100 protein-coding genes and 2 tRNA genes (1 of these 102 running past the window's edge) are annotated in these 115,343 nt (G+C 50.4%); 80 read left to right on the top strand and 22 right to left on the bottom strand.

Annotation, left to right across the window (positions count from 1 at the left end):
- A protein-coding gene (locus BLW37_RS04025; RefSeq protein ID WP_091339928.1) for a TonB-dependent receptor crosses the window boundary here: on the top strand, positions 1–522 show its end. It extends 2,664 nt beyond the left edge of the window; only the last 522 of its 3,186 coding nucleotides appear in the window; the start codon falls outside the window, past its left edge; it ends in the stop codon at positions 520–522.
- A 168-nt stretch (positions 523–690) separates the two neighbouring features.
- On the opposite strand, the gene BLW37_RS04020 is transcribed toward BLW37_RS04025, so the two are convergent.
- The 3 genes from BLW37_RS04020 to BLW37_RS04010 all read right to left on the bottom strand — a co-directional run bounded on the left by BLW37_RS04020 (position 691) and on the right by BLW37_RS04010 (position 1,860).
- Positions 691–1,401, bottom strand: coding sequence for a Rossmann-fold NAD(P)-binding domain-containing protein (locus tag BLW37_RS04020; RefSeq protein WP_091339925.1), 711 nt, complete (start codon positions 1,399–1,401; stop codon positions 691–693).
- Between the two features lie 252 nt (positions 1,402–1,653).
- Positions 1,654–1,730, bottom strand: a tRNA-Met gene (locus BLW37_RS04015).
- 53 nt (positions 1,731–1,783) lie between these two features.
- Positions 1,784–1,860 (bottom strand) — tRNA-Met (locus tag BLW37_RS04010).
- A 201-nt stretch (positions 1,861–2,061) separates the two neighbouring features.
- Between BLW37_RS04010 and rlmKL the strand changes: the two genes are divergently transcribed.
- The 9 genes from rlmKL (at position 2,062) to BLW37_RS03965 (ending at position 13,291) form a co-directional block, all read left to right on the top strand.
- Positions 2,062–4,176: a bifunctional 23S rRNA (guanine(2069)-N(7))-methyltransferase RlmK/23S rRNA (guanine(2445)-N(2))-methyltransferase RlmL gene (rlmKL, locus tag BLW37_RS04005; RefSeq protein WP_091339920.1), complete on the top strand. Its 2,115-nt coding sequence runs from the start codon at positions 2,062–2,064 to the stop codon at positions 4,174–4,176.
- On the top strand, positions 4,173–4,424 hold the full coding sequence (locus BLW37_RS04000) for a glutaredoxin family protein (RefSeq protein ID WP_091339917.1): 252 nt from the start codon (positions 4,173–4,175) through the stop codon (positions 4,422–4,424). The genes rlmKL and BLW37_RS04000 overlap by 4 nt, the downstream gene beginning before the upstream one ends.
- Before the next feature lie 2 nt (positions 4,425–4,426).
- On the top strand, positions 4,427–6,325 hold the full coding sequence (gene uup, locus BLW37_RS03995; protein WP_091339913.1) for an ATP-binding cassette ATPase Uup: 1,899 nt from the start codon (positions 4,427–4,429) through the stop codon (positions 6,323–6,325).
- A 29-nt stretch (positions 6,326–6,354) separates the two neighbouring features.
- Positions 6,355–8,181, top strand: coding sequence for a DUF3466 family protein (locus BLW37_RS03990; RefSeq protein ID WP_091339909.1), 1,827 nt, complete (start codon positions 6,355–6,357; stop codon positions 8,179–8,181).
- Between the two features lie 51 nt (positions 8,182–8,232).
- The gene (locus BLW37_RS03985) at positions 8,233–8,709 is read left to right on the top strand and encodes a TlpA disulfide reductase family protein (RefSeq protein WP_091339906.1); all 477 of its coding nucleotides are present in this window, start codon (positions 8,233–8,235) and stop codon (positions 8,707–8,709) included.
- 102 nt (positions 8,710–8,811) lie between these two features.
- Positions 8,812–9,939 carry a M14 family metallopeptidase gene (locus BLW37_RS03980; RefSeq protein WP_091339903.1) on the top strand — a complete coding sequence of 376 codons (1,128 nt, stop codon included), beginning with the start codon at positions 8,812–8,814 and terminating at the stop codon, positions 9,937–9,939.
- Positions 9,940–9,989: 50 nt separating this feature from the next.
- Positions 9,990–10,322: a zinc ribbon domain-containing protein gene (locus BLW37_RS03975; RefSeq protein ID WP_091339899.1), complete on the top strand. Its 333-nt coding sequence runs from the start codon at positions 9,990–9,992 to the stop codon at positions 10,320–10,322.
- Positions 10,312–10,593 (top strand): YeaC family protein, encoded by a 282-nt coding sequence (locus BLW37_RS03970; protein WP_091339896.1) that lies wholly within the window; start codon positions 10,312–10,314, stop codon positions 10,591–10,593. The genes BLW37_RS03975 and BLW37_RS03970 overlap by 11 nt, the downstream gene beginning before the upstream one ends.
- Complete coding sequence (locus BLW37_RS03965; protein ID WP_091339892.1) at positions 10,580–13,291, top strand: DUF349 domain-containing protein; 2,712 nt, start codon at positions 10,580–10,582, stop codon at positions 13,289–13,291. The genes BLW37_RS03970 and BLW37_RS03965 overlap by 14 nt, the downstream gene beginning before the upstream one ends.
- 11 nt (positions 13,292–13,302) lie before the next feature.
- On the opposite strand, the gene ansA is transcribed toward BLW37_RS03965, so the two are convergent.
- Both ansA and sppA read right to left on the bottom strand, forming a co-directional pair.
- Complete coding sequence (gene ansA, locus BLW37_RS03960) at positions 13,303–14,322, bottom strand: asparaginase (protein ID WP_091339888.1); 1,020 nt, start codon at positions 14,320–14,322, stop codon at positions 13,303–13,305.
- A gap of 60 nt (positions 14,323–14,382) precedes the next feature.
- Positions 14,383–16,263 (bottom strand): signal peptide peptidase SppA, encoded by a 1,881-nt coding sequence (gene sppA, locus BLW37_RS03955; RefSeq protein ID WP_091339884.1) that lies wholly within the window; start codon positions 16,261–16,263, stop codon positions 14,383–14,385.
- 147 nt (positions 16,264–16,410) lie between these two features.
- Here sppA and BLW37_RS03950 point away from each other — a divergent pair, with 147 nt between their 5' ends.
- The 4 genes from BLW37_RS03950 (at position 16,411) to BLW37_RS03935 (ending at position 22,145) form a co-directional block, all read left to right on the top strand.
- Positions 16,411–18,447 (top strand): NADPH-dependent 2,4-dienoyl-CoA reductase, encoded by a 2,037-nt coding sequence (locus BLW37_RS03950; RefSeq protein ID WP_281248647.1) that lies wholly within the window; start codon positions 16,411–16,413, stop codon positions 18,445–18,447.
- 335 nt (positions 18,448–18,782) lie between these two features.
- Positions 18,783–20,015 carry a glucose-1-phosphate adenylyltransferase gene (gene glgC, locus BLW37_RS03945; RefSeq protein ID WP_091341043.1) on the top strand — a complete coding sequence of 411 codons (1,233 nt, stop codon included), beginning with the start codon at positions 18,783–18,785 and terminating at the stop codon, positions 20,013–20,015.
- Between the two features lie 28 nt (positions 20,016–20,043).
- Positions 20,044–21,450, top strand: coding sequence for a glycogen synthase (locus BLW37_RS03940; protein WP_091339880.1), 1,407 nt, complete (start codon positions 20,044–20,046; stop codon positions 21,448–21,450).
- A gap of 137 nt (positions 21,451–21,587) precedes the next feature.
- On the top strand, positions 21,588–22,145 hold the full coding sequence (locus tag BLW37_RS03935) for an NAD(P)H nitroreductase (protein WP_091339874.1): 558 nt from the start codon (positions 21,588–21,590) through the stop codon (positions 22,143–22,145).
- A 68-nt stretch (positions 22,146–22,213) separates the two neighbouring features.
- On the opposite strand, the gene asnS is transcribed toward BLW37_RS03935, so the two are convergent.
- Positions 22,214–23,614: an asparagine--tRNA ligase gene (asnS, locus tag BLW37_RS03930; protein WP_091339871.1), complete on the bottom strand. Its 1,401-nt coding sequence runs from the start codon at positions 23,612–23,614 to the stop codon at positions 22,214–22,216.
- A 119-nt stretch (positions 23,615–23,733) separates the two neighbouring features.
- Between asnS and BLW37_RS03925 the strand changes: the two genes are divergently transcribed.
- Entirely contained in the window at positions 23,734–24,102 is a 369-nt protein-coding gene (locus tag BLW37_RS03925) for a hypothetical protein (RefSeq protein ID WP_091339867.1), read from the top strand.
- 12 nt (positions 24,103–24,114) lie between these two features.
- Here the strand turns inward: BLW37_RS03925 and bioA are convergent, their stop codons facing one another.
- Positions 24,115–25,386 (bottom strand): adenosylmethionine--8-amino-7-oxononanoate transaminase, encoded by a 1,272-nt coding sequence (gene bioA / locus BLW37_RS03920; protein WP_091339864.1) that lies wholly within the window; start codon positions 25,384–25,386, stop codon positions 24,115–24,117.
- A 106-nt stretch (positions 25,387–25,492) separates the two neighbouring features.
- Here bioA and bioB point away from each other — a divergent pair, with 106 nt between their 5' ends.
- Genes bioB through bioD form a run of 4 tightly spaced genes read left to right on the top strand, consistent with a single transcriptional unit; the run spans position 25,493 to position 29,210 of the window.
- Entirely contained in the window at positions 25,493–26,533 is a 1,041-nt protein-coding gene (gene bioB, locus BLW37_RS03915) for a biotin synthase BioB (RefSeq protein WP_091339861.1), read from the top strand.
- A gap of 24 nt (positions 26,534–26,557) precedes the next feature.
- Positions 26,558–27,715: an aminotransferase class I/II-fold pyridoxal phosphate-dependent enzyme gene (locus BLW37_RS03910; RefSeq protein ID WP_091339858.1), complete on the top strand. Its 1,158-nt coding sequence runs from the start codon at positions 26,558–26,560 to the stop codon at positions 27,713–27,715.
- Entirely contained in the window at positions 27,715–28,530 is an 816-nt protein-coding gene (locus BLW37_RS03905; RefSeq protein WP_091339853.1) for a methyltransferase domain-containing protein, read from the top strand. The genes BLW37_RS03910 and BLW37_RS03905 overlap by 1 nt, the downstream gene beginning before the upstream one ends.
- Complete coding sequence (bioD, locus tag BLW37_RS03900) at positions 28,530–29,210, top strand: dethiobiotin synthase (RefSeq protein ID WP_091339849.1); 681 nt, start codon at positions 28,530–28,532, stop codon at positions 29,208–29,210. Before BLW37_RS03905 ends, bioD begins: the two co-directional genes overlap by 1 nt.
- Here bioD and pepE read toward each other — a convergent pair.
- Complete coding sequence (gene pepE, locus BLW37_RS03895) at positions 29,207–29,911, bottom strand: dipeptidase PepE (protein WP_245785608.1); 705 nt, start codon at positions 29,909–29,911, stop codon at positions 29,207–29,209. The two genes, bioD and pepE, sit on opposite strands and share 4 nt — an antisense overlap.
- Before the next feature lie 180 nt (positions 29,912–30,091).
- Here pepE and htpX point away from each other — a divergent pair, with 180 nt between their 5' ends.
- The 7 genes from htpX to BLW37_RS03860 all read left to right on the top strand — a co-directional run bounded on the left by htpX (position 30,092) and on the right by BLW37_RS03860 (position 35,899).
- A complete protein-coding gene (htpX, locus tag BLW37_RS03890; RefSeq protein WP_091339841.1) occupies positions 30,092–30,952 on the top strand; it encodes a protease HtpX in 861 nt (286 codons plus the stop codon).
- A gap of 231 nt (positions 30,953–31,183) precedes the next feature.
- Complete coding sequence (locus tag BLW37_RS03885) at positions 31,184–31,498, top strand: hypothetical protein (RefSeq protein WP_139243656.1); 315 nt, start codon at positions 31,184–31,186, stop codon at positions 31,496–31,498.
- Positions 31,499–31,514: 16 nt separating this feature from the next.
- Complete coding sequence (locus BLW37_RS18700) at positions 31,515–31,769, top strand: hypothetical protein (RefSeq protein WP_091339832.1); 255 nt, start codon at positions 31,515–31,517, stop codon at positions 31,767–31,769.
- A 292-nt stretch (positions 31,770–32,061) separates the two neighbouring features.
- Positions 32,062–32,628, top strand: coding sequence for a hypothetical protein (locus tag BLW37_RS03875; RefSeq protein WP_091339828.1), 567 nt, complete (start codon positions 32,062–32,064; stop codon positions 32,626–32,628).
- Positions 32,629–33,027: 399 nt separating this feature from the next.
- Complete coding sequence (locus BLW37_RS03870; RefSeq protein ID WP_091339823.1) at positions 33,028–33,720, top strand: aspartate/glutamate racemase family protein; 693 nt, start codon at positions 33,028–33,030, stop codon at positions 33,718–33,720.
- A gap of 24 nt (positions 33,721–33,744) precedes the next feature.
- Positions 33,745–34,452: a hypothetical protein gene (locus BLW37_RS03865; RefSeq protein WP_091339819.1), complete on the top strand. Its 708-nt coding sequence runs from the start codon at positions 33,745–33,747 to the stop codon at positions 34,450–34,452.
- 88 nt (positions 34,453–34,540) lie between these two features.
- On the top strand, positions 34,541–35,899 hold the full coding sequence (locus BLW37_RS03860; RefSeq protein ID WP_139243655.1) for an alpha/beta hydrolase: 1,359 nt from the start codon (positions 34,541–34,543) through the stop codon (positions 35,897–35,899).
- 64 nt (positions 35,900–35,963) lie between these two features.
- Here the strand turns inward: BLW37_RS03860 and BLW37_RS03855 are convergent, their stop codons facing one another.
- From BLW37_RS03855 to BLW37_RS03840, 4 genes are read right to left on the bottom strand one after another with little or no spacing between them, the layout of a single operon-like run.
- A complete protein-coding gene (locus BLW37_RS03855; RefSeq protein ID WP_091339810.1) occupies positions 35,964–37,868 on the bottom strand; it encodes a putative bifunctional diguanylate cyclase/phosphodiesterase in 1,905 nt (634 codons plus the stop codon).
- Positions 37,861–39,456 carry a sensor domain-containing diguanylate cyclase gene (locus BLW37_RS03850; protein WP_091339806.1) on the bottom strand — a complete coding sequence of 532 codons (1,596 nt, stop codon included), beginning with the start codon at positions 39,454–39,456 and terminating at the stop codon, positions 37,861–37,863. The genes BLW37_RS03855 and BLW37_RS03850 overlap by 8 nt, the downstream gene beginning before the upstream one ends.
- The gene (locus tag BLW37_RS03845; RefSeq protein ID WP_091339800.1) at positions 39,449–39,889 is read right to left on the bottom strand and encodes a hypothetical protein; all 441 of its coding nucleotides are present in this window, start codon (positions 39,887–39,889) and stop codon (positions 39,449–39,451) included. Before BLW37_RS03845 ends, BLW37_RS03850 begins: the two co-directional genes overlap by 8 nt.
- Complete coding sequence (locus tag BLW37_RS03840; protein ID WP_091339796.1) at positions 39,889–41,079, bottom strand: hypothetical protein; 1,191 nt, start codon at positions 41,077–41,079, stop codon at positions 39,889–39,891. The genes BLW37_RS03845 and BLW37_RS03840 overlap by 1 nt, the downstream gene beginning before the upstream one ends.
- Positions 41,080–41,451: 372 nt before the next feature.
- Here BLW37_RS03840 and BLW37_RS03835 point away from each other — a divergent pair, with 372 nt between their 5' ends.
- On the top strand, positions 41,452–42,786 hold the full coding sequence (locus BLW37_RS03835) for an MFS transporter (RefSeq protein WP_091339791.1): 1,335 nt from the start codon (positions 41,452–41,454) through the stop codon (positions 42,784–42,786).
- A gap of 82 nt (positions 42,787–42,868) precedes the next feature.
- On the opposite strand, the gene BLW37_RS03830 is transcribed toward BLW37_RS03835, so the two are convergent.
- Both BLW37_RS03830 and BLW37_RS03825 read right to left on the bottom strand, forming a co-directional pair.
- Complete coding sequence (locus BLW37_RS03830) at positions 42,869–44,440, bottom strand: leucyl aminopeptidase family protein (protein ID WP_091339787.1); 1,572 nt, start codon at positions 44,438–44,440, stop codon at positions 42,869–42,871.
- Positions 44,441–44,489: 49 nt separating this feature from the next.
- Positions 44,490–45,290 (bottom strand): glycerophosphodiester phosphodiesterase, encoded by an 801-nt coding sequence (locus BLW37_RS03825; protein ID WP_171907536.1) that lies wholly within the window; start codon positions 45,288–45,290, stop codon positions 44,490–44,492.
- Between the two features lie 130 nt (positions 45,291–45,420).
- Between BLW37_RS03825 and BLW37_RS03820 the strand changes: the two genes are divergently transcribed.
- The 8 genes from BLW37_RS03820 (at position 45,421) to rmf (ending at position 52,543) form a co-directional block, all read left to right on the top strand.
- Positions 45,421–47,046: a PQQ-dependent sugar dehydrogenase gene (locus BLW37_RS03820; protein ID WP_091339782.1), complete on the top strand. Its 1,626-nt coding sequence runs from the start codon at positions 45,421–45,423 to the stop codon at positions 47,044–47,046.
- Positions 47,043–47,522, top strand: coding sequence for an ATP-dependent zinc protease family protein (locus tag BLW37_RS03815; protein ID WP_091339779.1), 480 nt, complete (start codon positions 47,043–47,045; stop codon positions 47,520–47,522). Before BLW37_RS03820 ends, BLW37_RS03815 begins: the two co-directional genes overlap by 4 nt.
- The gene (gene rimK, locus BLW37_RS03810) at positions 47,519–48,424 is read left to right on the top strand and encodes a 30S ribosomal protein S6--L-glutamate ligase (RefSeq protein ID WP_091339777.1); all 906 of its coding nucleotides are present in this window, start codon (positions 47,519–47,521) and stop codon (positions 48,422–48,424) included. The genes BLW37_RS03815 and rimK overlap by 4 nt, the downstream gene beginning before the upstream one ends.
- Positions 48,425–49,489 (top strand): succinylglutamate desuccinylase/aspartoacylase family protein, encoded by a 1,065-nt coding sequence (locus BLW37_RS03805; protein ID WP_091339774.1) that lies wholly within the window; start codon positions 48,425–48,427, stop codon positions 49,487–49,489.
- A 20-nt stretch (positions 49,490–49,509) separates the two neighbouring features.
- Positions 49,510–50,088, top strand: coding sequence for an NnrU family protein (locus BLW37_RS03800; RefSeq protein WP_091339770.1), 579 nt, complete (start codon positions 49,510–49,512; stop codon positions 50,086–50,088).
- 24 nt (positions 50,089–50,112) lie between these two features.
- Complete coding sequence (gene msrB, locus BLW37_RS03795; RefSeq protein WP_091339767.1) at positions 50,113–50,499, top strand: peptide-methionine (R)-S-oxide reductase MsrB; 387 nt, start codon at positions 50,113–50,115, stop codon at positions 50,497–50,499.
- Between the two features lie 108 nt (positions 50,500–50,607).
- Complete coding sequence (locus BLW37_RS03790) at positions 50,608–52,059, top strand: glyceraldehyde-3-phosphate dehydrogenase (RefSeq protein WP_091339763.1); 1,452 nt, start codon at positions 50,608–50,610, stop codon at positions 52,057–52,059.
- A gap of 301 nt (positions 52,060–52,360) precedes the next feature.
- Positions 52,361–52,543 carry a ribosome modulation factor gene (rmf, locus tag BLW37_RS03785; RefSeq protein WP_091339760.1) on the top strand — a complete coding sequence of 61 codons (183 nt, stop codon included), beginning with the start codon at positions 52,361–52,363 and terminating at the stop codon, positions 52,541–52,543.
- A 72-nt stretch (positions 52,544–52,615) separates the two neighbouring features.
- Here the strand turns inward: rmf and fabA are convergent, their stop codons facing one another.
- Positions 52,616–53,128, bottom strand: coding sequence for a 3-hydroxyacyl-[acyl-carrier-protein] dehydratase FabA (fabA, locus tag BLW37_RS03780; RefSeq protein WP_091339758.1), 513 nt, complete (start codon positions 53,126–53,128; stop codon positions 52,616–52,618).
- Between the two features lie 142 nt (positions 53,129–53,270).
- Here fabA and BLW37_RS03775 point away from each other — a divergent pair, with 142 nt between their 5' ends.
- The 3 genes from BLW37_RS03775 (at position 53,271) to BLW37_RS03765 (ending at position 55,270) form a co-directional block, all read left to right on the top strand.
- Positions 53,271–53,528: a hypothetical protein gene (locus BLW37_RS03775; protein ID WP_091339755.1), complete on the top strand. Its 258-nt coding sequence runs from the start codon at positions 53,271–53,273 to the stop codon at positions 53,526–53,528.
- Between the two features lie 61 nt (positions 53,529–53,589).
- A complete protein-coding gene (locus BLW37_RS03770) occupies positions 53,590–54,447 on the top strand; it encodes a 6-carboxytetrahydropterin synthase (RefSeq protein ID WP_091339752.1) in 858 nt (285 codons plus the stop codon).
- Positions 54,410–55,270, top strand: a complete 861-nt coding sequence (locus tag BLW37_RS03765) for a M23 family metallopeptidase (protein WP_091339749.1) — start codon at positions 54,410–54,412, stop codon at positions 55,268–55,270. The genes BLW37_RS03770 and BLW37_RS03765 overlap by 38 nt, the downstream gene beginning before the upstream one ends.
- On the opposite strand, the gene BLW37_RS03760 is transcribed toward BLW37_RS03765, so the two are convergent.
- Complete coding sequence (locus tag BLW37_RS03760) at positions 55,267–57,057, bottom strand: M61 family metallopeptidase (RefSeq protein WP_091339746.1); 1,791 nt, start codon at positions 57,055–57,057, stop codon at positions 55,267–55,269. The genes BLW37_RS03765 and BLW37_RS03760 overlap by 4 nt on opposite strands.
- Positions 57,058–57,115: 58 nt before the next feature.
- Between BLW37_RS03760 and hinT the strand changes: the two genes are divergently transcribed.
- The 5 genes from hinT to BLW37_RS03735 all read left to right on the top strand — a co-directional run bounded on the left by hinT (position 57,116) and on the right by BLW37_RS03735 (position 60,524).
- On the top strand, positions 57,116–57,466 hold the full coding sequence (gene hinT / locus BLW37_RS03755) for a purine nucleoside phosphoramidase (protein ID WP_091339744.1): 351 nt from the start codon (positions 57,116–57,118) through the stop codon (positions 57,464–57,466).
- 91 nt (positions 57,467–57,557) lie between these two features.
- Entirely contained in the window at positions 57,558–57,977 is a 420-nt protein-coding gene (locus BLW37_RS03750; RefSeq protein ID WP_091339741.1) for an acyl-CoA thioesterase, read from the top strand.
- A 69-nt stretch (positions 57,978–58,046) separates the two neighbouring features.
- The gene (locus tag BLW37_RS03745; RefSeq protein ID WP_091339738.1) at positions 58,047–58,529 is read left to right on the top strand and encodes an Mpo1 family 2-hydroxy fatty acid dioxygenase; all 483 of its coding nucleotides are present in this window, start codon (positions 58,047–58,049) and stop codon (positions 58,527–58,529) included.
- 85 nt (positions 58,530–58,614) lie between these two features.
- Positions 58,615–59,697 (top strand): sensor histidine kinase, encoded by a 1,083-nt coding sequence (locus tag BLW37_RS03740; protein ID WP_091339736.1) that lies wholly within the window; start codon positions 58,615–58,617, stop codon positions 59,695–59,697.
- A 5-nt stretch (positions 59,698–59,702) separates the two neighbouring features.
- Positions 59,703–60,524 (top strand): LytR/AlgR family response regulator transcription factor, encoded by an 822-nt coding sequence (locus tag BLW37_RS03735; RefSeq protein ID WP_091339733.1) that lies wholly within the window; start codon positions 59,703–59,705, stop codon positions 60,522–60,524.
- Here the strand turns inward: BLW37_RS03735 and BLW37_RS03730 are convergent.
- The gene (locus tag BLW37_RS03730; RefSeq protein ID WP_091339730.1) at positions 60,521–61,516 is read right to left on the bottom strand and encodes an ATP-dependent 6-phosphofructokinase; all 996 of its coding nucleotides are present in this window, start codon (positions 61,514–61,516) and stop codon (positions 60,521–60,523) included. The genes BLW37_RS03735 and BLW37_RS03730 overlap by 4 nt on opposite strands.
- Positions 61,517–61,685: 169 nt before the next feature.
- Between BLW37_RS03730 and BLW37_RS03725 the strand changes: the two genes are divergently transcribed.
- Positions 61,686–62,657, top strand: coding sequence for a DMT family transporter (locus tag BLW37_RS03725; protein WP_091339729.1), 972 nt, complete (start codon positions 61,686–61,688; stop codon positions 62,655–62,657).
- Between the two features lie 49 nt (positions 62,658–62,706).
- Here the strand turns inward: BLW37_RS03725 and pyk are convergent, their stop codons facing one another.
- Together pyk and BLW37_RS03715 are read right to left on the bottom strand one after the other, a co-directional pair.
- Complete coding sequence (gene pyk, locus BLW37_RS03720; RefSeq protein WP_091339725.1) at positions 62,707–64,143, bottom strand: pyruvate kinase; 1,437 nt, start codon at positions 64,141–64,143, stop codon at positions 62,707–62,709.
- A gap of 127 nt (positions 64,144–64,270) precedes the next feature.
- On the bottom strand, positions 64,271–65,128 hold the full coding sequence (locus tag BLW37_RS03715; protein WP_091339722.1) for a MurR/RpiR family transcriptional regulator: 858 nt from the start codon (positions 65,126–65,128) through the stop codon (positions 64,271–64,273).
- A gap of 265 nt (positions 65,129–65,393) precedes the next feature.
- Here BLW37_RS03715 and zwf point away from each other — a divergent pair, with 265 nt between their 5' ends.
- The 9 genes from zwf (at position 65,394) to glsB (ending at position 76,675) form a co-directional block, all read left to right on the top strand.
- Positions 65,394–66,860 carry a glucose-6-phosphate dehydrogenase gene (gene zwf, locus BLW37_RS03710; protein WP_171907535.1) on the top strand — a complete coding sequence of 489 codons (1,467 nt, stop codon included), beginning with the start codon at positions 65,394–65,396 and terminating at the stop codon, positions 66,858–66,860.
- A 5-nt stretch (positions 66,861–66,865) separates the two neighbouring features.
- A complete protein-coding gene (gene pgl / locus BLW37_RS03705; protein WP_342744196.1) occupies positions 66,866–67,555 on the top strand; it encodes a 6-phosphogluconolactonase in 690 nt (229 codons plus the stop codon).
- A 9-nt stretch (positions 67,556–67,564) separates the two neighbouring features.
- Positions 67,565–69,415, top strand: a complete 1,851-nt coding sequence (edd, locus tag BLW37_RS03700) for a phosphogluconate dehydratase (RefSeq protein WP_091339713.1) — start codon at positions 67,565–67,567, stop codon at positions 69,413–69,415.
- Positions 69,408–70,394: a glucokinase gene (locus BLW37_RS03695; protein WP_091339712.1), complete on the top strand. Its 987-nt coding sequence runs from the start codon at positions 69,408–69,410 to the stop codon at positions 70,392–70,394. Before edd ends, BLW37_RS03695 begins: the two co-directional genes overlap by 8 nt.
- 5 nt (positions 70,395–70,399) lie before the next feature.
- Positions 70,400–71,050 carry a bifunctional 4-hydroxy-2-oxoglutarate aldolase/2-dehydro-3-deoxy-phosphogluconate aldolase gene (locus tag BLW37_RS03690; protein WP_091339709.1) on the top strand — a complete coding sequence of 217 codons (651 nt, stop codon included), beginning with the start codon at positions 70,400–70,402 and terminating at the stop codon, positions 71,048–71,050.
- 280 nt (positions 71,051–71,330) lie between these two features.
- The gene (gene nhaD / locus BLW37_RS03685) at positions 71,331–72,782 is read left to right on the top strand and encodes a sodium:proton antiporter NhaD (protein ID WP_091339707.1); all 1,452 of its coding nucleotides are present in this window, start codon (positions 71,331–71,333) and stop codon (positions 72,780–72,782) included.
- A 156-nt stretch (positions 72,783–72,938) separates the two neighbouring features.
- Positions 72,939–73,784, top strand: coding sequence for an HDOD domain-containing protein (locus BLW37_RS03680; protein WP_091339702.1), 846 nt, complete (start codon positions 72,939–72,941; stop codon positions 73,782–73,784).
- Positions 73,785–73,828: 44 nt separating this feature from the next.
- Positions 73,829–75,682, top strand: a complete 1,854-nt coding sequence (locus BLW37_RS03675; RefSeq protein WP_245785607.1) for a DUF885 domain-containing protein — start codon at positions 73,829–73,831, stop codon at positions 75,680–75,682.
- A gap of 54 nt (positions 75,683–75,736) precedes the next feature.
- Positions 75,737–76,675 (top strand): glutaminase B, encoded by a 939-nt coding sequence (glsB, locus tag BLW37_RS03670; protein ID WP_091339701.1) that lies wholly within the window; start codon positions 75,737–75,739, stop codon positions 76,673–76,675.
- Positions 76,676–76,700: 25 nt separating this feature from the next.
- Here glsB and BLW37_RS03665 read toward each other — a convergent pair whose 3' ends face one another.
- Positions 76,701–77,300 (bottom strand): hypothetical protein, encoded by a 600-nt coding sequence (locus BLW37_RS03665; RefSeq protein ID WP_091339698.1) that lies wholly within the window; start codon positions 77,298–77,300, stop codon positions 76,701–76,703.
- A 121-nt stretch (positions 77,301–77,421) separates the two neighbouring features.
- On the opposite strand from BLW37_RS03665, the gene BLW37_RS03660 reads away from it, so the two are divergent.
- The 3 genes from BLW37_RS03660 (at position 77,422) to BLW37_RS03650 (ending at position 81,016) form a co-directional block, all read left to right on the top strand.
- Positions 77,422–78,432 carry an endonuclease/exonuclease/phosphatase family protein gene (locus BLW37_RS03660; protein WP_245785606.1) on the top strand — a complete coding sequence of 337 codons (1,011 nt, stop codon included), beginning with the start codon at positions 77,422–77,424 and terminating at the stop codon, positions 78,430–78,432.
- A gap of 104 nt (positions 78,433–78,536) precedes the next feature.
- Positions 78,537–80,411, top strand: a complete 1,875-nt coding sequence (locus BLW37_RS03655; RefSeq protein ID WP_091339694.1) for a propionyl-CoA synthetase — start codon at positions 78,537–78,539, stop codon at positions 80,409–80,411.
- A gap of 71 nt (positions 80,412–80,482) precedes the next feature.
- Positions 80,483–81,016, top strand: coding sequence for a DUF1543 domain-containing protein (locus BLW37_RS03650; protein WP_245785605.1), 534 nt, complete (start codon positions 80,483–80,485; stop codon positions 81,014–81,016).
- Here the strand turns inward: BLW37_RS03650 and ggt are convergent.
- Positions 80,974–82,704 carry a gamma-glutamyltransferase gene (gene ggt / locus BLW37_RS03645; RefSeq protein ID WP_091339691.1) on the bottom strand — a complete coding sequence of 577 codons (1,731 nt, stop codon included), beginning with the start codon at positions 82,702–82,704 and terminating at the stop codon, positions 80,974–80,976. The two genes, BLW37_RS03650 and ggt, sit on opposite strands and share 43 nt — an antisense overlap.
- A gap of 220 nt (positions 82,705–82,924) precedes the next feature.
- Between ggt and BLW37_RS03640 the strand changes: the two genes are divergently transcribed.
- Positions 82,925–83,464: an OmpA family protein gene (locus BLW37_RS03640; protein WP_091339687.1), complete on the top strand. Its 540-nt coding sequence runs from the start codon at positions 82,925–82,927 to the stop codon at positions 83,462–83,464.
- A gap of 50 nt (positions 83,465–83,514) precedes the next feature.
- Here BLW37_RS03640 and BLW37_RS03635 read toward each other — a convergent pair whose 3' ends face one another.
- Positions 83,515–85,578, bottom strand: a complete 2,064-nt coding sequence (locus tag BLW37_RS03635) for a serine/threonine-protein kinase (protein ID WP_171907534.1) — start codon at positions 85,576–85,578, stop codon at positions 83,515–83,517.
- Positions 85,579–85,779: 201 nt separating this feature from the next.
- On the opposite strand from BLW37_RS03635, the gene BLW37_RS03630 reads away from it, so the two are divergent.
- From BLW37_RS03630 to BLW37_RS03520, 23 genes are all read left to right on the top strand, one after another.
- Positions 85,780–86,121, top strand: coding sequence for a hypothetical protein (locus BLW37_RS03630; protein WP_139243653.1), 342 nt, complete (start codon positions 85,780–85,782; stop codon positions 86,119–86,121).
- Positions 86,122–86,283: 162 nt separating this feature from the next.
- Complete coding sequence (tagH, locus tag BLW37_RS03625) at positions 86,284–87,540, top strand: type VI secretion system-associated FHA domain protein TagH (protein WP_091339676.1); 1,257 nt, start codon at positions 86,284–86,286, stop codon at positions 87,538–87,540.
- Positions 87,541–87,558: 18 nt separating this feature from the next.
- A complete protein-coding gene (gene tssJ, locus BLW37_RS03620; protein WP_091339674.1) occupies positions 87,559–88,044 on the top strand; it encodes a type VI secretion system lipoprotein TssJ in 486 nt (161 codons plus the stop codon).
- Between the two features lie 22 nt (positions 88,045–88,066).
- Positions 88,067–89,395, top strand: coding sequence for a type VI secretion system baseplate subunit TssK (gene tssK / locus BLW37_RS03615; RefSeq protein WP_091339671.1), 1,329 nt, complete (start codon positions 88,067–88,069; stop codon positions 89,393–89,395).
- Between the two features lie 29 nt (positions 89,396–89,424).
- Positions 89,425–90,750: a type VI secretion system protein TssL, long form gene (tssL, locus tag BLW37_RS03610; protein WP_091339669.1), complete on the top strand. Its 1,326-nt coding sequence runs from the start codon at positions 89,425–89,427 to the stop codon at positions 90,748–90,750.
- Between the two features lie 20 nt (positions 90,751–90,770).
- Complete coding sequence (tssM, locus tag BLW37_RS03605) at positions 90,771–94,325, top strand: type VI secretion system membrane subunit TssM (protein ID WP_091339666.1); 3,555 nt, start codon at positions 90,771–90,773, stop codon at positions 94,323–94,325.
- On the top strand, positions 94,307–95,038 hold the full coding sequence (gene tagF, locus BLW37_RS03600) for a type VI secretion system-associated protein TagF (RefSeq protein WP_091339662.1): 732 nt from the start codon (positions 94,307–94,309) through the stop codon (positions 95,036–95,038). Before tssM ends, tagF begins: the two co-directional genes overlap by 19 nt.
- On the top strand, positions 95,035–95,826 hold the full coding sequence (locus tag BLW37_RS03595) for a PP2C family protein-serine/threonine phosphatase (protein WP_091339659.1): 792 nt from the start codon (positions 95,035–95,037) through the stop codon (positions 95,824–95,826). The genes tagF and BLW37_RS03595 overlap by 4 nt, the downstream gene beginning before the upstream one ends.
- Before the next feature lie 78 nt (positions 95,827–95,904).
- A complete protein-coding gene (gene tssA / locus BLW37_RS03590) occupies positions 95,905–97,008 on the top strand; it encodes a type VI secretion system protein TssA (RefSeq protein WP_091339656.1) in 1,104 nt (367 codons plus the stop codon).
- Between the two features lie 51 nt (positions 97,009–97,059).
- Entirely contained in the window at positions 97,060–97,563 is a 504-nt protein-coding gene (tssB, locus tag BLW37_RS03585) for a type VI secretion system contractile sheath small subunit (protein WP_091339653.1), read from the top strand.
- A 1-nt stretch (position 97,564) separates the two neighbouring features.
- The gene (gene tssC / locus BLW37_RS03580; protein ID WP_091339651.1) at positions 97,565–99,058 is read left to right on the top strand and encodes a type VI secretion system contractile sheath large subunit; all 1,494 of its coding nucleotides are present in this window, start codon (positions 97,565–97,567) and stop codon (positions 99,056–99,058) included.
- A gap of 114 nt (positions 99,059–99,172) precedes the next feature.
- On the top strand, positions 99,173–100,750 hold the full coding sequence (tssC, locus tag BLW37_RS03575; RefSeq protein WP_245785604.1) for a type VI secretion system contractile sheath large subunit: 1,578 nt from the start codon (positions 99,173–99,175) through the stop codon (positions 100,748–100,750).
- Positions 100,751–100,760: 10 nt separating this feature from the next.
- Positions 100,761–101,558, top strand: a complete 798-nt coding sequence (locus BLW37_RS03570) for a type VI secretion system accessory protein TagJ (RefSeq protein WP_091339647.1) — start codon at positions 100,761–100,763, stop codon at positions 101,556–101,558.
- Between the two features lie 10 nt (positions 101,559–101,568).
- Positions 101,569–102,060: a type VI secretion system baseplate subunit TssE gene (gene tssE / locus BLW37_RS03565; protein WP_245785603.1), complete on the top strand. Its 492-nt coding sequence runs from the start codon at positions 101,569–101,571 to the stop codon at positions 102,058–102,060.
- Positions 102,060–103,892: a type VI secretion system baseplate subunit TssF gene (gene tssF, locus BLW37_RS03560; RefSeq protein ID WP_091339644.1), complete on the top strand. Its 1,833-nt coding sequence runs from the start codon at positions 102,060–102,062 to the stop codon at positions 103,890–103,892. The genes tssE and tssF overlap by 1 nt, the downstream gene beginning before the upstream one ends.
- A complete protein-coding gene (tssG, locus tag BLW37_RS03555; RefSeq protein ID WP_091339640.1) occupies positions 103,889–104,893 on the top strand; it encodes a type VI secretion system baseplate subunit TssG in 1,005 nt (334 codons plus the stop codon). The genes tssF and tssG overlap by 4 nt, the downstream gene beginning before the upstream one ends.
- 11 nt (positions 104,894–104,904) lie before the next feature.
- Positions 104,905–107,514 carry a type VI secretion system ATPase TssH gene (gene tssH, locus BLW37_RS03550; RefSeq protein WP_091339637.1) on the top strand — a complete coding sequence of 870 codons (2,610 nt, stop codon included), beginning with the start codon at positions 104,905–104,907 and terminating at the stop codon, positions 107,512–107,514.
- 230 nt (positions 107,515–107,744) lie between these two features.
- Positions 107,745–108,224, top strand: coding sequence for an Hcp family type VI secretion system effector (locus BLW37_RS03545; protein ID WP_091339634.1), 480 nt, complete (start codon positions 107,745–107,747; stop codon positions 108,222–108,224).
- Positions 108,225–108,298: 74 nt separating this feature from the next.
- The gene (gene tssI, locus BLW37_RS03540) at positions 108,299–110,137 is read left to right on the top strand and encodes a type VI secretion system tip protein TssI/VgrG (protein ID WP_091339631.1); all 1,839 of its coding nucleotides are present in this window, start codon (positions 108,299–108,301) and stop codon (positions 110,135–110,137) included.
- 34 nt (positions 110,138–110,171) lie between these two features.
- Positions 110,172–110,462 (top strand): PAAR domain-containing protein, encoded by a 291-nt coding sequence (locus BLW37_RS03535; RefSeq protein WP_091339628.1) that lies wholly within the window; start codon positions 110,172–110,174, stop codon positions 110,460–110,462.
- Positions 110,463–110,471: 9 nt separating this feature from the next.
- Positions 110,472–111,458, top strand: a complete 987-nt coding sequence (locus BLW37_RS03530) for a hypothetical protein (protein WP_091339624.1) — start codon at positions 110,472–110,474, stop codon at positions 111,456–111,458.
- Positions 111,437–112,393, top strand: a complete 957-nt coding sequence (locus BLW37_RS03525; protein ID WP_091339620.1) for a hypothetical protein — start codon at positions 111,437–111,439, stop codon at positions 112,391–112,393. Before BLW37_RS03530 ends, BLW37_RS03525 begins: the two co-directional genes overlap by 22 nt.
- A gap of 18 nt (positions 112,394–112,411) precedes the next feature.
- On the top strand, positions 112,412–115,343 hold a 2,932-nt coding region (locus tag BLW37_RS03520; protein ID WP_091339617.1), incomplete at its 3' end, for a DUF6531 domain-containing protein.

Raw genomic sequence — 115,343 nt, 5'->3', positions numbered from 1 at the left:
TCGCAGTTTTACGACATGCTGCCAGGTGCCTGGAGTGGCTTAGGCTTGCAGGTAAACTTTACCTACATTGATCAGAGCGGTTTGGAAGATCCAAATGAAATTTCAGATGGCACGCTTGGCTTTGACGAGGCCGGCAACCGTATTGCCGATAACCGCAATACCTTCCGGGTGTTCAGTGGTTTGCCATTGCAAGGCTACTCGGATCGCAACCTGAATATTGTGGGCATGTACGAGTACGAGGCTATCTCTTTCCGCCTGGCCTACACCTGGCGCTCGGAGTACCTGCTGACGCTGCGTGAGTCGGAAGAGTATGTGCCGGCTTTTGCCAAGTCGACCGGGATGATGGATGCCAGCCTTTACTACAGCATCAATGACAATTGGAAAATCGGTATCGAAGGCAGCAACCTGCTGCGTAGCGAGATCCGTACCCAGTACCAGATGAACCAGGAAGGGGTGCGAACCGATGCGCTAAACTTCACGACCGATCGTCGTTATGCGCTGAGCGTGCGTGCAGTGTTCTGATGAGTAAGGGTGGTTGCTGCTGCCCTCCCGGATGAAACCTGATCCTTCATCTACCTCTTGCAGCAATCACCCGCCTTTGGGGCTTTCCAAAGGCATATTAACCCGTATAGAAACCGGCAACTGCCGGTTTGTTGTTTTAAAAGACTATGTGTTTTGGTATGGGAAAAATTAAGCCGAATTAGCACCTGCCGCCAACTGCTGCATTTCGTTAAAATAACGCAGGCTTACCTCTGTTTTAGCCGTGTCTGTTGCCGCATCAGCTGTTTGTGCATGCATGGCCAGTTGCTGCAAATCGGCCAGTATAGCCTTGGCGACTGTGCTGCCTGCAATGGCGCGATAACGACTGGCTTTACCGCGTAATACAAAGGCCAGCAGTGGCATCAGCTTACTGGCCAGCTGCTCGGCGAAACGGTGCTCGTCGCGCTGGCCCAGCAACAAGCCGGGGCGGTAAATCAGCAGTTTTTGAAAGCCAAGCTCCGCCAAGCTTTGCTCCAGCTCACCTTTCACGCGGTTGTAGAAGAAGCCAGAGTTGGCATCAGCACCCACGGCAGAAACACACAGGCAAAAACGCGCCCCTTGGGCTTTCGCCAAATCCGCCGCCTGCAGGGGCAGCTGATAATCAATGGCCCGAAAAGTTTGCCGGCTGCCGGCTTTTTTGATGGTGGTACCCAGGCAGTGCAGTAACGCATCGGCCTGCCAGCTTGGAAACAGGGCAGGCCACTGGGTAGGATCGCACACCGCGGCCTCTAGTTTAGGGTGCTCAATGCCAAGGGGCCGTCGCACCGGTGCGTAAATCCTGCTGATGGCATCGCAGCCAAGCAAACCAGTTAGCAGATGCCCACCCGTCAGGCCGGTTGCCCCTAGTAAAATCACTTTCATTGCTCTGTCCTACACGCGTAAAAAAACTGTTTGCAGTTCCTTTTGTGGTGGAAGGCTAACACAAAGCAAGGAAGGGTTGGGGCGGAGTTGATGAAGAGCGAACCGATGAACGTCGGGTTGCCAAATTTAAGGCACAAAAAAACCAACACTTGGCTGGTTTATTGTTAGTTGCGAGAGCCGGGTTTAGACTTTCGCACCGTGGTTATAGGGAAGAGCCAGAGGGCGAGTCACTATACCATGTTCAAATCAATTTGGTTGCGGGAGCCGGATTTGAACCGACGACCTTCGGGTTATGAGCCCGACGAGCTACCAGGCTGCTCCATCCCGCGTCCGTATATTACCCTTGAGCAGTGAAGGTAATCGTTTGATATGCAATAACAGTTGGTTGCGGGAGCCGGATTTGAACCGACGACCTTCGGGTTATGAGCCCGACGAGCTACCAGGCTGCTCCATCCCGCGTCCGTCATTGCGGGGCGAATGATAGGGGGTTTTTACTAAGTACGCAAGCACCATTTCAAGCAATGGCAATCGTTTGCTGCTTTATTCGGCATCCTTTGGCAAAAGCTGTGGCAAAGGTAACAAAGATTCACCCCTTGGAGCGCGTCTTCGGGGTTTGCTTCTGATATACTAGCCATCGATTTTTTTCATGGCAGTCAAAGCATGCTGGAATTTTGGGCATTAACCTCCAAAGGTGTGGAGGAGTTATTGGCGGATGAGATCCGTCAGCATCAGGGCGAAGTGGTCAAGATGACCATGGGAGTGGTGCGGTTTAAAGCCGACTTAAAAACGGCGTATCAGCTGTGTTTGTGGTCACGGCTGGCCACCCGTATTCTGCGCCACCTGCATACCGAAATGGTGGACAACCGCAGCGACTTGTACCAGGTTGCCAATAAGCTCAACTGGACGGAACTGATGTCGGTGCAGCAATCCATTGCCATTGACTGTGTAGGGAAGCATCCAACCATCGATAACACTCAGTTTGGTGCCTTGCGGGTCAAAGATGCCATTGTCGATCAGTTCCGCCGCGAAACCAATGAGCGGCCCAATGTCGATCGGCAAAACCCGGATGTCCGTTTTCAGGTGCGCATCAGCAACAAAGCCTTTCATTTTTTGCAGGATTTCTCTGGCCCATCGCTGCATCAACGTGGTTATCGCTTTGGTCAGGGCGAAGCGCCGCTCAAAGAACACCTGGCGGCTGCTTTACTGCTGCGCTCGGGCTGGAAGCACGATCAGGTGCTGTTCGATCCTTTCTGTGGCAGCGGCACCTTGCTGATTGAAGCGGCGCTGATGGCCACCAACACAGCGCCTGGTTTGCAGCGTCCTCATTTTGCCTTTGAAGGCTGGCCTGGGCACAGAGCGGCCATTTGGCAAAGCCTGCGTAAAGAGGCCAGGGCGGCAAAAACCGAACTTGCCAGTGGCCGTTTGTATGGCCTGGATAAAGATCCCCAGGTACTGCAAAAAGCGCTGCGTAACGCTCACAATGCAGGTGTGGCGGAGCTAATTACCTTTCTGGAAGGCGATGCCACCGCCCTGGATGTGCCGGTATCGGATCAACCTGGTGTGATTGTGACCAACCCGCCTTATGGCGAGCGGTTGGGGGACTTACCGGCACTGATCCCACTTTATACCCGTTTCTCAGTGGCATTAAAGCAGCATTATGTGGGCTGGCGGCTGGCGATTATTACCTCCAACCAGGACTTACTGCGGGCATTGAAGCTGGCGCGCAGCAAAAGTTATCAGTTGAGCAATGGCCCGCTGGATTGTGAATTCAGCCTGTTTGAACTGAGCGAAAAGCAGGTGCAAAGCCGCAATACCGAAGCACCGGCTTTATTTTTTACCGAAAGCAACTCCTTCGGTAACCGACTGGTGAAAAACCGCAAGCAACTGAAAAAATGGGCCGAGCGAGAAAACATCCGTTGCTATCGGTTGTACGATGCCGATATTCCGGAATACAACGTCGCGGTTGATTGGTACGACGGCGAAGTGGTGGTGCACGAATACGCTCCGCCAGCCTCTGTCGATGAAGCAGTGGCACAAAAGCGTTTGTTCGATGTGGTCAATCAGGTACCCCAGGTGCTTGGTATTAAGGCCGAGCAGATGGTACTGAAAGTGCGCGAGCGGCAAAAAGGCACCAAGCAGTATCAGAGTTTGCAGCAGCAAGGCCAGTACAAAGAAGTGCAGGAGTACGGCGCCAAATTCTGGGTGAATTTGCGCGATTATCTGGATACCGGCTTGTTTTTGGATCATCGCATTACCCGTCGCCATATTCAGCAACAGGCCAAAGGCAAATCGGTCCTGAACCTGTTCGCCTACACCGGCACCGCTTCGGTGCATGCGGCTATTGGTGGCGCCGCCTCGGTCACCACCGTGGATATGTCCAATACCTATCTGGACTGGGCCAAACGCAATTTTTTACTGAATGGCTTGCATGGCACCCAGTACCGGTTTGAACAGGCCGATTGCCTGCAATGGCTGACCCGTTGTCAGCAACAGTTTGACCTGATTTTTGTCGATCCGCCGACCTTTTCCAACTCAAAACGGATGCAGGATAGCTGGGATGTGCAGCGTGATCATGTCAAACTGCTGGACCTTATCAAGTATCGGCTGCATGAGGGCGGCGTGGTGATTTTCTCCAACAACAAGCGCCGCTTTAAGCTTGATTACGAAGCGCTTCAGGCCGACGGCTGGCAGGTCAAAGATATCTCTGCGGCTACCTTGCCGGAAGATTTTAAGCGCAACCCGCACATTCATGTGTGTTTTGAGCTGCGTCGATGACAGTACGCTTTGAACTCTACAGCACCTGGGGGTGTCACTTGTGTGAGCAAGCCGAGCAAATGCTGCTGCAAGCAGGTCTTGCCGGCCAGTATCAGGTGCTGGATATTGTAGACGATGCACACTTATTCGAACGTTACCGGGTGTTGATCCCGGTGGTGGCCTGCCGTGACAGCAAAGCCACGCTTGGCTGGCCCTTTGATCAGGCGCAACTTACGGCCTGGCTGCAACAACAGGTACAGGAACACTAACGGTGGAAGTATTACGTTTTCAACAGGCCTGTCTGGCCTTTGGTACCCATCCGGTACTGGATAAAGTCGATTTTAGTTTATTCAGTGGCGAGCGCGTCTGTCTGGTTGGCCGCAATGGTGCGGGCAAATCGACTTTTTTAAAAGTGCTGACCGGTCAGCAAAGCCTGGATGATGGTCAGGTAGTGTTACCCAGTGGTGTGGTGTTAAGCCGGCTGGAGCAAGATCCGCCAGCCAAAATGGACACCCGGATTGCCGACTTTATTCGTGAAGGCGCCGGTGATCTGGCCGATAAACTGCAGCAGTTTTACCAGCTGTCAGATGCGCTGGATGCCGACAATGCCCAGCAAATGCGTCGGTTTGAGCAGCTGCAGGCTGAGCTCGACAGCCGTGATGGCTGGTCGCTGGAAGCACGCGTAACCGCATTGTGTCAGCAATTTGCGATGGAACCAGAAGCAAACCTCGCTTCATTATCCGGTGGTTGGCTGCGAAAAGCGGCACTGGCACGGGCACTGGTAGCCAAGCCGGATATTCTGCTGCTGGATGAGCCAACCAACCACCTGGATATTGCCGCTATTCAGTGGCTGGAAGGTTTTTTAAAAGAGTTTAAAGGCGCCATTATCTTTATCTCGCACGATAGAGCTTTTATCCGAGCTCTGGCGACCCGCATCATTGACTTGGATCGTGGCCAGCTGACCTCGCATCCGGGTGATTACCAGCAGTATTTGGATCGCAAGCAAAAAATCCTAGAAGACGAGCAGCAACACAATGCGCTGTTCGATAAAAAGCTGGCTGAAGAGGAAGTCTGGATCCGCCAGGGCATCAAAGCGAGGCGCACCCGTAATGAAGGTCGGGTCAGGGCGCTTAAAGCCCTGCGCAAAGAGCGTGCTGCTCGGGTAGATAGCCTTGGTAAAGTCGAGTTTGCTATCGAGCAGGCCGAGCGTTCTGGCAAGTTGGTGTTTGAAGCCAAGCAGCTTAGCCATAGCTTTGGCGGCGAGCCACTATTGAATAAGCTTGATTTGCTGGTAATGCGAGGCGATCGGCTGGCCTTGATTGGCCCGAATGGTGTCGGTAAGTCCACTTTGATTAAATTATTGCTTGGTGAGTTAGAGCCAGAGCAGGGCATGATTAAACGCGGCTCCAACCTGGAAGTGGCTTATTTCGATCAGCATCGACAAGCGCTGGATTTGGATGCAACCGTGCAGGACAATGTGGCCGACGGCCGTCAGGAAGTGATGCAAAATGGTCAAAGCAGGCATGTGCTGAGTTATCTGCAGGACTTCTTGTTTCCTCCGGCTCGCAGCCGTACGCCGGTAAGGGCTTTATCCGGTGGTGAGAAAAACCGTCTGCTGCTGGCACGGCTATTTGCCAAGCCCAGCAATTTGTTGATCCTTGATGAGCCAACCAACGACCTTGATGTCGAAACGCTGGAGTTGCTTGAGGATATTTTGCAGCAATATCAGGGCACGGTCATTCTGGTGAGCCACGACCGAGAGTTTGTTAATAACACCGTCACCAGTAGTTTGTTGTTTGCAGGTCGTGGTACCATCGTGGATATTACCGGTGGTTACGATGATGTGGTACGCTGGCAGTCTCAACAGGCCGATAAGGCACCCAAGACAGCCAGAATCGAACCACCAGCTGAGGTTCCTGTTAAAAAAGCAGACAAGGACACAGGCGCCACAGAACGCAAGTTGTCCTTTAAGGAAAAGCGTGAGCTGGAGCAACTGCCAGCATTAATCGAAACACTGGAAACCCAGCTGGCAGAGCTGCAGCAGCAAGTCAATGCACCGGACTTTTTTGCCAGCCCGATTGAACAAACACAAGCCGTGTTGAACCAACTTGCTGAACTTGAGTCGAAGCTGGCGCATGCTTACGAGCGCTGGGAAATTTTAGAAGCATAATAAACAGACGTATTTATAGGGGTTTTTGCATGAAATTATCACCCATCAACCTGGCCTTGCTGCCTTTTCTGACCGCCTTTAGCGCTTCCGCTGCGGTGTATCAGGTGGTTGACTTAGGCGAGGTTGTCGATGCGCGTGCTACCTACGCGACTTCGGTGAATGATCAGGGCGTTGCGGTGCTCAATGGCCGCCAGCTTTATTCTGTTGATATTGATATCAGCCTCATTGACTTTGATGATGAGCTGTTTGATTCCATCCTGTCAGATGAACAGCGGGCCGAGTTGAACAGTGGTGTGCTTACTTCTGAAACACACGCGATTTTGTATTCCTTCTTATTAAATTGGCCTACACAGTACAATAATCTGTTCCGCTCGTTGGAAATTCGCATCGCAAACCTGGTCGAGCGTTATGCTTTTCAGCCAGTGACCACCACGGCAGCTTTTATTGAGCAAGGTCAGGGTGTAGAGCTGTTGCAGTTTCGTAGTACAGAAACCCAAATTGGCAATGATGAGCTGGTGACAGGGCAAAATAATCTGAATATCCAGGTTGGTTATGCCACGCCACCTTTTGAGTACATTGACTTTATCCGTACTACCGACCCGGAGTCCGTGGACGATGGCGATGAAGTTCCAGAGCCTACCGAGCATAAAATCTGGCGCCCTTCTGGTGCCCTGCAACTGGGCGTGGTGCGTATCGGGAATGAGCGTTTAACCCTGACACCGGTTTACTCGGAGTTTGGTGGTGGCCTGAGTGCTGCCCAGGCTATCAATGATGAAGGCATGATCATCGGCCGAGGCAGTATCAGCGTTCGTGATAACTTTGTCACTTTGGTAGAAGAGAACTGCACTGGCTTTTCAGCGCCCATCGACAATTGTCTGCACTACCTGCATAGCGTCAGTAGTGGTTATATTAACCGTGCCATGGTTTGGCAGCTTAATGACGATCTTACCATCTCTGAGCCACAGGTTTTAGGCTTCTTAGGGGATAAAGGCAGCAATGAAGCCCACCCTGAAACCGAGTTGCCAGAGGTGCAATACACCAGCCGAGCCAATGGCCTGAACAACCAAGGGGTGATTGTCGGGGTGTCGACTTACTCCGACTCCAGCGATGTGATCCGTACTGAACGTGTCGATCCTTGGACAGGGTTCCGCTTTACCCAGGAGAACATGTATTCCAGTGAACGTGCATCGGTGTTTATGGATGGCCAAGTACTTCCGATCTTTCCTGCAGATGACCGGGACTGGTTGCAAAGTATTGCGACTGCGGTTAACAACAATAATATCGTGGTAGGCTACGCCACCAAGTTTATTGCAGGCCAACCACGCAACCGGATGTTTACCTACAATCTGGCCTCGAGCAGCATTGAGTTTCCGGAAGACTTTTTCGTCAGTGCCAATACTGTCCCCCAGGCCATCAATGATCAAGGCGTTATTGTCGGCAGAACCGAGGCGGTCATTGCCTCGGCCAAGCGGCAGCGGGCTTTTATGTACAACATGGCTGATGGCAGCTTTGTCGATTTAAACACCTTTTTGGCCTGCGATAGTGGCTATACCCTGGTGGAAGCAAGCAGTATCAACAACAGCAATGAAATTCTGGCAACGGCCGTTACAGAAGTGCCATTGCGTAACTCATTTGGTGAAGTCATCCTGGATGAAGATGGCAATCCGCGTTCTGAGTTCCAGGCTCGGGCGGTTAAGTTAAGACCAATCGCCAATGGCTCACCCAGTGACTGTGGTGTGGAAAATGAGTTAACTTACGAGCGTAACAGTGCTTCTGGTTCGCTTTGGTCGGCTTTGGGCTTGTCATTATTGGTGCTGTGGCGCCGTAATCGTGCCCGCAGCAAGACATCTGCCTAAACGAAACTAACGTACCCGCCTGTTTCGGCAGGCTGGTACAGCGGTGACCTGATGCTTCGTTCTCTGTTATTACACCTGATTGCCGTTGTCTTGATCGTACAGGCCGTATCTTGGTTTCGTGAGCGATCTTTGTTGCCTGCCGACACCCAAGCCCCAATGTTTTACCACCGTACACTCGAGCATGGCTGGCTTAGTCGTGATGATTTACTTGGCAAACCCACCGTGTTGTACTTTTTTGCCCCCTGGTGCAGTATCTGTAAATACAGCATGCCCAATCTGGAAGCCATGCAACGGGATGGCTGGAACATAGTCGCGGTGGCGTTGAGCTATCAGGATCCGGCTGAAGTCGAGGATTTTGTCGCTGATTTGCACCTTAGCATGCCGGTAGTACTGGGTAACGATCATTTGCTACAGGATTACCAGATCCGTGGTTTCCCAACCTACTATGTGTTAGATGCACAGGGGCGGGTGCAGCGCAAATCTTTGGGCTGGAGCAGCCGGGTTGGACTTGAGCTTAGAGTGCGTTGAGATTTTTTCTGCCGCAACTTTGTGATACCCTTAGCCGGATAAAAACAATCATAAAAGCAAAATGCAAGTAGCATCTTTAGCCTTACAACCACGGAAACCTGTATGAAAATTACCGCTCAATTTGATAGTGGCAATATTGATGTGATCAGTGCCACCGATCCGGCCGATATTCGTCTGGCTATTCGCAAAGACAACCAATCCGATTTTTACCAGTGGTTTCATTTCCGTCTGCATACACCGCACATTGAAGCTCATACCATCAAAATTACCAACGTCAATGGCTCTGCCTATCCGGACGGTTGGAAAAATTATCAGGCCGTGGCTTCCTACGATCGCCAAACCTGGTTTCGTGTCGATACCGAGTTCAATGGCCAGGAACTAGTGATTACCCATTACCCGGAAGCGGAATCGGTGTACTTTGCTTATTTCGCGCCATACAGCTACGAGCAGCACTTGGACTTATTGCAACAGGCGCAGCTGCATGACCGTTGCCAGTTGGTGGAGCTTGGTGAAACTCTGGACGGTCGTGATATGAGCTTGCTGGTGATTGGTGAGCCTGATGACAGCAAGCGCAAGATTTGGATCACAGCCCGCCAGCACCCGGGCGAAACCATGGCGGAGTGGTTTGTCGAAGGCTTGCTCGATCGCTTACTGGATGATGATGATGCCGTCGCCCGCAGTCTGTTGGATAAAGCCGTATTTTATGTAGTACCGAATATGAACCCGGATGGTGGTGTTCGTGGCCATTTACGAACCAACGCCATTGGGGTGAATTTGAACAGAGAATGGCAGTCACCTTCGATGGAGCAAAGCCCGGAAGTCTATTTGGTTCGCCAAAAAATGCTTGATGAAGGCGTTGATATGTACCTGGATGTGCATGGCGATGAAAACATCCCCTACAACTTCCTGGCTGGTAGTGAAGGGGTACCTTGTTTTGATGAACGCATGCGTAGTCTGGAGCAAAACTTCCGTCAGTACTTGCTGATGGCCTCGCCGGAGTTTCAGAATGAACACGGTTACGAAGTGGATGCCCCTGGTAAAGCCAATATGACGGTGGCGTCCAATTGGGTTGCCCAGCAGTTTAACTGCATGGCCTTTACTCTGGAAATGCCATTCAAAGACAACGACAAGCTGCCGGATGCCTTGTATGGCTGGAGCGATGTGCGTTCCATGAAGTTTGGTCAGGATAGCCTGACAGCTATATTGGCGATTGTTGATCAATTGCGTTAAGTTGAGTAGGCCAGTTGCTGTTGCAACTGGCCTTTACAAAAGGGGAGTTCATGGCCATTATCAGTTGCCCGGCTTGTGGGCAGAAAGTATCCGATAAGGCACCCGAGTGCCCGAAATGTGGAGCCGCCATCGCCGGGCTCGACAAAGAGAAGCTGGCTGCGATGGAACGTGACCGACGATTGAACCTGAATCAATCCCTAGTGACCCAGTCGATGCTGGCGATGGTATTATTTCTGGCAGGTTTCTTTTTTTACTGGCAACTGCCACCACACGGCTGGCAATATTATGCGGCTATCCTAGCCATTGGTGTTGGTTTTATCTGGTACCTGGTTAATCGGGTACGGATCTTGATGTTAAAGCGAAAATCCAAACATGGACTTTGACTCCCTGGTTGGCGCCATGGCGCCGGAAACCTATGAAAAACTTGCGGAGGCGGTAGCAACTGGCCGCTGGGCTGATGGCAGCTTGTTAACGGACGAGCAACGGGCGCACAGCATGCAATTAGTACTGGCCTATCAGGCCAAGGTACTGAAAAGCAACGAGCCCTTCACCATAGGTGCCGATGGCCAGATGGTACAAAAAAGCAAAGCTGAGATGAAAGCATCCTGGCAGCAGCAAACTCCTATTGCACGGTTTAATCATGATGATCTTTAAGCGTTTGCTACGACCAAAATGGCAACACCCGGATAGTGAAAAGCGCATTGCTGCTATTCATGAACTGAACGAACAACAATCAGATTATAAGCATATCCTGCATGAGCTGGCATTTAATGACGGTAGTACCAGAGTGCGTCAGACTGCGCTGCAAAAACTAAACGACTTTTCCCTCTGGTGGCAGGCCAGCAAGAAAGAAGCCTCCGAACGGCTGCGGCTTGAGGCTGAAAGCCGGGTGGTTGAAATGGTCATTGCCAACCAAATTCCCCTACGCTTAAAGCAGCAGTTTATTGAGCAGTGCCAGCGCAGCAGCGTGCTGGAGCAAATTTTACGGCAAGAGCAAGACAGTAGCATCAAGCTCAGCTTATTAGAGCGGCTGGATAAGCAAGAGCTTTATCTGGAAGCATTGCAGGATGATCAGCTTGCGCTTAGTACCCGCCAAGACTTACTAGCACGCATTCAGGATGACAAAGAGCTGGAGCGATTGCCAAAAAGACTACCAGCTCAGTTGGCTGAGCAGGCGAGTCAATTAGTGCTGGCTCGTCAGCAACAACGTGAGCGGCCAGCCCGACTGCGCAAACAGGCTAGCCTGATATTGTCAAAAATGAATGCTCTTAAAGAACGTGCCCCGGCCGATAGTGAGCAGCGCTATATCCGCTACCAGCAAGAGTGGATAGCACTCGAGCATGAGCTCAGTCAGTTGGATGATGGAGCGACACTGCAGGCTAAGTTTCAACAATTGACTGCATCGGTCGAAAACTTCTTTGCCCGAAGTTGGCAGCAAGCCAGACAACAGCAAGCCGAGCAGGACAGACTGCAGCAGCAGCAATTGCAACTGGTTGGGCTGCGTAAGGCGATTACGGCACTTGAGATCGATTTGCAGCAGAGCTTGATGCAAACCAACTTGCAGCAGGCTGAGCAGCTGAATGCTCAGTTCCAGGCACTGCAACAGCAGTTGCAACAAGCCGATTTGGCAGCTACCGATCAGGCTCTGCTTCATGCTGAGTTGGTGAAGCTGGAACAACAGTTGATCGACTTACCTCGGGTCGCGCTGCGTTTTGGCCAGGCCGAGCAATTGCTACAGCAGTGGCAAACTGAGCTGATCCCAGAGCAGGCCTCGGAACTTGCTGGTGCTAAAGCTCGTTTGCAGCAGTGGCAGCATAGCTGGCAGCATTTGTCCGCTGACTTGTCTCTGGCGGTACCTGCAACACTCAAAGAGTCCTATATGGCACTGCAACAGCGTTGGCAGAATGCTATAAAGGAGCTTGAGCGCGAATTACAGCAGCCTTTCCGTCAGTGTCGTAGCAAGTTGCACGAGTTTAAACGTTTGCACCAGGCTGGAAAATTCAACCTGTTGTTTGGTTTATTCAAAGGTATAGAGCACAGTTATCAGCAATTACTGCCAGAGCAGCAACAGCAACTGGACAGCTTGTATCAGCAGGCAAAACATCAGCTGGATGAGCTCAGCGATTTGCAGGCTTTTATCGCCCGGCCCCGTAAAGAGGCATTGCTTCAGCAGATGCAGCAGCTGGTGCAGGAGCCTATGCACAGTGCCAGTGAGCGTTCTGCGCTGGTGAAAAAAGCCCGGGCTGACTGGCTTTCACTCGGTAAAACTGCTGAAGATGCAGGGCAGGACTGGCAACAGCAATTTGATGCTGCCTGCGAACAGGCGTTTGCCCCATGTCGGGAGTTTTTTGCCCGGCAACAAGCCGAGCGGGAGCAACATGCTGCAGACAAGCAGGCTTTGCTTGATACCTACTCAGTGCAGCTAGTAGATGATTCACAGGAAGTGCTCTCTGCTGCGCTGCACCAGTTGCAGCAGCAATGGCAAGCTATTGGCCCCGTGCCAAAAGAGCAGCATGAATCACTTCAACAGTCGTACCAACAGCTGTGCCAGCAGTTGCGTCAGAGGGTCAAGCAGCAACAAGCTGCTTTTGCGCAGCAAAAACAACAGCTGGTTGAGCAGGTAAAAGCAGCAATTGAGTTGAGTGACACGCATCAAGCGGCTGCTATCCTGAAGCAGTGTCAGCAAAGCTGGAAACAGATCCCGTTTGCCGGTAAAGCGCAAGATGCGGTGTTATGGCAAGAGTTTCGTACCCTGTGCGATGATTTTTTTGCCAGACGCAAGCTTGAATACCAACAAGCACAGCAAGAACGTGAGCAACAGCAGCTGGCTTTGCAGCAAGCATTGAGCGCCTGCGATCAAGCCTTGCAAGATACGACTCAGCTGCAACAACTCAGCTCGCTGCGCAGCCAGTTGCTGGCGCTGGATTTAAGCGGCTTCTCGTCCCTGCAACGCTCCAGGCAGCAATTAATGGCGCAACTGGAGCAAAAACAGCACAGTCAGATAGCCAGTGAGCAGCAGCAAAGTTACCAGCAGCTTTTTGCAGCATTAAATGCAGCCGCAGAGCCAGCGCAGCTACCAGCTTTGTGGCGGGACGCATGGCTGAACCAGCCTGATGGCATGAGTCGCGTTGAGCTGACCATGGTGTTGGAATTGATGGTGTCAGGGCAGGTGCAGGATCCGACTGCTAAGCCTGAGCAGATCTCCGCGTTAAAACTGCAGCTGTTGGCAGAGAAGCACAATCAAGCCAACAGCTTGAGTAAAGATGCTTTACTGACACGTTGGTTAAGTCATGGACCTTTACAAAGCCATGAAGCAGCCTTGTTGCAGCGGGTGTCGGCTTTGTTTGTCTGAGCTTAGCGAGCTCAGTTTTTACTGAGCTCGCCGCGTAAATTGCGCTGCATCTGTTCACGCATATCCTTTGCACTCAGTGGCTGACTAAGCAGATAGTGTAGCTTGGTCAGAGTCGCTTCCAGAGTCATGTCGTAGCCACTGATCACGCCACGGGCCTGCAATGCATTGCCGGTGGCGTAGCCTTCCATATTCACTCTGCCACGAAAACACTGAGTACAGTTCACAATAATGCTACCGCGCTCAGTAGCCTGCTGTAAGGTGGCAAGCAATGCAGGTTCCTGTGGGGCATTGCCAACACCATAGGATTTAATAATCAGCGCTTTCACAGGAGCCGCCGCCATATTGGCAATTACATCCACACTGATGCCAGGGTAAAGAGTTACCACACTGATGGGTTGTGGTTGCACGTCAGCTACATTGAGTGCGTGATTGTGACGCTCGGTGGTACTCAGCGCACCAGCCTGCAAACGGATTTGAATGCCGGCTTCCAGCAAAGGTGGGTAGTTTGGCGAGGCGAATGCATTAAAGCCATCGGCATCCGCTTTGGTCGCACGGTTGCCGCGAAATAGTTGGTTGTTAAAGAACAGCGATACTTCATGGATAGGGTATTCAGCCGCCAGATAGAGCGCATTGAGCAAATTGACCTGGCCATCGCTGCGTAGCTGTGCCAAAGGGATTTGCGAGCCGGTCACAATCACCGGCTTTGCCAGGTTTTCCAACAAAAAAGACAGTGCGGAAGCAGTATAGGCCATGGTATCCGTGCCGTGCAGCACCACAAACCCATCGTACGCCTGGTAGTTGTGTTGGATATCTTTAGCGATTTGTAACCAGTGCGCTGGCGTCATATTGGATGAGTCGATCAGCTCAGGGTATTCATGGATGGTAAATTCCGGCATTTCAGGGCGGTAAAACTCCGGCATGCCCTGAACGGTTTGCGTTAAAAAACCAGGCGCAGGTACAAAACCTTGTGCTGATTTTTGCATGCCAATGGTACCGCCTGTGTAAGCGACGTAGATCCGTTTTTTACTCATGATTTGCCTCAAAAAAAGCCCGGCTTAAGCCGGGCATTGTAGCGGAGATCGTGCTTAGTGTCAGTCGATTTGACACAACAGGCAGAAGGCGTATAGCCCTTGCGGATCATTGAAGTTGCTTAAGGTCACAAAATCATGCCGCAGCTGTTGGGTTAACCGGCCTAGCGCCTGACGTTCCGGGCTGATGGCAGATTGAGGCAACCAGCCTTGATTTGCGGCGCCACCAAAGATATCGATCACCATTTGCTCAAAAGGAGACAGCTCATGACCAATTACTTTTACGTCGTAATGGCTTAAACCAGCTCGCTCTGCTGCGGCTGCAATAGCATCTTCAAAACCGCCCAGTTTATCGACTAAACCATACTCCAAAGCACGTTGACCGGTAAAAACCCGCCCCTGAGCAACCTTGTCGACTTCTTCAATGCTCATGCCGCGATGTTCACCCACCATGCTGAGGAAATCTTTATAGCCGCGCTCAATCAACAGTTGAAAAATATCTTTTTCACGCGGTTGCAACCCTTTATAAAACGGCAATCCCGAGCTCAAGCCCGACAGCTCAGTAGTACCGACACCGTCAACATTGACGCCCAGCGCATTGAAGCTGTCTTCCAGGCTGTGGAACAAACCAAAGATTCCAATGGAGCCAGTGATGGTGGTTGGTGATGCCCAGATTTCAGTGGCAGGGGCTGCAATCCAGTAACCACCGGAAGCGGCTACAGCGCCCATGGATGCAATCACAGGTTTACCAGCGTCACGCAGGGCTTGCACCTCGCGACCAATGATGTCTGAGGCAAAAGCACTGCCACCGCCGCTGTCAATGCGAAGAACCACGGCTTTGACTTTGTCATCACTGCGGGCGCGGCGCAGCATGGCAGCCGTACTCTCACCACCGATAGTACCGGCTTTGGCGCTACCATCAACAATCATCCCGCGGGCGACAACAACGGCTACCTTGTCGGTCAGCGGATTATCCATTTGACGTTTAGGCACCACCAGGCTGCGGTAGTCGTCAAAAGTGACCTGGTTAAAGGTATGGTTGTCGTTTTGACCAACCAGCTCAATCATTTTCCGGCGAAACTCTTGCTGAGTACTCAGTTGGTCCACCAGGCCAAGTGTCAGTGCCATCTGCGCCAGGTCACCATCGTGTTGCTGCAGGTGCTTATAAAATTCATCATGGGTTTCAATAAAGCTTTCGACGGTAAAGTCACGACGCTCTGCCACCATGGCTTTGTAGCTATCCCATAAATCATTCAGCCAAAACAGCGTATCTTGCCTGGCTTCTTCGGACATATCATCACGGATAAAAGGTTCGACCGCTGATTTATAAGTGCCAACCCGAAATACATGAGTGTTCACCTTTAACTTTTCCAGCGCGCTTTTGTAATACATGGGAAAACTGCCATAGCCTTCCAGCAAGACTGCGCCTTGAGGGTCCAGGTGAACTTCATTGGCATGGCTGGCAAGGAAGTACTGATTTTGGCCAAAAAATGCGCCCCTGGCATAGATGTTTTTGCCAGCAGCTTTAAAGTTGTCCAGCTCGGCACCGATGGCATGCAGTTTATCCAGTGAAGCCCTGCGAAGGCCGGATAAATCCAAAACCATGGCCTGAATACGGTCATCATGAGTGGCTTGCTGTACTACGCGCAATACATCGGAGACGAGAATTTCATTAGGCTCAGACTGGCCGCCAAAGCTTTCATTTAAAATGGTGGCGATGGGATCAACAAAGCGCTTCTCTTCTACCAAATCACCGTTTAAATTCAACACCAGGGCTGAAGTAGCCGGCACCTCGACTGTATCTTTGCTACTAAAGATGCTGATAAGGAAGATCAGCACAATCAGAATAAACAAGGTATTCAAAATCAAGGAACGAAACACTTTGTAACCACGCCAGATGCCTCCGAAGAAGCGCCGCACGATTCCAGGGCTAGCTGTAGACATACGAATTCCTACACAACATTAAAAACAAAATTAGGTCATACTATGCTAGCGAATTTAGCGGCTAAAGATAACTGCAATTTGTAAGCAAATGTACATATTGCGTATCTGGGGTAAAACAGCTACCCTCTAACGGATACGTCAACAGGTATGACCAGAGAGGGCGATGTGGCTTACCAACATTTAATGCAGCCTTTGGACTTGGGCTTTACCCAGCTTCGTAACCGCGTAGTGATGGGGTCCATGCACACAGGCTTAGAAGAAGAAAAAAACGGCTTTAGCAAACTGGCTGCTTTTTATGCAGAACGGGCAAAAGGTGGTGTGGGTTTAATTATTACCGGCGGTATCAGCCCGAATTTCCGTGGCAACCTGGTGCCTTTTGGTAGTCAGTTGAGTTTTGGCTGGCAGGTAAAGAAACACATTCAGGTGACCGAAGCGGTGCATGCCGAAGGTGCGAAAATCTGTTTGCAGCTGCTGCATGCCGGCCGTTATGGCTACCATCCATTCAATGTGGCGCCAAGTAAGATCAAGTCGCCAATCACGCCTTTTACGCCATCTGAAATGTCGAAGCGGCAAATCAACAATACCATCGCTGATTTTGCCAAGGCGGCAGCACTCGCCAAGAAAGCGGGCTACGATGGGGTGGAGATCATGGGGTCGGAAGGCTACCTGATTAATCAGTTTATATGCCAGCGTACCAATCAGCGTAAAGATGACTGGGGTGGTGACTTTACCAATCGCATTCGTTTTCCGCTCGAAACCATCAAAGCGGTTCGTCAGCGCTGTGGCGAAGACTTTATTATTGTGTATCGTTTGTCGATGCTGGATCTGGTGGAGGATGGCAACAGTTACGACGAAGTAGTTGAGTTGGCTAAAGCTGTGGCTGAGGCTGGGGTGACGATCATCAATACCGGCATCGGCTGGCACGAAGCCCGCATTCCAACCATTACCACCCGGGTGCCGCGTGCTGCCTTTAGCTGGATCACCGAGCGGGTCCGTAAAGAAATCGATATTCCGGTGATGGCGACCAACCGAATTAATACACCACAAGTGGCAGAGGACATCCTGGCGCATGGCCAGGCCGATATGGTCTGCATGGCACGGCCGTTTTTAGCCGACGCTGATTTTGTCAATAAAGCGGCTGCCAACAAAGCCGATGAAATCAACACCTGCATTGCCTGCAACCAAGCATGCCTTGATCACGTTTTTCAGAAAAAGCGTGCCAGTTGTTTGGTGAACCCGCGCGCTTGTTATGAAACTGAGCTGAACTTTGAACCTGCAGCAGCGCCCAAAAAGCTGGCGGTGGTCGGTGCTGGTCCGGCCGGGCTTGCATTTAGCGTGTATGCAGCGCAGCGTGGACATCAGGTCACCTTGTTTGATAAATCGCATCAAATTGGCGGTCAGTTTAATTACGCCAAACAAATTCCGGGCAAAGAGGAGTTTTATGAAACTCTGCGTTACTTTGGCCGGATGCTGGAGTTGCACCATATTGAACTGCGCTTAAACAGCGAGCAAAGCGTGGAGTCCTTGCAACAAGCCGGTTTCGATGAGGTGATTCTGGCCACTGGTATAGTGCCGCGCCCGGTTGATATTGAAGGCATTGATCACCCCATGGTGTTGAGTTATCTGGATGTGCTGCGTGATCACAAGGCGGTTGGTAAAAATGTTGCCATCATAGGTGCTGGTGGTATTGGCTTTGATGTCGCAGAGTACTTGACCGAAAACAACTCACTGACTTTGCAGCCGGATGCGTGGTTAAAGGAGTGGGGTGTGGATAAGGCCTACCAGGCTCGAGGTGCTTTACTGCCAGATCACCGACCCGAGCCGGCAGCACGCAAAATTTATCTGTTGCAGCGCAAAACCACCAAAGTAGGAGCTGGCCTTGGCAAAACGTCTGGCTGGGCGCACCGAGCTTCGCTAAAAAGCAAAGGGGTAGAAAGCATCGCCGGTGTGCAATACCGCAAGGTGGATGATCATGGTCTCTGGATTGAAATTGGTGGTGAAGAACGCTGCCTGCAAGTTGATAATGTTATTATTTGTGCGGGTCAAATGCCGCTGCGGGCATTGCAAGCTGGTCTTGAAGCAACCGGTGTGCCTGTGCATTTAATTGGAGGTGCCGACGTGGCCGCCGAGCTGGATGCGAAACGCGCCATTCGCCAGGGGGCCGAACTGGCTGCCCGGATTTAGTGTTTGTTTTACCTTGCTGCCTTAGCTGGCAGCAAGGTATTTTCTGCCGTCAGTTCCCCTTTGTTTTCAGCTTTCCTTGTTGCCAGCAGCAAGCTTTGCTAGCCTGAAGAATAGCAGGTGCATACTCGCCCCTGTTTGGTGCGTACAAAAGCCGCCTTTTGCTGCATGCTGGTGCAGTTGTCATGACAGTGACATACCGGCAGCCTAAATTACCACATACGTATGCAATGTAAGCGGCTATACTGCAATGTGCCCATGACTTCGTCAAAATGGCCTCAGCTTTGCAGAGCTCTGTTTGCTATCTGATTTTTTTTATCTATTCACAGGGAGTTGGTATGTCAGGTGTGTTAACCATGATTTTAGCCGGGGGGGAGGGGACGCGACTGGCGCCACTGACCGGGATTCGTGCCAAGCCGGCGGTGCCTTTTGGTGGCAATTATCGCATTATTGATTTTGTACTGAACAATTTTGTCAACTCGGATTTTTTGCAAATCTTCGTGATTACCCAATTTAAATCGCACTCTCTGATGAAGCACCTGGGCCGTGCCTGGCGGGTATCGGGGTTAACCAATCGGTTTATCGATCCTATCCCGGCTCAGATGCAAACTGGCAAACACTGGTACCTGGGTACTGCCGATGCGATCTATCAGAACCTGCATCTGATCCATGGGTTGGATCCAGAGCAAGTATGCATTTTCGGTGGCGATCATATTTACAAGATGGATGTGCGGCAAATGCTGGATTTTCACCGTCAAAACAATGCCAGCATGACGGTGGCTGCCATCCCGGTGCCCGTGGCTGACGCCCATCATTTTGGTGTTATCGAAGTGGATGCTAACGGCAAAATGATTGGCTTTGAAGAAAAGCCACAAGCCAACCCTAAAACCATACCCGGTCGACCGGATTATGTGCTGGCTTCGATGGGCAACTACATCTTTGAAAAAGGCTGCTTGATCGACAGCCTTGAAACCGACGCGGCGGATCCGGATTCCAGCCACGACTTTGGAAAAAACATTATCCCGAAACTGTACCCGGGTGGCGATGTCTATGTGTATGATTTTTCAAGTAATATGATTCGTGGTGAGCAGGAGATATCCCGTGGCTACTGGCGTGATGTTGGCACACTCGATTCTTATTATGAAGCCAATATGGATCTGATTGCTGTGATCCCGCCGTTTGACCTATACAACCGCTACTGGCCACTGCGCAGTTACACACCGCCAATGCCACCGGCTAAGTTTGTGCACGACGAAGCCAACCGCACCGGTCAGGCCATTAGCTCCATGGTCTCCTCAGGCTGCATCATTAGTGGCTCCATCGTTTATCACTCCATTCTTGGCTACAATGTGCATGTACACAGCCATGCTTACATAGAAAAATGTGTGTTGATGGGCAACAACGACATTGGTCGGGGCTGCCGCATTCGCCGTGCCATCATCGATAAAGATGTGAAGATCGCGCCCAATACGGTCATTGGCGAAGACATGAGTCTGGATCGCCAGCGTTTTCATGTTTCCGAGGGCGGTGTTATTGTGATCCCTAAAGGAGCCCGGGTTGGCTTTGATTAAATCTGGCGTTAAAAAAAAGGTTCGTTGAATGCGTATTTTGATGTTATGCAGTGAGTACGAAGGGCTGATAAAAACCGGCGGCCTTGCTGATGCCTGCCGGGGCCTGACCAAATCTCTGGTCGATGCCGGTCATCAGGTTGTGGTGTTGCTGCCGAAGTACGGCAGTTTGTATGAGCTAAAAACACAGGATTGGCAATCGGTGTATCTGACGCTTGGTCAGCGTCCTTTTGGCTGCGCAGTGCGTCATCTGAACCAGGATGGCGTTTCCGTTGGGCTCATTGAGCATCATGAGTTTTTCCAGCGGCTGCGTCCCTACGACGATGGTGAACACGGCTATGCCGATAACCCGCTGCGTTTTGCTTTTTTTTGCAAAGCAGCCCTGACCTGGTGCCGGGAACAGGGGTTTTGTCCGGATATCATTCACGGCCACGATTGGCAAACTGCGCTGGCTGGCGTCTATTTGCAGCAGGAACAGGCGCAGGATGACTTTTTTGCTAATAGCCGTTTTGTGTTTACCATTCACAATGGGGCTTATCAGGAAGTGGTGGCAGCCAGCTGGGCCAGCCAACTGGAGCTGTCGGAAAGTGCGGAGCCAGTCAACCTGTTGCAGCAAGGCATTCTAACGGCTAGCAAGTTAAATACCGTCAGCAGCGGTTACCGCGATGAGTTACTAAGTGAGCCGGCCGCCAATGGTTTAGCCGCGCTTTACCAGCAACGCCAGGCTGATTTTCGCGGTATCCTAAATGGCTGTGATTACAGCCTGTGGCATCCTGCCGAGGACCCGCATTTGGTAGCCAATTACGATTGGCCGGATCTGTCGGGCAAAGCAGCCTGCAAAACCTGGCTGCGTCAGCATCATCAGCTGCCGGACAAGCCTGTGCCGCTGTATGTAGCGGTGAGCCGTATTACCAGCCAAAAAGGTTTTGATTACCTGCTGCCGGCTCTGGCGCAGTGGCTGCCGACCACGGATTCTCAGGTGTTGATTATGGGGACCGGGGAGCGACAATACACCGAGGCTTTGTTTGCATTGGCGGCTCGTTTTAAAGGTCAGATGAGCTTTGTGATGGGCTTTGATGAAGCGATGGCACATAAAATTGAAGCCGGCGGCGATTTTTTTCTGATGCCGTCTTTATTTGAACCCTGTGGTCTGAATCAGATTTACAGTTTGCGCTATGGCACCTTGCCCATTGTGCGGGCAACAGGTGGCCTGAAAGATACGGTGGTGCCTTACCCAGAGCCCGATGCAACCGGCTTGCATTTTGGACCGGCAACAGCGGCTGCACTGGTAAAGGTGTTGCAGCAAGCCGATGCACTGTATCAGGACAAGCCGGCTTATCTGGTCATGCAACAACGCGGTATGGCGCAGCTCTTCAGTTGGCAGCAGGCACGCGAGCAGTACGAAGCGCTGTACCAGGCAGCTTTGGCAGAAAACTGAGCAGTCTGAGTGATTCCTCAGCGGTTGACCTGACTCGGGCATAAATTGCAGCAAAAGCCGTAGGCAGCCTGAACAACTTCTGATAGCCTTATTACCAACTTTGAAATCGCAGTTTTGTTCTGAGAAAAGGTTTGATGATGGATGCGATCACGCTACTGACTACACGACAATCTTGTCCGCGTTTAATTGAACCAGCCCCGCAGGGGGAGGCTCTGGAACTGATCAAGCAGGCGGCGCTGCGGGTACCGGATCATGGTGCTTTGCGGCCATGGCGCTTTCTAATTGTGCAGGGCCGTTCATCCTTAGAGCGTTTAGGGGATATTTTCGCCGAAGCCGCGGTGGAGGATGATCCGTCCATTTCCAATGATCTGCTGGAGCGGGCCCGGCAGTTGCCGCTGCGGGCGCCAATGGTGATTGTTTGCATCGCCCGTTGCAACAGCGAGTCGAAAATCCCGCTGCATGAGCAACTGCAATCTGCTGCCTGTTCCGTGATGGCAATGCAGCAAGCCGCTTTTGCCCAAGGCTATGGCAGCATGTGGCGCACCGGCATGTATGCCGAGATGGAGTTTGTCAAACAATCGCTGGAGTTGGGTGAAGACGATGAAATTGTCGGTTTTTTGTATCTGGGGACGCCAGCTACGAAGGTGCCGCAGCGGCCTGCGCTAGATCCTACCGACTTCTTTGCCGACTTTTAAGGCTACAATGTTAAAAAACATCAGCCCCGCAGTAGCGGGGCTGATTCGTTTGGCGTGGCAGCGCTTGCTTAGAAATCGGCGTTGCCAGGGGTACGAGGGAAGGGGATCACATCGCGTACATTGCCCATACCGGTGACATAACTCACCAGCCGCTCAAAACCCAGACCAAAACCAGAGTGTGGCACGGTGCCATAACGGCGCAAATCGCGGTACCAGCTGTAATCGTCTTTGTTCAGGCCCATGGCTGCCAGCCGCTCATCCAGCTTGTCGAGACGCTCTTCACGCTGGCTGCCGCCGATGATTTCACCAATGCCGGGTGCCAAAATGTCCATTGCAGCTACGGTTTTTCCGTCTTCGTTCAGGCGCATGTAGAAGGCTTTGATGTCTTTTGGATAATTTTGCAAAATGATGGGCGCGCCCACATGCTCTTCAGCCAGGTAGCGCTCGTGTTCGGATTGTAAATCAATGCCCCATTCCACTGGGTAGTTAAAAGTTTTACCGCAGTTTTGCAGGATCTCAATGGCATCGGTGTAGTCCATCCGCACAAAGCTGGAGTCCACCATCTTTTGCAAGCGATTGACGGCATCTTTATCGACCCGCTCGGCAAAGAAGGCCATGTCGTCGGCACGCTCTTCCAGCACCGCTTTGAACACGTACTTCAGCATGTCTTCGGCCAACTGGGCCACATCGGCCAGTTCGGCAAAAGCCACTTCCGGTTCAATCATCCAGAATTCAGCCAGGTGACGGCTGGTATTGGAGTTCTCGGCGCGAAAGGTCGGGCCAAAGGTGTAGACCTTGGAGAGGGCGCAGCAGTAAGTTTCTACGTTCAGCTGGCCGGATACGGTCAGGAAGGTCTCGCGGTCAAAGAAATCTTTGCTGTAATCCACTTTACCGGCCTCGGTGCGTGGCAGGTTTTCCAGATCCAGCGTACTAACGCGGAACATCTCGCCAGCGCCTTCGGTGTCCGAGCCGGTGATGATGGGGGTGCTGATCCAGTAAAAGCCGCGCTGATGGAAAAAGCGGTGCACGGCTTGCGCCAGACAGTTGCGTACCCGGGTCACAGCGCCATGGATATTGGTGCGAGGCCGCAGGTGGGCAAATTCACGCAGGTACTCCATCGAATGGCGCTTCGGTGCCATTGGGTAGGTATCCGGGTTTTCCACCCAACCAATCACGGTTACCGAGCTGGCCTGAATTTCAAACTGCTGGCCCTGGCCTTCGGAGCGGGCAATAGTGCCGCTCACTACCACGGAGCAGGCAGTGGTCAGGCGTTTGACTTCGCTCTCATAATTCGGCAATTCAGCAGGCACCACCGCCTGCACGGCATCAAAGCAGCTGCCATCGTGCACAGCGACAAAGGAAATACCGGCTTTGGAGTCGCGCTTGGTGCGCACCCAGCCTTTAACAGTGACGGTATCGCCAACAGCGTAGCGACCGCTTAAAACATCATGAATCACAGCATCGGACATGCTAGAAAGCTCCGTGTAAGTTGGAAACCTGGCGGTTAAACTTGGTCAAATGATTAAGACGTGTAATGATACTGACGCAGTGACTGAACACAAGTAAAACTTAGGTTTTTAGCGCGTATATGACCACAGAACACAGTGCTTTTAAAAATGATCGTCGTCAGGGGCCGGATCTGGTACGCCAGCTGTTTGCCTGGCTGGCGGTACTGGCCTGGGTACTGTTTATTTTGGCTTTGTTGCTGGTGCATTATGCCCGGCCGGAAATGGATACTGGCCTGGTGCGTTACTGGGACATTGAAATTCGCGGTGACTGGCACCCGGCGCTGACCAACTGGTTACAGGCCATGCTGTATGGCACGGCGCTGCTTAGCGCCATCAGCCTGGTGTTAAACCGGCTGCGCTTGCGCCGTAAAGATGATCGGCTGCACTTTAACCTGGTGATCCTGCTGCTGGCCTCTATCGCGCTGGGGCTTTATCTGCTGCGTCTCTAAGCCTTGATTGTTTTACTTCAAAACGGCGCGTCGCATCGACCAGCATAAACGACTGATTTGCTCCGGGCTGATAAGGAAAGGCGGCATCAAATAAATCAGCCGGTTAAAAGGCCGGATCCAAACGCCATCCTCAACAAAGTGCTGTTGCAGCTTAGCCACATCGACGCTTTGATGCATCTCCAGCACGCCAATGGCTCCCAGTACCCGTACTTCTTTCACCAAAGGTGATGCCTGACAAGGGGCCAGCTCAGCGCGGAGTTGGGCTTCAATCGCCGCTACCTGTTGTTGCCAGTGGCCAGCCCGAATTAAACCGATACTGGCATTGGCCACCGCGCAGGCTAGTGGGTTGGCCATAAAGGTCGGGCCATGCATCAGGCCGCCAGCCTCGCTCTGGCTGACGCCAAGCGCCACCTGATCGGTGCACAGTGTCGCCGCCATGGTCAGGTAGCCGCCGGTTAAGGCTTTGCCTAAACAAAGGATATCGGCAGCAATCTTGGCCTTTTCACAAGCAAACAGGCTGCCGGTACGGCCAAAGCCGGTAGCAATCTCGTCGGCAATCAGCAGCACTTCAAATTCATCGCACAGGGCACGACAACCCGCCAGGTAGTCGGGGTGATAAAAACGCATGCCGCCATAGCCTTGCACAATAGGCTCCAGGATCAGAGCAGCGATCTGTGTATGGCGATGCAGCAGCAGTTGACGCAAGGGCTGCAGACTTTCAGGCCGGAACTCGCTGTGATAGGGACTGTCCGGTGCCGGTATAAAATGATGCTGCGGCAGCAATTTGCTGAACATGCTGTGCATGCTGTCGATCGGATCGCAGACCGCCATAGCGGCAAAGGTATCGCCATGATACCCCTTACGCAGGCTAATCAACTCGGTTTTATCGGTGTTACCCATGCCTTGCCAGTACTGCAGCGCCATCTTAATGGCCACTTCCACGGCGATGGAGCCACTGTCGGCCAGGAACACTTTTGTTAATGAGGCTGGGGTCATCGCCAGCAGCTGCTGGCAAAGTGTCACCGCCTGTGGATGGGTAATGCCACCAAACATCACATGGGCCATCTGGCCAAGCTGGTCGGTCAGGGCCTGGTCCAGTACCGGGTGGCGGTAACCATGCACTGCTGACCACCAGGAGGCTGTCCCATCCACCAGTCGCTGACCATTTTCCAGGATCAGCTCGCAGCCCTCGGCTGCTACCACCGGATACACCGGCAACGGATCGATCATCGAGGTATAGGGGTGCCAAATATGCTCCCGGTCAAACGTCAAATTAATGCTCATAAAGTAGCCATCAGTAAAGTTGTGTGTGCAAATCAGATTGACAAGTCAGGGCTGGCGGCTAGACTAGCGAAAAATCACTCGAACCACAATCCAAACGGGGATCCTCATGTCTACAGCCATTCGTCACGACTGGAGCTTAGCTGAAGTGAACGCTTTGTTCGCCTTGCCATTCAATGATCTGCTATTTCAGGCCCAGACGGTGCATCGTCAGCACTTTACCCCGAACGAGGTGCAGGTCAGCACCTTGTTGTCGATTAAAACCGGTGCCTGCGCCGAAGATTGTAAATACTGCCCGCAAAGCGGCCACTACAACACCGGGCTGGAGCGTGAGCGCCTGCTGGAGGTAGAAAAAGTACTGCGTCAGGCCCAGGCTGCCAAAGAAAAAGGCGCTACCCGGTTTTGCATGGGCGCCGCCTGGAGCAACCCCAAGCAGCGTGACATGCCGTATCTGATTGAAATGGTGCGTGGTGTAAAGGCGATGGGGCTGGAAACCTGCATGACGCTGGGCATGATTGACACAGAGCAGGCGCAGAGCCTGGCATCCGCTGGCCTGGATTACTACAACCACAATCTGGATACCTCGCCGGAATTTTATGGCGAAATCATTACCACGCGTACCTATCAGGACCGGCTGGATACCTTGCAGCATGTGCGCGATGCCGGCATGAAAGTCTGCTGTGGCGGCATTCTGGGGATGGGGGAGTCGGCCAACGACCGGTCGGCCTTGCTGATGCAACTGGCGAACCTGCCGGAGCATCCGGAAAGTGTGCCGATTAATATGTTGGTAAAAGTACAGGGCACACCGCTGGAGAATGTTGATGATATGGACGCTTTTGATTTTGTCCGTGCCATCGCGGTAGCCCGCATTATGATGCCGGCCAGCCATGTGCGGCTCTCGGCTGGCCGCAGCCGGATGAACGAGCAAATGCAGGCGCTGTGCTTCTTTGCCGGGGCCAATTCGATTTTCTATGGTGACAAGCTTTTAACCACCGACAACCCGGAAGCCGATGCCGATAGGCAGTTGTTTGCCAAGCTGGGCATTCGTCCAGAGCAGCGCCAGGATGTGTCGGACGAAGCGCACGCGCTGGCACTGGCCGATGCCATTAAAGAGCAGCAGCAAGCGCCGCTGTACCATGCTGCCAACTAAGCGATAGCCTGCTGAGCCGGTGTTATGACACAATTCGCTACCATGCAACAGGCACTTACCAAACGCCGGCAGCAGCAACTGCATCGCAGCCAGCGCTGCATGCAGCCGCTGCCAGATGGCATGGTGCGGGTGCAGGGTAAAGATTACCTGAACTTTTCCGGCAACGACTACCTTGGTCTGGCGCAGGATCCTGCCGTGTTAGTCGCGCTAACTGAAGGGGCTAGCCGTTTTGGCCTGGGCAGTACCGGCTCGCCTTTGGTGACCGGGTTTCAGTATCCGCATCAGGCGCTCAGCGAACTGCTGTGCGACTGGCTGGGCTTTGATGAGGTGCTGCTGTTTAGCTCCGGCTTTGCTGCCAATCAGGCGATGCTGCAGACCCTGGTAGCGAACGACGAGCGCATCCTGCTGGATAAGCTAAGCCATGCCTCGCTGATTGATGCGGCCACCGCTCATGCCGGTGGTTTTAAACGCTTTTTGCACAATGATCTGAGTTCGTTGCACCAGCTACTGACCCAACACCCTGCAGGCAAAGCCGTGGTGGTGACCGAAGGGGTTTTTAGCATGGATGGCGACAGCCCGGATCTGGCTGCTATGGCAGCGCTTTGTGGACAGCATCAGGCACCTTTGCTGCTGGATGATGCTCATGGCCTTGGCGTGTTTGGCGCTGAGGGGCGGGGCAGCTGGCAGCTGCAAGGGGTAGCGTCTTCCCAGTTGCAGGCCTTGATGGCGAACTTTGGTAAAGCGCTGGGTGGCTCAGGGGGCTTTATTGCAGCTTCTGCCACCGTGATTGATTACCTGCGCCAGTTTGGCCGTCATTACATTTACAGCACGGCTTTATCGCCGGCGCTGTGCTGGGCGCAGCGCAAAGCGGTGCAGCTGTGCCGGCAGGATGAGTGGCGGCGCGAACGTTTGCAGCAGCATCTGTGCTTGTTTAAACAGCTGGCGCAGGCAGCTGATATACCGCTATTGCCATCTGGCTCTGCCATTCAGCCGGTGCTGGTTGGTGATGCCAGCCGCTGTCTGGCACTGAGTCAGGCGTTACAACAGAAGGGCATCTGGCTGACAGCAATCCGTCCGCCAACCGTTGCTGCCGGCAAAGCCCGGCTTCGTATTACCCTAAGCGCAGCCCATCAGCCAGAGCACATCCGTAGGCTGGTGGCTGCTTTGCAGGAGCTGTTTTAATGTCTGTTCAGGCGCACGCCATTGCCCGCCATTTTGGCAAAGCCTGCCAAAGTTACAGTAACGCGGCACGTTTGCAGCGGTTAACTGGTTACGCGATACTAAATGGGCTGCCGGCTGAGCCCAGGGGGTGCCTGCTGGATCTGGGCTGTGGCCCGGCCTGGCTGCATCCGGAGCTGGTGCAGCGCGGCAACACCCTGCTGGCGGTTGATCTCAGTGCCGGTATGCTGCACCAGGCCCGTCAGTTGGGTTTAGCCAAAGCCTACATTCAGGCCGATGCGGCTGCCTTGCCGCTACCCCCGGCTTCGGTACGACGGGTTTTCTCCAACTTAATGCTGCAGTGGTGTCCTAAGCCTGGCGAGGTCGCTGCCGAGCTTGAGCGCGTGCTGCAAAGCGGCGGCACGGTGAACCTTAGTACCTTGCTGCACGGTACTTTAGCCGAGTTACGCCAGGCCTTTTTGGCGCTTAAGCTGAGGCCACACGTCAATCAGTTTCTGACTGCCGAAGCGCTGCTTTTGGCCATGCAGCAGGGTGCTCCGACGATTGACTGGCAATTGCAGAGCGAAACAGTGCAGTTTAGCTATCCGGATGTGCTGGCGCTTGGGCGGGAACTTAAATCGCTCGGTGCCAATTATGTGCCGGATAAAGAGCGCAAAGGCCTGACCGGGCGCAGTTACTGGCAGCAGTTGCAGCAGGCTTATCCAAAACTGCCTGGCAATGCGCAAGCAGGGTACTTAGAAAACAGCACTGCAGATACCGCAGCAGATACAATCATAGCCAGTTATCAAGTGGCTTATTTGACCGGAGTAAAGCGCTGATGCACAGCTTTTTTGTCACTGGTACCGATACCGATGCCGGTAAAACTTACGTCAGCCGAGCTTTATTACAAGGGCTGGCTCAGGCCGGTTACCGTGCTATTGGTGCCAAGCCAATAGCGGCCGGGGTCGATAGTTCCGGCAAGAACCCGGATGCGCTGGCACTGCAAACGGCCAGCTCCGTGCTACTGGACTATGCGGCTATCAATCCCATCTTGTTGCAAGCGGCGGTAGCACCGCACCTGGCGGCTGTTATAGAGCAGCAACCTCTGGATGAAACGGTGCTCAGTCAGCAGCTGACGGAGCTGAAGCAACAAGCCGAGCTGGTGCTGGTAGAAGGTGCTGGTGGCTGGTTGTTGCCGTTATCGGACAGTCGTTACCTGGCCGATTGGGTGGCAGAGCAGCAACTACCGGTACTCCTGGTGGTAGGGATGAAACTGGGCTGTTTGAATCATGCCATGCTGACGGTGCGTGAAATCGAGCGCTCTGGTCTGTGCTTGCTCGGCTGGGTAGCCAATTGCATCGATCCTGCTATGCAGCTGCAGCAGGAAAATATTGCGGATTTGCAGCAGCGCATACCAGCACCATGTCTTGGCGTGCTGCCATATCAGCCAGCCGGCACCAGTCAAACGCAGCAACAGGCGCTGGCCAGAGCCCTGTTGGCGCAGCTAAAGCCCGATTAAACCAGTAACGCGGACAGATCGCTGCCAGCGCCAAGGGCGGCTTTGTTGCCCGCTAAAAATTGGTATGCGCCAGGCTCACCCAATACCGTGAGCTGATTGCCCTGACGCACTAACGCACTGCCTTCCGGTAAAGCAATGATTGGCATCTCAGGCTCCAACACCATAAACTCTGCCAGACGCATATCGCGGGTTTCTCCATGAAAATCGGCCGGGTGCTGATTGGTGTAATGCGGGTTGAGCTGAAACGGCAACAAGCCAAGCGCTTCAAACGACTCCGGCTGCACAATCGGCATATCGTTGGTGGTGCGGATGCTCAAGCCGGTCAGGTTGGCACCGGCGCTCCAGCCAATGTAGGGTAGCTCTTTGGTTACGCGTTTTTTGATTAAGTCCAGTAAATTCAGCTGCTGCAGCCGTTGCAGCAAGGCAAAGGTATTGCCGCCTCCTACCAGAATAGCCTCAGCTTGCTCGATGGCGGTGGCCGGGTTGTCAAACCGATGCAGGCTATCGACCGTAATATCTATCGGTGCGAGTGCTTCAGCGACTTTGGCTTGATAGGCATCAAAGTCGATGCTCACCCCGGCATAAGGGACAAACAGCAAACGCGAACAGCCGTTAAGATGCTGCTTTATCCAGGGCAGGTAAGGCACCAGGTAATCGCTGTTATTCACTTTGGAACTGCTCAGGGCTAAAAGCTGCATCATTGTCTCCATGGGTCGAATTGGGGGCAGGTTGTGATAAAGAGGAAGCCAAGTGTACGGAAGCAAGCACAAGCTGACAACTTTGCTTACACTCTTTCAGCGCGCTTTTCATCGCGTATTCATTGAAAATTCAGCCGGCAGCCCTATATTAGTGGCAGTATTGATTTTAAATGAGGTTTCACCATGAAAAGAGTGCTGTTGTTTTTAGCTACCAACCTGGCAGTGCTGGTGGTGCTGAGTATTGCACTGAGTGTTATTTTTACTTTTTTCGGCATTGATCGCTCCAGTATTGGTGGCTTATTGGTATTTGCCGCTATCTTTGGTTTTGGTGGCTCCTTTATCTCGCTGGCGATGTCCAAATGGATGGCCAAGCGCTCCACCGGCGCTGTAGTGATTGAGCAACCGCGCAATGCCACTGAAAAGTGGCTGGTCGATACGGTAGCCCGCCAGGCCCGCAAAGCGGGCATTGGTATGCCGGAAGTAGCGATTTACGACTCGCCGGAGATGAATGCGTTTGCCACCGGCATGAAGCGCAATGATGCTTTGGTGGCGGTGTCTACCGGCTTGCTGCGCAATATGCGCGAAGATGAAGTGGAAGCCGTATTGGCGCACGAGGTATCCCACATTGCCAATGGCGATATGGTGACCCTGACGCTGATCCAGGGTGTGGTGAATACCTTTGTGATTTTCCTGGCGCGTTTGATTGCCGGTGTGATCCGCCAAAACAATCAGCAGCTGGGTACCATGGCGTACTTCGGCATCGTGATTGCGCTGGAAATGCTGTTTGGTGTGCTGGCCAGCATCATTGTGATGTGGTTCTCGCGTCAGCGTGAATACCGCGCCGATGCCGGTGCCGCCCGCTTAGAAGGTGCCAATAAGATGGTCGCTGCTTTAAAGCGCCTGCAGCACAACCATGAAAGCCGGTTAGAGGGCAGCATGGCCGCCTTTGGTATCGCCGGTGGTGGCAAGAAGTCCGAGCTCTTTATGTCGCACCCACCGCTGGAAAAACGCATCGCCGCGCTGCAAAACACCCGCGAGTTCTAAACCAGCAAGGCTCAAACAACCCCAAAAAACCGGCTCCGCAAGGGCCGGTTTTTTTTCAACTTGCTATTCTTTATTAGGTTGATTAGTTGTGAACTTTGCTGTTATAAATCATGCTTTGCTTGTTGATTTAAAGGCTGATTGGTGTATTTTTGTGAAAAATCTTGCAGCCTGATAGGGCTTGGTCTCTTAGGTTGTTTGCGATAGGCATAAAACTTCATGGAGGAAAATCTTTTGGTAGAAACCAAACTTAATAATATTCGCATGCTGCTGCTTCAAAACTCAGCTGAAACTTTAATGGAAAGAGTTCAAATAGCTACGTTGTTTGATTTCTTTTCCGAAAAAGAGCTCAGCATTGGCACTACGAACCAAATTCTTGACTTAAATGGCTTTGCTAGATTGTATAGAGAGGACTTGATTTACGATGTACGAGTTATTACTTCAGACCGTGTATTGCCCCAGCTAGCCAACTTGGTGGGTGGAAGTTCTGGTTATGTGTCCCAGTACAAAGTGATCCGTACCAACACTTTTGGACACCGCGCTAAGTGAGTAAAATCACTTAACGATGACAACAAAGAAAACACGCAAAGTCCATACCCCAGAGTTCAAAGCTGAAGCTCTGAAGCTGGCAGAAAAAATTGGTGTTGCCGCGGCAGCGAAAGAACTCCAGCTCTATGAATTGAAGGCTATCAGCATTTTGACCCAGCTACAAACGGGCAAAGCTATTATAAGTCAGTTGCATACGCTAATTATGGCATGGCAACTACTCGTAATAATGATTTGTATCGGAAGCTCGACTGGATTAAACAGCGGCTGTTGAATCGTATGAGCAATGACGAACTTGAGCAGGCGCATATGTTAACCCAAAAGTTATTATCTGAGGCAATCATTGAGCAAAACTAACAAACGTCACCAAATCGCGTCTATAGGGCGCTCCGAATCGAAACAACTTGCTCGCTTGTGCCCACGGCAGCGACTGCATTCTTGCACTGGCTAGCTAAGCCAGCTAGAGTATGATCAGTTGGTTGCCTGTAGAAATGTGTCTTTTTTTTGGGGTAAATGTATGTCCTGACAGGGCCATTTGACCTAATGTGCTTCCACTTGGAGACAACATGAGTAATGACTCGATTGTTCGCTATAGGATCGATGCGGAGGATAATATTTCTTTCGTAGATGAGGGGTGGTTCCGGTTCGCAGAGGAAAACGACGGAACAGAGTTGATGCGCCCGGAGCTCCTTGGTCAGTCTCTGTGGGATAGCATCACCGACCCGGAAACCTGTCAGATTTATCAGAAGATAGTCTCCCGCGTTCGGCAAGGTAAATTGGCAAGATTTAACCTACGGTGCGATGGCCCGGAGAATCGTCGATGGCTGGAAATGAAGATCAGCGCGGCACCAGACGGCTCTGTCGAGTTTGAGTCGCGCACCATTCGTGTGGAAGACCGCGAGCCGATGGCCTTATTGTCACGGAAAGTGCCGCGTTCGACTGATCTGCTTCGGATCTGTGCTTGGTGCAATCGTATGGACGTGGGGTTTGGCTTCAATGACTGGATCGAAGTTGAAGACGCGACGCAGCGCCTACAGCTTTTTGAACTTGAGCGGCTGCCGCAGCTTACGCATGGGATCTGTGAGGACTGTCTCGAATCGATGACGGATACAATGGACGAAATGGATGCCTAGCGATTATGCTTGCGTGCCCGTGTAAACAAGCGATTTTTGCTAAGAGACGCGGTGTCTCTGCATTGCGAACCATAGAGTCTTTTTGTTACATCAGGATAGCTCACGTGTAGCCGCGACTTAATTAACCCTCTGCGTGGCTTTCGGTGCGAAATTGGGGCGTTAGCTTTCGATGGGAGTATCAAAGGAAATATATATGCCTCGAATTTTGCTTTTTACACTGCTTGTCGTGTCTTGCAGTGTAAGCGCGATCGTTATTCGTCACGACGTCGATGATTCGAAGTACCGGATTCAGGCAACGGAGTTTCCTGCTCTGGCCGACCTGCGTAAGACATTACTCTCTACCAGCTAAATCATGGCACTTAACTTACTCCAGGTAAGCAAAACAATGGTTGCATCTGCATGAAAACAATAGGACTAATCGGCGGTATGAGCTGGGAAAGCACCCAGGGGTATTATCGGGCAATCAACCTTGGGGTGAAACAAGCGCTGGGTGGGCTGCACTCGGCCAGCATCGTGCTGCACAGCGTGGATTTTGAGCCGATTGAAAAGCTGCAGCATCAGGGCGACTGGGACGGAACTGCAGAGATCCTGATTAAAGCGGCCAAAAGTGTTGAAGCTGGCGGCGCTGATTTTGTGCTGATTTGTACCAACACCATGCACAAAGTTGCGGCGCAAATCGAGCAAAGCATCCACATCCCACTGCTGCACATAGCCGATGCCACAGCGGAAGTGCTGGTACAGGAGGGTGTGAAAAAAGTCGGGCTGTTAGGGACTGCTTTTACCATGGAGCAGGCTTTTTACAAAGATCGTTTGGCTGGGCAGCATGGCCTTGAGGTGTTGGTACCCAATGCAGCGGACAGACAGCAAGTGCATCGTATTATCTACCAGGAACTGTGCCAGGGACAGATCAAGCCTGAGTCCAAACAAGCCTATTTGCGTATCGTAAAAGCCTTATCCGACGCTGGTGCCGAAGCGGTTATTTTGGGCTGTACCGAAATTGGCATGCTGATTAAGCAGCAAGATACCGAAGTACCCTTGTACGATACCACCGCCATCCATGCAGCTAAAGCGGTGGAGTGGGCACTGCAATAACAACGATCAAGGAATGAAGCTACTATGCTGCGAAAATGTCTGCTGGCCCTGGGCGTCAGTGTGCTGCTGGGGATGCTGAGTGGCACTTTTTTACAGCGTCATGCACTGGCTTGTGAATTGCTGCCGGTACTGGATTACCAGCAACTAAGGTCCAGCGTCTATGCAGAGCCGGGGATGTCGGCTGAGCAAGCGGCACTATTAACCGGCTTGCTTGAGCTGGCCTTTGATCGTATTGAAGCCCTCTATGGCACACCTGTATCTGCACCGCGCTTTATCATTACTTCGAATGCTGAATCTGCTTTGGCGTGGGGTGCCAACGAGACAGCCTCGATGCACCGACTGCCTTGGCGATCCTGCATTGTGATTGGCCCGAAAGGGCAAAATGTGGATGTAGTAGCCCATGAATGGCTGCATGCTGAAATTCAGCAACGGGTTGGTTTTATGCGCTTGTTAAAAGAAATCCCGGTTTGGTTTGATGAGGGTGCTGCTTTAACGGTCGATCACCGGGCGCCGTTTTTACCAGAGAATATTGAACTGACCGCTGCAGAGGTGCATGACGTTACCAAACGCGCAAGCGCCAGAGCGTTTTTCTCCGGTGATATCCGCAGCCATTACCAGGCCGCCAGATTAGCGGTTGAGCCTTTGATCGTGCCGGAGCAGTTCTATGCGGATCTTGGCCGTATCGCGGCGGGGGAAAGCTTCGCACAGGTGTTTTTAAGTGAACAGCAGTAAGCCATGGTTTAAGCTGCAAAGAACTTGTCACTGTTAATTTTGTGTTTTATGTTGCGTACCTGACAATATTTGACTCAGGGATCTTATTTTGAAAAGCATTTATACCTTTGTTGGCCTAGTGGCGCTTTACGCTAATACTGCAGCCGCTGCCTCGTTCGGCCCATGCATGGACCCGGTTACGGACGCCACTCTGGCTGCGTCGAGCTGCGCGCGAGTGAAAGTACCGCTGGATCATGCCGGGCAGGTTGAAGGCGAGCTGGAGCTGGCTATCCGTAAATTTGCTGTGGAAGACCAGGCCAGCAGGCGCGGTCAGATTTGGTTGATAGCGGGTGGGCCAGGGGAGCCGGGTGCCGCTTTTTATCCCTTTATCGATGTGTTTCGTGCTGCGTTTCCGGACTACGATCTGCTGATCCCGGATCATCGTGGTACCGGTGAGTCCAGCCGCTTGTGCCCGGAGCAAGAGGCATTGGATAGCGAGGACGGCTATGCCCTGGCTGGCTCCGAGTGGGGCCCTTGTATTGGTTACCTGTTTGCAAACCCGGCGCGAACCCAGGCGTTCAGTATTACCAATGCCGCTCAGGATTTAGCGGCACTGATCAAACGGTATCGTGAGCCCGGTGAAGTGAAGCTGTACGGCGTGTCTTATGGCACCCAGTTGGCGCTGCGCCTGCTGCAAGTGGCCCAGCCAGAGCTGGATGCTTTGATTTTAGATGGCCTGGTGCCGCCGGAGTCGGCAGCGCAATGGGATCTAAGTTATCGTACTGCCATTGTGGATGCTGTGGGCCGTCAGTTGCTGGATCAAGAAAGCACCCTGCGGCTGAACACTTTGTTAGCCAATGAAAGTAAACCTTGGAAAGAGGTGTTAGGCCGCACGGATCTGCGTCAATTTCTGGGCGCTTTGTTAAATTACCCTGACTTGCGGGCGCATATCCCGGCGATGATCGATGAACTGACCAGAGCAGAAACAACCCTGTTGCAACAAACGGCCACAGCATTGACGAAAAGCCATGAAGAATTAACTCCTTATCCGCAGTCGGCCAATTCGCTGCCATTGGTGATGCTAATCAGTGCATCGGAAAACAACAGCCGGCCTGATTTGAGCGCTGAAATAGTGGCTAAGGAAGCCAAAGATGCGCTCTTTATCAGTCCACTACCTGGCCTGCTGACCAACAGTGCCGCGCCACTGTACCAGCGAGATCAGTATTTCGGTCAGGTACCAGAGCAGCTACCGCGGACTTTAATTATCCACGGTACCCTGGATCCCAACACCCATTATGAAGGAGCTTTAGCTCATGCAGAACTGTTGAAACCTGCGGGGGAGGTCCAGTTCTCGACTGTTAGGCATGGTGCTCACTTTTTAGCGATGGCGGCCCCTGAGTGCTTTATACAAGTCGCTTCTGCTTTTGTAGGGGATGCAGAGGTACCTGAACACTGCGATGCCTTATGAACCACAGCTGGCACCGGATTAGTATGACGACAATCTGTTGTAGAGCCAGCAATAAGCTATTAGTTTAGGCGGACTGTTGCTGTAAACGACTGAGGAACTCAGCGCATGGCAGTGGCGGAGCCCAGAAATAGCCTTGGCCATATGCACAACCTTGCGTCTTGAGTTCTGCAGCTGTTTCTGCATCCTCAATGCCTTCTGCAACGTTTACCAGCCCCATGGCACTGCTCATTTTGATAATGGCGTTGACTATGTGTTGTTGCTGCGGGTTGGATAGCATATTTCGCACAAAAGACATGTCAATTTTAAGTGTCGATGCATTAAAATTAGCCAGATAATTCAAGTTTGAGTACCCAGTGCCAAAGTCATCAATCGCAAAATTGACTCCTTTTTGAGCCATGGTATGAATCTGCTGTTTCACATGCACTGCGTCCTCGATGAACAAAGACTCTGTAATCTCCAACTCAAGCATGCTTGCATCCAACTGATGTTTTTGCAGCGCTCTAAATACGTGGTTGGGTAAGTTACCCCGTTTGAACTGTACCGGAGACAAATTCACGGCAACCGTCATCCGTGCGAATCCAAGCTGGTGCCACTTTGCGCATTCAGCGCAAGCGGTCTCGATAGCCCATTTGCCAATTTCCACAATCAAACCTGAATGCTCTGCAACCGGAATGAACGTATTTGGAGGAATAATGGCACCATTTTTATTCCACCGAATCAGTGCCTCAGCACCTACAAATAAATTTGAAGCCAGCTCAACTTTCGGCTGGTAATAGAGCTCGAATTCATTATGCTCAATAGCGTGCTTAAGCTCTTTTACCATCGCCAAACGCTGTGAGGTTGACTCTTCCATTTGTCGTTCATAGAACTGATAAGAATTCAGTTCTGTTTCTTTTGCTTTATATACGGCGAACTGAGCTTTTTTATACAACTCAACAAAATCATTGCCATCAAAAGGAGCTACTGCTGCGCCAAGCCAACAACCCACATCGTAATCATAATCGCTGAGTGATAAAGGCAGTGTCGTTGTTCGAATGGCCTGATGACAAAAGTCGTTTAACGCAGCAAAGTCGCGCACTTGTTTTATAAAGGTAAACTCAGCACCACCGGTACGATAAACGAAAGTGCTATCATCTTCTAGCTTTAGAAAGCGCCTGGTAAGCTGGACCAATAACTCACTACCAAAATCATGACCAAGAGTGGCATTGATCCAGTTAAAGTCATTCATGTGTAAAGTGATAAAGCTGAGAATGCTGCCGTTTTTTCGGCTATTGGACAGGTGCAAGTTTAGATCTGCTTTGCATTTCTGATTATTAGGCAAACCGGTTAAATCGTCATACAACATACGCCGTTCAGACTCTTTACGAGCAGCTTGGTCCAGCGCTTTTTGTCTGGACAGTTTTGCAATTAGGCCCTTCATAAATCGAGTGATAACAACGATACCTAAGCCATAGACTGCTATGATTGCCGCCATGTCGATGGCTTTTGCCCATACCGAATAGTGAGTGCTGACATTACTGACAACTAATTCAGTAGTCACCGCATAAGCTAAGCCAAAAAAGCTTAAGAACATAAATAGGGTTAATGGCAAAACCATAGCCCAGCTACCGAAAAATACTGCAAAAATGAGTACGAAGGGGTATAGCAATAGTGACGTATCGTACAAACCATCGTAATAAAACGCTTTGGATAGCGCAAAGATGGCCACAGTCCACAGCACCATGCCGGCAACAATATTGCTGGTGTCGCCATTAAGCAGCCAGGTCAAACCCAGCAGCAACCCAATAATCGCCAAACTCTCGATGATCCACTCACCGTTACTGTGCAGTAGATCGCTGATCGATATAAACAAAAAAAGAATGATAAAAACACCAATGACGGCTCTTACCTGCGCAACCCGTGATTTCATGTCCTGAAATAACAACACCGTGGCGGCGATTTGCTTGAAAGAGGATGGGGGCTTAAGCATGTGAACACTCAGGGTTGCCAGGTAGGGGCGCGAACTGCAGAAATTGATCGGGCTGGCTGTCTTTCACTTCTTTAGCTTGATACATCGCTTGATCCGCTAAATGCAACAGGGTCTGCAACTCATTGCTATGTTCTGGATAAAATGCCACACCGCAACTAGCGCCAACCACCACATTGGTTTCAAAGCTGGGAAGATAGTAGGGTTTTGCTATTCTTTTGACCAGCTGCTCAACCAACTGACGTGTTTGTACCTTATCCACGTCTTTCAAAAGCAAGACAAACTCGTCGCCCCCCCAGCGCCCACCGAAATCTGTTGGCCTTATTGTTTTCTTAATCCTGTCAGCAACAAAAATTAAAATTTCATCCCCGGCTTTATGGCCGTATATATCGTTTACTTGCTTAAATTTGTTTAAATCGATCAATACCAGTGCGAACCGGTTATCAGGCACCATCAGAGTAGTAAGCTGCTTTTCCAACCCCTGCCGATTATGCAATTTGGTGAGTTTGTCAAAGTCAGCCTGATAGGCTAGAAGATCCAAATCGCGTTTACGCTTTGAGATATCGTGCAGAGTGACTTGGTAGTATTCCCGCATATCGTCACTAACAATAGACGTTATAACCACTTGTACCCAAAGTGAGTCATTGTCAGCATGTGGTTTTAGTTTAAATTCTCCTGTTGCAATCTCGTCATTCTCGAACGCCGTTTTTACCACCTCGTCAAGCTGACCGGGTTCATCGAATAACTCGGCAAGTAAAGAACCATAACTTTTTTTAAGCTGCAAACCGAGTTTATCCAGCGTTTTTCCAAAGGCAGAGTTAAACAACAGAATATTGCCGGACGGCTCCATAAGAATGATGGGTGATAATGAATTTTCGAACAACATGCGAAAACGCTTTTCCAACGCTTCTATTTCTTCACGCAGTTTTCGTTCCTGATTAAACTGATCTTCGGTCTTATCAAGCAACTTGTTGACATCGCGTACCAAGAGTCCAAGCTCACTGTTATCATGAAACTCAGGGATCACTAATCTGCTGCCATCGCCGGGTGTCGTTTCGTGCAGTGCTCGTGCTATCTTGATCATTGGCCTGGTGATTAAGAAAGAAGCGACAAAGATAGCAACAAAAGTAACCACCATCGCCTGTAAAGCCATTGCTTTAGAGTTTTCGGCCGCCAATTGGCGGGCACGGGTTTCAATAAACTCAATATTCGGCTCTATCAATAATTGCCCGACAAATTTATCTGGTTCAAACAAAGACTTTATCGGAAAGACAACCGGGCTATTGAAGGCATGTTCATTGGCAGTTAGCCTGGTGTCGGAGCCTTCAAATATCATGCTGACATTCAACACTACACCATTTGTGGAGAGACCATCCACAACTTCCTGGGCTAAATCTTGCTCCGCCAGGTACGCTGCCGTTGCGGCGGTTGCCTCAATCGTTTTATATAAACTTTCAATACTCTGGTGAGCTATGGTCACTTCCTGATTGACGGTGAGCCGGTAAAAAAGTTGGGTCGATAAAAAGCCAATGGCTATAGAAGCAAAGCCAATGACCACAGCTAAACGGACTAATAATCCACTTTTATTCATCAAACTGATAAACCACTTTCACATCGTCTGTAATATTGGAAGCAAAGATATAGGTAATAGCTGAATCTGTTGTCGCCAGAAACTGCAATGCGGCTTGTTGATTACCTTGTTGAATTGGTGGCCGCGCATTTCCTGAAAATCGAACTCTTGACCAGTAAGCATTCACCCGGTTTAACGGCATACCAACCAGCTCAAGATAGAACTGTTCTTTAAGCTTGCTATCGTTGTCAATGTCGATTGGTTGTGCTCTTCGGCCATCAGGGAAGGCGACGTATTTCCCCATATACAGATCAATTAGCTGTGAGCGGGTCAGCTCGTTGATCGGGTTATCTTTATGTACCACCACGACCAGTTGGTCGGCAGTACTAGCTAAGCTGACTGTGTTTAAAGCTCCAACCAGCAGCAACATTTTGAGTACTATTGTGCCGTTCATCAGAATGCAAAGCTCACATTGGAAAATAAGGCATTCACACGCCCAGTTGGTCTGTCGAGGTTGCCAAGCATTTCGGACGGTTGCCAGAGAGTACTGCCACCACTGCCAATACGGGTATGATCCCACTGCAATTTAAAAGACATATTTTCGGTGAAATCCCAGCGCCAGCCTAACGAAAATGTTTGCTGATTCACGCTATAAAAGCCAAGTGACATTTGCGTGTTATGGTATATTTCCAGCCCACTCGGAATCTGCTGCAATAATTGTAGATCCACGTCGTCATCCGCTAACTGATCGCTTCGGCTAAAGGCAAAAGTCGCGAACAAATTATGCTCGTTAGCATGATAAATACCGCTAAGATAGCCGCCTACTACATTTGGCACAGATAGGCTCTCGGCACTGATCCGTGCCAGCTCAGTAATAAACGTCATCTTTGGCAGATAGTACTGCCCACCTACAGAAGTATAAGTGCCTTTGGTATTGTTAATCTCCATGCCATTGGCCAGGCTTTCAGCGTTCGGCCAAATATGGTTAAAACCTGGGACTTGTGCATTGAGTTGCTTAATCGCATTGACCAATGGGGTTATCAACTCAGAATCGAAAGTGACCTGACTATGATTCAGTGAAATATCCCAGCCCATGGTCTTGTAATCCAAAGCAATACCGACAACATCACTAAACTTCACAGGCTCCGCCTCGGGTAAACCAAAGCCACTGACGCTGGCCTCACTCTGCCCGTAAAATAGTTTGCCGGAGAAAGTACCCGTACCGATGCGCCGCGTGTAGGTCGCATCAAGCCCATCGATGTTACGATGTGGAATAACGCCGTAAATTTCAGCTGGCACATGCGCCCAGGGGTGAGCAAAGCCAATATCACGAAACTCTGTTAACAAAAATAAATCAAGAGCGATACGCCCACCCCGGAATGACCAGTTCGGATTTGGGCTGTAGCGGACAAATGCCATAGTAAGTACCGAATCCAAGGTAATGTCGTCTTGGTTACGGTAAATAACCTGTACTACAGCGTCCAGGCCCGAGTGCATTATTAGGTCGAATTGCAGCCCTATGTTACTGGATTCAGCAACATCAATCTGACCAGAAAATACACCACCCGAACTTGAAAAGTCGGCACGATAGCCAAACTCGTTCGAGTCGGTCACGGCCACTCCCAGGGTACCAAAACCAGACACTCTAGCGCTTGACTCCGTTAATGCAGAGTTGCTGAGTAAAACTAGTATGGCGGCGGCTATCAATTTGATTATTGGCATTGTCTATGACTTTTCCTACAACTGACCTTATCTGAGTACAAGGCGGATTAAACCAATTCATTCGCTTGCTTAGCGTTTTATCAGTGTAGCATGCCTAAAAAAAAACTCGATTTTCCCGAGTGTTTATTTAGGCCGCTCGATCAAACAATAACTCAGTTTTGTAGGTTTCGAAATATTGGTTGGTTGCACTGCTATAAAACACTTGAATGGATTTGTCTTTCAGAAAAAGCTGCTGCTTGCAGCCTCAGGTGATTTTCATGCTAGAGTGATAAAAAGACTTGATTTGAGTGTGTTATGACGCCAACAAAGCTGGCTCCAAAACGGGAAATCTTTGGCTGGGCGATGTTTGATTTCGCCAATCAGGCCTATACCTTGCTGATTATCACCGTCATTTACGGTGATCTCTTTACCCGCATTGTGGTGGGGGACAGCCCGGATTACCGTACCGGCAACTTGCTGTGGAGCCTGTCGCTGGCCATCAGCTATTTGCTGGTGGTGGTGGCAAACCCGATTTGCGGCGCTGTGATGGATTTTTCCGCCAGCCGTAAGCGCTTTTTGTTCGCCAGTTACCTGTTAACCGTTGGTGCGACGGCACTGTTGTACCTGGTGGAGCCGGGTTGGATTGTACCGGCCATGCTGCTGATCATTGTGTCGAACTTTGCCTACGCCATTGGCGAGGGCTTTATTGCCAGCTTTTTAACCGATCTGGGACCACGCAAGGCGCTTGGCTGGATCTCTGGCCTGGGGTGGAGCCTGGGCTATATTGGGGGCTTGCTGGCGACTGCTTTTACCCTGTACTTTTTGGGCGAAGTCTCGCTGGAGAACTACGATACCATTCGTTTGGTCGGGCCTTTTGCCGCGGCTTTCTTTTTACTGGCGGCTATTCCAACCTTCGTGTTTGTGCGCGAGCGGGGCCAAAAGCGAGCTTTGCCTGCCGGGCAGAAGCTGGTGACGGCCGGGCTTAAGCGGTTAAAACAGACCTGGCAGCATCTGCCGCAATTTCGTGATCTGCGAATTTTGCTGATTTCGGTATTCTTTGCTATGGCCGGCATTTACATCATCATTGCTTTTTCTTTTATCTACGGCGCTCAGGTGATTGGCTGGGATGAACAGGTGCGGGTGCTGATGTTTGTCACGGTGCAGATTACCGCGGCGCTTGGTGCCGTTGGCTTTGGCTTTTTGCAAAGCGCCATCGGCGCCCGTACCACCTACATGCTAACGCTGCTGCTGTGGCTGCTGGCAATTTTGGCCATTTGGCAAACGCCGGGGTTAACCGCACTCAGCCATGCCTGGTTCGATGTGAATTGGCAGGCGCAGTACGTGTTTTTGTTTGCCGGGGTGCTGGCCGGGGCCAGTTTAGGGGCCTCGCAATCGGCGGCCCGGGCTTTGGTGGGGGTGTTAACGCCCAATGTGAAAGCCGCAGAGTTTTTCGGTTTCTGGAGCATGACCACCAAGCTGGCTGCAGTATTTGGCATGGTGGGGCTTGGGGTGATGCAGTGGGCCTTTGGCCTGGCCGATGCCATTATCTTTTGTTTGCTGTTGTTTGCATTGGCGATAGTGGCGGTGCTGCCGCTGAATGAAAGCCGGGGCAGTGCAGTGGCCGAAGCCTGGCAGGATCAGGTGGAATGATCACCCATCTCTGGCGTGAGAAACCTTCCCACGAAAAAGCGGCCCGAAGGCCGCTGCAACAGAACTGGTGCTCATTTATCGCTTAATTCTGCTGTGCCTGAAACAGCTTGACCCACTCTGTCAGTAAGCGCACACCGTAACCACTGCTGCCTTCCGGGTGAATGCCGCTGGCGCTGGCATTAAAGGCATCGCCCGCCATATCGATGTGTGCCCAGGGGATATCGCCGGCAAAATGCTGCAGGAAAATTGCCCCGGCCTGGGCTCCTGGTGAGCCGGTATTGATGCGATCAGCAATGCGGCTGCGCACTATGGTATCGTACCCATCCAACGGCATAGGCCAGACACGCTCCTGCACCAGTTCGCCAGCTTCACGCAGCGTGGTTTCGATCTGCTGATCTTTGGTAAAGAGTGCTGAGTAGCTGGTGCCTAGAGCGCCCACTTTGGCACCGGTTAAGGTGGCAATATCCACAATGGCGCGTGGTTTAATGTGCTCGCGGGCGTACCAGATACCATCCGCTAAGATCAGCCGTCCTTCCGCATCGGTATTGCCAATTTCGATGGTGCTGCCATCACCGGCGGTGACTACATCGCCCGGCAATTGCGCAGTACCGGAAATCATATTGATGGACAGTGGTACCACGCCCACTACATGGGCCTCTGCTTTTTGACCGGCCAGTGCCTGAATAGCACCTACTACGGCAGCACCACCGGCTTTGTCGGTATGCATCCGCAAAATAGAAGCAGCCTGAGTTTTCAGGTTATAGCCACCGGTATCGAAGGTATTACCTTTCCCCACTAAAGCGATAGGTGCTTCGTCGTTATTGCCGCGCCAGCGCGCGACCAACAAGTGGGCTTTCATATCGCTGCCCTGGCTTACGCCATACAACGACCCCATGCCAAGGGCTTTGACTTGCTCTGGACCTAATATGGTAACTTCTACACCCATTGGTTCCAGCACCGCTTTGGCGAAATTGGCAAAGGCCTCCGGGTAGCCACTGCTGCCAGGCAGGTTGGTAAGTTCGCGGGCGGTGAACACTCCTTGCGCCAGTGCTTGTTTTTGCTCAATTTGAGCTCTGGCATCGGTTGCCAGTGCTACTTGCCAGCTGTAACGCTGGGCCGGCCGCTCGTCTGGCTGGCTTTTAAAGCGATCAAAGCGGTAGTTGCGTAGCTCCACGCCATGAGACATCGCAGCAGTAATGCGATGGTTGTCGCTGGCATTGGCAATCAGCTGGCTGTGCACATGCACGGTTTCGGCTTTGGTGCCATTAACCCAGCTGCTTAAACTGGCACCCATATCTTCAGCTTTGACTCGTGTCAGCTCAGCCGGGTTACCGACACCTAACAGCAGAACGCGGCCATAATTCAGACCGACAGGAGCGACAATCTCCAACTGTGAGCCGGCTTTGCCATCAAAGGCAGCCACGCTGATGGCGCGATTAATATGGTTGCGGCTGGCACGATCCCAGCCGGATAACCGCAGTTCGCCACTATCTTCCGGTACCAGTACCACCAGCAAGTCAGCTTGCTGCATTGACTCGGTAACAGAGAACTGGGTATGAATATAGGGAGCAGGTGTGACCGCCGACACGGAAGTGCTGAGCAAGGTGCTTCCGGCCAATACAGCGCCAATACTTAGCGCAAGCAGAGTCTTCATAGGGAACCTCATTGTTGTTGAAAGCTATGTTGTTGTTTTTCGAAACCTATTATCGGAACTTTTGCGGGCATTGCAAGCGTAGCGGTTGATCACTGAAGATCCAATCTACGCCCCGATTGGCTTCACGGTTCAAAATGTCGGGGTGATTGACCTGGCCGGTGCCGGTTTGTTTGCCTGCATGTTTTAATTGTTGCAACAGCGGGGTAGACAGCAGAGCAAAGGAACCCGCCACGGCGCCATGACCGAGCTCAAGGTTCTGACGAACGATTTGGCTGGTGTTGGTAAGGGCTACATCAATCAACACGCTGGGGGGCAAAAACCGAAAGCCTTCCAGATGATCGGGTTCCAGGCTGAGCAAGTGGAAATGTTTATCCGGCTCCAGTTCATTCAGCAGGGCTTTGAGCTGGCTGGGTAGCTGCGGCCGTTGTCGCCACGACTCTTTAACTTCTATCATCAAATGCAACTGCTTACCATAGCGGGAAATCACCTCCTGTAAATGAGGAATAGCGGGAAGGGCCCGGCGCAAATCATCAAAACGGGTTTCGGCTATCACCAGATCCGGGCGGTTGAATAAACGGCCACAGGCCGGGTCATGGTGCACCACAGGCTCACCGTCCAGGGTCAGGTGAATATCCAGCTCAATGCCCCAGATCTGATGCACCAGGCAGCGGTCAAAGGCCGGCAGGGTATTTTCCAAAATGGTGCTGCCATCATTCTGTCTGCAGTTATGATAAGCTCCACGATGGGCAACCAGCCTGACCTCTGCAGGGTCCACACCAGGCCGACAGTGCGGGCTAAGACGCCACAATTGGTTGGCCAGGTTGTTTAGGTAATCTGTCCAATCGACCACGTTGAGTATCCTATCTTGAACCAGGCTATTGGTTTTACAGTAAAATCATAGCAGTTACAGGATCACTGCACTACTATTAAGTCTCTTAGACGCGAGTCGCTTATTGATATGAAGGATGGGGAGGAAATCCATGTTGGCTGTCTCTGCTTGGCGCAAACTGCTGCTGCATTTCATTTGGACTTGCTTACTGGCCGTGCTGCTTAGCACCCTGGCGCAAACTCAGTTTAACTTATTGGCTCTGCAGCAACTTGGTATTGCTATTTCATTCAGTGAACGACTGACAACCAGTCTGCATGATTTGCGTCATTTTGCGCCTGTCTACGCGGCTATTTTCAGCTGCAGCTATCTGGTATCACAGAGCATAGCGTTCTGGCTAAGAAGGTGGGTAGCTTCACGCTGGCAGGTGGCGTTATTTGCTCTGGCGGCAGGCATTGGCTTGCTGTGCACTTTGTTATTGGTGAATGCGCTTGCCCCGATGCCGACTTTAATTGCAGCAAGCAGAAGTCTGCCGGGTTTGCTTAGTTTGTTGTTGATGGCAGCCTTGGCTGGTGCACTTTTTGCCAGAGCTCTGCAACAATCGTCAGGAGCCGGATCAAACAGGCAGGTTGATGCCAGTGCGCTGGCAGCACTGCTGCTCCCTGTAATGCTGCTCAATGGGTTAGTTACACCAGCTGCAAGCGCTGTGGAGAGCGATTATCGGATTGAAACTTTGGTCAATGAGCTGGAACACCCCTGGTCTTTGGCCTTTTTATCCGGTGGTACCATGCTGGTGACGGAGCGGCCCGGGCGATTGCGGTTGATCCATGCAGATGGCCGATTGGAACCAGAACCCATTGCCGGGCTTCCTACGGTGTTTGCTTCCGGCCAGGCCGGGCTGTTTGATGTGGTACCAGCCCCTGATTTTGCCCAAAGCCAACAGATATTTCTTAGTTATGCATGTGGCCGCATGCGGGCTAATCATACCTGCCTTGCCCGTGCCCGCCTGGATTTAAGCCGGCTGGAGTTAACTGAGCTGACTGAGATTTTCCGGACCTATCCGGCCAAAACCGGCAATGCCCATTACGGCGGCCGGTTGGCATTCCTTAGCGATGGCAGCCTGGTTCTTAGCCTTGGTGATGGCTTTGATTACCGTGAGGAAGCGCAGCGGCTAAGCAGTCACTTGGGTAGCATTGTACGACTCTGGCCGGATGGTACCGTGCCTGAAGATAATCCATTTTTTGGTCAGACAGGTGCTTTAGCAGAAATCTACAGTTATGGTCATCGCAATGTGCAAGGGCTGGTGTATGATAGCGCCAATCAGCAGCTGCTTAGTCATGAACACGGCCCCAAAGGCGGCGATGAACTCAATCGAATTCAGCCAGGCCTGAATTATGGCTGGCCTGTGGTGACCCAGGGCATTGATTACACCGGTGCTCGTATCACCCCTTTTACCGCGTATCAGGGTATGCAGCTACCGTTGCTCGACTGGACCCCTTCGATAGCTCCTTCTGGCCTCACCCTGTATCAGGGCGACTTATTTGTCGACTGGCAGGGCGATCTGTTGGTCGGTGCTTTGGCAGGTCGTCAGCTGCAGCGGGTTCGCCTGACAGAGCAAGGAGCAGAGATTGTTGAGGTACTATTGGCTGAGCTGGCTGAGCGTATCCGTGATGTCCGCACCGGACCAGACGGCGCCTTGTATGTATTAACCGATGATGCGCGCGGGCGTTTGCTTAGAATTACCCCGGCGCTGGATGGAGCAGGAGCAAAAGTGTATTGAAGCCAATAAGGAATGAAGTCAGCCCCATTGGCTGGCGGGAGTGGGTGGCACTGCCAGAGCTGCAGATCCCACACATTAAGTGCAAAGTGGATACCGGCGCGCGCAGCTCTGCCTTGCATGCTTTTTCCGTGGAGTCTTTTCAAAAAGAAGGCGAAGAGTGGGTCCGGTTTGGCATGCACCCCTTACAGCACAACACCGAGCAGGTGATTTGGTGTGAAGCCAAAGTGCATGATAAGCGCGAAGTGACCGACTCGGGTGGGCATACCACTGAGCGCTATTTTATCAAAACCGAAGTAATGGTGGGGCAAGAGCGCTTCGCCATTGAAGTGTCGCTGACCAGCCGTGACACCATGCTATTTCGGATGCTGCTGGGCCGCGAGGCCTTACGCCATCGCTTTGTGGTGGTACCAGAGGCTTCTTATTTGCAGCCTCTACCAACCAATGAGCCGTTATCTGATAAGGTTAAGTCTGTATGAAAATCGCCATTTTGTCCCGCAACCCAAAACTTTACTCCACCAAACGGCTGGTCGAAGCTGCGCAACAACGCGGCCATGAAGTGCGGGTGATTGATGCGCTGCGTTGCTACATGAACATTACCTCGCACAATCCGGAAATTCACTACAAAGGGGAAGTTCTGACAGGCTTTGATGCGGTGATCCCGCGTATTGGTGCCTCCATTACCTTTTATGGCACGGCCGTGTTGCGTCAGTTCGAGATGATGAATGTCTATCCGCTGAATGAGTCGGTCGCTATCAGCCGCTCGCGCGATAAACTGCGCAGCCTACAGCTGTTATCAAGACGCGGCATCGGTTTGCCAGTCACCAGCTTTGCCCACTCACCAGATGATATTGAAGATCTGCTCAGTATTGTCGGTGGCGCGCCAGCGGTGATCAAATTGCTGGAAGGCACTCAGGGCATCGGTGTGGTGTTGGCGGAAACCAACCAGGCAGCGGAAAGCGTGATCCAGGCCTTTATGGGCTTAAAGCAGCACATTCTGGTGCAGGAGTTTATTAAAGAAGCCAAAGGCTCCGACATCCGAGCCTTTGTGATTGGGGGCAAGGTAGTGGCCGCGATGAAACGCCAGGCCAAAGAAGGTGAGTTTCGCTCCAACTTGCATCGAGGTGGCACCGCCCAGCTGTGTCGGATCACGCCAGAAGAGCGGGCCACTGCCATTCGGGCAGCCAAGGTGATGGGGCTGAATGTCTGTGGTGTGGATTTGCTACGCTCCAATCATGGCCCAGTGGTGATGGAAGTGAACTCGTCACCTGGCCTGGAAGGGATAGAAGGCGCCTCCGGCAAAGACATTGCCGGTGCCATAATTGAGTTTATCGAAAAGAACGCCAAACCGAACCGAACCAAAACCAAGGGGCGTGGTTGAATGAGTGAGCAAGGCCGAAGTCGTAATCGTAGTATTCGGATTGGTGGTGTTGAGGTAAAGCCCGGTGAGCGCAAAACCATCGATGTGCGTGGCAGTAAGCTCTATACCCATACCCCGGTAACGATGCCGGTACAGGTGCTCTGCGGCCGGCAGCATGGGCCAGTACTTTTTATTAGTGCTGCGATCCACGGGGATGAAATCAATGGTGTAGAAATCATTCGCCGGCTGCTTCAAGTACCGGCACTAAAACGCCTAAAGGGCACCTTACTGGCGGTGCCTGTGGTGAATTTGCACGGCTTTATTAACCAAAGCCGATATTTACCAGACAGGCGTGATTTAAATCGCAGCTTTCCTGGCTCCAACAAGGGGTCGATGGCTGGACGGCTGGCACGGCTTTTTATGACCGAGGTGGTCAGTCAGGCCACCCATGGCATAGATTTGCATACCGGCGCTTTGCATCGCTTTAATTTGCCACAAATCAGGGCTGATCTGGATGATCCGGAAGCGCTGCGGCTTGCCAAAGCCTTCGGTACCCCGGTGATCCTCAATTCTGAGCTGCGTGAAGGCTCACTGCGCGAAGCGGCAGGACAAAACAAGATCCCAACCTTGTTGTACGAAGCCGGCGAAGCACTGCGTTTTGATGAAGTCTCCATTCGTGGTGGTGTTGAAGGGATTCTGCGGGTGATGCGGGCACTAAATATGCTGCCACCATCCAGACGCTTTCAGCAAAAAGAGCCGGTTATGGCACGCTCCAGTGCCTGGGTACGAGCACCACAAAGTGGCATTTTCCGGGCTTTTGTTCGTGAAGGTGAGCGGGTGCTGAAAGATCAGACCGTGCTTGGCGTGGTATCAGACCCCTTTGGTGAGTCAGAACAGGAAATTCGCTCGCCTTATAGCGGCATTATTATCGGCTTGCTGAAGCTGCCTTTGGTCAATGAAGGCGATGCGGTTTACCACATAGCTCAGTTTTACCGCACTGATATTGCAGCTGACCGGGTCGAGAGTTATCAGGAAAGCCTGGAAGCGCACGATTACCCCTACAGTGATCATGCAATGAATATTTAAAACGATAAAAGGATACAACCATGGTGTTATTGCTTGCAGGATTAGTACTTTTTTTGGGCATCCACTCCAGTCGGATGTTGGCACCCAACTGGCGTGCCGCCAGGATGAACCAGTGGGGACCACTTGGTTGGAAAGGGTTCTATACGTTGATTTCACTGACGGGCTTTGTGTTGCTGGTGCTTGGCTACAGCACAGCACGACAGAGCACAGGTCTGATTTGGCTGCCACCGCATTGGATGGGGCATCTGACCGCTTTACTGACTTTCTTTGCCTTTATTTTGTTGGCAGCAACCTATGTACCAGGCTCCTGGTTAAAAGCCAAAGTTGGCCATCCTATGCTGCTGGCCACCAAAATCTGGGCACTGTCCCATCTGCTAAGTAATGGCACCACAGTGGCTGTGGTCTTGTTTGGTAGCTTTTTAGCGTGGTCTGTTGCCTGCTTCGCCATCAGTCGTCGCCGCGACCGGGCAGAAAATATTCAACGAACCGGGTTGTTATCGCGTGATCTGGCTTCGCTGCTTATTGGTATAGTATTGTTCTGGCTGTTTGCCTTTCATTTGCATCAGCTGTTGATTGGGGTGAAACCTTTCGGTGGTTAATCCAATAAGCTTAAGGAGAGAACCATGAAAAAAAGCGACGCCGAGTGGCAGCAACAATTAAACCCAGAGCAGTACCGGGTTACCCGGTTGAAAGGAACCGAGCGACCCTTTAGCGGTGACTTGCTGTTCCACGAGGCCAATGGCAGCTACCACTGCATCTGTTGTGGCGCTGCTTTATTTGACTCCACTACCAAGTTTGATGCGGGTTGCGGCTGGCCATCCTTTTATCAGTCGTTGGAGGGCAAAGTGCGTTATCAGGCCGATCACAGCCATGGCATGGTTCGCACCGAGATCCTCTGCGCCAACTGCGATGCACACCTTGGCCATGTGTTCGACGATGGGCCGGCACCGACTGGCCAACGTTATTGCGTCAACTCGGTCTCTTTACAGTTTGCGGAAAAAAAGCCGTAACTGTTGTGGTAACCTTTCAGTTTCTATTACAATAGGCCGCCGCTCGCGAGGGCGGCCTCTGTATCTGAACCCATTCCATTCAGCAGACTGACGTTAAAAGGCCGAATTATGACCCTATCACACGAAGAACAGTACCAGAAGAGCTGGCAGGAGCGCCAGGAATTTGCCGAGAACATGCTGCCGCTTATCGGCCGCTTGTACCGCAACAAAGGCGTCGAAGTTGTGGTCTATGGCAAGCCTCTGGTCAACGCAACTACCATTGAGCTGATTAAAGCCCATAAAATGGTGGAGCGTTACGAAGGACAAAAACTCCGTTTGCGGGAAAGTTTTCCAATTTTAGAAGCCATCAGTCAGCTGGAGCTAGCACCAGGTCGCATTGATGTTGGTAAACTGGCCTACGGTTACCAGCACAAAAACTCGTCCAATGGTGCCAGCCTGCAAGATTATTTAAAGCGTGAATTGGCTGAACTGCTCGATAACCCCGATAGTGTGAAGCCGACCGATGTAGTGCTCTATGGTTTTGGCCGTATCGGCCGTTTGCTGGCTCGTCTGATGCTGGAGCGCAATGGCCCGAGCAGCAAATTGCGGCTGCGAGCTATCGTGGTGCGGGGAGGCAAAGAAGGCGACTTGGAAAAACGTGCCAGCTTGCTGCGCCGTGACTCCATTCATGGCCTCTTTAATGGCAGCATCACCGTTGATCATGAAAACCAGGGCATCAAAGCAAATGGGACTTTCATCAAGGTGATTTATGCTAATTCGCCAAGCGATGTGGATTACACCCAATATGGCATCAACAATGCCTTGGTGGTTGATAATACTGGTGTTTGGAAAGACGATAAAGCGCTGGCGATTCACTTTGAATCCAAAGGAACTGCCCGGGTGCTGTTAACGGCACCGGCCAAAGGCGAAGTACCGAATGTGGTTTATGGTGTCAACCAGGACATGATCCTGCCTGAGCACAAAATTGTGTCTGCTGCCAGTTGCACCACCAACGCCATCACGCCAGTGTTAAAAGCTCTGAATGATGCCTTCGGCATTCGCAACGGTCATGTGGAGACCGTTCATTCCTACACCAACGATCAGAACCTGATTGATAACTTCCACAAAGCGGAGCGTCGGGGGCGGGCAGCACCGCTGAATATGGTGATTACTTCTACTGGTGCGGCCAGTGCTGTCGCCAAAGCCTTACCTGAGCTCAAAGGCAAACTGACTGGCAATGCGATTCGGGTGCCTACGCCTAATGTATCGATGGCCATCCTGTCACTGAACCTCGATAAAGCCACCAGCAAAGATGAGCTCAATGAGTTTTTGCAGCACACCGCTTTGTTCTCAGAGCTGCAGGATCAAATTGATTACACCAGTTCGACTGAAATCGTTTCGTCCGATTTGGTGGGCTCTCGTTACGCCGGTGTGGTTGATTCTCAAGCCACCATCGTTGATGGTGATCGCTGCGTATTGTACGTCTGGTACGACAATGAATTTGGTTACAGTGTGCAGGTCATTCGGGTGATGTACGAAATGGCCGGTATTAAATACCCAACCTTGCCACAAAGCCGTTAAATCACTCCTCGAAACATCGAAACCGGTGAAGTCATTGCTTTACCGGTTTTTTTTCGGTCTGATCACAGGTCGCATGTGATCCGCTAGCAACTTATATTCCGCTTTCCACCTTCTTTGCTTGCAAAAAATGAACAGATTCTTTTTTCTGTAATTTAGCTGTCATATCAGCTGGTTAGTCTGACGGGTTGCGATTGTGTCGAAAACAGGGTTGAACCTTTGTCAACTTTGCCTTATCTATTAAGTGCGGACTGGATGAATGCATTCAGTATTGTCATCAAAAACGATTGAGGAAGACTGCCGTATGAAAAGACAAAAACGTGATCGTCTTGAACGTGCACACGCACAAGGTTACCGGGCCGGAGTCACTGGCCGCTCAAAAGAAATCTGTCCTTATCAAAATCTCGATGTACGCTCCCAGTGGTTAGGAGGCTGGCGCGAAGCCATGGAAGATCGTGGCACGGGTCTCTTTAACAAGAGCATGTAAATCAGAACGAATAACTATGAACAAGCCCCGCGGTGCGGGGCTTGTGGCATTATATAGACAGAGGCTTTATCTTTAGAAACTGCTGGTATCGGTGAACAAACCCACTTTTAAGTCTTTTGCGGTGTAAATTTCACGGCCATCCACGCTGACAGAACCATCGCCAATGCCCATATAAAGTTTACGTTTAATCACACGCTTCATAGTGATGCGGTAAGTCACTTTTTTCGCGGTAGGCAGGATCTGGCCGGTGAACTTTACTTCACCTACACCCAGGGCCCGGCCTTTGCCCGGGCCACCAGAGGCTCCCAGGAAGAAGCCTACCAGCTGCCACATCGCATCCAGGCCAAGACAGCCAGGCATCACGGGATCACCTTGAAAGTGGCAGGCAAAGAACCACAGCTCGGGTGTGATATCCAGCTCAGCGATAATTTCACCTTTACCAAATTCGCCGCCTTCCTCAGAAATATGTACAATACGATCCATCATCAGCATCTGATCGATAGGGAGCTGGCTGTTGCCTGGGCCAAATAATTCACCGCGGCCGCATGCCACCAATTCTTCTTTTGTAAAGCTATTCTTCATCATGTATGTTGATTCCACTAAACGAGGTCTGAATTTTCCTGCTGGGGAGCTTAGCGAACACTTGTACGCTAAGCAAGTCCGATTAGTGCAAAATTGCTGCAGACCAGCCATAACATCAGCATTTAGTCAGCATTGGGGGGGCCGCATGAGCGAACAGGATAAACAAGCGCTAAGCAATGCCGAAAAGCAGCGACGTTACCGCGAACGGCAGAAACAAGCTGGTAAAAAAGAACTGCGGGGTTATCTGACCCCGGAGGCGATGCAGTGTTATCAGGATATCCAGCAAAAAACCGATTGGAACGACAGCACTATTATCAGTAATGCACTGCGATTGATGTATGCCGCGCATAAATGCGGCCAGGTAGGTTTACTTAATGCCTGGTTAAAGGAACATGAGCGCTAAGCCTGCCATTGTGCCGGCGGCTACCGTATAATGTGGTTATCTTGTTAGCCTGTGAGTTGTTATGATTTTATTTGTACGTGATCTGACGGTCATCGATTTTTCCTACCTTTGCGCTGAACGCGGCCTACTTGGTGAAAGCCTGATTGTTGATGTCGAGTTGCACGGCAGTCTGGATAAAACCTCCATGGTGTTTGATTTTGGCCTGGTGAAAAAAGTGATTAAAAAAGCCATTGATGGCAGCATCGACCATGCCTTGGCGGTTCCGACCGATTTTCCTGGCTGTACGCTGACGGAACAGGATAAGCAGCAGCTGGTAAAGTTTACCAGTGCCAGAGGCGATATTCAGGTGTCTGGCCCGACTCAAGCCTTTGCACTACTTCAAGCTGAACAGGTAAATCTGCAGTCGATAGAGCAATTTATTTTGCAGCAACTGGCCGGAAAGCTTCCGGATAATGTGAAAGAGGTGCGGTTAACCTTGCGCCCGGAGGCCAGTCAGGGTTTTTATTATCAGTACAGTCATGGCTTAAAAAAGCACGATGGCAACTGTCAACGCATTGCCCATGGCCATCGTTCAACCATCCAAATCTATCAGGATGGCATGTTATCGCCGCGGCTAAACAAGTTTTGGGCCGATCGCTGGCAGGATATTTATCTAATCACCGAACAGGACCTGTGTCAGCCAGCTGATTTGAAGTGGCTGCAGGCCAATGTCGGCGATCTCTGTTCGCGTTATCAGTCCGGACAGGGAGTTTTTGAAATTTGTTTGCCAGCAAGTCACTGCGAACTTGTACCGTGCGATACCACAGTCGAATGTTTGGCTGATTACATTGCCGGTGAGCTAAAAACACTGGATGCAGAACATCAATACAAGGTGGTAGCCTATGAAGGGGTTGGTAAAGGCGCTATTGCTGTCAGCTAGTCTTTTAGGCCTGACATTGAACACAGTTGCTTTGGCAAACGAGCTAACGGCTGATCGGATTGAACTGCAGGGGACGCTTACACAAGGCAGTCTCATCCGGGCTTCAGTGCCAGTTGGCACCAAGGCCTGGTTTAACGAGCAGCAACTGGCGGTGAGCCCGGATGGCCAATTGGTCTTTGGTATTGGCCGCGATGCACCCTTACAGCATCAACTGCGGCTTGAGCTTGATGGTCAGCAACTCACTTTGCCGCTTAGCTTTCAGGCCCGTGAATACGATATTCAGCGTATTGAAGGTGTCGAGCAACGTTTTGTCAGCCCGCCACCAGAGGTGTTAGCGCAAATCCGGCGTGACAGCCAACTGGTACAGTCCGCACGGGCGATGGATACTGATTTGCCCTATGCTTTTCAGCAGCCGGTATGGCCTGCTTATGGTCGTATTACCGGCGTCTATGGCTCACAACGCATTTTTAACGGTCAGCCACGTAATCCTCATCTTGGGCTGGATATCGCCGGCCCCGTTGGCAGCCCGGTGTTCGCGCCAATGACCGGTGTGGTGACGCTGGCAGAAGATTTGTACTATTCGGGGCTGACCCTGATCATCGATCATGGTTATGGCGTGAGTACTACCTTGATGCATCTGGACGCCTTCCATGTGGCTGTCGGTGACAAAGTCACTCAGGGCCAGTTGGTAGCGGATATGGGCGCGACCGGTCGGGTAACAGGCCCACATCTGGACTGGCGCATTAACTGGTTTCAGGAGCGGCTGGACCCGGCGCTGCTCATGCCAGAAGCCGCCCCTCCTTTGAAAAGTGAAAACCCTTAACGTTCTGTCCGGGCCTGACTGGCCCACCAGGCGCTCCAGGCGCTTTCATCCACAATGGTGAGCTGTGCCACCGTCGCTGGTGGCGCTGTCAGCTCCAGAGTGCGCTCCAGCAAGCGATCCCGGCGGAACAGATGCAAGGATAGAGCCTTTTGTTTGGGTAGGCGTAGCAGCAGCTCAGTGACACTGTTGCTGTTTAACCGAAATCCTTCAACGGCCAGCAGCTCGTCACCCACCATTAAACCCGCCTGATGTGCCGGCCCCTGATCATAGACAGCTGTGAGCTTGATGCCTTGCTCGGTGCTCAGGTACTGAGCACCCAGCCAGGCGTTGCCATTGCTTGCTGCAGGGCCACTTAAGTCGTCCGGTTTCAGCGGAGCACGCCAGTTGAGTGCTAAGCCAAGAGCGGGCAGGTGATCTGCCAGGGGGATTGGTTTTGGCTGCTGCACCCAGTTGGTCAGTTGGCTGGCAAGCTCAGGCAGCTGCCAGCTTTTAAGAACGCTGGCAATGGCGCCATTTGGTGTACCTGAGGTCAGATAGTCTTGCCACAGCTGTTGCATCAGTTGCGGTAAACTCCGGCCATGCGCGGTTAAAGCGGCATCCAGAGCAAGGGCGACCAGAGCCCCTTTAGCGTAATAACTGGCGATGGCATTGACCGCATTTTCATCCTGTTTGTAAAACTTGGTCCAGGCATCAAAGCTGCTGTCCTCTAGTGATTGCACGCCATCACTTGGGTTACGCGTGACTCTGCTGATGGTTTTTTCCAACGCCAGCAGGTAATCGGCCGCACTTTGCAGGCCGCTGCTGTACAAGGCTAAATCATCCAGATAAGAGGTAAAGCCTTCGTAGATCCAAAGTTGCCGGCTGTAGTGCTCCTGCGCCAGCTGGTACGGATGAAACTCGGCGGGTTTTAAGCGCTTGACCCACCAGGTATGGAGATACTCATGGCTGCACAGACTGAGTAGAGTCTGATAGCCTTCATTAATTTGCTGTTGTCCGGCGGCTGGCAAATCAAAACGACTGCACAGCAGTAAGGTCGAGTCATTATGCTCTAAGCCACCAAAGCCGGAGTCGGTGACCCAGGTTAAAAACCAGTAGTTGGTTAAATCGGCCGGTAAGCTGCCAAAGATGGCTTTTTGTTGCTGGCAGATGGTGGTTAAGTCTGCAGTAAAGCGCTGTTGATCACTCAAATTACGGCCACTGACTACCAAATAGTGCGGTACTGCATCGATGTGAAACTCGGTCAGCTGGAAATGGCCGGCTAGCAGAGGGCTATCAATCAAGTGCTGGTAGTCGCTCGCAACATAAGTGCCAAAACCAAGGAAAGTCGTATCCGCGGCCGGTGGCAGGGCGGTCGCCAGTCGCCAGTCTGAAGTCGTCGGGTCGGTGGGGGCATCGACCTGCAGCTGATGCGGTAATTCTTCCATACCAGCGACCGCTAAGCAAAGGCAAGCTGGGTTGAGTATAGCGACCTCATCATCCAGGTAAGCAGCCCGAACGGATCGATCATAAGCATACAACTGGTAATGAACCCTAACTGCTTGACCGCGATGGTGAACTTGCCAGCTTTGTTTATCGGTTTTTAGTACCTCCAAAGCACCATCTTTGTCGCTGGCGGTGAGCCAGATCAGGTTACGGGCAAAGTCGCGGATCATATAGCTGCCGGGGATCCAGGCGGGCAGTTGCAACCGCAGTGGCTCTGTGCCCTGAGGTTGAATAGTCAGCTCCATCTCAATCAAATGAGCGGCGATATCAACGCAACGAAGCTGGTATTGAATTAAAGCCTTCATATATACTGAATTCTCCTGCAGACAGACTCTGCTGATTGTAACATGACAAGGAATCCTCATGGCGGAAGAAACTATTTTCAGCAAAATTGTGCGTGGTGAAATCCCGGCCGATATCCTGTATCAGGATGAGTTGGTCACAGCTTTTCGTGATATCAACCCCAGAGCACCCAGCCATATCCTGATCATTCCAAACCATCTAATACCAACGGTGAACGATGTGAAACCAGAAGATGAGCAAGCCCTTGGCCGGCTCTTTACTGTGGCGCGTCAGTTGGCTGCTGCCGAGGGCATTGCTGAAGACGGCTACCGGCTGATTATGAACTGCAATCAGCATGGTGGTCAGGAGGTGTACCATATCCATCTGCATCTGGTTGGTGGCAGGCCACTTGGCCCAATGCTAAGTTATTAATCACCAAAACCATGCAAAGCAGCGCATTGCATTTGGTGGGCGTTCACGTACAATGCGCGCCCGCACACCCCAACCAACAGGGCCTATCAGCATGAGCACAGACAATCAGGATGCTTTAATTGCCAAACGCATGCAACATGCCATTACCCGGGTAACCAAAACCGTGTTTCCGGGGCGTACCAATCATCACAATACCTTGTTTGGGGGGGAGGCGCTGGCCTGGATGGATGAAGCGGCTTTTATCGCTGCCACCCGTTTTTGCCGTAAGCCACTGGTTACGGTGTCATCAGACCGGGTTGATTTTAAAGAGGCCATACCGGCCGGCACTCTGATTGAACTGGTTGCTAAAGTGGATCATGTCGGTCGCACCAGTATTCGGGTGCATGTGGATATTTTTCTGGAGCATATGTACCAGGACGATCAGCACAAAGCGATTTCCGGCAGCTTTACTTTTGTCGCGTTGGGGCCTGATCGCAAGCCGGTGCCGGTGCTGTCCGGCCTTACCGAATAAGCCTTCACTTGACATTGTTAACCATTGGATTAATCTGGTAGGAGCAGTCAATAAGCGCCAGGTCCAACAATGAAAACAGCACAGCAGTGGTTCGCTGAGTACGCAGAAAGTCATCAAAACCCTACCAATAAAGCCATCCACTGGCTGGCGGTGCCTGTGATCTATGCCACCGTATTTGGTTTGCTCTGGTCTGTACCTATGCCTTTTAGCGGCTTAGCTGCCAGCGAGATTAACTGGGCCATGCTGATAGCGGTACCGGTGCTGGTGTTTTACTTCAGTTTGTCTTTTGCCCTGGGGGCCGGGATGACACTCTTTACTGCCTTGGTATTTAGCGGGTTGCGTTGGCATGAACTGGCGCTTGGCTGGCCGCTTTGGCTCAGCAGCTTACTACTTTTTGTCGTAATGTGGCTGCTGCAGTTTATTGGCCATCATATCGAAGGCAAAAAACCCTCTTTTTTCCAGGATATATTCTTCTTGCTGATAGGTCCGGCCTGGCTACTAAGTTTTATTCTGCAACGCCTTGGCATCCGTTATCAGCGCCGTTGCGACTAATGCAGTGGGAATCAGGTTTAACTGAGCTGCAGCAAGGCGTCAGTGGGGTATAATTTCAGTTCTGACAAGCAGTTTTGGTGGCGCTTTGTTACACAATCTAGACGATAAAAGACATCTGCAGTTCTGGCTGCTACACACCTTAGGCTGGATCGGCTTTGCCGTGGTGCATTATCTTGGTTCCCTGGTGTTGGAAGTGCGGAATGCCTACTTTTGGGTGGTGATGCTTGATACCTTTGTTGGCTGGCTGCTTACCATACCACTGCGATACATCTATCAACGGGCCTGGTATTGGCATCCGTTGAAAATGATGCTGACCGTATTGCTGTTAGCTACTCTGGTCGGTGTGGTCTGGACCATCTTCAAAAACCATACCTATTGGGAAATTTATCGCCATGGCTTTCAGCCCAAAAGCTGGAGTTGGGTGCAGTTGTATCTGCGAAATGCTCAGGTGTCGTTTTATGTGATTTTAAGCTGGAGTGGTCTCTATTTTGGTATCAAGTATTACCAGACGCTGCAGCGGGAAAAGCAAAAGCTGTTGACGGCTACTAACCGGGCGCACGAAGCCCAGTTAAAAATGCTGCGTTATCAGTTAAATCCCCACTTTTTGTTTAATACCTTGAATGCAATTTCTACGCTGGTACTGACTCGAGAAAACGATACGGCGGAGAAAATGGTGACTCGGCTGAGTGACTTCTTGCGCTATTCGTTGTACAAGGACCCAATAAAAAAGGTACCGTTGCAACAGGAAATCAGTGCTGCCCGCTTGTATCTGGAAATTGAAAAGGTTCGTTTTTCAGAGCGTTTGAAAGTGACTTTTGAAGTGAGTGAGGATGCATGTCAGGCGCTGGTGCCGAGTTTGATCTTGCAACCCCTGATTGAAAATGCCATAAAGTATGCTGTAGCCACCCAGGTTGATGGCGGACACATCGCTATATCGGCGAAAAAGTTTGGCCACGATCTGTTGCTGGAAGTTGCTGATAATGGGCCAGGCGTTCCTTTGGATGGTGGATTACCAAAGTCCGAGCACAGTGGCGTTGGTTTGGTCAATACCCGCGAACGACTGGCTGCCCTTTATGATCACAACTTCTCGCTGGTACTGACGCACAACGAGCCGCAGGGACTGAAGGTGAATATTCGCATTCCCTATGAACTTGATATAACGGAATAATACGCATGCTAAACGTCGTAGTTGTCGATGATGAACCACTGGCCCGCAAAGGGATGTTATATCGGCTTGGCGATTATAAAACCCTGAAGGTTGTCGCTGAGTGCGGCAATGGCAAAGAGGCTTTGGAAGCGATCGCCAAGCACCAACCTGAGCTGGTATTTTTGGATGTGGAAATGCCAGGTATGGATGGCTTTGCTGTGCTTGAGCAGCTGCAAAACCAGCAACTGCCGATGCCCTACATTATTTTTGTCACCGCCTATGATCACTATGCGCTGGCTGCATTTGATGTCAATGCCATTGACTATGTGCTCAAGCCGGTTGAAGCGGGGCGCTTAAAAGCAGCCATTGATAAGGCACTTAAAGCCTTTGAAAGCCGTGATGATCAGAAACACAAATCACAACTGGCCGAGGTAGTTTCACGTTTAACCGGTGATGCTGCTGAAACCATCCTGGAACGGCTTAGCAACGAAGAGCCTGTGGTGGACTCGCGCTACCCGGATGCTATCAGCATTAAAGACAGTGGCGAAATCACCCGGGTGATGGTCATTGATATTGATTGGGTCGATGCTGCCGGCGATTACATGTGCATTCATACCCGCGATGGCCAAACCCATATTTTGCGCAAAACCATGAAAGAGCTGGAGCTAGAGCTGGATCCTCGTTTGTTTGTCCGGGTGCACCGTTCTGCTATTGTTAACGTCAACACCATTGTGAAACTCCAGATGCTACCAAACGGCGAGCATCAACTGATGCTGAGCAACGACCAGACCGTGAAAGTCAGTCGCAGCTACAAAGATCGGGTGAAGCAGGTATTTAAAGGCGCTTAATCGTTGGCCACCTGCTGCTGCCAGCGCAGCAGGTAAGGGTCGATGCGCTTTTTATGCTCGCCACTGGCTTGCAGTGGATACAGGCAAGCTTGATGATTCACTTCACCTGCCATCATCAGGTGGGCCCCCCCCAGCAATTGTTCGACGGCGTAAGCCCCTAGTTTGGTTGCCAATATCCGATCAGCGCCAACCGGTGAGCCCCCTCGCTGAATATGCCCAAGCACACAAGCCCGGCACTCAATACCAATGGCTTTGGTAATATCCGCAGCCAGTGCTGTGCTGCCCCCAGGGTAGCAATGCTCGGCCATCACAATGATGTAGCTGCTTTTGCCTTTCACCACCTGGGCATTTTGAATAGGGCGGATCACAGCATCCAGCTCGCCAGGCTTAAGTACACCAAGCTCCGGACAAATAATTTGCTCAGCGCCGCTGGCAATTCCTGCCGACAAGGCAATAAAACCACTGTGCCGGCCCATTAGCTCAACCAGAAAAATACGCTCGAAAGCATCGGCGGTATCGCGAATTTTATCGATGGCATCCAGTGCGGTATCAATGGCGGTGGCATAGCCTATGGTGGCATCAGTGCCATCAACATCGTTGTCGATGGTGCCGGGCAAACCGAGGATCTGACCTTTGTAGTGTTGTGCTATGGCCAAAGCCCCTTTGAAACTGCCATCACCACCAATCACCAGCAAGGCATCGAGCTGCATCTGCCGCAGGGTAATTGCTGCAGCTTTTGCGCCTTCTTCCGTGTGCATGGCCGGACAACGGGCACTTTTTAATAGGGTTCCGCCAAGGTGAATGATGTGTTGAACGTGATAAGGCAGCAACTTTTTGTAGTCACCTTCTATCAGGCCATTAAAACCATGCGAAAAGCCAACTACCTCAATCTGATGCGCGGCTGCTGTCAGAACAATAGAGCGAATGCAAGCATTCATCCCCGGAGCATCGCCACCTGAAGTTAACACGCCAATCCGTCGTATCGATGTCATAAAGTTGCCCCGGTATCTGCCTGAATCAAGCCAGTATAGCAAAGTTAGTCGCTGTGATGTTGATCTGTCGCAAGTCGCATACTTCGTTCATTTCACTGAAACAAGGCGACTTTTTTCCCTGAATAAGCGACAATAGCTGCTGTTGTTTCGTCTTACAGGTACCCCTGTTATGCATCAGGTTTCCGGTCGCGCACTTCTTGGTTTCAGCCTGGCTTTTACCACGGCTGTACTGTGGGGTATCTTACCGATCGTACTCAAAGTATTACTGGACTTTTTGACTGCAAGCACCCTGACGGGTATTCGTTTTCTAGTCGCGGCGCTGATGGTTGGCGCCTGGCTGGTTTGGCAAGGGCAGTGGCCCCGGCTGAGTTTACTCAGCCGGCAAGGGATCCTCTTGTTATTGGTTGCCATTGCCGGCTTGCTGGCCAATTACCTGATGTATATGTCTGGTTTAAATTACCTGACCGCAGAAACTGGCCAGTTGTTGATTCAGCTGGCCCCTTTTTTGATGATGCTTGGTGGTGTTTGGATCTTTCAAGAGCGCTTGCAGTTCTGGCAAAAAGTTGGTGCGGCCACTCTTTTGGCAGGTTTACTGCTGTTTTTTAACGAGCGGCTACTGGATTTACTGACTTCCATCAGTGAAGAGAGCATAGGTTTATTGCTTATCATTGGCGCAGCCGTGACCTGGGCAGCGTATGCGCTGGCGCAAAAGCAATTGCTGGTGCACTACAGCTCCAAGCAAATCATGGTGCTTATATACTGCGCGGGTGCCTTGGTTTTTATGCCTCTGTCGGATTTGCAGCCCTTGTTGCAGCTGACGGGCTGGCACTGGGCTTTTTTGTTGTTCTGCTGTTTGAATACAGTGGTTGCCTATGGAGCTTTTGCTGAAGCCATGCACCATTGGGAGGCATCAAAAGTCAGTGCTGTGCTAGCCATTACGCCGTTAGTGACCATAGTAGTAGCTAAAGGCCTGCACGCGCTGCAGCCAGACTGGCTATCACCTGAGCCATTAAACGCTTGGGCAATTATAGGCGCTTGTTTGGTGGTGGTCGGATCGATGACGACAGCGTTATCGCCATTGTGGGGCCAGTACCACGCTCGTTACTCCGCGAGGCAACAACAAAAACGCCGCAGTTTGTAACTGCAGCGTTTTGAGTGGACGGGGTAGTCTGGCGAGAAGTTGCGCTGCGCTATTTAACCTGTACAATTTTACAGGTATTGGACGCGCCTATGGTTTCCATTTGATCGCCATGCGTTAACATCACCAAATCACCACTTTTCAACCCAGCTGCGCTGGCAATGCACTGAATGGCACTATGCGCCAGCTCATTGGCTGGAATAGGCCGGGTATCAAAGAAGGCAGGATAAACACCTCGGTACAACGCCAGTTTGTTCAGGGTCTTCTGATGGCGGGATAAAGCATAAATGGGTTGGGTTGAGGTAATGCGCGACATTAGTTTGGCTGTGTAACCAGATTCCGTCAAGGCGATGATGGCTTTAATGCCTGGCAAGTGATTGGCAGCATACATGGCGGACATGGCAATGGTTTCACTGACATCGCCAAAGGTTTCTTCCATTCGGTGCTTGGACACCTTGATGCTGGGATGTTTTTCCGCGCCAATACAAACCCGCGCCATAGCATCAACGGTTTCTGTTGGGTAAGAGCCGGCCGCGGTCTCCGCTGAGAGCATAACGGCATCGGTGCCGTCCAGTACCGCATTGGCAACATCCATCACTTCGGCCCGTGTTGGCATGGGGCTTTCAATCATTGACTCCATCATCTGAGTCGCAGTGATCACAATACGGTTCAATTGCCGACTGCGGGCAATAATACGCTTTTGTTGACCGACCAGCTCGGCATCACCGATTTCGACCCCCAGATCGCCACGAGCAACCATAACAGCGTCCGAAGCAAGAATGATATCATCCAGCGTTTCATTATCGGCAACAGCTTCGGCACGTTCGATTTTGGCCATAATGCGTGCTTCTGAACCTGCCGCTAAGGCAAGCTCCCGGGCCAGTCGCAAGTCATCGCCACAGCGTGGGAAAGAAACTGCCAGGTAGTCGACATCAATTTCAGCTGCCAGTTTGATGTCTTCTTTGTCCTTGTCGGTCAGGGCAGGGGCCGATAAACCGCCTCCCTGACGATTAATGCCTTTGTTGTTGCTTAGCTTGCCTGCGACCGTAACTTTGGTGTGGACTTTGCTACCATCGACGCCAGTCACCTGCAATTGAATACGGCCATCATCCAGCAATAGAATATCACCAGGTTGTACATCCTGTGGCAACTCTTTGTAATCAATGCCAACCTGTTCGGTATTACCAGCTCCTTTCGGCAGGCTGGCATCCAGCAAAAAAGGTTGCTCAGCGTTCAGTACTACAGAGCCTTCAGCGAAGGTAGACACTCGTATTTTAGGGCCTTGTAAGTCGCCTAAGATGGCTACATGGGTACCGGTCTTATTGGCAGCTGCTCGCACCATAGCAGCGCGTTGGCGGTGGTCATCGGCTGTGCCATGAGAAAAGTTGAAGCGAAAAACCGTGGCACCTTTACGGATCAGTTGCTCAATCGCTGCTTCGGTATTGGTAGCAGGGCCTAAGGTCGCGACAATTTTAGTTCTTCTTGGCATCAATTGCTCCTGAATGTGGGGATGAACGATTCACCATTAGTGTAATGTAATTTTATTACAGAATACAGCGCAGCTAAGAAAATAAATAACGTAACTGGCAAGCTCGGTTGCCAGTTTATCGCTTCAATCAGGCCGGAAAATCTTTCTTTTCGAAACGGGAGCCGCGCAAACTGTCTTTCACTTTCTTTAGATTTTCCCTGAACTTAGAACCTCGACGAAGGGTAAATCCAGTCGCCAAAATATCGATCAACACCAGTTGTGCAACCCGTGATGCCATCGGCATGTACATGTCGGTGTCTTCCGGCACATCCAGCGACAACACCAAAGTACACTCCCGTGCCAGCGGACTGTCGTAAGCGGTAATGCCGATGACGGTCGCATCGTTTTCGCGGGCAATGGCTGCAATATCGCACAGGTTCTTGGTGCGTCCAGTGTGACTGATACAAACCACCACATCACCTTCTGCACTATTAATAGCTGACATCCGTTGCATCACGATGTCGTCGAAGCACACCACTGGGACATTAAAGCGAAAGAACTTGTTCTGGGCATCATGCGCCACTGAGGCTGATGCACCTAATCCGAAGAAGGAAATTTTCTTGGCCTGAGTTAATACATCGACAGCACGGTTGATGGTGTTGATATCCACATTATGGCGGGCTGAATCGAGTGCTGCCATGGTGGACTCAAAAATTTTCGCGGTGTACGCCTCCGGGCCATCTTCTTCTTCCACATGACGATTTACGTAAGGGGTACCATTGGCCAGGCTCTGCGCCAGATGCAGCTTAAAATCCGGAAAGCCTTTGGTATCCAGGCGGCGGCAAAAACGGTTGACGGTCGGTTCGCTGACATCCGCCATTTTAGCCAAAGCAGCTATACTGCTATGAATGGTGGTTTGTGGATTTGCCAGGATAACTTCAGCGACTTTCCGCTCAGACTTGCTGAAGTTAGCGACACTGTTGACTATTTTTTCAAGTACATTCATTCCAAGCTTCCTGGTTGTGCGACCCGGGCAGTCGGCGAGCCGGTGTAATAGTGGTTGTTATACATCCAAACCCGGTTACAGAAAAGTATTTATTTTACCACAGTTGATCGCTACAGCCGTTATATAAGGTGGCTAACTGGGCGTATAATAGGTTACTTAAGCATATTTGTAATTAAATTACAATAAGTCGGGTTTACAACACCGAAATGCTGCGTTAGTATGCGATGGTTGTTGTAAAATTACATCTTTAGAACGGGACTAAATTATGTCATCAGCAGCAAAAGCCTGTGATCTTCTGTTATTTGGCACCAAGGGCGATCTGGCACGTCGTAAATTATTACCAGCACTCTATCAGCTGGAAAAAGCCGGTTTAATGCATGATGACAGTCGGGTTATTGGTATCGCCAGAGATGAGTTGGAGCAAAACGCTTATCAACAGCTGGTACGGAAAAACCTGGAAACCTTTATTAAGAAAGAGCCCATTGATGAAGCCGTCTGGCAGCGCTTTCTGCAACGCTTACTTTATGTGCAACTGGACTTAACGGCCGCTGCCGACTACCAGAAACTCAGCGCCGTGGTGGATTGTGAGAAGCGGATCCCGGTCAGTTATTTTGCAACGCCGCCCGCTTTGTTTGCGTCTATTTGCGCGGGCTTGCATTCAGCTGGACTGGCGGCCGATCCTGCCAGGGTCGTGCTGGAAAAACCGATTGGGCATGATCTGGAGTCCTCTCGCCTGATTAATGAACAGGTCGCGCAGTATTTTCAAGAGTGCCAGGTGTATCGTATTGATCACTATCTGGGCAAGGAAACGGTATTGAACCTATTGGCGCTGCGTTTTGCCAATGCCATTTTTGCCTCCAACTGGGACCACAATGCCATCGATCATGTGCAAATTACCGTGGCCGAAGAGGTCGGGGTTGAAGGTCGCTGGAGCTATTACGACGATGCCGGCCAGATGCGAGATATGGTGCAAAATCATTTACTGCAAGTGCTCACTCTGATTGCGATGGAGCCACCAGCGCGACTGGATGCCGACAGCATTCGCGATGAAAAACTTAAGGTGTTAAAAGCATTGCGGCCGATTGATATCAGCAATGTGCACGAGAAAACAGTGCGTGGCCAGTACGCGGGTGGCTATGTCGCCGGCGGCGCGGTGCCGGGCTACCTTGATGAAGAAGGCTCCCGCAATAACAGCAGTACCGAGACCTTCGTTGCCATTAAAGTAGATATCGATAACTGGCGCTGGGCTGGTGTGCCATTCTATTTGCGTACAGGCAAGCGCATGCCGGAAAAGCGTAGTGAAGTGGTCATTAGCTTCAAACCGCAGCCACACAATATTTTCCATGAAACTTACAAGCAGTTACCTGCTAATAAGCTGATTATTCGGTTGCAGCCGGACGAAGGCGTGGAAGTGCAGGTGATGAACAAGATCCCAGGTCTTGGTGAAACCATGCAGTTACGGCAAACCAAGCTGGATCTAAGCTTTGATGAAACCTTTAGTTCTAAGCGAATTGCCGATGCTTATGAGCGCTTATTGCTCGAAGCCATGTTAGGTAATCAGTATTTGTTTGTTCGTCGTGATGAAGTCGAGCACGCCTGGCGTTGGGTCGATGGCATTTTAGAAGCCTGGAAATCGACCGGTGAGCCACCCAAAAGCTATCAGGCGGGTAGCTGGGGGCCTGTATCCGCCATTTCATTATTAGCGCGTGATGATCGCAACTGGGACGAGTAGGAGGCATGATGCAATTTCATCGTTTTGAAAACAGTGCTGCACTCAATAGCAACTTCGCTAAGCGCTTAATTGACTTACTTGAGGCTGGCATTGCTGAGCGAGGTCACGCCTATTTGGCTGTTTCTGGCGGCCGCACACCGCAGGCACTGTTCAGTCATTTGGCTGGGACTGAGCTGCCATGGTCTAAAGTGACCATTACGCTGGCAGACGATCGCTGGCTGGCACCGGATGCCAAAGACAGCAATGAGCGCTTGGTGAAGTCGGTATTGCTGCAGGATAAAGCCAGTGCCGCCCATTTTATCAGCCTGGTCACCACCGATGAGCGAGCTGAAGATGGCGCTGATGCCATTAACAAGCGACTCGCTGTCATCCCGACCTTTGATGCGGTTATTTTAGGCATGGGTGAGGATGGTCATACTGCCTCTTTATTTCCTTGCAGTCAGGAACTGGCTGAAGGCTTGACGATCGCTCAGGATGCTCTGGCGGTGAATCCGACCACAGCGCCTTATCAACGGATGTCGCTCTCTAAACAACGTTTGCTGAATACGCGGCACTTGTTTTTGCATTTGGTGGGTGCAGGCAAACTGCCGGTATTAAACCAAGCCGTAGCCGGCGATGATGTGATGCAGATGCCAATACGCGCTTTCTTACACCATCCCTGTGTTGATATCCAGGTGATGTTTGCTTCCGAATAGAGGTTACTTATGCACCCTGTCATTCAAAAAGTTACCGATCGAATTGCCGCCCGCAGTGAGCGCAGCCGTTCAGTCTATCTGGCCCGGATTGAAAAGGCCCGTTTAAAAGGCCCGCATCGCGGCACTTTATCGTGCGGTAATTTGGCGCATGGTTTTGCTGCCTGTGGCAAGCAGGATAAATCCGATTTGCGCAGTCTGACTAAAGCCAATATCGGTATTATTTCTTCTTACAACGACATGCTCTCTGCACATCAACCTTATGAGCATTACCCAGCATTGATTAAAGCGGCTGCCAATGAAGTAGGCAGTGTTGCCCAGTTTGCCGGTGGTGTGCCTGCCATGTGCGATGGCGTGACCCAAGGTCAGCCTGGCATGGAGCTTAGCTTGATGAGCCGCGATATAATCGCGATGGCCGCAGCAGTTGGTTTGTCACACAACATGTTTGATGGTGGCCTGATGCTGGGCATTTGCGACAAGATCGTACCTGGCTTGTTGATGGCAGCCTTTAGCTTTGGTCATTTGCCTTTTGTCTTTGTGCCGGCAGGGCCAATGCCTTCAGGCATTCCCAATAAAGAAAAAGCCCGAGTACGCCAGTTGTTTGCTGAAGGCAAGGCGAGCAAAGAAGAATTATTGGAAGCGGAGTCAGCGTCGTATCATTCAGCAGGCACCTGTACCTTTTACGGCACTGCTAACTCCAATCAGTTGGTCGTAGAAATGATGGGGCTGCATTTGCCTGGCTCCTCTTTTGTTAACCCCGGCACTGAGCTGCGAGATGAGTTGACCAAAGCGGCTACCCGCCAGGTCACCCGTTTAACCGATCTCGGCACTGATTATATGCCCATTGGGAAGCTGGTGGATGTGAAATCCATTGTCAATGGTCTGGTGGGCTTGTTGGCGACCGGAGGTTCCACCAACCACACCATGCACCTGATTGCGGTGGCTCGCTCGGCTGGCTTTTTGATTAACTGGGATGATTTTGCTGAACTTTCCAGCGTCACTCCCTTGATCACCCGGATTTATCCTAATGGCCAGGCTGATATCAATCATTTCCAACAAGCAGGCGGTATGGCCTACCTGATCCGTACTTTGCTGGATGAAGGTTTACTGCACGAAGATGTGCAAACAGTTGCCGGCTATGGTTTGCGTCGTTACACCCAGGTGCCCGTTATGCAGGATGGCAAGCTAGTGTGGGTGGATGGCCCTACTGAGTCACAGGATCCGCAAGTGTTAACTTCAGCCGCGACACCTTTTAAGCACCATGGTGGCCTGGAAGTACTTTCCGGTAATTTAGGCCGAGCCGTGATGAAAACCTCCGCTTTGCGGGAAGGGACCGCCGTGATTACCGCACCAGCTGTGGTTTTCTCCAGTCAGCATGAACTGGATGCTGCCTTTAAGTCAGGTGATCTGAATAAAGACTGTGTGGTGGTGGTTCGTTTTCAGGGGCCAAAAGCCATTGGGATGCCAGAGTTGCATAAATTAACGCCGCCGCTTGGTGTATTGCAAGATCGTGGCTTTAAGGTGGCTCTGGTGACCGATGGGCGTATGTCCGGTGCCTCGGGCAAGGTGCCGGCAGCTATCCATGTCACACCGGAAGCCATTGAAGGCGGTTTACTGGCCAAAGTACAAAATGGTGATTTGGTTCGGGTTGATGCCGAGAAAGGAGTGCTGGAATTGCTGGTTGATGCCAAAGAGCTGACAGAGCGTGAGGCTGAAAGCATTGACTTATCTGACAGTTATGCGGGTATGGGCCGGGAAATTTTTGGTGGGTTGCGTGCCCAACTGACTGGGGCTGAAGAGGGTGCTTGCGCCTTGTTTTATACCGAAGATCATTTAGATGCTGACGGAGGGGGGCATGGCTAAAGCGCACTATGCCATTGTCGCGGATATTGGCGGCACCAATGCTCGCTTTAGCCGCGTTAATTTGCTGGATCTAAGCCTTGATCAGGTCCAGGTGTATCGCTGTGCCGACTTCGCGACCCTGGCCGATGCACTTCAGCACTTCAGGGATGAGCAGCAGTTGCAGGCGCTAACCGATGTCGCCATAGCGATTGCCTGCCCGGTGCAGGGCGATCAGGTGCAGATGACAAACTTTCACTGGCAGTTTTCGATCCGTGCTATGCAGCATCAGTTGCAGCTTTCCAGCTTGCTGGTTATGAACGACTTTACCGCAGTTGCCATGAGCCTGCCGGTGGTACAGGCCACCGATTGCGTACAAATTGGTGGTGGCCAGGCCAAGCCCAATCAGCCAATGGCGGTGCTTGGTGCTGGTACCGGCCTGGGTGTTGGGCACTTGCTACCCTTAGCTGATCAGCGCTACCACCCATTACCTGGCGAGGGGGGCCATGTCGATTGGGCACCCATCAATCAGCAGGAGTGGGCGATTTATCAGTTTTTAACCGCCAAGTATGGTCATGTTTCGCCAGAGCGCCTGTTATCGGGTCCAGGACTGGAAGACCTCTATTTGGCTTTAGCTTTATACCAGCAAGTATCTGCAGAGCCACTCAGTGCGGCGGCTATTTCCGAGCAAGCAATGGCAGGTACCAATGCTTTGGCAGCCGAGACCATAGCACAGTTCTTTGCCAGCCTTGGCAGCATTGCCGGCAACCTGGCCCTGACCTTAAGCACTTCGGGTGGCGTCTTTATTGGTGGTGGCATAGTACCCAAACTGCTGCCCCTGATTGGCCAAAGTGAGTTCCGCAGCCGCTTTGAACAAAAGGGGCGTTTTACGTCGTTTAATCAGGCCATCCCGACCTATGTTATTACCGCAGAGCAACCAGGCCTTACCGGTGCAGCTTTGTATTTGAAACAAACCATCTCACAACAAACTCAGGGCGAGTAAGTATTATGGCATTTGAAAATTGGCAATTAGACCCTGCAACCTTGTTTGCGCAGGGCCCTGTAGTTCCAGTGATTGTAATCAATGATTTGGCCGAAGCAGTGCCTATGGCCAAAGCTTTGGTTGCAGGTGGTTTGCGGGTGTTGGAAGTCACGCTTCGGACACCAGTGGCGATGGATGCCATCCGATTACTCAGTAAAGAAGTCCCGGAGGCCATTGTCGGCGCCGGAACGGTTACTTCGTCCGAGCAGTTGCAGCAAGTAATTGATGCCGGTGCCCGTTTTGCAATTAGCCCCGGCATGACGCGTGAACTACTGCAAGCGGGTAAGGACTCTGTGATCCCATTAATCCCAGGTATTGCCAGTATTTCGGAGCTGATGGAAGGGTTGGCGCTTGGCTATACCCATTTTAAGTTTTTTCCGGCTGAAGCTGCCGGTGGTGTTAAAACCTTAAAATCCATTCATGGGCCATTCTCGGAAGTGCGTTTTTGTCCGACCGGTGGTATCAATGAAAAGAATTTTCTGGAGTATCTGGCGCTACCAAATGTGGCATGCGTTGGTGGCTCTTGGGTATTGCCAGCAGATGCGATTGCTGTTGGGGATTGGCAAAAAATTACCCAACTTTGCCAAGATGCGCTGGCGCAGGTCGCCAGTAATTAAGCTTTTGACACCCCAGGACTCCCTGCACAGGCCTTGTATGGCGGCCTGCGCAGCCTTATTTTTTGCTCAAAAAAAATTTTTTCCTGCATACTTACCCAGCTGAAATAGCCCAGATTGGATACAGATGTTTAATTTCTGCTACTTTAGTCGCAATCCAGCAATTTATCGCTATTTCCTGGTGTTTTGTCCTGATTTTTCGCTAAACGCTGTGCTACAATGCCGCCGCCTGCAACAGGTAAAAGCTTCCTTTTAACCCGAATGTAAATAGATAGGTCTAACCATGCAAAGTCTCCGTTGCGTGTCGTGGTTGGCTGGTTTGCTGTGTCTGCTATTCAGCACACCGGTTTTTGCTGCATCCGCCGCTCCACTTGATTTAACAAGCTCCCTTGTTGGTTTTGTCTGTATTGCTATTTTTGTCGTCGCTTATGTGTTGGTGATGGGCGAAGAAAAACTTCATATGCGTAAATCCAAGCCGGTGTTGGTCGCTGCTGGTTTAATCTGGATCCTTATTGGCTGGGTTTACATCAGCCGTGATATTCCGGATGTCACCGAGGCAGCATTTCGCCATAACCTGCTTGAATTCGCTGAGCTAATGCTATTCCTTTTGGTCGCAATGACATACATCAACGCGCTGGAAGAACGGCGATTATTTGATGCATTGCGGGCTTGGATGATACGTAAGGGCTTTAGTTACCAGAATCTATTTTGGATCACCGGCTTCCTGTCGTTCTTTATTTCTCCAATTGCTGACAACCTGACCACAGCCTTGTTGATGTGTGCTGTGGTGATGAAAGTGGCCGAAGGAGATAAACGTTTTATCAACCTCTGCTGTGTCAATATTGTCATTGCTGCTAATGCGGGTGGTGCCTTCAGTCCGTTTGGCGATATCACCACGCTGATGGTGTGGCAGGCCGGCCTGGTTCGCATTGATGAGTTCCTGGTGTTGTTCTTCCCCGCTTTGGTTAATTACCTGATCCCGGCTGCGGTCATGAGCTTTTTTGTCGAGAAAAGGCAACCATCCGCAGTCTACGAAGATGTCGAGTTAAAACGTGGCGCGCTGCGTATTCTTACTTTATTTCTGTTGACTGTTGCGACGGCTGTGCTGTGCCATAGCTTACTGCATTTACCCCCTGTTCTGGGCATGATGATGGGCCTCGGTTACCTGCAGTTCTTCGGCTATTTCCTGCGCATGACCTTGCCTGGATCGTTAGCACGTAAAAGGGCAATGGCCGAGCGTGAAGGCGATCAGGAGAAACTGAAGCGCCTCGGTGGCGTGGTGCCTTTCGATGTTTTCAGCCGTGTATCGCGGGCTGAGTGGGACACCTTGTTATTTTTCTATGGAATCGTGATGTGTGTGGGCGGGTTAGGCTTTCTGGGCTATCTTGGTTTGATGTCTGATTTATTGTACGAGGGCTGGAATCCGACCTCGGCCAACATTCTGCTGGGCGTCATCTCAGCGGTCATCGATAACATCCCAGTGATGTTCGCAGTGCTTGCGATGCAGCCTGAGATGTCGCATGGTCATTGGTTGCTGATCACCTTAACCGCTGGTGTTGGTGGCAGTTTGCTGTCGATAGGATCCGCCGCTGGCGTGGCATTGATGGGGCAGGCGCGAGGTTATTACACCTTTTTTGGACACCTGAAGTGGGCGCCGGTGATTTTCATTGGCTACATTGCCAGCATTGCAGTGCATTTGTGGCTAAATGCAGACTTGTTTCATATCTACGACTAAACCCGGCAGGCAGCAGTCACACTGCTGCCTGCTTTTCTGCTTGCTCGCTATCGCGAGGCCATCGCTAATCTGTTATTCTCATTCAAATTTCATCATTTGCCAGCCAAAAGACTATACTTAACCTACTGCTGGCCAACCACTGCCGGAACTTGTCTGATGAACGCACTACAGTACGCTGAAAATGTTACCGAAGTTTTTGTGTTTCCAGATGCTTACCTTCGAGTGAAGCAACTACTGGAGTCTGAACGCGCCGACATGGATGAGGTGTCGGAAGTCATCCAGCTTGATCCGTCCCTGGCCAGTAAAATTTTAAAGCTGGCCAATAGCGCTATTTATAACTTACCCAAAAAAATTGATACCATCAGCAAAGCCTTGGTAGTGCTAGGGGCTGAAACCATCTACAACTTGGTGATTAGCTCCGCAGTGATCAGTGTTTGTGAGCAAGTCAGTCACAGCGCTATCGATATGGACAGATTCTGGGAGCAAAGCGTCCATAGCGCATTGATAGCTCGCGCTTTAGGCAATAAAGTTGCCCCACGGCAGAGTGAACAGCTCTATGTGTCAGGCTTGCTGCATAATATTGGTGAACTGGCTTTGTGCCAGTTGGATCCTGAACTAGCCAAAGCTTGTGAGCAATACAGTGCTGATGAAAAACCCTGGCAGTGCCAACGGCGCGTACTTGGTTTTACCTATGCTGAGTTAAGTGCTGCTTTGCTGCGACTTTGGCAATTACCGAACTCGATCATTGAACCCATCGCTTTGCAGCATCAGCCCGATAAACATTTACGGCAGCCGGCGGTATTGTTGTTAAATATTTCTTCCCGAATGGCATTGGCGAATGTTCATCCTGAACTGTATAAGCAAACTAATTTACTGGATCCTTTTGTACTGGAAGTTTTGGGCATTATTCAGCCAGACTTGCGGGCAGCATTGGATTTTTGCAACAGTGAGGCGCTCTACCTACTTTCTGTCCTCAATCCTAAAGCCGGTATTTTGTATTAACTGGTTTTGATCTTCAGCATATCCTTTAGATACAAGGAAATATCATGGTGCGTTATTCCGTTCTTGCCGTTTCTCTGTCGTTACTGCTTGCCGGCTGTCAGCCAGCACAACACACTGATCAGCCTACAGTGACAGAGCTTGCTGAACAACAACAACACAGTGAGCGTTTAACGCGCTGGTTCGATGAAAAGTATGAAGAGCAGTTGCAGCAAAGCCCCTTGATGTTGACTTTCCTTGGCCGAAAAGATCGCCAATTTGATGTGGATGACATGAGTCTGGCTGCGCAGGATGCACAACTTGCCTGGAAAGCCGCCACGGTAACGGAGCTTACCAGCAGTTTCGATCGTGCTTTACTCACCAATGAAGCCAAGACCTCTTATGATTTATGGCTTCACCAGTATCAGCAAATGAAGGCGTCAGCAGATTTCCGCCATCACAATTATCTGTTTAATCAGATGCAGGGCATGCATAGTTTGTTGCCGCAAATCATGATGAGTTTTCATCAGGTTGAAAGCAAAGAGGATATGCAAGCGTACATTGCACGCCTGGAAGGGATCAGTGTTGCCCTGCTGCAGCTGTTGGAGCAAGCTCAGCAATTTACCGAGCAAGGTATCCGGCCGCCACGTTTTGCCTATGAAGGTGTGATCGAGCAGGTAGAAAACCTGTTACGCGGTCAGCCGTTTGAGCTGGAATCTGAACAGGTAGCACCGCTATGGCAAAATGCACAGCAAAAGATAACTCAGTTACAGCAACAGCAACTGCTGAATGATGATGAAGCCAGTATCTTGCAGCAGCAAGCCAGAACAGCCTTGACCGGCTACTTTCAACCGGCTTACCAAAAACTGCTGGATTGGTTGCAACAGGAAGTGGTTTTGGCCGCAGTGAATCCAACCGGTGTTTCTACTCATCCTAATGGCCGGGCTTACTACAACCATATGCTGCAGGTTTCAACCACAACCAGCATGACCGCAGATGAAATCCACGAGTTAGGCTTGCAAGAGGTGGAGCGTTTAACGGCGGAGATGGAAAGCATCCGCCAACAGGTTGGCTTTGATGGCGACCTGCATGAGTTTTTTGACTTTATTCGAACCGATGATCGTTTCTTCTATCCAGACACCGATGAAGGGCGTCAGGCTTACATCGATGATTCAGTCGCTTTTCTAGCTTTTATCAATGAACGGTTGCCAGATTATTTTGGTGTGCTGCCAAAAGCTGATTTGGTAGTGAAACGGGTAGAGCCATTTCGCGAACAACCTGGTGCTGCCCAACATTACTTTCCAGGTACACCGGATGGTTCTCGTCCTGGCGTCTACTACGCGCATCTGTCGGATATGCGTTCCATGCCGAAAAATGAAATGGAAGCCATTGCCTACCATGAGGGTAACCCTGGCCATCATATGCAAATATCCATTGCGCAAGAGCTAACGGATATTCCCCGCTTTCGTACTCAGGCCAACTTTACGGTGTACTCTGAGGGCTGGGCGCTGTATTCCGAATTGCTGGCCAAAGAAATGGGCGCTTATCAGGACCCATACTCGGATTTTGGCCGTTTGGTAACCGAAATGTGGCGGGCAGTGCGCTTGGTGGTAGATACCGGCTTGCATGCCAAAGGTTGGACGGAAGAGGATGCCATTGCTTACTTCCAGCAATACACGCCTATTCCTATTGAGGCTGTGCGTTCTGAAGTGCGGCGCTATCTGGTGATGCCTGGCCAGGCGACTGCTTACAAAATAGGTATGATCCGTATTCAGGAGCTACGCGCTATGGCGGAGCAGGCTCTGGGCGAGAACTTTGACATTCGACAGTTCCATGACACTGTGTTGGGTGGTGGTGCTTTACCGCTTGATTTGCTGCAGCGACGTGTTGAAGCCTGGGTCGCAAGTCAGCAACCTGGATGATTTTTTTTGCCTGTCCCACTCACTTGGGGCAGGCGCTTTCAAAATGAGTAGTGCATGGAAGGAACACCAAAACAACCCTCCAATCTATCCTTGTTGCTGCAAAGCTTGTTGCAAGAGGCTCGGCAATTACCCGAGCAAGGCAAGGTAGCAAACTATATACCGGCTTTGGCCGCGGTAGCGCCTGAGCAAACAGCGATAGCGGTTGCTACGCTGGATGGTAAGCTGCATACGGCTGGCGATGCTAGTCAGTGTTTTTCCATCCAAAGTGTGTCAAAAATTTATGGCCTGGTATTGGCCATGAACCGGCTGGGTGATGATGTCTGGCAACGGGTGCATATGGAACCTTCCGGCCAGCCCTTTAACTCCATTGTGCAGTTGGAGTGGGAGCATGGCATTCCGCGTAACCCCTTTATCAACGCCGGTGCCATTGTCGTGGCGGATATGCTGGTTTCACACTACTCAGCCAGTAAAGCTGCCTTACTAAACTTTATTCGTAAATTGGCCGGCACTGAGCAGATCTGGGCCGATAACATCGTCTATCAGTCGGAAAAAGAGCATGGCAACCGCAATGCTGCCCTGGCTTATTTGATGAAAAGCTTTGGCAATATTGAAGCGGAAGTGCCGCAGGTGCTGGATCACTACTTTTATCAGTGTTCGGTGGAGATGAGCTGTGAGCAACTTGCGCGTAGCCTGGTGTTTCTAGCCAACCGAGGGCTCGATCCCTGGACTGAGCAGATGATCTGCAGCCGGCGTGACGCGCATCGGGTCAATGCCATTTTATCCACCAGTGGTATGTACGACCAATCCGGTGAGTTTGCTTTCACTGTTGGCTTACCAGCCAAAAGTGGGGTTGGTGGGGGCATTGCTGCTATCGTTCCTAACTACGGCGTGATAGCGGCCTGGAGTCCGCGCTTAAACAGCTTTGGTAACTCCTGTCGTGCTATGTTTATGGTGACCCGTCTGGCTGAGCAACTCGGCTTATCGGTGTATTGAAAAACGGGCCAGAGGCCCGTTTTGCTTACTCGGTATCTTCATAGCCCCAGGGCGTTGGTGGCAAGTCCACTGGCTTGGTCAAATCAAAGTCAACTCTAAGCTCACGGCCTTCACGCGTTAGACGGTAGGCAAAAAACTCCCCCGGATAGATGTACATATGCCAGGTATTCCACAGCGACTGAGGCTGACGCCGACGGATAAAGTCATGCTTGGAAAAGTCATCAGCCGGAAAGGACTGGGCATGCGGCCAACCTGCATTCACGGTATGACCACCGTACATGGTTGCATTATCCGGCACGCCTTCTTTGGTGCGGTGATCGTGTTTTAGTTGAATACCAGAGCCTGTTTTAGTCAGGATCCAAGTCCGAGAGTGGTCGTTACCTACATGAAAGGGTATTTCCAGCCGATTGTCGCTACAGTGACGAACATGCATCACCAATCGATTTTCAGTAAAGGTTTCAACACCGGTAAAGTTGGCTTCGGTGACCCTGCCTTCAAAGGCCTGGCCACAATAGCGGGCGATGTTGTCGAAAAACTGATCCTGAGCCGGGACCGAGACTTGTTGGGCAAATAGCTGGCAGCTGCAGGCCGCCAGCGCAAAACTAACCGCAAGTTGTTTTACCATGAGTAGGGATTTCCTTTATAGTTATCGTGGTTTTATCGCATGGTACCCAGTCTGGCACTGAGGTGCAAATGCCTGGTTCCGGATCCAGGTACTTTCAACGAATAGAATGGTTAGCTTAGTCATGTTGTCTCTATCCAGTTTTCGTGTCGCCAGTGTGAATCTGCTCAATTACATCGAGCCGCCACTGGCGAGTTACGAGTACGATGCTATCTACACTCAGCCACAGTGGCAGCAAAAACAGCTGTGGTTGCAGCACTTTATCGAGCAACAACAGCCCGATATCATTGGTTTTCAGGAGGTCTTTAGCTGCGATGCGCTGAAACAACAACTTCAGGCGCTGGGTTATCCATATTTTGTGGTGGTGCAACAGCCAGAGCTGATAGCCGACTACATTTATCATAAACCGGTGGTGGCATTGGCGTCGCGCTATGAAGTGAGCTCTTGTGCTGCCCTGGCTGCAGATCATGGGTTACTTGATGCCGCAGGTTTGTCTGGTTTGCAATTTAGCCGTCAGCCACTACGCGCAACCGTTCAGTTACCTGGCTTTGGCGCGCTGGATTGTTGTGTGGTGCATTTAAAGTCCAAGCGGCCTCAGCTTGAACCGGCTTTCTTGGTTGAGAATCATCAGAACCCGCTGCTGGCAGCTTTTGGTCGTTGGGCGTCGACCGTTCAGCGGGGGACTGAAGCACAGCTCCTGATAAATGCACTATGCAGCAGGCGGCAGCAGCACCGATTGCCACTGGTGTTGATGGGGGATTTGAATGATACACCCAGCGAATCCTCGTCCTTATCGATTCTAAGCCAGGCCGGTGAGCTCTGGCAAAAGCAGGCCAGTGCCAATGCGATCGATGCATCTGGCTGGAATCCGGTGCGATTGCACGATGCCTACCTGTTGGCCAAGCAGCATCAGTTAACCCCTGGCGCCCGGCCAGCCACTCATTACTATGGCTCCAAGGGTTCGGTGCTGGACTATATCTTATTATCGGATGAATTTGATAGCCTGCATCCGGCCTGCCGGGCCGATGTGCTGAGTTACCAAACCTTCGACAAACATCTGGTTCGGCCAGATTACAGTACCGATGCGTACAGCAGCGATCATGCACCTGTGATGGTTCAACTCCAGTTGAGGTAATACGCCCATAGTCTAAGTTTCAAAGACGTTGATCTGAAGTACAGTAGTCCAAAGAGTCCTTATAAATTATAAGGACAACGATCAGCAACGGATGGAGCAGGGCAATGACGAGCTACCAGGCACATTATCAAACGGCCATGGCCGATCCTGAAACTTTTTGGCTGGAACAGGCAAATAAACTGCCCTGGTTTCGGACACCAACTCAGGCTTTAGAGCAGTTGTCTGCCAATAGATACCGCTGGTTTGCTGATGGCAAGCTCAATTGCAGTTACCTTGCGCTGGATCAGCATGTGGCTGCCGGCCGCGGCGGGCAGACAGCGTTGATTTATGATTCCCCGGTCACCAATACCCGGCAAAGCTACAGCTACCAACAACTGCTGCAACAAGTGCAGCTATGTGCCGGTGCCTTGCAGCAGCTTGGGGTGAACAAGGGTGACCGGGTGGTGATTTATATGCCAATGATCCCGGAAGCCGTCATTGCTATGCTTGCAGTAGCGCGGCTTGGCGCCATTCACTCTGTGGTGTTTGGTGGCTTCGCAGCCCACGAACTGGCTGTGCGGATTGACGATGCTTCGCCCAAGGTGATTATCAGTGCCAGCTGCGGCATTGAAGTCAATAAAGTGATTGCCTACAAACCCCTGCTAGATAAAGCTTTGGCTCAGGCCGTTCATCAGCCGGTTGCCACCTTGATAGTACAGCGTACGCAGTTAGCCGCTGAGCTGAAACCAGGGCGCGATTACGACTGGCAGCAAACCTTAGCGAATGCCAGCTCGGTTGAGGCAGTTCCTGTGGCCAGCGATCATCCGCTGTATATTTTGTATACCTCGGGCACGACCGGTAAACCAAAGGGAGTGGTGCGCGATCATGGTGGCTATGCCGTAGCACTGAACTACAGCATGAGCGCTATTTACAATGTACAGGCCGGCGATGTTTTTTTTGCGGCATCCGATGTTGGCTGGGTGGTGGGCCATTCCTACATCGTCTACGGTCCCTTGATTGCTGGTTGTACCTCGGTGCTGTATGAAGGCAAACCGGTAATGACTCCGGATGCGGGGGCCTTCTGGCGCCTGTGCCAGCAGTATAAAGCCAAAGTTTTGTTTGCTGCGCCAACAGCGTTTCGTGCCATTCGTAAAGACGATCCGGAAGCTCAATTGCTGGAGCAATACGATTTAAGCGCACTGCACTGCATTTTTATGGCCGGTGAGCGGCTCGACCCGGCGACTTATGCATGGACACTTGCCAAAACGGCTAAGCCAGTGATTGATCACTGGTGGCAAACCGAAACCGGCTGGCCCATTTGTGCCAATCTCATGGGGATTGAAGCCTTGCCGGTAAAACCGGGTTCTTCTTCTGTGCCGGTGCCCGGTTATTGCATTGAGGTGTTGGATGATGCAGGGAAACGACTGCCAGCCAATCAGCAAGGCAACATTGCTATCAAACTGCCAATGCCGCCGGGCTGCCTGCAAACCATTTGGGGTAATGAAGCCCGCTTTGAAGCGGGTTACCTTACCAGTTTCCCGGGCTACTACAGCAGTGGTGATGGTGGCTACATCGACGAGGAGGGTTATGTGTTTATTATGGGCCGGACCGACGATGTGATCAATGTGGCCGGCCATCGCTTATCGACCGGGGAGATGGAAGAGATCATTGCCCGTCATCCGGCGGTGGCTGAGTGCTGTGTGATAGGTATCGCCGATGCGTTAAAAGGCCAGCTGCCTTTTGGCCTGGTCATGGTGAAAAATGGCAGTGTCATTTCCCCGGAGCAACTGGAGCAGGAGTTGGTGGCCATGGTTCGAGAAGATATTGGCGCTGTGGCCTGTTTTAAGCAAGCCAAAATTGTGCAGAAATTACCAAAAACCCGCTCCGGTAAAATTTTGCGTAAAGTGCTGCGCGAGATGGCCGATGGCCAAACGCCGCAGGTGCCATCTACCATTGAAGATCCAACTTGCCTGGATGAGATCCGCATGCACTTACCCTGAACCCGGCAATTGGCAGTAAGCCTTGAACTGGCTATACTGCCGCACAAAATGCTGGGGGAGAGCGAAGTACTATGTCGATGGAACTGGATCTGTTTATGGTGATGTTGGGTGGTTCTCATCCAAAAGCCAATACCGAACTGCACGATGTGGTCTTTGTTGCAGGCGAGCAGTTGCAGCAAACCTATCCGCAACTGCGCCAGTTGTGGTTTGCAGAACCCAAAGGGCTGCATATGGATGCCTGGATGCGGGTTCGTGCTGTCGATGGCTTTAAGCTGCAGCTCGTTTCTGAGCCCGTTAGTCAGCAGTACAGGTTGTTTTTTTTAAATCTGGGCGGTTACCACGATGCGGTCTTTGGCGAAGATCACCGTTATTTGCTGGTGGTGGCCAAAGACAAAGCCGAAGCCAAACAAAAAGGCAAAGCCAGGCAACTGAACAGTTGGGATAAACCGCATACCGATAATGTCTTTGCTGTTGATCAGTGTCTTGAAGTACAGCAGGTGGGGGATTACTTTGTGCAGTTAACCGCCACTGACCAGCCTGATGACCTGCTGTTTGAGAATGTTTACATTGTACTGCCTGCAGCTGATACGAAGGGGCCAGTCTGAGCCGGCTTAGCCGGTTCAATCAGTATGGCCACTCCACGACCACGCGGATCCGCCACTGCGGCAGTACCATCTGTTGTACGCTGAATGGCCTGTATATCGCCAAGGCTCCAGCGCTGCAAGTTTAACCGGTAGCCCATAGCTGTCAGCTGTTGCTGTACGTCGTCGCTCAGTGGCTGATACGGCTCGATGGCAATTTGATCTTTGGGCAGGAGCTGATGGTGAAAACGCGGCGCTGCTACAGCATCTTCGAGTGACATACCAAAATCATACAGATTATTTATTACCTGAAAGACCGAGGTGAAGATGGTTGAGCCGCCAGGCGTCCCAATTACCAGCCGTACCTTGTTATCCTGCACCAGTAAGCTGGGCGTCATTGACGATAGCATCCGTTTCCCCGGCTCAATGGCATTGGCATCGCCACCGACTACACCAAAGGCATTGGGAACACCAGGTTTGATGGCAAAGTCATCCATTTCATTGTTCAGTAAAAAGCCAGCGCCAGTGACCACGACACCACTGCCAAAATCCAGGTTCAGCGTGTAGGTGTTCGAGACAGCATTGCCAGCATGATCGACAATGGAAAAATGCGTGGTTTGTGGTGATTCTAATCCTGGCTTTACCTGCTCAGTTGGTGAAATGGCCTTTGGGTTAATTTCACGGGCCCGTTGCGCCAAATAATCCGGTGCCAGCAGCTGTTGCTGCGGGACTTGGGTAAACGCCGGATCACCCAGATAATCGGCCCGATCAGCAAATACCCGCTTGGAAATTTCTGCCAATAAATGCACATACTGCATTGAATTATGGGATACACCAGCAAAATCTTGCTGTCGGTGCTGCTTTAAGCTCAGCAACTGACTGAGCGCAATACCACCCGAGCTTGGCGGTGCCACCGTAATGAGATGGTAATCACGCCAGGGGAAAATCAGCGGCTCGCGCCAAATGGCCTGATAACGGGCTAAATCTTCGGTGCTGATTAAACCAGCACCACGCTGCATTTCAGCAACAATCAGCTCGGCCGTTGTGCCCAAGTAAAAGTCGTCTGCCCCCTGTTCGGCAATGCGGCGCAGGGTTGCCGCCAGCTCGGGCTGCTGAAACAGCTGTCTGGCACTCATGTCAGCAAAGTAATCGGCGAAATTGGTTTTGTCCTGATAACGCTCCAACGCACTGCCGCCATACTGCTGCAGATTATCGGGCACCACAAAGCCTTGTTCCGCAAGCTCAATGGCAGGTTGCAGCAAATCAGCCCAGGGCAGGGAACCAAAGCGTTGATGCGCCTGCCACATGCCCATCACAGTGCCGGGTACGCCGGATGCCAAATGGCCCAGCAAGCTTAGATTATCGATCACCTGTCGATCGTCATCCAGATACATATCACGGCTGGCAGCAAGCGGAGCAGTTTCGCGGTAATCAAGGTAATAAGGTTCACCCTCAAACCAAATGATCATAAAGCCGCCACCGCCGATATTGCCTGCTTCAGGATAGCTGACCGCGAGGGTAAAAGCTGTGGCGATGGCGGCATCCACCGCATTGCCTCCCTGGTGTAGGATCTGTTGTGCTGTTGAGGCGCCATAGCGATCCGGACTGGCGACAGCAGCATATTCTGCTGATGGCTCCGAAGCAAACACAGACATTAGTGGCAGAGCACAGGCTAAACCGCACGAAAATAAACCAAGTCGAAGGGGTTGCATAGGCAGATTCTCTTTATTGAACAGTTACAACCTGCTGTCTCGTTGCCTGCTCTTGTCTGAACAGTATATGCATTCAACGTCGTAGTGGGGATCATCTTGTGGTAATCCTGAAACTATTGCAAGCCAGCGTTCGAGAACAACACAGACAAAGATTGAAATCAGGCACAATAATGTATATATTCCGCAAAATATTTAAGCCTAATTTTACAGGAGTGTTTTTATGATTACATTTGGACGTGTTGCGCTTTCGGTTGCTTGTGCTGTGGCGCTTAGTGGCTGTGCTGCCAATATGCAAAGCAGTGCCAATTCTACGGAGCAAAATACTAGCTCTGTCTATGCCCAAAGCCCGGGTTCAGTGCTGACTGAACATTTGAATGGCGTTCAGCAAATTTCATTGCAAGAGCTGAGCTCAGAGCAACTCAAGATCACTTTCCCGGGTGTCACTAGCTTTGAGTTTGCTGCCAGGGATATTACAGCAGAGCAAAAGCAAGCTTTGAAAACACTGAGCACCGCGTTGCATCAGATTGATTTTCAGGCGCTGGAGGTATTGGGACATACCGATAATCGTGGTAATTATGACTACAATCTGCAGCTTTCCCGCGAAAGAGCAAAAGCAGTGACCGAATACCTGCTTAGCTTGGGTTTTCAATCTGACAAGCTGGGATATCATGGTAAAGGACCAGACGAGCCTATCGCTGATAATAACTCTGCTGCTGGCCAGGCACAGAATCGACGCATTGAGATTCTGGTTTATCTTTAATGGCTAAGATTCGGCAACAACTCGGCTTGAGTTGTTGCCGTTTTCACTTGTTAACCACTGACACTTACCATTAATTCATTCGCACGACGCATCAGGCGCTCTGCATTGCGTACTTGATGCGTTCTCAGTAGCTCACCAGATAAAGTCAGGTATTTATCGGCTAATTGTCTCCTCAGGCGAATGTTGAGTTCAAAATCATTTGGCCAAATGACGGCATACTGCTGCCATTGATCGTAAACGGCATCCACTTCCGCTATATCTCCGCTTTGTTCCAGCGCATTGGTCAGTGCACGAAAACGGTACTGATAGAATATTTCTGCTGCAGCATAAGGAAACTCAGGTTCACGACCTTGTTCATACTGCTCTTGGTAATATGCCATGGTATCAATAGCTGATTGCATATGCAGACCTTGCTCAATGAGCGGTTGAGCCTGCTCTACGGCATAAAAGGCTGCCTGTCCTATGGCAAGCAATTGCTGTAGTTTTAATGCATTGTGTTGATACATTGCGGACTCGAATTCTTGCACGAAAAGTTGTATCGCTTCTTCGTTTGGCTGCGGCTGGTAGCTTGGATCAATCCGCTTTAAGTCTGCCAGCACCTGGTATGGATTATTTGTCTCAGGATCCCTGCTGTAATTTTGTGCAATTAACATGGTTGTGAGTTGGTTTTGTAGTACCTCAATGGCGCTCTGTTTACTGCGGGCAACCCGGTTGCGAACAGCGGCAAGTTGATGGGAGTCCGGATAAAGTTGGCCAGCCTGTTCAGTTAAATGTTCAATTTCTATGTAATTTGGGTAGCGTTCTGACCGATCACTTAATAAGGTGTCTATTTGTTGCTCAAAATAGCCCAGCATGGTTGAAGCGTGAAAGTTAAGCAGACCAGACGAAATAATAGGGTTTTGATCCGTAAGTTTTTCCAGCTCTTCAAGGATTTCTGTCGGTTGAAGTTGTATCAAATTGGCTTGATACGACAATGTTGCTTGATGTGCTGCTAAAGTTTGCTGTAACTCATGCAGTGAACCTTGCTGCCCCTGGACATAAGACATGCCAGCGGTCAGCATCATAATGCCTGCGGCAGTTACCAAAAACACAGGCCACACCGGACGATTTAACTGACGCATTAATTTACCAACTGAAGCGGTACGGTTATCCCGATCAAACATCAAAGCGCGACGAAAGGCTGCCCATTGCAAAAAATTTAAATGTGCCGGCTTAGTGGCTTTTTTCTGCTCACGCTGCGCTTTATCGGCAGGCAAACGGTGAAATGGGTGCTTGCTGGTTAAAAGCTCATATGCCAGGCAGCCGAAAGAATACACATCATCCGATGGCGTGGGGGCATGGCCAGCCAACAGCTCTGCGCTGGCATAGGCCGGTGTAAAGCCACTGACCGGTGTAGCCTGTGATTGCTCTTGTGCTGCATAGATATCTACATTCTTTTGTAACTTTTGAGCAACCCCAAAATCAAGCAGCTTCACATGGCCGTTTCTGTCCAGCATAATATTGGCTGGCTTTAAATCTGCATGCACGATACCTTGTTGGTGAGCGTACTCGAGACCATCGGCAATTTGCTCTAGTAGCTTCTGTGCAAATTTATAGGGCAATCCATTTGGTTTATAGCGGTTGATCACCTGCTCTAAGGTTTCACCATCCAGATATTCCATCACAAGAAAGAAATGCCCTTCATCTGAACTGACATCAAATAAGCGAATAATATTGGGGTGGGCAAGTTGTTGTGTCTTCCGGGCTTCTTGCAACAACAGTTGCAGGGCCTCTGGCTGATCGACAAACTGTTTTTGCAATACCTTGATTGCCACAAAAGGCTCAGCAATACCCGCTTGCTCCAGGAACGTATCACGTGCCCGGTAAATATGGCTGATACCGCCAGAGCCAAGCAGTTTCTCGATTTTATATCGTTGCTGCAGCATGCTGCCGGCTTTGAGGTGGGAGCTGGTGGCTGTGGTGATTTGTTTTGTCGCTGTTGAGATCAACTGGGTTCTATCTGCACTGCTTCCTTGCGAGCCATGGGTAGAGCTATCAGTCAGGTTAGACGCAAGATCAGGGCTAATGGATTGATCTTCATTCTTTATATCTTGCTCAGGAGTTGTACTCGTCATGGGTGCATTCATTCCTTGTGGTAAAGCTACATCGTTTCAAAACCGGACTAACCATAAATTTTACTTAATTATCTACATTCAATCAATTGTTCACCATAAAGTAAATTTGTTATTATGGAGCTAAGCGCGATCGAGAGATCCTAAAATATTGTTTTGTACGGGCTGCTAGCCATTGACTGTTGCTGTTTTCATGAGGCTCTTATGACTGCTATTCAATCACCTACTCATTACACTGGTATTTACGTGAATGATGTATGGCAGAACTGCTACTTGCTTAGCAAAGATCTCCTTACATCTTATGATCTTGCAGACTCTGAGAGCGTGATGCATTGCCCACTGCAAGCGGAGTATTTTTTGCTGCAAATAGAACCTGCCATTTCACGCCATCAAATACTGCTCGATATTTATCGCTATGCGCAAATTTGTGCTGCAGGCCAAAAGATACCAGCTCATGACCAACTGTTAAAATCTGTGGCTGAAGTTGTCGCTGCAGGTGAACTTCGTATTTTTAAAGTCAGAGATGGTCATGACATATACGACTGATAGCATAAGTTGCTAATGTAAGAGTTTATTAATTAAAATTAAGTTAATTCAATTGTTGACCTTATTGCTATCCGTAGCTATCATTAGTCGGTTTTTTTAACAGCGCACAAGTCTGCAACCTTCCGCATGGGAGGCTGATCATTTAAGGAAGAGGTAATCAGAATGTGGCTTGAACTTTCTGTTGTCAGCTATCACCGTTTGTCGCCCCGTTTAAAGACTGTGATGCGTTTTGAGGCCAGCGGTGGCACCATTGGACGCTCGGAGCAGGCCAGTTGGCAGCTGGCAGATCCGGAGCGAATTGTTTCGGGTTTGCATGCTAGTGTCGGATCGGATGGTCAGGGATTTTACATTGAAGATCTCTCTACCAATGGGCTTTTCATTAACAATTCATCGGAGCTGATTGGTAAAGGGAATCGCCGCTTTTTAAAGCTGCATGACACCTTGCTGCTGGGTGACTATGAACTGCAAGTGAGTGCAATTGAGTTGCGCCAGACCGCTGACAGTACTGCGGCTCCGGGACATGCCAGGCATGGAGAAGTTGCTGCTGTCGGTGCGCCGTTCTCTGCTGCTTCTTCCGGAGCAGATTTCCATGGTGTGATGATGTCGGAGGCTGCTCCGCTTGTTGTACATAGTTCCCATGATGCTGTTGACTCGCAACTGGATGATTTTTTTCATGTTCAACCACTCATACCTGACGATTGGTCCAATGACATCGACCAGCATCCGAGTTCGAGTGGACAGAGCGCAGAACTTGCCTTTTCGGCCGTAACTATACCGCTGGATGGAGCTGCTTCAGGCATGCCCGAGACGGATGATGCATTCAGTGTTTCGGAGCAGAAAAAAATCCAGGCATTTATGGATGGGTTGCAGTTAACACCTGAACAAATGCAGCTGCTTAACCATTCTGAACACAGTTGGCAACAGTTAGGTGAAGCATTGCGTGCTTCGCTTGATGGGTTAATGGCCATGATGCGAGCCCGCTCAAAGGTCAAAAATAGCTTACGGGTGAACCAAACAACCTTTCAAGCAAGGGAAAACAATCCGCTAAAGTTTTCTGCCAGCTTTGAGGATGTTTTTCACACCTTATTTGCCAGCAGCAACACGGGCTTCTTAACTCCAAAACAGGCCGTTCACTCCGCTTTTCAGGATATGAGTAAACATGAAGTGGCCTTGCTCGATGCCAGTCGAGCAGCCATGCAAGCGTTGTTGACCAGAATATCCCCTGAGTCTATTCGCCGCAAAGATGTGGGTAGTGGTGTACTGGATAAACTAAGCAGCTTGCACGCAAAGGCACGGCACTGGGCAATTTATGAGCTGTATCATCAAGAATTGACTGAACAATTGGCCAAAAACACGCAAAGAGGTTTCAGTGATGATTTTATTGATGCTTACGAACAATCAATCAAATCCGTTGAATAACCCATAAAGGATCTGTCTATGAAAGTTTTAAGTCATGGTATTGCAGTACTGATATCACTGTTTTTATTGTCTTCTTGCCAAGTGGTGTATTCTACCTTTCCTCCTTCCACCACACTGCACTTCAGAGTGGCAGATGATTTAAATCCAGATCAAAATGACCGGCCTTCTCCCGTGATAGTTAAAGTCTTTGAACTTGCCTCCAAAACAATTTTTGAGAATCAGGACTTTTTTGCTTTGTACGACGATCCTAGCGCTGTGCTAAGAACTGACTTACTAAAAAAAGATGAGTTTGTGTTTGAACCGGGTCAGCAAAGTCAATCCAGGATGGAATTGCACCCAGCGACAAAGGCAGTCGGTGTCATTGTTGCGTACCGCGATATTGAAAATGCCCGTTGGCGCGCAGTGGTTGATGTTAAACCTACCGGTTACGACAACCAATATGTCTTTATCGAGTCACTCGCGGTGTATATCCGTGAACATGATACAGCAAGACGGCAGCGCTGATAGCAAGCAGTAGGAAATCTTTATGACTCAGTTAAATCGCGTTGCCTGGCTGGAAGGGATATTTTTACGGCCACAGCACTTTCAACAACAAGAGCGTTATTTAAACCACCGGCTACAGCGCAGTTGTGAATTGCTCTCTGCTCATGGTTGGGGGCTGGCAGCGCTCGATATTGATCAGAATAAACTTCGTTTTGGTCAGTTTGCGGTACATTCGTTAGATGCCATTTTACCCGATGGTTACTTATTGGAACTCCCTTTAGTGGATCCTGTCCCTGAGCCCATCGAGGTACCTAAAGTGTGTCGCGATGAGCTGATTTATCTGTGTATTGCCATGGATAAAAGCTCTGCACGAAACATTGCGGAGCATGGGAGTGCTGATATTACCCGTTTTGCTTACCACGATGCCGATGTGATCGACTCCACCCAGGACGATCTTGCGGTCGAAACCATTCAGCTTGCCCAGGTTCGTAGTTTTTTAAAGCGGGAAAGTGAGGAAAGAGGCGGCTTTATCAGTATTCCGATAGCCAAGGTTAAAGAGGTACAGGAGGAAGGGGAAATAAAATTGGATACCAAGTACATCCCTCCGGTGCTTAGGATCCAAAGTAATAATGTGTTATGCAGCTTTCTCGAGGAAGTGCTTGGTATGCTCAAGCAGCGAGCAGATGCCTTAGCGGTGAGGATTGGCAAAGGGCAGGGCAGTGCCAATTCTATCGCTGATTTTTTGATGCTACAAATGCTGAACCGCTATGAGCCTGAACTCAGGCATTTGCAGCAGAATACAGCAACGCACCCTGAGACCTTGTATCGAACCATTGTCGCATTAGCCGGAGAGCTGGCAACTTTTACCACCAAAGAAAAGCGGGCTCAGTCTTTTCCTCCTTATCAGCATCATGACTTAACCATTGTATTTGGTAATCTGCTGGTTTTACTAAACCAGACACTGAGCGTGGTTTTGGAACAAACAGCACAAGCCTTGCCTCTTCAGATGGGTAAGTTTGGCATTATGGTGTCAGCATTAACCGATAAAGGCATTTTGGAGAATGCTCAGTTTATCGTGGCCATTGCTGCCGATGTCCCTACCGAAGATATCCGCAAGCACCTGCCCTCAAGGATAAAGATTGGTCCGGTTGAGCACATTCGTGAGTTGGTCAATAACCAACTTCCAGGGATCGCAGTAACAGGTTTACCTGTTGCCCCCAGGCAGGTTCCTTATCATGCAGGTTATCACTACTTCCAGCTAGAAAAAAATAGCATTTACTGGGAAAAGTTAGCAAGCAGTGGTGGGCTTGCCCTTCATATCTCAGGAAACTATCCGGGATTAAAAGTTGAGCTTTGGGCTATTAAGTCGTAGTCAGTTCAGATGCAACAGGAAAATTAGTTATGACGGATCGTACAGTGCTTAAACCAAGGCCTGGTGGGCGCAAACCAGTGAAAGACAACACGGGACACCAGGCTCAGGCAGCTGCAGGTCATGCTGACCGAACCGTATTGGCCGCGGTTGTCACCCCCTCACAACAAACAAACAAGCCAAGACAGCAGTCGTTACTTATTAGTGATAACCCACTGATTGAAGAGGCCGGTGACTTGTTCTCTTTGATTGGGCCAATTCGAAGTACCGCCTCTCATCCCGATGTGATGGGGTTAAAGGGGCATTGCATTGAACTTATCGAGCAGTATGAACAGCGCTTGAGAGTTCGCGGTGTTGAAGGTGATGCCATTCGCAATGCACGCTATTGCTTGTGTTCTTTTATTGACGAAGCCGTTTTAAATACCAGCTGGGGCAGCGAAAGCGACTGGGCAGCCTTTAGTTTGTTGTCGAATTTTTATCAGGAAACCTTTGGTGGGGAGTATTTTTTCACCTTACTGGATAGTGTTTTGACTGATGTTAAAGCACACATTCAGTTACTTGAGCTGATGTATCTGTGCTTATCATTCGGTTTTGTCGGTAAGATGCGGGTTGCCGAGCAAGGGTACCAACAACTGAATGCCATTCGGGACCGCGTTTATAAAGCAATAAAAGCTGAGCGAGGCGAGCCACCTCGTGAGTTGACTCCAGATTGGCATGCATCCGTGCTTGCCGTCGAGTCAGGGCAGAAAAGCTTTCCTCTGTGGGTTATGTGCTCGGTAGCCGCCGCTTTTCTCTTGTGTGGTTATATGTACCTCAGTTATTTGATCAATGAGCGGTCTGATCAGGTAAACCGAGCCTTAGTCACCCTTGTTCAACTGCCGGAACAGGCGGAGACCATCGCCAGCATCAATAGCAAGGTATCTCAGGAAAGCAGACGGTTATCACTGCTATTGCAAACAGAAATTAATCGCAACCTGTTAGAAGTGATTGAGCTCTCGGACAGAGTGCGCATCCGGGTTGGTAATGATCAATTGTTTTCATCCGGCAGCACCAATATCACTGAAGGGTTCTTACCGGTAGTGCATAAAATTGCCCGTTCTTTGGAAGGTTCTGATGGCCGTATCCTTGTGAATGGCTATACCGATGATTTGCCTATTTTTTCGACGCGCTATCCCTCAAATTGGCATCTATCGCTGGCGCGGGCAAACTCGATGGCGGATGCCTTAGCCGCTGGCGCGGATTTGCATGGTCGCTTATGGCCTGAAGGCCGGGGGGAAGTTGACCCCTTAGTACCCAACGATACTGTTGAAAACCGTGCACGTAACCGCAGGGTTGAAATCGATTTATTACCGAACTAAGCAGGAAAGGATGCCTTATTATGCGTTTAAATAGTTTTTGGCAGACATTGGTACGTTACGGCCGCAAAGGCTGGTTTATCACTCTGTTGGGTTTGGCTGCGGTAGCTTTGTTGATATGGTTCGGCGGCCCAATGGTTGCCATTGCTGGGTATGAACCCCTAGCGTCAGTTAGCGCACGGATGATTACGCTGTTATTGTTGGTTATTTGTTGGGGAGCCTGGTATTACATTCGAGGCATTCGTGAACGACAGTCGCACCATCAAGCGGTTGAGGAATTGCTGAGTAATGAACTTGGTGAGCAGCAAAGCTCGGTGGCTCAGCACGACATCACTGTACTGCGCGAACGCATTCAAAAAGCGCTGGATATATTAAAGCATGCCAGTTTTGGTCAAAGTAAAGACACTTACCACTTACCCTGGTACATGCTAATAGGTCCTCCTGGTTCGGGTAAAACTACAACCTTGCACAATTCCGGTCTTGAGTTCCCTCTGCGAGAGCAAATGGGCGTAGACTCGATTGAAGGAATTGGTGGCACCCGCCAGTGCGATTGGTGGTTCACCAATAAAGCGGTATTTATCGATACAGCTGGGCGCTACACCACCCAGGATAGCCACAATCAGCAAGACGCTGGTGCCTGGAAAGGCTTTCTTGGTTTACTTCGAAAGTACCGTCCTAAGCGTCCTATCAATGGTGTTATTGTCTTTGCCAGCCTGGCAGAGCTCCTGAAGCAAACCAGAACCGAACGTAACCTGCATGCCAGAGCGATCAAGCAGCGAATTCAAGAGTTGCAAAGTCAACTGGGGATGACATTTCCGGTGTACATGCTGTTGACTAAAGCGGATTTGATTGCAGGCTTCTCTGAGTTTTTTGACGATCTTTCTGCAGAGGAGACCGAGCAAGTATGGGGCATGACGTTCCGCCCTGAACAAGCTTCCAGTGAACAAGGAGAAATAGCACTATTTAATAAAGAATTTCACACCATGCTTAAGCGCCTGCAAATGCGGTTGTTTCATCGATTGCAGTACGAGCACGGTGTTGAGAATCGTAGCGCGATATTTGAGTTTCCACGGCAACTCCGAAGTGCACAAAGTGCTGCCGATGATTTCTTAAAAGAAATTTTCTCACCCAACCCATTTGAAAAGCCCATCATGTTGCGTGGTATCTATGTCGTCAGTGCAACGCAGCAGGGGATCCCTATTGACCAAATCAGCCCACAGCTCAGTCATGATCTGCAACTGGCAGAGCTACCTAAGCGCCAACTAACAGGGGAAGGCAAGGGTTTCTTTATTAAAAAGGTGTTTGACAGCATTATTGTACCTGAGCGGGAACTGGCATCTGTTAACTTGCGGCATCATACCAAAGTCAAATGGTTGCGCCATGGCGCTATGGCGTTTACTGCACTGGGTACAGTGGTCTTATCGTCCTTGTGGTTAAAAAGTTACCAATGGAATCTTGGGCTGGTCGCCAAAGTGACGGATGCGGTGACTCAGTATCAGGCCAGCAGCACCTCGCAACTTAGCGTATCGGATGATTTGTACGCACTGAACGAGCGTTTGCAAGTACTGCGGGCTTTACCTGCTGGCTATGACGGTCACTTACCTGGTGGCGGCCCCAGAGATATGGGCTTGTATCAAGGTGGTAAATTAGGGCAGTCAGCTCGCAGAGCCTATCAAAATGCACTTGTTGCAGATTTTGGCCCATTTCTCGCGAAAGCGATGGCTGATGAAATGCAATCGAATGCCCGGCATCGGGATTATTTGTACGAAACTTTACGAAGTTATTTAATGCTTTTTAAGCCGGCACATTTTGACGCAGAGCATATTCAGGAGTGGTTCCGGCTGTATCTGAACCGTCAATTGTCTTCAGAGTTGCATGCTGACTTACGTCAGCAGCTTGAGCTTCATCTGCACGCTTACTTGCATGGTGGGATCAGTGGTTTGGCCTACGACAGCACTTTGGTAAGTCAGGTGCGCGAAGATCTGATGAATGTACCGTTAGCAGAAAGAGCCTATCAACGCATCAAAACAGAATTGTTGCAAAGTCATATTCCTGACTTTGCGCTTGCCGATGTACTGGGTTCAGACAGTTTACGTGTAGTAACCCGAAACAGTGGACAGTCACTGCAGCAAGGGATCCCTGGTTTGTTTACTTATCAAGGGTTTCACGGTTTGTTCAATGTGCAAAAGAACCGGATTATTCGCCAGTTAATGGAGGATAGTTGGGTGTACGGTGAAGATGAAACCATCAATGCCAGACAAGTGGATAGCGCTTTGACGACCATGGTCAATCAGAAGTATTACCAGGATTACATTCAGTATTGGCAGGCTTTGCTCCAGGACATCAGCATTGTTTCGTTCGATACCCTAGAGCATGGTTTGTTTGTTACCCGAACCCTGAGTGGTCATGAACAACCCATACAACGAATTATCCAGGCGGTGCAAAGTCAGGTGCAACTTACCGAACAACCCGAATCTGAAGAAATGCAACTGGCCGCTGATGTTGCCGGGCGCGTTGCTCGGACACAATTTTCAACGCAATACAACCGAATGAGCCGGCTATTACCGGACGAGCTGCCAAATCTTAACCGCAACAAGCTACCAGGCCAGGAGGTTGAGGCAACATTTTCCTCGTTACTTTCGATAAAAGCGGAGCATTTTGATCACATGGCCAATGTGTTGCGCTCCAATCATGAATTTCTTGAGCAGTTGTATCAGCCTGGCAATATGGCACGTCAGGCTTATATGAACCGACTGCAAAATCGTGATAGCAATCAAATGAATCTCACGTTGCGCAGATTACGTGAAGATATACCTGCGCCATTTAGTGACTGGGTCAGCCAAATTTATGCTGGCAGCTCGGTGTTGATTGCCGAAGGCAGTAAACAGCACATCAATGAAGCATGGCGAGGCACTGTCCTGACCGAGTTTAACCGGTCCATTGCGAATCGCTATCCAATCAACCGGGCCAGTTCTGATGAAATTAAAATTAGAGATTTCGAACGCTTTTTTGGTTATGGCGGTACGCTTGATGAGTTCTTTAATGAGTACTTACGGCCATTCGTCAATATGCAGCGTGCGGAATGGAGCTTCAAGCAAGATATCGGTATTAATCCTTCTGTGTTAAGGACTTTTCAGCGTGCTCATCGTATTCGTCAGGCATTTTTTGATGAAGGGAGTCAGAGCATGAAGGTGGGGTTTAATCTTCGGCCAATTTTTCTAGATCAGCACATTACTCATTTGTTGCTTGAGATCGATGGCCAGTCGCTATCCTACCGTCATGGGCCTCCTCGAAACCAGCATTTCGAGTGGCCAGGCGACAGGAATAGGCAGCAAACCCGTTTGGTTTTTACGCCAGCAAACTCTGGATTGCCTACCAGCCGGAGAATTGAAGGTGAATGGTCCTGGTTCCGCTTCTTAGATGAGCAAACCAGACTTAGGCCTGAAACAAGGCAAGATGGGTTACTGTATGTTTCAGAGCAAAGCAATAAAGCCCAGATTCAGATTTTGCCTGACTCTGTGAATAACCCATTCTGGAACAGTGACCTGGAGGGATTCCGTTGTCCAGTGAATTTGTAAAACCGGGCGCAGGTTTCTGTGGCAAGGTCCCAGTCTTAGGGGACTTTTTGCAAGAAGGTCTGAGCATCGAATTTAACGATTGTTGGAATGAGTGGTTACGAGCTGCTTTAGCTGTTAGCAAAGAGCAGCTGGGAGCTAGCTGGTTGGATTACTATCTGACCAGTCCGGTATGGCACTTTGCGTTGTCAGGTGGTAGCTGCGGGCCAGAGCCAATAATTGGCACCATGATACCCAGTGTGGATAAAGTCGGCCGTCACTACCCGCTGACTTTGGCAAAACCTGTGCAGCAAAGCCCCATTGTTTGCCGAACACAGTCGGATTGGTGTCAACAGTTTGAAGACTTCATTATGCAAACTTTGGAGGATGACTTTAACTTTCAGAGTTGGCGTGCAGCTTTGCTTAAATTTTCCTTTTTTTCGCCAGATAGCCCTGTACCATCGCACCATTTAGGCCATGCAGAGCAAAAAGGAAACTGGCTGTTGCATGGTGAATTAACAATGGACAGCATGGCCTTGCTACACAGTTTGTTGCGGCAAGAGTTTGGGAACTATTGCCTTTGGTGGACGGATGGATCTGAGTACGTGGATCCGGTGTGCTTAATTTCGAAAGGCATGCCTCTGATTAGTCAATATGCCTCCATGCTTAATGGACAATGGGCTGAGCGAGGTTGGCAAATAAAACCACTCCATGCAACACGGGAACAGAAACAATGATGTCAGTGACTTCTCACGGACAAAGTCATAAAGGGCTTGTTCGGCAGCTGAATGAGGATGCATGCTTGCTTTTGCCAGAGTATGGAGTTTGGGTGGTCGCAGATGGAATGGGGGGGCATGCAGCTGGTGATGTTGCCAGTCAGTTGGTCATTAGCACGATCCGCGACGCAGTCGTAAAAACTGACCAGCCCAAGCCAGAAACCATTTGTACTGCACTTGAGCAGGCAAATCAAAAGGTGGTCGAGTATTGCCAGCAACACAAGCAGGGAGAGTTGGGCGGGTCAACAGTTGTAGTCCTATTGTTTTATCGCCAGCAGTACCATGTATTCTGGCTGGGCGATAGTCGTTTGTATTTACTACGCAATAATGAGTTGCGGCAAGTTACCAGGGATCATAGTCAGGTGAATGACATGATCGACCAAGGGCTCATTGCGGCAGACGAGGCTGAAACCCATGAACTGGCCAATGTGATCACCCGGGCGGTCGGTGTTCAAGGCCAGGTGAGTGTTGCATCTCTGAATGAAGCTATTGAAGAAGGTGATCTTTTTCTACTCTGTACCGATGGTCTCAATAAAGAACTGTCGGATGTTGAGATACAGAGTTACCTGCACCATCATGATATCGAAGCTGCCAACAGAGCTTTGATTCATATGTCTTTGGTCGCTGGAGCCAGAGATAACGTGACCTGTGTTCTGGTCAAGGTCAACAGTCTTAACTCTACCTTCATAACTAATCGCTATATTAGCGCCGAGTGTAATAAAACAGTCCCAATATCACTTAAAAAGTAAATTCAGGTTAATTAGATATTTTAAATTGAGTTGGCATGGGGTATATTTGTATCCGAAGCCATGAACTTGTGAAATTTGATGATCGATTGTGATTTTGTAAAACCAGATTCAATTGCCCGTGAGATCCGCCCGGACGCTCGTTGCGGCAAGGATCCGCGTTCAGATGTATCACCCGGTTCACGATATTATCAGCTGAAAGATAAGCGGCGCTCACTGCGGGATGCAGAACGTTCAGCGTTGATGAGTGATGATGAGTCAGCGCCTATGCTGAGTGAGTGGATGCAACTGGCTGAAGATATTTATGATGCGCTTAGCTCCGAAGCTAAAGACCTGGAGTATGCTGCATGGTTAATTGAAGCGCTTTGCAGGACATCTGGCTTTGTCGGTTTGGCACGATCCTTTGATTGCGCTCGCGCGTTGATTGAACAGTTCTGGGATGATTTGTATCCACAACCGGATGAAGATGGCCTGGAAACACGGATTGCACCTTTGGTTGGTTTGAATGGTTACGAAGGTGATGGTGCTTTAATTTCACCTATTTTAAGTATTCCACTCGTTATCAGTGCTTCAGAGAGTAGTTTTGCAACTTGGCAGTATATCCGCGCCAATGAGCAATCACGCAAAGAAGATAGTAAAAAGCAACGCTCAGATCATAGTGTGAACCTGGAGTCCATTGTTCAGATTGTGGCGGAGACACCCGCTGAACACTTTGTTGCTTTACTGGCTAGCATGGATGAAGCAACTCAGGCCTTTTCCGCACTTTCAACCGCGATGGATGCTGCCATGCTTGGTGTGCCCCAACCAACCAGCTCAATCTTAAAAGCGATTCAGCAGTGCCGTGACACCGTGCAGTACCTGACTAAAAATAAGTTGGCTGCCTACCATGCTGAGCAAGAAGAGCTGCTTGATGATGGGACTACAGAGGGCGAAGCAGCAGTAAGCAACAGCAGCCCTATCAACAAGCAAGTCCAAACCCGGCAGCAAGTGATTCAGTCGTTGCAAGATGCGGCGGCTTTTTTTCGCAAGACGGAGCCGCATTCCCCCATGTCTTATGCGTTAGAGCAAATTATTCATTGGAGTGGCTTAGCATTACCCGAGCTCTTACAAGAGCTTATTGACGATAACACCAGTCGGAACCAGTTTTTCCGGCTAACAGGTATCAATAAAGGCTCAGGTAGTTAACGGTAAAACACTGCGTTACCTGGCACGTTTATACAGCAAAGGAGAGATGTGATGGAAAGCATTCATAGTAAATTATCCCGGGTTCGTAAACCCAGGGTGCACATTACTTATGATGTCGAAACTGAGGGAGCTGTGGTTCAAAAAGAACTTCCTTTTGTGGTAGGCGTGATGGGTGATTTTGCAGGGCAAAATACAGATGCATTAAAGCCACTGAAAGATCGTCGATTTGTTCAGGTGGATCGCGATAATTTTGATGATGTGCTGAAGCGAATGAACCCAAAGTTGTCGTTTAAAGTTGAAAATAAACTGACAGACGATGGTTCCGAGTTTCAGGTAGATCTGCAGTTCAAGTCTATCCATGACTTTGAGCCTGCAGCAATTGTTAATCAGGTAGAACCACTTGAGCGACTGATGGCCACTCGGAATAAGTTGCGCGATCTGATGACCAAAATAGATCGCTCTGAAGAGCTCGAGAATATTCTGGAGAAAGTTCTGAACAACGAGAGCGATCTGCAGCAGCTGGCAAATGAGCTGGCACCTGAAGAGGAGAAATGATATGAGTACGGAAACTCTGGCGCAAGCCCATGAAACAACGGAGCAACCGGCTGTATCGTTGCTTGAACAAGCGATTGGTGCCACCAAGCAAACCGACTCTTCACGGGCAGAAGAGCTGTTACGCACCTTAACCGAAGAAGCATTGAAAGGCACTGTCAGCTGGAACAAAAACCTCACAGTAACGTTTAACGAAGCGATCAAGCGCATTGATCAGCTTATTTCCACACAGCTTGCGGCCATTATGCACAGCGATGGTTTTCAGAAGCTTGAAGGCAGCTGGCGTGGTTTACACCACTTGGTGATGAACTCTGAAACCAGTGCATCGTTGAAAATTCGCATGATCAGCATCAATAAGCGTGAGCTATACAAAGATTTGAGCAAAGCGGTTGAATTCGATCAAAGCCAAACGTTCAAGAAAGTGTATGAATCCGAATTTGGCACTCCAGGTGGAGAGCCTTATGGTGCTCTGATTGGTGACTATGAATTTACCAATCATCCGGAGGATGTTGAAACATTAACCTATATGTCCAACGTCGCTGCAGCAGGCTTTTGTCCCTTTCTGAGTAGCGCATCACCCGCTTTGTTTGGATTCGATTCCTGGACTGAATTGTCTAAGCCACGTGATCTGGAAAAAATCTTTGAGTCGCTGGAATACACCAAGTGGCGTTCGTTCCGTGAGAGTGAGGACTCCCGTTTTGTCACCCTGACCATGCCACGTGCACTAGCTCGTTTACCCTACGGAGCTGCTACCAGCCCGATTGACGAGTTTGGATACGAAGAGTTTGAAGTCGATCCGGAAAAAGGGGTGGCCGTCACCACCGATCATGATAAGTATTGCTGGATGAATGCGTCTTATGTGCTTGGCACACGTTTAACACAAGCTTTCGCAAAATATGGCTTCTGTACTGCCATTCGTGGGGCTGAAGGTGGTGGTAAAGTGGAAGGCTTACCCACCCATGTGTTTTTGAGTGATGATGGTGATCCGGATCTGAAGTGCCCGACTGAGATTGGTATCACAGATCGTCGTGAAGCCGAGCTTGGGAAAATGGGTTTCCTGCCATTATGCCACTATAAAAATACCGACTATGCGGTGTTTTTCGGTGCTCAAACAGCACAAAAGCCTAAAAAGTATGGCAGCCCGGAAGCCACAGCAAATGCTGCTATCTCTGCTCGTTTGCCTTACTTAATGGCAACCTCTCGCTTTGCTCATTACCTGAAGGTGCTGGCTCGCGACAAAATTGGCAGCTTTATGGAAGCTGAAGATGTTGAGGTCTGGTTAAATCGCTGGATCCTGAACTATGTCAATGCGTCAGAAGGCAGTGGCCAGGATGTGCGGGCCCGTTACCCACTGGCTGATGCCAAGGTACAGGTAAGAGAAATACCTGGTCAACCGGGTGCCTACAATGCAGTTGCCTGGCTACGGCCTTGGCTGCAACTGGAAGAGCTCACCACCTCTTTGCGGTTGGTAGCTAAAATTCCTGAAATGGGAAATTAAGTGAGTCTCGGTGGAGCCTGCTGGCAGGCTCCATCGGTATGATGGATCGTTGCAGAAAAGGAATTTCAATGGGCCTGGCAAGTAGTCCATGTTTCTCAGCCATGAAGGTGCAGTATGCTTTTTTCCGCTGAACAACAAGTGGATTGTGGTGCTGAAACAACCCTGAGCTTTATTGATGAACAAGTGTTTGCTCGTTCATCCGATAACGCCGGCCAAGATAAGCACCGATTTGAGCAGTCAGCAATGCAAAGCAAGTTGCTGTACTTTCTGCATGAGCAAGATCCTGTTGCTGCCGCTTCTTATTGGGCAGACCATATTGAATCGATAAGGCCTACCCGGGTAGATCAGCTTTTGCACTGCCTTAGCAAAGCTATTGCTGCCATCGATGTACTATTAAATGCTCAAGTCAATGCTATTTTACATCATCCTAATCTGCAGCAACTAGAAGCCAGCTGGCGGGGAGTTCTCTACTTGGTTGAGCAGACAGAACTGCATGACAGGGAACAAAAAGTCAAAGTGAAGTTGCTGCCACTGAGCTGGAGTGAGCTTGGCAGAGATTTAAACAGAGCCATTGATTTTGATCAGAGCGAATTCTTTAAGTTGGTGTATGAAAAAGAATTCGACATGCCTGGCGGTGAGCCTTTTGGGGTGCTGCTGGGAGACTACCAGCTAAGCCATACGCTGCGCCCGGGCCAATTGTATCATGATATTGATATTCTGAAGGAAATTGCCAAGGCAAGTGCCGCGGCGTTTGCTCCGTTTATCACTGCGGTTGATAGCGCATTTTTCGGAGTCAATGATTTTTCCGAACTCGGTCAGGTGCAAGATATCTCTAGCCAGTTCAAACAGCCTGAATACATGCGCTGGCAGCAACTGAGAGAGATGGAAGATACCCGCTTTCTTGGCTTGGTTATGCCACAGGTTTTGATGCGCTCCCCATATCGAGACAATGGCAAGCGAAGCGATCAATTCCGCTTTCGTGAACAACTCAGTAATCCTGCCAGAGACTATTTATGGGGCAATGCCGGCTATGCTTTTACCGCTGTATTGATCCGTGCATTTTCTGAGTCTGGCTGGTTTGCTCAGATCCGAGGGATGAAACCAGGGCAGTATAATTTTGGTGTGGTTAACGAATTACCACGAAGCTGTTACAGCACGGATCTTCGACGACGCCACGCCATGCCAGCAGTAAACCTGCAAATTGGCCATCGTTTCGAGTCTGAGCTGGCGGATAATGGTTTTATCCCGTTGTGTGCTGTGCCTTACAGTGATATCTACGCCTTTTACAGCAATTCATCGGTGCAGCGGGCAAGGCGTTACGATGTGGCTTCGGCCGATGTCAACGCACGCTTATCGACCATGTTGCAGCACATTTTATGTGTCTCCCGATTTGCGCATTACATCAAGGTCATCGGCCGTGACAAGGTGGGTGGTTATCAAACAGCGAAAGAGTGTGAGCAAGACCTGCAACGGTGGCTGTATCAATACACCACGGCTACAGAAGATGCTTCGACTGAGGTACGGGCTCGTCATCCACTGAGAAATGCACAAATTCAGGTAAGGGAAAAACCCGGCAAGCCCGGTAAATACTACTCCATTATCCAGTTACAACCTCATTTTCAATTGGAGCAAATGCTGACCACCGTCAAGTTGGTCGCTGAGTTGTCTCCACCTCAACCGAATAAATCCTAAGGTGCTTGCCATGAAAAAAGTAAAAGAAAGTATTGTTCAGGGTCATTTGCTAGAAGCTAAACAGCGTCTGGAAAGCTTGTTAAAAGATGATCCTTTATCCCTTGATTTACGCTCTATCTATGTTGAGCTGCTATGCGTCATTGGCGAACTCGATAAAGCAGACCAGCAGCTCGATATGATGGTCCGGCAACATCCGGACTGCTTGATGGGGGCTGTTAATTTACGCCAGTTAATCCGTGCACAAACGGCTCGACAGGATTTCTATCAGGGCGGCATGACGGCTACCTTGTTTGGCAAGGTAGATGCAAGTTTTGAAGCTTTACTGGCATTGCATCTTGCTATGCGTGAAGGGGATTTCATTGCAGCAGAGCGTGCGGCGGAGCAATTAGAGTCTTTGCGTCAGTCCGCTCAGTTTGAGTTAAATGGCGAGACGGTGCAGGAAGTCCGGGACCTGGACGATAGCTTGGGTGGCTATCTCGAGTTATTAGGTACCGATGGTAAGTTCTATCTTGCCAAGTTCAGTGAGATTGAGTCCCTTGAGCTACAACCGGCAAAATCCATTATTGACATGGCTTGGCGACGGGTAAACATCTCGATAGTTGATGGCCCTCAGGGAGAGGCTTTTTTGCCGGTTTGCTACATCGCCAGCGATTCAGAATTGAGCCGTCTTGGCAGAGAAACTGACTGGCGGCAGCACGGAGATCATCTGGTTACCGGGATTGGACAGAAGATGCTGTTGGTGGATGAGCAGGCTTTGCCATTAACCCAACTGCGTCAGTGGCATGCTGTTAGCGTCGTAAGTCATTGAGCTAGCCATCGTGGTTAAAATTCGCAACAAGCAACCGCTCCAGCAATCATTGCTGGATCGCTTAATTGACGAGGCTCCGGGCGAAAAAGAGTCGAAACGTGTTCGACGTGGCTTTGATCTGAGGGCATTGCGAGCCAGTGTTCGCCGGGATTTACAAAACTTATTGAATACGCGTGTGCAATGGAATATTTGGCCTACTGAGTTTACCGAGCTATCACAGAGCTTAATGAATTATGGACTGCCGGATTTTTCAGTCATGGTGGTGGACTCTCAGCATGGTCGCGAACAACTTTGCAAAACAGTAGAGCTGGCTATCCGCCGGTTTGAGCCGCGCTTTGTGGATGTAGAAGTCATTCCGCTTGAACCACGCAATGAGGTTGAGCGTGTGGTTCGCTTGCGGATCCAGGCGCTGTTGCACGCAGATCCTGAGCCAGAGCACGTCTTGTTTGACTCTGAGGTTGAGCCGGTCAATTTAGGCCTTAGAATTGTGGAATCTGCCTGATGAACGAAGATCTACTGAAGTACTACAATCGGGAGCTTACTTTTATTCGGCGGATGGGCAGCGAGTTTGCAGAAAAATACCCCAAAGTTGCCGGCCGGCTCAGAATCAGTGATGAGCAAGTGGAAGACCCACATGTTTCACGGTTAATTGAAGCCTTTGCATTGTTAACAGCTCAAATTCGTCAAAAGCTGGATGACAGCTTTCCCGAATTGACCGACGCCTTGTTGGGGCAGCTATATCCAGATTATCAGGCTCCGATCCCGTCCTTTGCTGTATTGCAATTAACCTCACAGAACTTATCAGACTCCGGCATTACCATTAAGCGTGGGACCGAGTTCAAAACGAAAGTCGATGGAATGAAGCCATGCATGTTTCGTTCGTGTTACGACACCGAGGTGTGGCCTATGACAATAGACCATGCCGAATATAAAAACAGCCCATTCAATGCACCTCAACCACCTAGCCATCAGTCTGCTAAAGCGCTGCTGCGACTTCAACTAACTACCGAGTTTGATAATACTGCCATCAGTGAGCTTGGGGTGGGTAAGTTGCGCTTTTACCTGAATGGGCAGCGACATCATGTGTATAACCTGTATGAAATGTTAAACCGGCAATTACTGCGGATAGGTATTGCAGCGAAAGAAACGCCGAATGATGTGAGCTACCTGGCGCCAGAACAATTAAAAGCAGTAGGTTTTAATGATGCTGAGCGAGTCGTGCCATATACGCACCGCAGCTTTACTGGTTATCGACTTCTGGTTGAGCAATTTCTTTTTCCGGAAAAATTTTTATTTGTCGAGCTTTCTGGCTTAGAGCAAACATGGCCAGAGAAAGCCAGTAGTTGCTATATCTATCTGTATTTCAGTGAAGTGAACGCGGAGTTAGAGCGCCATATCACAAAAGACAGCCTGCTGCTTGGTTGTACCCCAGTATTGAATATTTTTGAACAAAAGCTCGAGCCTATCAATTTTGAGCGCTCACATTACGAGTACCGGCTTGCCCCTCAATACCTGGATGCGGATATCTGTGAAGTGTTGCAGATAGAGCAAGTACAATTACTCGACTCTGATGGGCAAAAGACAACGGTGCACCCTTATTACAGTCAGGGGCATCCAAACTATGTTCAACAAGAGAACCTATTTTGGCATAGCCGACGTGAATTCGCCGATTGGGCCGGTGGCTTCAGTGAAGCGGGAACGGAAGTATTTCTTTCGCTGGTAGATAGAAGCTTTCAACACAGTCAGGGCCAAGGTGGACGAAATGATCAAGTGATCCAGGTGACTGCCTTATGCAGCAATCGAAACCTGCCTAATCACTTGCCATTTGGTGGTGGTGAACCTGGATTCCAGATTCTTCAGCATGCGGATGTTATCAAGCAAAGTCGTTGCTTGATGGCACCAACAATGCCGATCCGTCCTGCTCTTGGCGATAGTAGTCGTTGGCAGTTGGTGAAGCATTTGACCCTGAACTATTTTACTGCCGAGGATGCCGAGCAACGGCTAAAAGAAACACTGCGCTTGTATGATTTTCGTTGCACACCCGAATCGAAAGCTTTGATTGATGGTATTCACAAAGTTCGAATTCATCCTGGTACAGCGCGTGTCAATGACAAGGGGCGTGTTGCGGTATGCAGTGGCAGTGAGATCTTGATTGAAATGACGCAAGCTGCTTATGCCGGTAGCAATGTGTACTTTTTTGCCTCGGTGCTGGATCATTTCTTTGCCCAGTTTGCAGCAGTTAATTCGTATACACGATTAACCATTAAACTAAAAGAGCATGAACAGAATTATCACACCTGGCCAGCCAGAGTTGGCAACAAGGTGCTGTTATGAGTGTCTGGCCAGTCACAATCAATCCAGTGGATATGGATTTCTATCAAGCTGTCTTTGCAATAGAACAGCAACTGGGAGCAGAGCAAAAGCATTGGCATGGTGTGGGACGTGATAGCTTCCCACGTGATGAGTTGATTCGCTTTAAAGCGGTTCAAAACCTTGGCTTTCCGGGTAATGCTATTACGGCAGTACAGCAAAAAGCTTGTCAGGATGCAAGCCTGGCAGCCTTTGAGATGGTGGTAAGCTTCTTTGGCCTTACCGGTCCAAGTGGCGTATTACCCATCCATTACAGTGAGCTGGTGCTTGAACGTTTAAAGCAAAAAGATCCGACCATGCGTGATTTTTTTGATCTGTTTAATCATCGCTTGATCTCTTTGTTTTACCGGGCTTGGGAGAAGTATCGTTTTGCCTGTCAATACCAAGCCAGGCCAGGCAGTATCGACCCCTTTAGTTTTGTCATGCAGCAACTGACCGGTCAGGAAAGCAACACCTGTCTGTTTTATGGCGGCTTTTATAGCCGAAGTGTGCCAAGTGCACAGCAGTTAAGTTTGCAACTCAGTCACTTGTTATCCGCTGATGTTGAGGTGATGCCATTGACCGGTCGTTGGATTCATCTGGCCCGTTCCGAGCAAAGCCGTTTAGCCAGTTTGCATCAACCAGACGGTCAATATGGTCAATTGGGTCGTTCCAGCATGCTTGGCAGCAAAGTGTGGGATATCAGCTCGGTGGTGGAACTCTGTATTCAAGCCGAATCATCCGTCATTCAGTCACTATTACCTGGCAAGCCGGGTTATCTGCGCATGCAGCAACTTCTTAGTCACTATCTGGAGCCGTCCATGCAATGTCGGGTGCGATTAAAAGCCCGGGTTGCTGACTTCCCCATTGCTAGCCTGAATGGCCGAAGCCAGTTGGGTATGGGGGGGGTGTTAATGGCTGCAGATGCCAGAAACAGTTCTGCCACGCATGTCAGCTTCAGGCTTACACGCAAACATGATCATTAAGGTAAATAACTATGTCCAACACCTCTTTGAAAAGCTTGGTTGAAAAGCTTAACCCCGTTTGTCGTCAGGCACTCGAGACGGCAACTGCACGTTGCCAATCCCGCAGCCATTTCTCTGTCGAAATTGAGCATTGGTTTGATGCCATGCTGGATATGGAAGCAGGGGATTTGCAGTTAATTTTATCAGCATTCAGTATCGATCCTGATCAGCTTCGCCAACAGCTGCATCGTGCACTGGAAGGTTTAAAAACAGGCAACAGTAGCTTACCAAGCATCTCTACCAACCTGGTGGGTTTATTGCGCCAAACCTGGCTGAATTGCACCATTGAGTTTGGTGATCAGCAGATCAGAAGTGCTTATTTACTTTACAGTGCTTTAAAGGATGAGAGCCTGGCAGCTTTATTGTTACGCCGCCTGCCAATGTTGGAGAAACTTGATACTGCTCAGCTGCTGGCTGCCTGGCCACAGTTGCAACAGCGTTCTACCGAGCAAAGCAGTTCCGGGCCAGCTTCCGCACCAGCTATCGCAGCGAACGGCAAAACTCCGGCTTTGGATCAATTCACCCAGGATTTAACAGCCCAGGCTCGGGCCAACAAACTGGATCCTATTATCGGCCGTGATTATGAAGTACGGCAAATGATTGACATCTTAACCCGACGTCGTCAGAACAACCCAATACTAACTGGTGAAGCTGGTGTTGGTAAAACGGCAGTGGTTGAAGGGTTAGCACTACGTATTGCTTGTGGCGATGTGCCAGACAAGTTGAAGTCGGTCTCGCTTCGGGTACTGGATTTGGCATTGTTGCAAGCTGGCGCTGGCATGAAAGGTGAGTTTGAGAATCGGTTGAAAAATGTGATTGCCGAAGTAAAAGCATCCCCTGTTCCTGTGATTCTATTTATTGATGAAGCGCATACCATGATTGGTAGTGGTGGCCAGGCAGGACAAAACGATGCCGCAAATTTGCTAAAACCTGCTTTAGCCCGAGGTGAGCTAAGAACCATAGCTGCTACAACCTGGGCTGAGTACAAAAAATATTTTGAAAAAGATGCTGCATTGACCCGGCGCTTCCAGGTCGTCAAAGTTGAGGAGCCTGAGCCTGATAAAGCTGTCACCATGCTACGTGGACTGTTGCCGGTGATGGAACAACACCACGGAGTACATTTATCTGAAAACGCCTTGGTGGCTGCAGTGCATTTGTCACATCGTTACATCAACGGCCGGCAATTGCCTGATAAAGCCGTAGCACTGCTTGACACAGCTTGCGCCCGTGTGGCCATGAGCCAGGACGCCATTCCGGGTAAACTGGAAGATCAACAGCGATTGGTTGAGCAATTACAGGCCAAACTGCAGGTCGCAGCGCGTGAGCATAAGCTGCATGGCACTGAGCAGACCGCCATGGTGGCATTGCAAGGGGAGATTGAACAGGCACAACAGCAGTTGGATGCCTTGCATACCGAATGGCAACAACAAAATGAGTTGGTGGCTCAGGCTAAAGCTCTGATGCTTTCCATTCAGCAGCAAACGGATGAGCAGGAATTGCAAGTGCTACAGGCTGATTTGCAAGAGCTTCGTTTACGCTATCAAAGCATAGCCGAGCCTATGGTGTTTTGGCAGGTTGATGACCAATTGGTTGCTCAGGTGGTAGCGGATTGGACCGGTATTCCTCTTGGTAAAATGCAGAACGATGAAATCGCAGCAGTGCTCAATCTGAAGCAGGTGATGCAACAACGGGTGATTGGTCAGGACCATGCACTAGAGTTGATTGCCAAAACCGTGCAGACATCCAGAGCACAATTGGCGGATGAAAAAAAGCCGAATGGGGTTTTTCTGCTAACAGGCCCTAGCGGTGTTGGAAAAACAGAAACTGCATTGGCGCTGGCAGAGCAGGTGTATGGCAGTGAAGACCACCTTACCGTGATCAACATGTCTGAGTTTAAAGAAGAGCATAAGGTCTCAATGCTATTAGGCTCACCGCCAGGTTATGTCGGCTATGGTGAAGGAGGGGTACTAACCGAAGCCGTCCGCCGGAAGCCTTACAGTGTCATATTGTTGGATGAGATGGAAAAAGCGCACCCCGGCGTGCAGGATATTTTTTATCAGGTCTTTGATAAAGGCTTGATTAAAGATGGTGAAGGTCGAGATATCGACTTTAAGAATACCACTATTATTATGACATCCAACGTGGGCACTGATAGCACGATGCGGTTGTTTGAAGACCCTGAAACTGCACCATCCATTGCCGGCTTGTCCAAAGCATTGCAGCCTGACTTACTGGAATACTTTAAACCAGCATTTTTAGGTCGGGTCAATGTCATTCCATACCTGCCACTTGACAACAGTAAGTTGCAACATATCGCAAACTTGCAATTAAAGCGGATAGCAAACCGGTTGCAGGCAAACCATCAGATAGTACTCAGTTATGGGGATGAATTACTTAGCTTGATCACCGAACAATGTCAGGATGCAGGGTCCGGAGCCCGAACTATCCACAATATATTGCAAAATAAGTTATTGCCAGAGTTGTCGGTCCTGGTATTAGAGCAATTAACTCAAGGACTAAAACCTATAGAAATTCAGGTTGTTACAGATGAGGCTGCCATCGTTTGCAAGGCAATATATTAGCAATAACCTAAATTAACAAGTAATAAATTTATAAAATATATATTTAAAGCATTGAGTCATTAAGTTTATAAATTTATAATGATAGTGGTTTAAAGTGGTTTGTTAGGTTAATGTACGGTTGATTTATGTTTCGATGGATGCAGAGCCTTCATTCACCTGAGACACTGCTTTAAACGGCTATAAAACCAGGTCCTGTTGGACTATTTCTTAATATGCATAAGGAGCATAGCATGCAAGCGAATACGTATCTGCAGTACGCAGGCATCAAAGGTGAAGCGACTGCCGAAGCTTTCAAAGACATGATTACAGTCTTAAGCATGGAGTGGGGTGCGCACCGTGAAGTCAGTTCTTACACTGGTACTTCTATGGATCGTGAAGCGAGTTCTACGCGTCTGAACGATATCGTGATTACCAAGCTGCAAGACTCAGCTTCACCGGATCTGTTTAAGGAAGCAACCATCGGTAAAGGTGAAAAAGCAGTATTCCACATCACCAAACAAGGCGATGAAATCGAAGAGATCATGAAGATAGAGCTGACCGATGCAATGATCAGTAGCTATCAGATGTCTGTCTCAGGCGATCGTCCTATCGAAACTATCGTTATTAGCTACACCGAGCTGATGATGACAGTTAAACCTTCTGATGATAAGAACAACATCACTGCACCTCTGGTTTATGGTTACAGTGGTGCTAAAGGTAAAAAGCTGTAAGTAGTTGTAAGCCCTGCCACTTTTTGGTGACAGGGCTTTCTGTACACCCCGCTAGGCAGAGTTGAGGCGAACGGATGCAAAAAGCGACCCAAGAAGAAAACAGCATTGAAATTATGACTCCTCTCGGTAAAGATGCGCTCTATCTGACGCGTTTCTCTTTAAAAGAAGGAATTTCAAAACAGTTTGTCGTCACATCCGATGTTTACACCAACGGTCAGACCATTGCTGCAGCCGACTTAATTGGCAAAGAGGTGACTATCCGTCTGGAGCTTGGCTCTCATCAGCAGCGGTATATTCACGGTAAAGTTGCGGATTTGCATGCTCTTGGGCTTCGGGTTAATAAAGATGCAACCGGCAATGATTATCGGGATTATCGACTTACCATAGTACCCGCCAGCTGGTTTATGCAGCACCGGGTCAACAGCCGTATCTTCCGTGAAAAGAATGTACTGCGGATTATTGAGCTACTGGCGGCAGAACATGGGGTGAATGTAGATACCACCACCCATACATCGAGTTACCCGGATTACGATTTTAAAGTGCAGTATCAGGAGTCGGATTTAAACTTCGTACTGCGCTTAATGGAAGAAGAAGGTTTGTTCTACTTCTTTGAGCATACAGATAGTAGCCATACCATGGTGCTTGCCGATAAAGCATCGGCGTACAAGCCTTGCCCCAAAAATGCCAGCGTCAAGTTTCATACCGGCTCTCTGGCCGACGATCATATCGTAAGTTGGCAAAATCAATTAACCATGGTACCCGGACAATATATTCAACGGCACTATGACCTGCAAAAGCCTAAAGCTTTGCCTACTGGTCAGTACCAGCATGGCAATCTGGTACCCGGACATGCAAATTATGAAATTTTCTCTTACGGCGCAGAAGCCGAGTCGCTTGATAGGGCCCAGGCTATTGCCAGCATCCGCCTTGAGAGCCTGCAAAAAGATATGGAGGTTCGTGCCGGAACCAGCAATTGCCGTGACTTTGCAGCAGCTAAAACCTTTACCATCAGTGAGCATGAAGATGACGCTGAGGTGGGGAAACACTATGTTATCACCGACGTTGAATTGATTGCTGCTGTGAGTAATCAGTCTGGAGCAGCCCAGGCTGGCCAGTGCAGTATTCACAACAGTTTTAAATGTGTCCCTAAAAAAGTTGTCTACCGCCCTTATGCATCAGCCTACAAGCCACTTATTACCGGCGTACAGACAGCCACGGTAACCTGCAAAGGCGATGAAGAAATCTCTGTCGATGAGTTAGGGCGCGTCACCGTCAAATTTCACTGGGATCGCAGTGACATTACAGATCACGAAAGCTCATGCGCCATTCGGGTAAGTCAGCATTGGGCTGGCAAGAATTGGGGAGCATTTTTCTTTCCCCGGCGTGATCAGGAAGTATTGGTCGAGTTTATTAACGGTGATCCCGATCAGCCTATTATCACCGGGGCTGTCTACAACTCCGATCACATGCCACCTTACAATTTGCCGGATGATAAAACCCAAAGTGGTATAAAAAGTCGCTCCAGCAAGAAAGGGGGGGCAGACAACTTTAACGAAATTCGGTTTGAAGACAAAAAGGGCGAAGAGCTGTTTTACATGCATGCAGAAAAAGACATGAGCATGCAGGTTGAGCACGATTTCACTTTGCACGTCGAGAACGATCAACATGACACCATTGATAATGACCGTACTACCCTTGTTAAAGCAAACGACAATCTTGACGTGAAGAAAGAGCGGGTCAGTAAAGTTGGTCAATCCGATACACTGGATGTTGGCAAGGCGCTGCTCATCAATGCCGGCAATAGCATTACTTTAAAGACCGGTGCAGCTTCCATCACACTGAAAAGTGATGGAAGTATTGATATCAAAGGGGTCAACATCAGCATAAAAGGTGCCAAGATCGGTCTTAACTGATTTGCACTTGCTACTTCATGCCAGGAGGCTGAACATGTCAAAACCTGCAGCTGTCATTGGTTCTATGCATTTATGTCCGAAAGTTACTTCAAAAGTACCTCATGTTGGCGGCCCGGTAGTGCAGGGCTCGCCTAATGTTTTTTTTGGCAATATTCCGGCTGCCCGGGTTGGTGACAAATTAGTCTGTGTTGGGCCGCCAGACACTATCTCACAAGGCTCGTCTTCGGTGTTGATTAATGGCAAACCAGCAGCCAGGTTGGGAGACTCTACCCAGCATGGTGGAAAAATTATTGCTGGTAACCCTACGGTTCTGATTGGTGGTTAGCCGTAAGCTATGTTGACTACGACATCATTACCAGACCAAGCCAATCTGCTGTTGTTGCAACGAGAGCAGATGAGTCGTAGCCGCTACGTTGGCTTGCAGCAATTGCGCCAGCAGGATCAGCGGCTGGTCTCACATTTACGGATCCTGCAACAAGGTCAGAGTGTCATCGAGTACGCAGAAACTCCCTGGCTGCACTGGCTGCTGCAACCTGGTGAGCACTTAACTGCGTTGCTCCAAGCTGAATTATCTGCTTGCTTTCGTGCCTATTTGTGGCAATTAAAAGCATACATTCAGCAGTTCCCAATGACACCGGCGATCCAGCAATTATTGCAACAAGAGCCGGCCAATGCCGGAGGCTGGTCGCTGGTCCTGCATTGTCCGGAACATTTTCAGCCAATTATAGAACAGCTGCCGCTGACGCAGGCGCCTATTCATTTTATGACCGCTTATCGGCCACAGCATGCATTGCAGCAGATCACAGACTGGCAGGTTTTTGTTGAGCAGCTCTGCTCGCAACGAAGTGATAGTTTTTCTCAACTAAGTATTCTAATGATGCATGCGAGCCCACAACAAAAACTAACCATTATTAATGTGCTCTCGAAGCAACACGATCATGGTATGACCATGCTGGCGATGGCATTAAGCGGCCAGTTCAAGTATTTGCCTGTATTGGTTGAGCTTGCATCCGATGCTACCTGGTCCGAGGCTGCAGCCGATAGCTTAAGCATTCTATTGGGTGTGCTTGCAGCCGATGCGGTTATCGCCGATGGTTTGACGGCATCCGATCCTGCCTATTTACAGCAGGCCTTTTTACAATCAGGGGCCGTTTTTGCTCAGAAACATGCTGAAGCATCACAGCTGGAGCAGCTCTGGCAGCGGGGAAATCAGTGGCAACGGCAACTGGCCGCCATCAAAGCAGCTTTGCAGTGGTCAACGGTTCCAGTAGTGAATGGTTCAGCTTTATGGGGTGGGGCATGGCACACGGCTTTCGTTTGAAAGACTATGGTGCCGTGCTCGGCAAAGCCCCCGATACTGATAGTGCTATGGTGTTGTCTGATCTGAGGCTACCACCTCAGCAGTGGCTGAGTGGAGAGAGCTGGTCGGTCGGGCTGGATCCGCTCATTGATCAAAGCGATTCGATGGCCGTTCAGCTATTTCGTTTACTGTCTTTTTTGCTGGCAAAATTACCACAGCCCCTGAGTACTCAGCCAGTGTATCTGTTGTTGCCTGAGAGCATGGGAGATGCCGATCAGCTGGCCGCTTTCACCCGTTTAATTCGGCAACAGTATCCGGAATTGCTCACGCACAAGCACAGCAGGATTTTCCCTTACGGTGCCTGCTCAGCATTAATGGCACTGAAAACAATACAACAGGACTGGCAGCACGATCATACTCTGACACCTTGGATGATTGCCATTGATAGTCCACTGCAACAATTCAGACTATGGCATGAGCAATTAGCGGCTCAACCCAATGGCTGTTTGCCAGTTTCACTCAGTGAAGGGGCTATCGCTGCTCAGTGGTCGGCAGATAGCTCTGGTTTGCATTATTGCTTTAATGAAACTGAGTTAACGTCTCAACAAGCACAAAACGATGAAGGGATGCAGGCCCTTTTTACGCAAATAGCCAAGCAGTTGAAGAGGCCATTAACTACAGTGTACCGACCTGACAATGGCAACGCTGCTGTAGCAGAGGCCTGGTTATCCGCCTGTGGCAAGCTTCACCCATGGCTTACCGAAGAAACCAGTTATGAATTTTTAGCTTACCAGACGGGTGAGCTTGGTAGTTGTGGCGGGCTGTATCGCTTGCTTCATCTTTATCTGGCACAACAAAGTCAGGTGAATACTGCTTTAAGCCTCCAGTCAGAGCAAGGCCAGCTGGGCTTTCGTTCAGCGGCTGTATTTTATTGGCATCCAGCCGCGATTATTTAGCAAAGGACGCTTACCTTCATGTCAGAAAAACAATTGAAACTAAAAGGGATCCATGGCAGCCAGATTGTCGTTTGCGCCACTCCGGCCCCTGGCATAGGCAAAGCCATCCATTTTGACAATGTGTCAGAGGCTCAGCAGTATTTAAAGCAAAACTTCAGGTTGCAAGCGGCAACGTCAGGCGGGCTAGTGGAGCTGTACAGTTGGCTGGGGGGGCATCACAGCCCACTGTCGATTAGTGCCCGTCGGGCTGACATCATTCGTGAAGCGATTGCCAAAGCTCTGGTTGATAAACAGCTGCATGCTTATGAAGTACCGGCCGTTACTCGCCCAGAACTGGTGAATAGTATGTCAGCAGGCTCAGCGGCTGCGACCACGAAAAAATCATCCCCGCAGACAGCCTCATCGGGTGGGCAGGCCACAGCCAATGAAGCCACTTCGACGCTGAATGAAAGCCAAAGCAGCAATGCAATGGGCGGCCCTGATTTACCGAATAAAGACAAAGCCACTTGTGGCGACCCGGTTGCTATGTGTAATGGCGAAGAAATTCTGGAGCTGACCGACTTTATCCTGGATGGCCCTATGCCATTGCATTGGGTACGCTGCTACCGATCCAGTCAAAGCAATCAAGCCGTTGGTTTAGGTTATGGCTGGCGCACCCCTTTTCACCAATCCATTGAACGCAGTAAAAATGACGATGGCACCACGTCTTTAATACTTATCAATGACGAAGGCAGGCATATTTATTTTGACGATATCCAAGCAGGCAGTAGTTGCCATCAGTTAACGGAGTCGTTAACGCTGCACCACAAAGACAAAGGCAGTTTGGTTCTTTATCAGCTGGATCAACATTGGGAGTTTGCGCCTCTGGCAGGGAAGCCAGGCCGCTGGGTGTTGCATAAAGTGCTGAACAGCCTTGGGCACAGTCTGCAGTGTTTTTACGATCAACAGGGCCGACTCAGTCGTATTGACTACACCAATAAGAAAGGTATTGAATTCTATTATGGGCCCCATCACCAGTTGGAGCGCATTGAAGCGGTCGAAAAAAACTCCGAAGGCTTAAAGGCGCTTGGGTTGACTCTGGCACACTACCAGTACGATGAAGCCGGCGACATGGTATCTGCCATCAATCGTCAGCAACAACAAGAGCTCTACCGTTACGATGGTCATTTGCTGATAGAGCGTCAGCGTGCCAGTGGTTTCCGGCATTATTTTTCTTGGGATAGAAGCGGACCGTCCGCCCGCTGCCTGCGGAACTGGGGCGATGATGGCTACTACGATTACCACTTTGAGTACCTGGACGATAAACGCCTGGCCATCAGCACCGATAGCCGCGGCCAGCGCTGGGAGTACTGGCACAACGCCCAGAACCGCCTGATCAAAAAGGTAGCACCGGATGGCGCCACCTGGCACTACCGCTGGACCTTACACGGTCAGAAACAAAGTGAAGTAGCGCCAGGTGGTGCTGAAACCAGTTACCGCTATAACCGGCAGGGGCAATTGGCGGCAGTTATTGCAGCCGATGGCGCCACCACCCGATTTGAATACAATGCTTTGGGCCAACGTACCGCCATCGTTGATGCTGAAGGCGGTGTTTGGCAACGTGAGTTCACCGCTGCGGGGTTGCTTCGTTTGGAGCGTCGCCCCGATGGCACTGAAGTCCGTTACCGTTACAACGAAAAAGATCAACTGATAGAGCTGCGTCAACCTGATCAAAGTATCGAGCAATTTGTCTGGGATGATGAAGGTCATTTACTGGCTCGCAAACAGGGCGAGTCGGTAACGCGTTACAGCTATGATCAGCTTGGCCGGTTAAATGGCAGCATCGATGCTGCCGGTTTGGTTACCGAGTACATCCGGGATACGCATGGCCAGCTCACCGGCCAAAAACAGTACCCGAAGGATGCGCCAGAGCAGGCTGAGCTACAACAGTATCAATACGATGCAGCCGGGCGCTTGATCAAAAGCACCAATGTGCTTGGCCAAAGTACCGAATGGCGTTATGAAGGGTTAAGTCAACCGGTCGAGCTTCGGCATGCGGATGGCAGCAGCCTGAACTATGAGTACGACAAAGAGCGTAACTTAACGGCCATCATGCGCAGCGATGGTGCCCGTTATCAACTCGAATACGATGGTCAGGAGCGGCCAGTGCGCCTGCAGGGCTTTGATGGCCGCGAGCAATGGTTTGAGTACGATGCCGATGGCAAGGTAAGCAGCCTGCGTGACAGCAATGAACGCTTTATCAGGGTTAAACGCGATCTGCGCGGTCGCATTATCGAGCAGACAGCTCAGGCTCAGCAGCGGATTGATAGCAACCACTTTCATTACGATAAAGTAGGGCGTTTACTTCGGGCCAATAATGCCCAGCGTAAACTGCGGTTTGGTTACGATAAAGCCGGCCAGTTAACCGATAGCTGGCAGGGCGACTGGCGGCTGCAGCATCTGTATCGTGCTGGCAAGCGCAGCCAGACCATTCTACCCGATGGCACCCGGCTGGATTACCACTATCACAGCAGTGGCCAGCTTAGTCAGCTGGCTGTCAATCAGCAACCGGTATTGTGGCGTAATTTTGATGCGGCCGGGCGTGAAGTTCACCGCGAGTACAGCAGTGGTTTGCAACAGCATCAGGCCTTTAATGCCTTTAGCCAACTGACCGAGCAGCGTTGGCAGGGGATTCAGGCGCAACAGAGCGGTCAGGTACCAAGCCGTGAGCGCCATTACCACTACAGCAGCCTGCACCAGCTTACCGAGGTGCAAGATAGTCAAGAAGGTGATACGCGTTACCAATACAACGCCATTGACCAGCTCATTGCCAAAGAGTACAGCAAAGATACAAGCCAGAACGAAACGCACCAATGGGATAGCTTTGGCAATCCGGTTGGTGAAGACATTGAGCTGCAGCAAGACCGCTTAACCCGCTACCACGACCACAGCTACCAATACGATGCCAGTG

Origin of the sequence: Alkalimonas amylolytica (genome assembly GCF_900107845.1) — a bacterium.
GTDB classification, from domain to species: Bacteria; Pseudomonadota; Gammaproteobacteria; order Enterobacterales; family Alteromonadaceae; genus Alkalimonas; species Alkalimonas amylolytica.
This window is presented reverse-complemented; position numbering and strand designations above follow the sequence as displayed.

Excerpts from the sequence above, each read along its gene's own strand:
- BLW37_RS04020 (WP_091339925.1), bottom strand. The coding sequence starts at position 1,401 with ATGAAAGTGATTTTACTAGGGGCAACCGGCCTGACGGGTGGGCATCTG.
- rlmKL (WP_091339920.1), top strand. The coding sequence starts at position 2,062 with ATGCTGGAATTTTGGGCATTAACCTCCAAAGGTGTGGAGGAGTTATTG.
- BLW37_RS04000 (WP_091339917.1), top strand. The coding sequence starts at position 4,173 with ATGACAGTACGCTTTGAACTCTACAGCACCTGGGGGTGTCACTTGTGT.
- BLW37_RS03990 (WP_091339909.1), top strand. The coding sequence starts at position 6,355 with ATGAAATTATCACCCATCAACCTGGCCTTGCTGCCTTTTCTGACCGCC.
- BLW37_RS03985 (WP_091339906.1), top strand. The coding sequence starts at position 8,233 with ATGCTTCGTTCTCTGTTATTACACCTGATTGCCGTTGTCTTGATCGTA.
- BLW37_RS03980 (WP_091339903.1), top strand. The coding sequence starts at position 8,812 with ATGAAAATTACCGCTCAATTTGATAGTGGCAATATTGATGTGATCAGT.
- BLW37_RS03975 (WP_091339899.1), top strand. The coding sequence starts at position 9,990 with ATGGCCATTATCAGTTGCCCGGCTTGTGGGCAGAAAGTATCCGATAAG.
- BLW37_RS03970 (WP_091339896.1), top strand. The coding sequence starts at position 10,312 with ATGGACTTTGACTCCCTGGTTGGCGCCATGGCGCCGGAAACCTATGAA.
- BLW37_RS03965 (WP_091339892.1), top strand. The coding sequence starts at position 10,580 with ATGATGATCTTTAAGCGTTTGCTACGACCAAAATGGCAACACCCGGAT.
- ansA (WP_091339888.1), bottom strand. The coding sequence starts at position 14,322 with ATGAGTAAAAAACGGATCTACGTCGCTTACACAGGCGGTACCATTGGC.
- sppA (WP_091339884.1), bottom strand. The coding sequence starts at position 16,263 with ATGTCTACAGCTAGCCCTGGAATCGTGCGGCGCTTCTTCGGAGGCATC.
- BLW37_RS03950 (WP_281248647.1), top strand. The coding sequence starts at position 16,411 with ATGACCAGAGAGGGCGATGTGGCTTACCAACATTTAATGCAGCCTTTG.
- glgC (WP_091341043.1), top strand. The coding sequence starts at position 18,783 with ATGTCAGGTGTGTTAACCATGATTTTAGCCGGGGGGGAGGGGACGCGA.
- BLW37_RS03940 (WP_091339880.1), top strand. The coding sequence starts at position 20,044 with ATGCGTATTTTGATGTTATGCAGTGAGTACGAAGGGCTGATAAAAACC.
- BLW37_RS03935 (WP_091339874.1), top strand. The coding sequence starts at position 21,588 with ATGGATGCGATCACGCTACTGACTACACGACAATCTTGTCCGCGTTTA.
- asnS (WP_091339871.1), bottom strand. The coding sequence starts at position 23,614 with ATGTCCGATGCTGTGATTCATGATGTTTTAAGCGGTCGCTACGCTGTT.
- BLW37_RS03925 (WP_091339867.1), top strand. The coding sequence starts at position 23,734 with ATGACCACAGAACACAGTGCTTTTAAAAATGATCGTCGTCAGGGGCCG.
- bioA (WP_091339864.1), bottom strand. The coding sequence starts at position 25,386 with ATGAGCATTAATTTGACGTTTGACCGGGAGCATATTTGGCACCCCTAT.
- bioB (WP_091339861.1), top strand. The coding sequence starts at position 25,493 with ATGTCTACAGCCATTCGTCACGACTGGAGCTTAGCTGAAGTGAACGCT.
- BLW37_RS03910 (WP_091339858.1), top strand. The coding sequence starts at position 26,558 with ATGACACAATTCGCTACCATGCAACAGGCACTTACCAAACGCCGGCAG.
- BLW37_RS03905 (WP_091339853.1), top strand. The coding sequence starts at position 27,715 with ATGTCTGTTCAGGCGCACGCCATTGCCCGCCATTTTGGCAAAGCCTGC.
- bioD (WP_091339849.1), top strand. The coding sequence starts at position 28,530 with ATGCACAGCTTTTTTGTCACTGGTACCGATACCGATGCCGGTAAAACT.
- pepE (WP_245785608.1), bottom strand. The coding sequence starts at position 29,911 with ATGATGCAGCTTTTAGCCCTGAGCAGTTCCAAAGTGAATAACAGCGAT.
- htpX (WP_091339841.1), top strand. The coding sequence starts at position 30,092 with ATGAAAAGAGTGCTGTTGTTTTTAGCTACCAACCTGGCAGTGCTGGTG.
- BLW37_RS18700 (WP_091339832.1), top strand. The coding sequence starts at position 31,515 with ATGACAACAAAGAAAACACGCAAAGTCCATACCCCAGAGTTCAAAGCT.
- BLW37_RS03875 (WP_091339828.1), top strand. The coding sequence starts at position 32,062 with ATGAGTAATGACTCGATTGTTCGCTATAGGATCGATGCGGAGGATAAT.
- BLW37_RS03870 (WP_091339823.1), top strand. The coding sequence starts at position 33,028 with ATGAAAACAATAGGACTAATCGGCGGTATGAGCTGGGAAAGCACCCAG.
- BLW37_RS03865 (WP_091339819.1), top strand. The coding sequence starts at position 33,745 with ATGCTGCGAAAATGTCTGCTGGCCCTGGGCGTCAGTGTGCTGCTGGGG.
- BLW37_RS03855 (WP_091339810.1), bottom strand. The coding sequence starts at position 37,868 with ATGCTTAAGCCCCCATCCTCTTTCAAGCAAATCGCCGCCACGGTGTTG.
- BLW37_RS03850 (WP_091339806.1), bottom strand. The coding sequence starts at position 39,456 with ATGAATAAAAGTGGATTATTAGTCCGTTTAGCTGTGGTCATTGGCTTT.
- BLW37_RS03845 (WP_091339800.1), bottom strand. The coding sequence starts at position 39,889 with ATGAACGGCACAATAGTACTCAAAATGTTGCTGCTGGTTGGAGCTTTA.
- BLW37_RS03835 (WP_091339791.1), top strand. The coding sequence starts at position 41,452 with ATGACGCCAACAAAGCTGGCTCCAAAACGGGAAATCTTTGGCTGGGCG.
- BLW37_RS03830 (WP_091339787.1), bottom strand. The coding sequence starts at position 44,440 with ATGAAGACTCTGCTTGCGCTAAGTATTGGCGCTGTATTGGCCGGAAGC.
- BLW37_RS03820 (WP_091339782.1), top strand. The coding sequence starts at position 45,421 with ATGTTGGCTGTCTCTGCTTGGCGCAAACTGCTGCTGCATTTCATTTGG.
- rimK (WP_091339777.1), top strand. The coding sequence starts at position 47,519 with ATGAAAATCGCCATTTTGTCCCGCAACCCAAAACTTTACTCCACCAAA.
- BLW37_RS03805 (WP_091339774.1), top strand. The coding sequence starts at position 48,425 with ATGAGTGAGCAAGGCCGAAGTCGTAATCGTAGTATTCGGATTGGTGGT.
- BLW37_RS03800 (WP_091339770.1), top strand. The coding sequence starts at position 49,510 with ATGGTGTTATTGCTTGCAGGATTAGTACTTTTTTTGGGCATCCACTCC.
- msrB (WP_091339767.1), top strand. The coding sequence starts at position 50,113 with ATGAAAAAAAGCGACGCCGAGTGGCAGCAACAATTAAACCCAGAGCAG.
- BLW37_RS03790 (WP_091339763.1), top strand. The coding sequence starts at position 50,608 with ATGACCCTATCACACGAAGAACAGTACCAGAAGAGCTGGCAGGAGCGC.
- rmf (WP_091339760.1), top strand. The coding sequence starts at position 52,361 with ATGAAAAGACAAAAACGTGATCGTCTTGAACGTGCACACGCACAAGGT.
- fabA (WP_091339758.1), bottom strand. The coding sequence starts at position 53,128 with ATGATGAAGAATAGCTTTACAAAAGAAGAATTGGTGGCATGCGGCCGC.
- BLW37_RS03775 (WP_091339755.1), top strand. The coding sequence starts at position 53,271 with ATGAGCGAACAGGATAAACAAGCGCTAAGCAATGCCGAAAAGCAGCGA.
- BLW37_RS03770 (WP_091339752.1), top strand. The coding sequence starts at position 53,590 with ATGATTTTATTTGTACGTGATCTGACGGTCATCGATTTTTCCTACCTT.
- BLW37_RS03765 (WP_091339749.1), top strand. The coding sequence starts at position 54,410 with ATGAAGGGGTTGGTAAAGGCGCTATTGCTGTCAGCTAGTCTTTTAGGC.
- BLW37_RS03760 (WP_091339746.1), bottom strand. The coding sequence starts at position 57,057 with ATGAAGGCTTTAATTCAATACCAGCTTCGTTGCGTTGATATCGCCGCT.
- hinT (WP_091339744.1), top strand. The coding sequence starts at position 57,116 with ATGGCGGAAGAAACTATTTTCAGCAAAATTGTGCGTGGTGAAATCCCG.
- BLW37_RS03750 (WP_091339741.1), top strand. The coding sequence starts at position 57,558 with ATGAGCACAGACAATCAGGATGCTTTAATTGCCAAACGCATGCAACAT.
- BLW37_RS03745 (WP_091339738.1), top strand. The coding sequence starts at position 58,047 with ATGAAAACAGCACAGCAGTGGTTCGCTGAGTACGCAGAAAGTCATCAA.
- BLW37_RS03735 (WP_091339733.1), top strand. The coding sequence starts at position 59,703 with ATGCTAAACGTCGTAGTTGTCGATGATGAACCACTGGCCCGCAAAGGG.
- BLW37_RS03730 (WP_091339730.1), bottom strand. The coding sequence starts at position 61,516 with ATGACATCGATACGACGGATTGGCGTGTTAACTTCAGGTGGCGATGCT.
- BLW37_RS03725 (WP_091339729.1), top strand. The coding sequence starts at position 61,686 with ATGCATCAGGTTTCCGGTCGCGCACTTCTTGGTTTCAGCCTGGCTTTT.
- pyk (WP_091339725.1), bottom strand. The coding sequence starts at position 64,143 with ATGCCAAGAAGAACTAAAATTGTCGCGACCTTAGGCCCTGCTACCAAT.
- BLW37_RS03715 (WP_091339722.1), bottom strand. The coding sequence starts at position 65,128 with ATGAATGTACTTGAAAAAATAGTCAACAGTGTCGCTAACTTCAGCAAG.
- zwf (WP_171907535.1), top strand. The coding sequence starts at position 65,394 with ATGTCATCAGCAGCAAAAGCCTGTGATCTTCTGTTATTTGGCACCAAG.
- pgl (WP_342744196.1), top strand. The coding sequence starts at position 66,866 with ATGATGCAATTTCATCGTTTTGAAAACAGTGCTGCACTCAATAGCAAC.
- edd (WP_091339713.1), top strand. The coding sequence starts at position 67,565 with ATGCACCCTGTCATTCAAAAAGTTACCGATCGAATTGCCGCCCGCAGT.
- BLW37_RS03695 (WP_091339712.1), top strand. The coding sequence starts at position 69,408 with ATGGCTAAAGCGCACTATGCCATTGTCGCGGATATTGGCGGCACCAAT.
- BLW37_RS03690 (WP_091339709.1), top strand. The coding sequence starts at position 70,400 with ATGGCATTTGAAAATTGGCAATTAGACCCTGCAACCTTGTTTGCGCAG.
- nhaD (WP_091339707.1), top strand. The coding sequence starts at position 71,331 with ATGCAAAGTCTCCGTTGCGTGTCGTGGTTGGCTGGTTTGCTGTGTCTG.
- BLW37_RS03680 (WP_091339702.1), top strand. The coding sequence starts at position 72,939 with ATGAACGCACTACAGTACGCTGAAAATGTTACCGAAGTTTTTGTGTTT.
- BLW37_RS03675 (WP_245785607.1), top strand. The coding sequence starts at position 73,829 with ATGGTGCGTTATTCCGTTCTTGCCGTTTCTCTGTCGTTACTGCTTGCC.
- glsB (WP_091339701.1), top strand. The coding sequence starts at position 75,737 with ATGGAAGGAACACCAAAACAACCCTCCAATCTATCCTTGTTGCTGCAA.
- BLW37_RS03665 (WP_091339698.1), bottom strand. The coding sequence starts at position 77,300 with ATGGTAAAACAACTTGCGGTTAGTTTTGCGCTGGCGGCCTGCAGCTGC.
- BLW37_RS03660 (WP_245785606.1), top strand. The coding sequence starts at position 77,422 with ATGTTGTCTCTATCCAGTTTTCGTGTCGCCAGTGTGAATCTGCTCAAT.
- BLW37_RS03655 (WP_091339694.1), top strand. The coding sequence starts at position 78,537 with ATGACGAGCTACCAGGCACATTATCAAACGGCCATGGCCGATCCTGAA.
- BLW37_RS03650 (WP_245785605.1), top strand. The coding sequence starts at position 80,483 with ATGTCGATGGAACTGGATCTGTTTATGGTGATGTTGGGTGGTTCTCAT.
- ggt (WP_091339691.1), bottom strand. The coding sequence starts at position 82,704 with ATGCAACCCCTTCGACTTGGTTTATTTTCGTGCGGTTTAGCCTGTGCT.
- BLW37_RS03640 (WP_091339687.1), top strand. The coding sequence starts at position 82,925 with ATGATTACATTTGGACGTGTTGCGCTTTCGGTTGCTTGTGCTGTGGCG.
- BLW37_RS03635 (WP_171907534.1), bottom strand. The coding sequence starts at position 85,578 with ATGACGAGTACAACTCCTGAGCAAGATATAAAGAATGAAGATCAATCC.
- BLW37_RS03630 (WP_139243653.1), top strand. The coding sequence starts at position 85,780 with ATGACTGCTATTCAATCACCTACTCATTACACTGGTATTTACGTGAAT.
- tagH (WP_091339676.1), top strand. The coding sequence starts at position 86,284 with ATGTGGCTTGAACTTTCTGTTGTCAGCTATCACCGTTTGTCGCCCCGT.
- tssJ (WP_091339674.1), top strand. The coding sequence starts at position 87,559 with ATGAAAGTTTTAAGTCATGGTATTGCAGTACTGATATCACTGTTTTTA.
- tssK (WP_091339671.1), top strand. The coding sequence starts at position 88,067 with ATGACTCAGTTAAATCGCGTTGCCTGGCTGGAAGGGATATTTTTACGG.
- tssL (WP_091339669.1), top strand. The coding sequence starts at position 89,425 with ATGACGGATCGTACAGTGCTTAAACCAAGGCCTGGTGGGCGCAAACCA.
- tssM (WP_091339666.1), top strand. The coding sequence starts at position 90,771 with ATGCGTTTAAATAGTTTTTGGCAGACATTGGTACGTTACGGCCGCAAA.
- BLW37_RS03595 (WP_091339659.1), top strand. The coding sequence starts at position 95,035 with ATGATGTCAGTGACTTCTCACGGACAAAGTCATAAAGGGCTTGTTCGG.
- tssA (WP_091339656.1), top strand. The coding sequence starts at position 95,905 with ATGATCGATTGTGATTTTGTAAAACCAGATTCAATTGCCCGTGAGATC.
- tssB (WP_091339653.1), top strand. The coding sequence starts at position 97,060 with ATGGAAAGCATTCATAGTAAATTATCCCGGGTTCGTAAACCCAGGGTG.
- tssC (WP_091339651.1), top strand. The coding sequence starts at position 97,565 with ATGAGTACGGAAACTCTGGCGCAAGCCCATGAAACAACGGAGCAACCG.
- tssC (WP_245785604.1), top strand. The coding sequence starts at position 99,173 with ATGCTTTTTTCCGCTGAACAACAAGTGGATTGTGGTGCTGAAACAACC.
- BLW37_RS03570 (WP_091339647.1), top strand. The coding sequence starts at position 100,761 with ATGAAAAAAGTAAAAGAAAGTATTGTTCAGGGTCATTTGCTAGAAGCT.
- tssF (WP_091339644.1), top strand. The coding sequence starts at position 102,060 with ATGAACGAAGATCTACTGAAGTACTACAATCGGGAGCTTACTTTTATT.
- tssG (WP_091339640.1), top strand. The coding sequence starts at position 103,889 with ATGAGTGTCTGGCCAGTCACAATCAATCCAGTGGATATGGATTTCTAT.
- tssH (WP_091339637.1), top strand. The coding sequence starts at position 104,905 with ATGTCCAACACCTCTTTGAAAAGCTTGGTTGAAAAGCTTAACCCCGTT.
- BLW37_RS03545 (WP_091339634.1), top strand. The coding sequence starts at position 107,745 with ATGCAAGCGAATACGTATCTGCAGTACGCAGGCATCAAAGGTGAAGCG.
- tssI (WP_091339631.1), top strand. The coding sequence starts at position 108,299 with ATGCAAAAAGCGACCCAAGAAGAAAACAGCATTGAAATTATGACTCCT.
- BLW37_RS03535 (WP_091339628.1), top strand. The coding sequence starts at position 110,172 with ATGTCAAAACCTGCAGCTGTCATTGGTTCTATGCATTTATGTCCGAAA.
- BLW37_RS03530 (WP_091339624.1), top strand. The coding sequence starts at position 110,472 with ATGTTGACTACGACATCATTACCAGACCAAGCCAATCTGCTGTTGTTG.
- BLW37_RS03525 (WP_091339620.1), top strand. The coding sequence starts at position 111,437 with ATGGCACACGGCTTTCGTTTGAAAGACTATGGTGCCGTGCTCGGCAAA.